This is a genomic window from Mycobacterium kyogaense (assembly GCF_003254575.1).
Taxonomy (GTDB): domain Bacteria; phylum Actinomycetota; class Actinomycetes; order Mycobacteriales; family Mycobacteriaceae; genus Mycobacterium; species Mycobacterium kyogaense.
This window is the reverse complement of record NZ_QJUA01000008.1, coordinates 1-114,111: the sequence shown is the minus strand read 5'-3', so window position 1 is coordinate 114,111 and position 114,111 is coordinate 1. Positions and strand designations below refer to the sequence as shown.

Below are 114,111 nucleotides of genomic sequence, written 5' to 3'. Positions count from 1 at the left end.
GGCCCCCCAGGGCACGCTGCCGGGGGTCTCGTCGTTCCAGATCCAGATCGCCGACTACGACATCCTCACCGCGGGCGATCGGCCCGATGTGCTGGTCGCGATGAACCCGGCGGCCCTCAAGGCCAACGTGTCCGATCTGCCGCGCGGCGGCCTGATCATCGCCAACTCCGACGAGTTCACCAAGCGCAACCTGGCGAAGGTCGGGTACGACGCCAACCCACTCGAGACCGACGAGCTGTCCGACTACGTGGTGCAGGCCGTGGCGATGACCACGCTGACGCTCGGTGCCGTCGAGTCGATCGGAGCCAGCAAGAAAGACGGTCAGCGCGCGAAGAACATGTTCGCGCTCGGTCTGCTGTCGTGGATGTACGGCCGCGAGCTGGAGCACAGCGAGGCGTTCATCCGCGAGAAGTTCGCCCGCAAGCCCGAGGTGGCCGAGGCCAACGTGCTGGCGCTCAAGGCCGGCTGGAACTACGGCGAGACCACCGAGGCGTTCGGCACCACCTACGAGGTCGCCCCGGCCAAGCTGAAAAGCGGTGAGTACCGGCAGATCTCCGGCAACACCGCGCTGGCGTACGGCATCGTCACCGCCGGTCAGCTGGCCGATCTGCAGGTGGTGCTCGGCACCTACCCGATCACCCCGGCGTCGGACATCCTGCACGAGCTGTCCAAGCACAAGAACTTCAACGTCCTGACCTTCCAGGCCGAGGACGAGATCGCCGGCATCGGCGCGGCGATCGGCGCCTCTTACGGTGGGGCGATCGGCGTCACCAGCACCTCCGGACCCGGCATCTCGCTCAAGTCGGAGGCCATCGGCCTTGCGGTGATGACCGAGTTGCCGCTGCTCGTCATCGATGTCCAGCGCGGCGGCCCGTCGACCGGTCTGCCCACCAAGACCGAGCAGGCTGATCTGCTGCAGGCCATGTTCGGCCGCAACGGCGAATCGCCGGTGGCCATCCTCGCGCCCCGCTCACCGTCGGACTGCTTCGACATCGCGGTCGAGGCGGTGCGCATCGCGATCAACTACCACACGCCGGTGATGATCCTGTCCGACGGCGCGATCGCCAACGGCTCGGAGCCGTGGCGCATCCCGGACGTCAGCACCTACGAACCCATCGAGCACACCTTCGCCAAGGAAGGCGAACCGTTCCAGCCCTACGCCCGCGACCCCGAGACGCTGGCCCGGCAGTTCGCAGTACCCGGCACCCCCGGTCTGGCGCACCGCATCGGCGGGCTCGAGTCGGCCAACGGGTCGGGCAACATCTCCTACGAGCCGAAGAACCACGACCTGATGGTTCGGTTGCGCCAGGAGAAGGTGGCCGGCATCGACGTGGCGGATCTGGAGGTCGACGATCCGACCGGTGACGCCGATCTCCTGCTCCTCGGATGGGGCAGCAGCTACGGACCGATCGGTGAGGCCTGCCGGCGCGCCCGGCGCAAGGGCATCAAGGTCGCCCACGCGCAACTGCGCCATCTCAACCCGTTCCCCGCGAACCTGGGCGAGGTGCTGGGCGGCTACTCGCGCGTCGTCGTGCCGGAGATGAACCTCGGTCAGCTGGCCCTACTGCTGCGCGGCCAGTTCCTCGTCGACGTGCAGTCAGTGACCAAGGTCGAGGGCATGGCGTTTCTGGCCGACGAGGTCGAAGGCATCATCGATGCCGCGCTGGACGGGACACTGGCCGAGAAGGAAAACGAGAAAGCCACGTTCGCGCGGCTGGCGGCGGCCACTGTAGAGACTGGAGTGAACGCATGACGGACACGATCGGTACCGACCTGGGGCTGACGCCGCTGACCAAGATGAGCCTGGTCCCGACGACGGACGAGCCGCAGAAGGCCAAGGACTTCACCAGCGACCAAGAGGTCCGCTGGTGCCCGGGCTGCGGTGACTACGTCATCCTGAACACGATCCGCAACTTCCTGCCCGAACTGGGCCTGCGCCGCGAGAACATCGCGTTCGTCAGCGGCATCGGGTGCTCGAGCCGGTTCCCGTATTACCTGGAGACCTACGGTTTCCACTCCATCCACGGCCGTGCACCGACGATCGCGACCGGGCTGGCGCTGGCCCGGGAGGACCTCTCGGTGTGGGTGGTCACCGGTGACGGCGACGCTCTGTCCATCGGTGGCAACCACCTGATCCATGCGCTGCGCCGCAACGTGAACCTGACGATCCTGCTGTTCAACAACCGGATCTACGGCCTGACGAAGGGGCAGTACTCGCCGACGTCCGAGGTCGGCAAGGTCACCAAGTCGACGCCGATGGGCTCGCTGGACTACCCGTTCAATCCGGTGTCGCTGGCGCTGGGTGCCGAGGCGACGTTCGTGGGTCGTGCGCTGGACTCCGACCGAAAGGGCCTCTCCGAGGTACTTCGCGGCGCAGCCGAGCACCGCGGCGCCGCCCTGGTCGAGATCATGCAGGATTGCCCGATCTTCAACGACGGATCGTTCGACGCGCTGCGCAAGGACGGCGCGGAAGAGCGGCTGATCAACCTGCGCCACGGCGAGCCGATCACCTTCGGCACCGACGGTGAGTACAGCGTCGTGAAGTCCGGCTTCGGGCTCGAGGTCGCCAAGACCGCCGACGTCGCGGCCGACCAGATCGTGGTGCACGACGCAGGTCTGGAAGACCCCGCATACGCGTTCGCTCTGTCGCGGCTCTCCGAGCAGAACCTCGACCACATGGTGATGGGGATCTTCCGCAAGGTCAGCAAGCCCACCTACGACGACGCGGCGCGCCAGCAGGTCAGCGCTGCCCGCGAGGCCCGTGCTCACGACACCGCAGCACTGCAGGCTCTCTTGCGCGGCAAGGACACCTGGTCGGTCGACTGATCGGTCTTCGGGCATCTGGCCGCGGTGCTGAGCTAACGTCACCAGTGTGACGTCACCGCTGCCGTTGGCCGCTGTCATCCTCGCCGGTGGGGCTTCCCGCCGCATGGGCCGAGACAAGGCCACCGTGGCCATTGACGACCCGGCTGGTCCGAGCGGGCAGACCACGCTTCTCGAGCGCGTGGTGTCGATCGTGAGTCGCCGTTGTTCACCTGTTTTCGTGATCGCGGCCCCGGGCCAGGCACTGCCCGCTGTGGACGCCACGGTGCTTCGCGACGAGGTGCGCGGTGTCGGTCCGCTGCTGGCCACCGGGCGTGGCCTGCGGGCGGCGGCCGACGCGGGCATCGAGCATGCGTTCCTGTGTGCGGTGGACATGCCCGAGCTGACCACCGAGATCATCGACACCCTAGCCGGTCCCGCGCAACGGCTCGGTGTCGACGTCGTGCTGCCGTGGGACGGCCGGGACCACTATCTGGCCGGCATCTACCGGACGGGATTGCACGGGGTCGTCGATCGGTTGGTCGACTCGGGTCAGCGGAGCATGCGTGCGCTCGTGGATTCTGTCGACACCCAGCGGATCGTGATGGCGGAGCAGGCGGCGCTGACCAACGTCAACACCGAGGCCGACCTCTCGGCGCTGATTCCGCCGAAATTCTCCCAGCAAATTCAGTGAGAATTTCGTCGAATTTCGACGGGGAAACAACGTAATTCGCGACACGCAATTCGAGCGTCTTTCACCGGGAATGCGCACCGCGCGTCCGTCCGCCGTCTGTCTCCGTGCGAGTCGCGCCGCCGGCGCGACGGAGCTCAAATCTGTTGGTGTGCACCCTGATTGGTAGCGTCAGTGTCGAAAAACGGCGCGCCGGAACGATGTTGAGCCGAGCTAACTACTGGCTGCGCGGGCTGCCACAATGGCCGCCGAAATGGTCGATGCGTGTAAAAGCGCTGTCTCTCTAGAATGTGTTCGCGCTAACTCGAGTTCGGTTGTGCCGCAGCCATACCCGCTACGGAACTACTGCGGGGGAGCGATGGACGGCGGGCCCGCTGCGGGCCCGGAGCTCCGGGCGGTCACGGTGGGCGCCGACGGCCGCGACGGACGGGTCGAGGCGACGTGTCGGGGGTCACAAAAACGTGGTGATTTGGCTCACGCGAGCGCCCTCTCGGGGAACTTCTGGCATCGACGTCAAACATCATCACTACCAGCGTGAACGTTCGGATATCGCGTCGTGATCGTTTCGTGATCTGCCGGCAATTCATCCATCGCCGAAGATGACTTTGGGTTTCCAGGTTTGTACGGTCCCAAACAGCTTCTCAGCGAAGCCATAACTCAAAAACCACGAACCAGCGTGTATGAGGGCCACGAGAGGCGCGTCAGCCTCTACCGGCGCCGGACATCTCCGGCGAGATCGACTCGATCTCCCCCAGTCGCACCCGACCGAGACGGTGCGACCCGACATTCCCCGCCTGTGAACAGGCAGCACAGCCGTGCCTCCGCACGGCGTGTTTCGGCGCGCGCTCGGCGAAAGGACAGAAGTTGAAGAACATCCGCAAGACGTTTGGGCTGGCCACCATCGCCGGCGCGCTCGCCGTGGCACCCATGGCAGCGGTCACGGGTTTTGGGGCCGGAACCGCGAATGCGGACAGCGTCAACTGGGATGCCGTCGCGGCCTGCGAGTCGGGCGGCAACTGGGCCATCAACACCGGTAACGGTTACTACGGCGGCCTGCAGTTCACGATGAGCACCTGGAAAGCCAACGGCGGCTCGGGCTCGCCGCACGGCGCCAGCCGCGAAGAGCAGATCCGCGTGGCTGAGAACGTGCTCAACTCGCAGGGCATCGGCGCGTGGCCCGTGTGCGGCCGCCGCGGCTGACCCACTTATCACGCTTCACTCGAGGCGGTGTCGACTCCGGTCGACACCGCCTCGTTTTCTCAGTTTTCTCACAGGTCTCTTACACCAGATAAGTAACGTCTAAAACTTCATTCTCATCGGTAACAGGTGATGTTCATCACCCGACAGACCGGGCAGCCGCAGCGTGAGACGCCTTCGTCGCATGCGGGCCTTGGGTCACAACGGTCGGGGAAGGACCGCAGAACATGAACATCGGCATCGATTTCAAGAACATTGTCAGCAAGGGTCTGATGGCCGCCGCGCTCTCCGGAGCCTTCGCCGCCGTGCCGATGGCACTCGACGGCGCCACCGCGACGGCGCACGCCGACTCGGTCAACTGGGACGCCATCGCGCAGTGCGAGTCCGGCGGCAACTGGAGCATCAACACCGGCAACGGGCACTACGGCGGCCTGCAGTTCAAGCAGGCCACCTGGAGTTCCAACGGTGGCGCCGGGAGCCCGGCCACGGCCTCGCGCGCCGAGCAGATCCGCGTCGCCGAGAACGTGCTGCAGAGCCAGGGCCTCAAGGCATGGCCCAAGTGCGGCGCCGCGGGCATGAGCGCCGCGCAGGTCTGGGGCAACCCCGCCACTGCCGCGCCCGCACCGGCCGCTGTGCCCACAACTGCTGTGCCCACAACTGCTGTGCCCGCAACTGCAAAGGGCTGCGCGAACCTCCCCACGTCCGCGCTGGGCGGCTTCGTCGACCTGCGCAAGATGTGCACGGCGATCTTCACCCCGCGCGCCGCGCGCTGACCCCGCTCAGTCGGGCAGTGTGAACGCCGACCGCGCCGCGATGGAGGCCAGGTGGGCGGACACGAAACGCTCCGGCAGCAGCGCCGTACCCCAGCTCGCGGCCGCACCCAGTGCTGCAGGCCGCGCATTCAGGACGCGTCCGATGGTCGCCGCCTCCCGGACGACCGCGCGCACCCGCCGGCGCCGGTGCGCCGCGAACGACACGAACGCCTGCGGCAGCTCCTGCTCCCGCGCCACGCAGCGCGCCAACACGGCCGCGTCCTCGATGCCCTGACAGCCGCCCTGCCCGAGGTGCGGCCGCATCGGGTGCGCGGCGTCGCCGACGATGACCATCGGCCCGCGAGACCAGTGTCGGGGTGCGGCGCGATCGTGGAGGTCGTTGCGCAGCAGGTTCGCCGGCGACGTCGCGGCCAGCAGTGCCGGGATCGGCGCTGCCCAACCGGCCAGCAGGCGGGCCAGGTGGGCCTTCTCGCCGTCGGGCGCGCGGCCGCCCTCCGCCGTCCGCTCCGTCGCGAACCAGTACGTGTGCTCATCACCCAGCGGTACGTGACCGACCTGCACGCCCGGGCCGAGGGTTTCGCCGGCGAGGTCTGGATCCATCGGGATGTCGGCGATACCCCGCCAGGCGGTGTACCCGACATAGCGGTTCGGCAGGTCCCCGTTGAGGGTGCTCGCGACGACTGAACGGACACCGTCGGCGCCGATCACCGCGTCGGCCTCGAGGATGTCGCCGTCTGCCGTGGTCACCCGAACGCCCGCCACCGTCGTCGACACGGCCGTCACCGACACCCCGGTCGCGACCGCGCCCGCCGGCAGTGCCTCGGCCAGCAGGTCGGTCACGGTCGAGCGGCGCACCACCACCAGCGGCTCCCCGAGCGCGGTGACCATGCGCTGCCCGGCCGGCCGCCGCAACCACCGCCCGTTGCGCCAGCGGATCGCGCCGGCGGTGACCCTGCCGCCCGCATCGCGGACGGCATCGCCGACGCCGATCTGATCGAGCGCGGCCAGTGCGTTGGGCCAGATGCTGATACCCGTGCCCGCTCCGAGGTCGGTGCGCTGCTCGAGCACGCGGACCTCGTGACCGTCGCGGCTCAGGGCGACGGCGCTCGCCAGTCCGGCGATGCCGGCGCCGACGACGATGAATCGCGCTGGCATGGGCTGACCCTAACCGTCCGGCTGTGTTACGAAATGGGCATGGCCCCTGAAACGCCGTTCGATGATCTGGACACCTATCTGTCGCTGCCTCGGGTGAGCGGCCTGGCCATCACTCCCGACGGGTCGCGCGTCGTGACGACGGTGTCCCGATGCAACGACGACCGCACGGAATTCGCCACTGCGATATGGGAATTGGACCCCGAGGGGCACGCCGCGGCGCGCCGCATCACCCATGGTCGCACCGGCGAATCGGCGCCCGTCTTCACCGCGAACGGCGATCTGCTGTTCCTGGCCACACGAGACGCCGAGGGCGACTCCAAGGATGCGGAGCCGTCCAAGGCGCTGTGGCGCCTGCCTGCGACCGGGGGAGAGGCCACCCGGGTCGCGACGTTCCCGGGGGGCGTCGATGCCGCGATGGCGGCACGCGCGGGTGACGCCACCGTCGTCACCGCACCCGTTCTGCGGTCGGCGCGCGACCTCGACGACGACCGCCGGCTGCGTGACATGCGCTCGAAAGCCAAGATCTCGGCCGTGCTGCACACCGGGTATCCGGTGCGGCACTGGGACCACGACCTCGGACCGGACCAACCCCACCTCTTCGCCGGGCGCCGCGACCTGACGCCGGATCCGGGCGGCGCGCTGCGCGACGCGCACGTCGACGTCTCCGCGGACGGGACCTTCCTCGTCACGACATGGCAGATTCCCGCCCCCGGCGCTGCCCTGCGAACCACGTTGGTGCACATCGACATCGCCACCGGTCAGCGTTCGACGCTCGTGGACGACCCCGACGCGGACCTCGGAATGCCCGCGATCTCGCCGGACGGCTCCGCGGTCGTCTTCACCCGCGAGACGTTCTCCACGCCGACACAGGCGCCACGAATAACGCTGTGGCTGCAGCGCTTCGGGTCACCGGCGACCGAACTCGCCGGCGACTGGGACCGGTGGCCCACATCGGTCGCCTGGGCGCCCGACGGCGCGTCGTTGTTCGTCACGGCCGATGAGTCCGGCCGCGGCCCGATCTTCACCGTCGACGTGGCGACCTCCGCCGTGCGGCCATTCGTCGCCGACGACTTCACCTACACCGACCTGCGCGTCGCGACGACCGGAGTGGTGTTCGCGCTGCGCAGTTCCTATGCCGCGCCGCCCCATCCGGTGCGCATCGACCCCGACGGCACGGTGCTGCCCTTGCCGTGCGTCGAGCTGCCCGCTCTGCCCGGCTCCCTGACCGAGGTGACCGGCCACGCAGACGACGGCGTGCCGGTGCGGTCCTGGCTGGCGCTGCCCGAGGGTGACACCGCCGCGCCGCTCGTGCTCTGGATCCACGGTGGGCCGCTGGCGAGCTGGAACGCCTGGCACTGGCGGTGGAACCCGTGGCTGATGGTGGCCCGCGGATACGCCGTCCTGCTGCCCGACCCCGCGCTGTCCACCGGCTACGGCCAGGACTTCATCCAACGAGGCTGGGGCGCATGGGGATTCGCACCCTACACTGATCTGACGGCGGCCACTGACGCCGCGTGCGCGCATCCCCGCGTCGACGCGACCCGCACCGCGGCGATGGGCGGTTCCTTCGGCGGTTACATGGCCAACTGGATCGCCGGACACACCGACAGGTTCGCCGCGATCGTCACCCACGCGAGCCTGTGGGCACTCGACCAGTTCGGCGGCACCACCGACGGCGGCTACTGGTGGTCGCGCGAGATGACACCGGAGATGACCGCCGCCAATTCCCCCCATCGGTTCGTCTCCGACATCACGACCCCGATGCTCGTCATCCACGGCGACCGCGACTACCGCGTGCCGATCGGGGAGGCGTTGCGGCTCTGGTACGACCTGCTCAGCTCCTCAGGTCTACCCGCGGCGCCCGACGGCACGACCGAGCACCGCTTCCTCTACTTTCCGTCGGAGAACCACTGGGTGTTGAGCCCGTCGCACGCGACACTCTGGTACCAGGTGGTGTTCACTTTCCTGGCTCATCACGTCCTCGGGGAGGACACCGAACTGCCCGAGACGCTCGGGTAGCGTCGGCCCATATGAGCGCATCGGACCGCGAATACGACATCGTCCTCTACGGCGCGACAGGTTTCGTCGGCAAGCTGACCGCCCTGTATCTCGCCTCGGCAGCGGGGAACGCCCGCATCGCGCTGGCGGGCCGCTCCGCCGACCGCCTGCTCGCCGTCCGCGAGACGCTGCCGGAGACGGCGCAGTCGTGGCCGCTGATCACCGCAGACGCGTCCGACCCGTCGTCCCTGGCCGCAATGGCCGCCAGCACGCGGGTCGTGATCAGTACCGTCGGCCCCTACCTGCGCTACGGACTGCCGCTTGTCGCCGCCTGCGCGGCGGCCGGCACCGACTACACCGACCTCACCGGCGAGCCGCTGTTCATCCGCCGGGCCATCGACGAGTACCACAAGCAGGCGGTCGACACCGGCGCCCGCATCGTGCACTCCTGCGGGTTCGACTCCATCCCCTCGGACCTCACGGTCTTCGCGCTGTACCGCCAGGCGGAGCGGGACGGCGCTGGCGAGCTGGGTGACACCAACTTCGTCGTGCGGCGTTTCGCCGGCGGGATGTCCGGGGGCACCATCGCGTCGATGACGGAGCTCGCCCGGGAGGCCGCCGAAGACCCGGAGAGCCGCAGGCTCCTCAACGATCCGTACACGCTCTCGCCGGACCGCGGCGCCGAACCCGAACTCGGCGGCCAGCCCGACGCACGCTGGCGGCGCGGCCGCGACATCGCCCCCGAGCTCGACGGCTACTGGGTGGGCGCGTTCGCGATGTCGGTACCCAACACCCGCATCGTGCGACGCAGCAACGCGCTGCTGGAGTACGCCTACGGCCGGCGATTCGAATACGCCGAGCAGATGAGCCTCGGCAAGTCCCCGCTCGCCCCGCTGGCCGCGGCGATGACCACCGGCGGGAACATCGCCGCCATCGAACTGGGCAGCCGGTTCCTCAACCGGGTGCCGCGCAGCGCGCTGGAACGCATCCTGCCCAAGCCCGGCACCGGCCCCAGCGAACAGACCCGCGAGAGCGGCCACTACACCGTCGAGACCTACACCACCACCTCGTCGGGCGCCCGCTACGTGGCGCGGATGTCGCAGCAGGGCGACCCCGGGTACAAGGCGACGTCGGTGCTGCTCGGGGAGAGCGCGCTGGCCCTCGCACTGGACCGCGACAAGCTCTCCGACCTGCTGGGCGTGCTGACCCCGGCCTCCGCGATGGGCGACGCGCTGCTGGCCCGGTTCCCCGCCGCCGGGGTGAGCCTGGACGTCACCACACTGGCCTGACCGAACGCCGGTCGAAGCGACCGGCCCCGGTCTACGCTGACGCTCATGAGCGGCCTCGACGACCTCTACAGCCAGATTCCCGTTCAGCAGATCGCCGGCAGGTTGGGCGTCGACGAGGGCGAGGTCGACCGCGCCGTCAAGACGCTGGTGCCCGTCCTGGTCGGCGGCCTGCAGCGCAACGCCGAAGATCCCGACACCGCCCAGGGCATCGCCTCGGCCGCCGACTCGCACGCTCGCAGCGGCCTGCTCGACGGTGGCGTCAGCGTCGACCAGGTCGACGAAGCGGACGGATCCCGCGCGATCGCGAAGATCTTCAGCGGCAACTACACCGGGCAGGTGGCCTCCGCGCTGTCCGGGGGCGGGGCAGGCAACAGCGACCTGATCCAGAAGCTGCTGCCGATCCTCGCGCCGATCGTGCTCGCCTACATCGGCAAGCGGCTCTCGGGTGGCCAAGCCCAACAGGTGCCCGGCCAATCCGGTGGTGGCGGCATCGGCGACATCCTGGGCAGCATCCTCGGCGGCGGCGCCAAGCCCGGCGGAAACAACCCGCTCGGCAGCATCCTGGGCTCCATACTGGGCGGCGACAAGGCCGGCGGAGTGGGCGACATCCTCGGCGGGCTTCTGGGCGGGAAGAAGTAGTCCGCGGCGTCTTCCTAGAATGGCTCGGTGACCTCCCAGCCGCTCGCCAACACCGAACCCTCCGGGCTCGATGCCCTGCCCAAGTCGTGGGAGCCCTCGGCTGTCGAGAGCGATCTGTACCAGAGCTGGGTCGATGCCGGATACTTCACCGCCGACCCGGCCAGCGACAAGCCCGCCTACTCGATCGTGCTGCCCCCGCCGAACGTGACGGGCAGCCTGCACATGGGTCACGCGCTGGACCACACGCTGATGGACGCGCTGACCCGTCGCAAGCGCATGCAGGGCTTCGAGGTGCTGTGGCTGCCCGGCATGGACCACGCCGGCATCGCCACCCAGAGCGTCGTGGAGAAGCAACTCGCCGCCGACGGGAAGACCAAAGAGGACCTCGGGCGTGAGGCGTTCGTCGAGAAGGTGTGGGACTGGAAGCGCGAATCCGGCGGCACCATCGGTGCACAGATGCGCCGCCTGGGTGACGGCGTCGACTGGAGCCGCGACCGGTTCACCATGGACGACGGCCTCTCCCGTGCCGTCCGCACCATCTTCAAGCGGCTGTTCGACGCCGGCTTGATCTATCAGGCCGAGCGCCTGGTCAACTGGTCACCGGTGCTCGAGACCGCGATCTCCGACCTCGAGGTCAAATACGAGGACATCGAGGGCGAGCTGGTCTCGTTCCGCTACGGGTCGATGTCCGACGACGAACCGCACCTGGTGGTGGCCACCACCCGCCTCGAGACGATGCTGGGGGACACCGCGATCGCGGTGCATCCCGACGACGACCGGTACCGCCACCTGGTCGGCACGACACTGCCTCACCCGTTCCTCGATCGCCAGGTCGTCGTCGTTGCCGACCACCATGTCGATCCCGAGTTCGGCACGGGTGCAGTCAAAGTCACCCCGGCCCACGATCCGAACGACTTCGAGATCGGCCTGCGGCATCAGCTGCCGATGCCCACGATGCTCGACACAAAGGGCCGCATCGCCGACACCGGCACGCGCTTCGACGGGATGGACCGGTTCGAAGCGCGGGTGGCGGTGCGCGAGGCGCTGGCCGAAGAAGGCCGCATCGTCGCGGAGAAGCGTCCGTACCTGCACAGCGTCGGACATTCCGAGCGCAGCGGCGAACCGATCGAGCCGCGGCTGAGCCTGCAATGGTGGGTCAAGGTCGAGTCGTTGGCCAAGGCCGCAGGCGACGCAGTGCGGCGCGGCGACACCGTGATCCACCCGCCGAGCCTGGAACCGCGCTGGTTCGCCTGGGTCGACAACATGCACGACTGGACGATCTCGCGCCAACTCTGGTGGGGACATCGCATCCCGATCTGGCACGGCCCGAACGGTGAGACGGTGTGCGTGGGCCCGGACGAGACGCCGCCGGCGGGCTGGGAACAGGATCCCGACGTGCTCGACACGTGGTTCTCCTCCGCGCTGTGGCCGTTCTCGACGATGGGGTGGCCCAACCGCACTCCCGACCTGGAGAAGTTCTATCCCACAACGGTTCTGGTGACCGGATACGACATCCTGTTCTTCTGGGTGGCTCGGATGATGATGTTCGGGACCTTCGTCGCCGACGACCCGGCCATCACCCTCGACGGACAGCGGAGCGCCCCGGTGCCCTTCGAGAACGTGTTCCTGCACGGTCTCATTCGTGACGAGCACGGCCGCAAGATGAGCAAGTCCCGCGGCAACGGCATCGATCCACTGGACTGGGTGGAGAAGTTCGGCGCCGACGCGCTGCGTTTCACACTGGCCCGTGGCGCGAGCCCGGGGGGTGACCTGGCCATCGGCGAAGACCACGCCCGCGCCTCGCGCAACTTCGCCACCAAGCTGTTCAACGCCACGCGGTTCGCACTCCTCAACGGCGCAAGCCCGGCTCCGCTGCCGCCCATCGACGCGCTGACCGACGCCGACCGCTGGATTCTCGGCAGGTTGGAAGAGGTTCGCGCCGAAGTGGATTCGGCGTTGGACGCCTATGAGTTCAGTCGCGCGTGTGAGGCGCTCTACCACTTCGCCTGGGACGAGTTCTGCGACTGGTATGTCGAGTTGGCCAAAGTCCAGCTCGGCGAGGGTGTTTCACACACGACGGCGGTGCTCGCCGCCGTCCTCGACACGCTGCTCAAGTTGCTGCATCCGGTGATGCCGTTCGTCACCGAGGTGCTGTGGAAGACGGTGACCGGAGGCGAGTCCCTGGTGATCGCCGAGTGGCCCGCGGCCAGTGGCGTCAACCTCGACACCGCTGCAGCGCAACGGATCACCGACATGCAGAAACTGATCACCGAGGTGCGCAGGTTCCGCAGCGATCAGGGGCTGGGCGACCGGCAGAAGGTGCCTGCGCGGTTGTCCGGCATCGACGCCGCCGGCCTGAGCGCCCACGTGCCGGCCGTCACCGCGCTGGCCTGGCTCACCCCGCCTGCCGACGACTTCACCGCGTCCGCGTCGGTGGAGGTCCGGCTCTCCGGCGGCACCGTGCTCGTCGAGGTGGACACATCGGGCACCGTCGACGTCGAGGCCGAGCGGCGCCGGCTGGAAAAGGACCTGGCCGCAGCCCAGAAGGAGCTGGCCGGCACCTCAGCCAAACTGGGCAACGAGGCGTTCCTGGCCAAGGCGCCCACAGACGTCGTCGACAAGATCCGGGCGCGCCAACAGCTCGCCGGGGAAGAAGTCGAGCGCATCTCGGCGCGGTTGGCCGCGCTGACGTGAGCACTCCCGAGCCCGCACCCGACGAGATCGCAGCGCTGCTGCAGGTCGAGCACCTGCTCGACCAGCGGTGGCCGGAAACCAAGATCGAGCCCAGCACGGCCCGAATTTCTGCGCTGCTGGAACTCCTCGGGTCGCCGCAGAACGGCTACCCGTCGATCCACATCGCCGGCACGAACGGCAAGACGTCGGTGGCCAGGATGGTCGACTCGTTGCTCACGGCGCTGCATCGACGCACCGGCCGAACCACCAGCCCGCACCTGCAGTCGGCCGTCGAGCGGATCTCCATCGACGGGCGGCCGATCAGCCCGGCCGCCTACGTCGACACCTACCGGGAGATCGAACCGTTCGTGGAGCTGGTCGATCGGCAGTCCGAGGCCGGGGGAGGTCCGCGCTGCTCGAAATTCGAAGTGGTGACCGCGATGGCCTTCGCCGCCTTCGCCGACGCCCCGATCGACGTGGCCGTCGTCGAGGTCGGCCTCGGCGGCCGGTGGGATGCGACCAATGTGGTCAACGCGCCCGTCGCGGTGATCACGCCGATCGGCATGGACCACACCGATTATCTGGGTGACACCATTGCCGAGATCGCCGGCGAGAAGGCGGGCATCATCACCCGCCAGGCCGACGATCTGGTGCCGACGGACACCGTCGCGGTGATCGGCCGCCAGGTACCGGAGGCGATGGAGGTGCTGCTGGCCGCCGCGGTGCGCGCCGATGCAGCGGTGGCGCGCGAAGACTCCGAGTTCGCGGTGCTCTATCGCCAGGTGGCGATCGGCGGGCAGATGCTCGAACTGCAGGGGCTCGGTGGCCGCTATTCGGAGATCTTCCTGCCGCTGCACGGTGAACACCAGGCACACAACGCCGTTCTCGCGCTCGCCGCCGTCGAGGCGTTCTTCGGCGCCGGCGCGGACCGTCAGCTCGACGTCGACGCGGTGCGTGCCGGGTTCGCGGCCGCCTCATCGCCAGGTCGGCTGGAGCGGATGCGGAGCGCTCCAACGGTTTTCATCGATGCCGCCCACAACCCGGCGGGAGCGGCGGCGTTGGCCTCCGCGCTCGCCGAGGAGTTCGACTTCCGCTTCCTGGTCGGGGTGGTGTCGGTGATGGCCGACAAGGACGTCGACGGAATCCTGGCGGCCCTCGAGCCGGCCTTCGACCAGATCGTCGTCACCACCAACGGCTCACCGCGCGCGCTGGAGACCGACGCCCTGGCCGTCAAAGCCGAGGAGGTCTTCGGCCCCGAGCGGGTCGTCGTCGCGGCCACGCTGCCCGACGCGATCGAGACGGCCACCGCGCTGGTCGAGGACTCGGGTGGTGACGTCGAGGGCGCCGGCGGCATGAGCGGCGCCGGGATCGTGATCACCGGATCCGTCGTCACCGCCGGGCTGGCGCGCACGCTGTTCGGTAAGGACCCGGCATGAGCGCCCCGACCCCGCCCGATCCGTGGAAGAGCTTCCGCGGCGTCATGGCCGGCATCCTCATCCTCGAGGCCATCGTGGTGCTGCTCGCGCTGCCGGTGGTCGGTGCCGTCGGTGGCGGCCTGAGCGGACCCTCGATCGGTTATGTGGTCGGCGTGGCGGTCCTGCTGCTGCTGATGGCCGGCGTGCAGGGCCGCCCCTGGGCCATCTGGGCCAACCTCGGGGTGCAACTCCTGCTGGTGGCCGGCTGGCTCCTCTACCCGGGAATCGGCTTCATCGGTCTGCTCTTCGTGGTGGTGTGGCTGCTGATCGCCTACCTGCGGGCCGAAGTGCTGCGCCGCCAGAGGCGGGGCCTGCTGCCCGGGCAGCAGCGCGACCTCGAACACGGCACGGAGTAGATCGTCCGAGACGTATGGGTAGGCTGTCGGCCGTGACAGAGCGAACCCTCGTCCTCATCAAGCCCGACGGCGTGGCCCGCCGGCTCATCGGCGAGATCATCAGCCGGATCGAAGCCAAGGGACTGACCGTCGCTGCGCTCGAGCTCAAGAACGTCGACGACGCGCTGGCGCGCGCCCACTACGCCGAGCACGACGGCAAACCGTTCTTCGACTCGCTGCTGGAGTTCATCACGTCCGGTCCGGTCGTGGCAGCCGTGCTCGAGGGGCCGCGCGCGATCGCCGCGTTCCGGCAGCTGGCCGGTGGGACCGACCCGGTCGAGAAGGCCGTCCCGGGCACCATCCGCGGTGATCTGGGCCTGGAGACGCAGTTCAACCTGGTGCACGGTTCCGATTCCCCGGAGTCCGCCGCGCGCGAGATCGAGCTCTGGTTCCCCGCCAGCTGAGCGGCTCGCCGACCCGCTGACGCCGCGTTTCGGGTTCCTCCGCAGTGATGTGGGATACTGGGCGCGAGCGACTGGCCTGACTACCCCGGGTTGGTCACTCGGATGAAGACTTCGACGACTGCGACCATCGCTACCCCGATGTGGCGCCGACCGTCCAGCCATCATTCAGACCGGCACCGAGAACTTCCCGTCGGGATGTCTCGGAGCGAGACCAACAACAGTTCGGGCTCAAGTGGCCCGGACCCAATAGTCAGTAGCCCTCGCGTGGCCGCGTCAGCAAACGACGCGCCCGGGGGCTTGAGGAGAATACGTGGCCGACAATGACCATCTGGGTGACGATCTTCACGACCCCGCCACCGCTTCGCCCGCGGAGGCGCAGCCGACAGAGTCGGCGGCTCCCGCACCTCCGACGCCCGAACGCCTGAGGGTGCACTCCCTGGCCCGGGTGCTGGGGACGACGAGCAGGCGCATCATCGACGCGCTCGTTGAGCTCGACGGGCGCACCCGCAGCGCACACTCGACGATCGGCCGCGAGGAGGCCGACCGCGTACGTGCGGCGCTGGCCGAGCCTGAACCGGCAGCCGAGCCCGAGGCCGTCGAACCCGCGCCCGAACCAGCCCCCGAACCGGCGCCGGTTGCCGAGCAGCAGCCCGACGCGCCCGCCGAGGAGGAGCCGGAGTCGCGGCTGATCCTGGAGACGCCGCCCGCGGTCGAGGCCGAACCGGCCGACTACCTGCCGCTGTTCGTCGCGCCGCAACCGGTGGTGCGTGCGGCCCGCGCCGACCGCAGCAGCAGCGACGACGACGAGGACGGGGACGACACCGCCTCAGAGTCCGACTCGGGGTCCGACTCGGGGTCCGACTCGGGGTCCGACTCGGACCAGGAATCGGACACCGACACCGACGATGACTCGTCCGGCCGCCCGTCGGCCAAACGCCGACGCCGGGGCCGTCGCGGCCGAGGCCGTGGCCGTGGTGAACAGAACGGTGACGAGTCGGGCAGCGACGACGACGAGCCGTCGGCCGAGTCCGGGGAGACCGCCGAATCCGACGCCGACGCCGATGACGGTGACGACGACGACAACGCCGAGGACGACAACGGCACCGAGGGTGCGACCCGTCGTCGCCGCCGCCGTCGTCGCCGCAAGTCCGGCGCCGACAACGACAACGACAGCAGTTCGTCGCCCGACGATCCGCCCAACACGGTCGTCCACGAGCGCGAGCCGCGCGGCAAGGCCGCGAAGGGCTCGTCGGACTCCGAGATCCAGGGCATCAGCGGCTCCACCCGCCTGGAGGCCAAGCGTCAGCGCCGCCGGGACGGCCGCGATGCGGGCCGGCGTCGCCCCCCGATCCTGTCCGAGGCCGAGTTCCTCGCCCGGCGCGAGTCCGTCGCACGCACGATGGTGGTGCGGGACAAGGTCCGTAGCGAGCCGCCGCACGAGGGTGCTCGCTACACCCAGATCGCGGTGATGGAGGACGGCGTCGTCGTCGAACATTTCATCACCTCTGCGGCGCAGGTGTCCCTGGTCGGCAACATCTATCTCGGCATCGTGCAGAACGTGCTGCCGTCGATGGAGGCGGCGTTCGTCGACATCGGCCGCGGCCGCAACGGTGTGCTCTACGCCGGTGAGGTGAACTGGGAGGCTGCCGGTCTCGGCGGCGCCCAACGCAAGATCGAACAGGCGCTCAAACCCGGCGACTACGTGGTCGTGCAGGTAAGCAAGGACCCGGTCGGACACAAGGGTGCCCGGCTGACCACGCAGGTCTCCCTTGCCGGCCGCTACCTGGTCTACGTGCCCGGCGCCTCCTCCACCGGCATCAGCCGCAAGCTGCCCGACACCGAACGGCAGCGGCTGAAGGAGATCCTGCGCGAGGTGGTGCCGTCCAACGCCGGCGTGATCATCCGCACCGCGTCCGAAGGCGTCAAAGAAGACGACATCCGCAGTGACGTCGAGCGGTTGCAGCAGCGGTGGACCGAGATCGAGGCCAAGGCCGCCGAGATCACCCAGAAGAAGGCCGGCGCGGCCGTGGCGCTCTACGAAGAGCCCGACGTGCTGGTCAAGGTGATCCGAGACCTGTTCAACGAGGATTTCTCCAAGCTGATCGTGTCCGGAGACGACGCCTGGAAGACGATCAACGACTACGTCACCGGCGTCGCTCCGGAACTGCTGGCCCGGATGGAGCGCTACGAGCCGGCCGGTTCCGACGGGCCCGACGTGTTCGCGGTGCACCGCATCGACGAGCAGCTGGCCAAGGCGATGGACCGCAAGGTGTGGCTCCCGTCAGGCGGCACCCTGGTGATCGACCGCACCGAGGCGATGACGGTCGTCGACGTCAACACCGGCAAGTTCACCGGATCGGGCGGCAACCTCGAGCAGACGGTGACCCGGAACAACCTGGAAGCCGCCGAGGAGATCGTGCGGCAACTGCGGCTGCGCGACATCGGCGGCATCGTGGTCATCGACTTCATCGACATGGTGCTCGAATCGAACCGTGACCTGGTGCTGCGCCGGCTGACCGAGGCGCTGGCCCGTGACCGCACCCGGCACCAGGTGTCGGAGGTGACGTCGCTGGGGCTGGTGCAGCTGACCCGCAAACGGCTCGGCACCGGCCTGATCGAGGCGTTCTCCACCACGTGTGCGCACTGCGGCGGACGCGGCATCATGCTGCACGGCGATCCGGTCGACACCGCCTCGGGCGGCGGTCGCAGGGCGGATTCCAACGGCGGTGGCAACGGCAATGGCAATGGCAACGGCAACGCCAATGGCAGCGGTGGCGGCGGCGGTGGCCGGCGCGGCAAGCGTGGCAAGCGCGGTGCCGCGCAGCAGGAAGTCCAGGTCGCCAAGGTGCCCGCGCATTCGCCCGGCGAGCATCCGATGTTCAAGGCTATGGCCGCGGCCAACGGCAAGGACGACGAGCACGACGGCGAGCACGACCACGATCACGACCTCGATGCTGAGGCCACCGGTACCCCCGACGAGGTCGCCGAGCTCGATCCGGACACCATCCGGGCCGCGGTCGTCGACACCGAGGACGAGGAACTCGACGACGACTTCGACGACTCGGATGATGACGACTCGGATGATGACGAGGACTCCGAAGACGACGACATCGACGTGCTCGACGACGAAGACGACGACGATGACGACGACGAGGATGCCGACGACGACTTCGACGACGATTCGGACGATGACTCGGATGACGACGATTCGGACGAGGACTCTGACGATGACGATTCCGACGATGACGACTCCGACGACGAGGAGGACGAGCAGCCCGCTGCCGTCGCTGTCCGGCCCGTGCGGCAGCGTCGCCGCGCCGCCGCACGACCGGCGGGGCCGCCCAGTAACGACTGAGCGGTTTGACCCTCAACCCGCTGCTCACGTAACCTTGAGCAGTTGTCTCCAGGGCCTGCCCACAGCCGGCCCGAGGCAGGGATGCCAGATCCCGCACCAAGATCCGCACGCAGACCGTCAGGTGATGCGCGCCCGCACGCGAAGTAGAGGATGACCAACGATGGCAGCGCAGAAAGCCACGTACGCGATCGTCAAGACCGGTGGCAAGCAGTACAAGGTCGCCGCCGGTGACATCGTCAAGGTGGAGAAGCTCGACGTCGAGCCCGGTGGCACGGTGTCGCTGCCCGTGGCGCTCGTCGTCGACGGAGCCGACGTGACCACCGACGCGAAGGCGCTGGAGAAGGTCGCGGTCACCGGCGAGGTCCTCGAGCACACCAAGGGTCCGAAGATCCGCATCCACAAGTTCAAGAACAAGACCGGTTATCACAAGCGCCAGGGGCACCGTCAGCAGCTGACGGTTCTCAAGGTCACCGGCATCAAGTAACGACGGGAGCGACAGACATGGCACACAAGAAGGGCGCTTCCAGCTCACGCAACGGTCGCGACTCAGCCGCCCAGCGGCTCGGCGTCAAGCGCTTCGGCGGACAGGTCGTCAAGGCCGGCGAGATCCTGGTCCGTCAGCGCGGCACTCACTTCCATCCCGGCGTCAACGTCGGCCGTGGCGGTGACGACACCCTGTTCGCGACCGCGCCCGGCGCAGTCGAGTTCGGCACCAAGCGCGGGCGCAAGTACGTCAACATCGTGCGGGTCACCCGCACCGACGCCTGACCTCTTTCTCCATCGTCGAGATCGACGTTCGGGCGCCACGCACTCGCATTTTGGCGCCCAGACGTCGATTTCGGCACTGAGAGAGGAGAACATCGATGACCCGCTTCGTCGACCGCGTGGTGATTCACGCAAGGGCGGGTAACGGCGGCAACGGCTGCGCATCGGTGCACCGCGAGAAGTTCAAGCCTCTCGGCGGACCGGACGGCGGCAACGGCGGACGCGGCGGAAGCATCGTGTTCGTCGTCGACCCGCAGGTGCACACGCTGCTCGACTTCCACTTTCACCCGCACGTGGTCGCTCCGTCCGGAAAGCAGGGTGCCGGCAGCAACCGGGACGGGGCCGCAGGCGCCGATCTCGAGGTCAAGGTGCCTGACGGCACTGTCGTACTCGACGAGCAGGGGCGGTTGCTGGCCGACCTCGTCGGCCCCGGCACACGCTTCGAGGCGGCCGCGGGTGGCCGCGGCGGACTCGGCAACGCGGCCTTGGCGTCGCGGGCGCGCAAGGCGCCCGGATTCGCGCTGTTGGGCGAAAAGGGTGAGATCCGCGACCTCACGCTCGAACTGAAGACCGTCGCCGACGTCGGCCTGGTCGGGTTTCCGTCCGCAGGCAAGTCCTCGCTGGTTTCCGCGATCTCGGCGGCCAAGCCGAAGATCGCCGACTATCCGTTCACGACGCTCGCGCCGAACCTCGGCGTCGTCTCCGCAGGCGACCACACGTTCACCGTCGCCGATGTTCCCGGACTGATCCCGGGTGCTTCTGAAGGCCGCGGGCTGGGGCTGGACTTCCTGCGCCACATCGAGCGCTGCGCGGTGCTCGTGCACGTGGTCGACTGCGCGACGCTGGAACCCGGCCGCGATCCGATCTCCGACATCGAGGCGCTCGAAGCCGAGATCGCCGCCTACACCCCGACACTGCAGGGTGACAACACGCTCGGTGATCTCGCCGAGCGCCCGCGCGCGGTGGTACTCAACAAGATCGACGTACCCGAAGCCCGCGAGCTCGCCGACTTCGTGTCCGAGGAGATCGCCTCGACATTCGGCTGGCCGGTATTCGAGGTGTCCACGGTTGCTCGAGAAGGCTTGCGGCAGTTGACGTTCGCGCTGTGGGACATGGTCGCGGCCTACCGCGCGGCGCAACCCGAGGTGGTCCCTCGGCGCCCGGTGATCCGGCCCGTGCCGGTCGACGAGACCTCGTTCTCCGTCGAACCGGACGGCCAGGGCGGCTTCGTCGTCCGCGGCACCCGCCCGCAGCGCTGGGTGGCGCAGACGAACTTCGAGAACGACGAAGCCGTCGGCTATCTCGGTGACCGGTTGGCGCGCCTGGGCGTCGAAGACGAACTGCTCAAACTCGGCGCCCGGCCGGGCTGCGCGGTGACCATCGGCGACATGACGTTCGACTGGGAGCCGCAGACGCCCGCCGGCGTCGACGTGCACCTGTCCGGCCGCGGCACCGACATCCGGCTCGAACAGAGCGACCGGGTGTCGGCCGACGAGCGCAAGGCGGCGAGGAAAGCGCGTCGGGAGAGTCCGGACGATGAGCGCTCGCGCGAAGAGCGATGAGACGATGAGCCTTCACCGCGAGGCGGTTCGCACCGCCCGATCGGTGGTCGTCAAGATCGGTACCACCGCGTTGACCACGCCGACAGGCGAATTCGACAGCGGCCGGCTGCATCACCTGGTCGACGCGATAGAGGCGCGGATGAAGGCCGGCTCGGATGTGGTGATCGTGTCCTCTGGTGCGATCGCCGCCGGCATCGAGCCGCTGGGCCTGACCCGGCGGCCCACCGACCTGGCGACCAAGCAGGCCGCCGCGAGCGTCGGTCAAGTGGCGCTGGTCAATTCGTGGAGTGCGGCGTTCGCGCGCTATCAGCGCACCGTCGGGCAGGTCCTGCTCACGGCGCACGACATCTCGATGCGGGTGCAGCACACCAACGCCCAGCGCACCCTCGATCGGCTACGCGCGCTGCACGCCATCGCGATCGTCAACGAGAACGACACCGTGGCCACCAACGAGATCCGGTTCGGTGACAACGATCGGCTTTCCGCGCTCGTCGCGCACCTGGTGGGGGCCGACGCGCTGATCCTGCTCTCCGACGTCGACGGTCTCTACGACAGTGATCCGCGAAAAGTGGACGCGCGCTTCATCTCCGAGGTAGCCGGGCCCGACGACCTGACCGGGGTCTCGGCGGGGCGCGGCAGTCACCTCGGGACCGGCGGCATGGAGTCGAAGCTGTCGGCGGCGCTGCTGGCCTCTGATGCCGGGGTCCCGGTCCTGCTGGCCGCGGCGGCCGATGCCGCTACCGCGCTGGACGACGCGTCGGTGGGCACCGTGTTCGCCCCCCGTGCCGAGCGGATGTCGGCCCGCCGCTTCTGGGTGCGCTACGCCGCCGAGTCGGCCGGGGCGTTGACGCTGGACGACGGGGCGGTCGACGCGGTCGTGCGGCGGCGCCGCTCACTGCTCCCGGCCGGCATCACGGCGGTGACGGGCCGATTCTCCGGCGGCGACGTCGTCGAGCTTCGCAGCCACGACGCGACGATGGTGGCCCGGGGTGTGGTGGCCTACGACGCTGCCGAACTGTCGACCATGCTGGGCCGGTCGACCTCCGATCTGCCCGCCGAGATGCGGCGTCCGGTCGTGCACGCCGACGACCTGGTCGCGGTCTAGAAGCGGTCTTTCAACCAGTTCTCCAGCCACTGTGCCCGGCGCTCGGCCGCGTCGATCGCGTCGTTGTCGGCATGCCGCAGCGGCACGCCGTGCGCGGACGCGGTCTCGACGACCGCGGCGCGCACGTCCGGATCGGCCAGCAGCAGCGTGGCGATCATGCTCGCCGACAGCGTGCGGTTGCGCAGCCTGCCGCGGTAGTTCACCTCGGTGGGAACGCGGATGTCCAGCAGGCCGGACAGCGGGCCGCCGGCTGCGGCCACTGCCGCCGTCAGCACGGCATCGGACGCCAGGCCGATGATGCGCCCGCGGAACGGGAAGCGCGGCAACGGAAGTCGGCCGACCTGTGCCTGCAACCCATCCGCCAGCAGATAGCCGACGAGGCTGTGGGTTTCGATGTCGGTGACATCGGACCAGTGGACGGAGTCGCCGTCGAACTCCACCTCGTCACCGCTGACGGCGAGGCCGCCGACATGGTTGAGCAACCGGATCACCCGTTGCAGTGGGTCGGGCAGACGGGTGAGCGCGGCGACCGCATCGCCGACACCGAGTCCCCAGCGCTGCGACGCCGGTCCGCTCGGCGGCGGCGGCACACCCGGCAGGCGCGAGATCACCCCGCTCACACCGGGCTCGCCATCGTCGGTAACTCGTCGGCGAGCAGCGCCAGCATCGGTGAGCACCCGTTGTCGATCTTCACCGTGGCCAGGTCGTCGCCGCGGGTGCGGCCCCGGTTGACGATCGCGATCGGGATGCCGCGCGCCGCCGCGTGCCGGACGAAGCGATAGCCGGAGTACACCGTCAGTGATGACCCGGCGACCAGTAGCGCGTCGGCGTCGTCGACCATCGCGTACGCTTCGTCCACTCGCGCTTTCGGCACACTCTCCCCGAAGTACACGATGTCGGGTTTGAGCATGCCTCCGCAGCAGGGGCAGTCGATGATCCGGAACTCGGATGTGTCGCCGACAACTGCGTCGGCGTCCGGTGCGACGGCGATGCTGTCGAGCGTCGCCACCCGTTCGCGGAACCCGGGATTGGCCGCCTCGAGCATGTCGTCGAGGGCCGCGCGGGACATGCCGTGCCCGCACTGCAGGCACACCACGTGCACGTAGGTGCCGTGCAGATCGATGACGGCGCGGCTACCCGCCTTGGTGTGCAGCAGGTCGACGTTCTGGGTGATCAGACCGGTGACGACCCCGACGCGTTCCAGCGCGGCCAGCGCGCGGTGCCCCGCGTTCGGCCGGCGTTCGTCCATGTGGCGCCACCCCACGTGGTTGCGGGCCCAGTAGCGCTGCCGGTACACCGGGTCGGAGGTGAACTGGCGGATGGTCATCGGGTTGGCCGGCGGCGAGTCGGGCCCGCGATAGTCCGGGATCCCCGAGTCCGTCGACATGCCGGCGCCGGTGAGCACCGCGATGCGGCGACCGCGAAGCGCGGTGATCAGTTCGGGGGACTCCACGACACGAGGATAGGCGTATCCGAATCGGTGCTGGTCAGCGCAGACACTCCGCGGCGCCGTCGAGGATCTCGGCCTTCATGTTCTGCTCCATCATCTGCAGCGCGGCCTGGCCGAGATCGGGATCGATGTGCGCGACGGCGTCGCGGGGGACCACGACCGGGAAGTGGCGAACGTAGGCGTCGAGCGCGGTGTAGAGGACGCACTGCTCGGTGACCTGACCGGTCAGCACCAGTCGCTCGGGCTTCAACTGCGTCAGCAGATAGGCCAGCGAGGTGGCGTAGAACGCGCTGTGGCGCACCTTGGTCATCACCCGCAAACCGTGCTTCGGCACGATCGGCTCCACCAGGTCGGGGCGCTCGCCGTCGAGTGCGCCGCGGACGATGTCGCTGAACTCGGCACTGAAGTCGCCGTAGTTGTCGTTGACGTAGATCAAGTCCATGTCGTCGCGATCCTGCGCCGCGGTGACGAGTTCGCTCAGCGGCTCGACGATGGGCTCGACGTGCGGGATCAGCTTGTCGGCGTCGGGATGCCGATAGGTGTTCATCATGTCGATGACGAGGATTGCGGACGTGCTCATGGGGGCGTAGATACCCACCGATTGAACGCGAACACATCGGGGACACAATGAACCATGGACTTTTACTCGGCGTATCGGCAGGGGTTCGTCCGCGTCGCCGCCTGTACCCATCACACGACGCTGGCCGACCCGGTCGCGAACGCCGAATCGGTGCTGCGCATCGCCCGCCAGTGCCACGACGACAACGTCGGCCTCGCGGTGTTTCCCGAGTTGACGCTGTCGGGGTACTCGATCGAGGACATCGTGATGCAGGACGCTCTGCTCGAGGCCGTCGACACCGCGGTCGGTGAGATAGCGGCCGGCTCTGCGGCACTGCTGCCGGTGCTCGTCGTCGGAGCGCCACTGCGGCACCGCAACCGCATCTACAACACCGCGATCGTCATCCATCGCGGTCAGGTGCTCGGCGTGGTGCCGAAGTCGTATCTGCCCACCTACCGCGAGTTCTACGAGAAGCGTCAGATCGCCGCCGGCGACGACGAGAGCGGCGACATCCGGGTCGGGGGAGTCGACGTCCCGTTCGGCCCCGACCTCCTGTTCGCGGCGCAGGATCTGCCGAATTTCGTTCTGCACGTGGAGATCTGCGAGGACATGTTCGTCCCGGTACCACCGAGTGCCGAGGCTGCGCTGGCCGGCGCGACGGTGCTGGCCAACCTCTCGGGCAGCCCGATCACGATCGGCCGCGCCGAGGACCGTTCCTTGCTCGCACGCTCGGCGTCGTCGCGCTGCCTGGCGGCCTACGTGTATGCCGCTGCGGGAGAAGGGGAATCGACCACGGATCTGGCGTGGGACGGACAGACCATGATCTGGGAGAACGGGGTGTGTCTGGCGCAGTCAGAGCGTTTCCCCAAGGGAGAGCGGCGATCCGTGGCCGACGTCGACCTGCAGCTGCTGCGCAACGAGCGGGTCCGGATGGGCACGTTCGACGACAACAGGCGTCACCACCTGATCGACGACGACTCCTACCGGCGTATCGAATTCACGCTGAACCCGCCCGACGGCGACATCGGGCTGCGTCGTGAGGTGCAGCGGTTCCCGTTCGTGCCCAACGATCCGGCCCGTCTGGAACAGGACTGCTACGAGGCCTACAACATCCAGGTCTCCGGCCTCGAACAACGGCTGCGGGCTCTGAAGTATCCGAAGGTGGTGCTGGGTCTGTCGGGTGGACTGGACTCCACGCACGCGCTGATCGTCGCCGCGCGCGCCATGGATCGCGAAGAACGGCCGCGCAGTGACATTCTCGCCTACACCCTGCCCGGGTTCGCCACCGGGGAACGCACCAGGAACAACGCCACCCGGCTCGCCGAGGCGCTGGGTGTCACGTTCGAGACCATCGACATCAGGGCCACCGCGGAGCTGATGCTCAAGGAGATGGACCACCCGTTCTCCCGTGGCGAGAAGGTCTACGACGTCACGTTCGAGAACGTGCAGGCCGGGTTGCGCACCGATTACCTGTTCCGGCTGGCCAACTTCCGCGGAGGGATCGTGCTGGGCACCGGTGATCTCTCCGAGCTGGCGCTGGGCTGGTCCACCTACGGCGTGGGCGACCAGATGTCCCACTACAACGTCAACGGCGGGGTGCCCAAGACGTTGATCCAGCATCTGATCCGCTGGGTCATCTCGTCGGAACAGTTCGACGACTCAGTCAACGAGGTGCTCGCTGATGTCCTGGACACCGAGATCAGTCCGGAACTGGTGCCCGCCGGTGAGGACGAGGAGATCCAGAGCAGCCAGGACAAGGTGGGTCCTTATGTGCTGCAGGATTTTTCGTTGTTCCAGGTGCTGCGCTACGGCTTTCGGCCGTCGCGGGTGGCGTTCCTGGCCTGGCATGCGTGGCGTGACGCCGAGCGTGGGGACTGGCCGTTCGGCATCCCCGAGGACAAGCGTCCGTCGTTCACGATCGGCGAGATCCGGCACTGGCTGGAGGTTTTCGCGCAGCGTTACTACTCGTTCAGCCAGTTCAAACGCTCGGCGCTGCCCAACGGTCCGAAGGTCTCGGCCGGCGGGTCGCTCTCACCGCGCGGTGATTGGCGGGCGCCGTCGGACATGTCGGCGCGCACCTGGCTCGACGAGATCGAGCGCTGCGTCCCGCAGGATTAGCCCTGCAGGACGTCGTCGATCGCCTCGCGGGTCGGAGCGCAGTCACCGGCGCCGGGGACCAGCGTCGCCAACGCGCCCGCGGCGCAGGCGCGGCGCAGTGCCATCTCGGCGCCCGTCGGCCAGGCCCCGGCCAGCACGCCGGCGAACACGTCACCCGCGCCTGTGGTGTCGACCGGCTCGACCGCCGGGGCGGGCACGTCGTGCGTCGAGCCGTCGGTCACATACCGTGCGCCGTCGGGGCCTCGGGTGATGACCAGGTGGGCCACCCCGGTGTCCTGCCAATCGGAGGCCTCGGTCGCGTTGACCACGATCACGTCGGCGCGCTCGGCCAGCCGGCTGCGGTGCCCGGGGTCGGTGAGCGCGGGGGAGGCGTTGACCATGACGACCGCGCCGGCCTCGCGGGCCACTGCGGCTGCGTCGAGGGCCGTGGCGATCGGGATCTCCAGCGAGATCAGCACGACGTCGCTGTCGGCGATCACCGACTGGACGTGCGCCGGCGTCACGCTCAGGTGCGCATTGGCGCCGGGGGCCACCACGATGCAGTTCTCCGCGCCGGCGTCGACGAGGATCGCGGCCGATCCGCTCGGCCCAGGCACGTCGGTCACGGCCTGCAGGTCGACGTCGTTGCGGATCAGATGTGCGCGCAGTTCGGCCGCCGCCGCGTCGGTGCCCACGGCCGCGACGAGGCGCACTGACGCACCGGACCGCGCCGCCGCCACGGCCTGGTTTCCGCCCTTGCCGCCGGGGCTCGTCGCCAACGAGGAAGCCAGCACCGTCTCGCCGGGCTCGGGGAGCGCCTCGACGGTGAAGGTGAGGTCGGCATTGACACTGCCCACCACGCAGATCCTCGCCACCGCGGCAACGCTACGCTGGGCGAATGAGTCTGCACGCACCGGAGCGAAGTGTGGGCACGCCGGGGGCTTCCGGCGACCTGCGCGGGCAGGTACACGACGCCGCCCGCCGCGCCCGCACGGCGTCGCGCGACCTGGCGACGCTGAGCACCGAGACCAAGAACCGGGCGCTGCACACCGCCGCTGACCACCTGCTGCTGAACACCCACGCGATCCTCGACGCCAACGAGGCGGACCTGGCCGCCGCCCGTGACGCCGGCACCCCGGACGCCATGCTCGACCGGCTGGCGCTGACCCCGGCCCGGGTGAACGGGATCGCCGACGGGCTCCGGCAGGTGGCCGGGCTGCCCGATCCGATCGGTGAGGTGCTGCGTGGGCGGACGCTGCCCAACGGGTTGCAGCTGCGTCAGCAGCGCGTCCCGCTCGGCGTCGTCGGCATCGTCTACGAGGGCCGCCCCAACGTCACCGTCGACGCCTTCGGTCTGACGCTGAAGTCCGGTAACGCCGTCCTGCTGCGGGGTAGTTCGTCGGCCGCCCGGTCGAACGCGGCCCTGGTCGAGGCGCTACGCGCAGCTCTGGAAGCAGAGGGGCTCGATGCCGACGCGGTGCAATTGCTTCCCAGCGCCGACCGCGCCAGCGTCACGCACCTGATCCAGGCGCGCGGCCTGGTCGACGTGGTGATCCCGCGCGGCGGGGCCGGACTGATCGACGCGGTCGTGCGCGACGCGCAGGTGCCCACCATCGAGACCGGCGTGGGCAACTGCCACGTCTACGTGCACGCCTCGGCTGATCTGGACATGGCCGAATCGATCGTGCTCAACGCCAAGACCCGTCGGCCCAGCGTCTGCAACGCCGCCGAGACCCTGCTGATCGACGCGGCGGTTGCCGACGTCGCAGTGCCCCGCCTGACGGGTGCGCTGCAGGCCGCCGGAGTCACGGTGCACGCCGACCCGTCCGAGGACGAGCTGCGCGCCGAGTTCCTGTCGATGGACATCGCGCTCGCCGTCGTCGACGGTGTCGACGCCGCGATCGAGCACGTCAACACCTACGGCACAGGCCACACCGAGGCCATCGTGACCACGGATCTGGCTGCCGCGCAACGCTTCAGCGAGCGCGTCGACGCCGCCGCGGTGATGGTGAACGCCTCGACCTCGTTCACCGACGGGGAGCAGTTCGGCTTCGGCGCCGAGATCGGCATCTCGACACAAAAACTGCACGCCCGGGGACCGATGGGGCTTCCCGAGCTGACCTCGACCAAATGGATCGTCTGGGGCGACGGGCAGACCCGTCCGGCCTGAGCAAGGAGAACCACTGTGAGTGTCCCCGCGCGCCCAGCGCCGCTGTTCGCCGACATCGACGACGTCGCGCGCCGGCTGGCCGAGACCGGATACCTGCCCGACACGGCGACCGCGACCGCGGTCTTCCTCGCCGACCGGCTGGAAAAGCCCCTGCTGGTGGAGGGGCCCGCCGGTGTCGGCAAGACCGAACTGGCGCGCGCCATCGCCCAGGCCACCGGATCGGGGCTGGTGCGGTTGCAGTGCTACGAGGGCGTCGACGAGGCGCGGGCGCTCTACGAGTGGAACCACGCCAAGCAGATCCTGCGCATCCAGACCGGCAGCCAGGGTGGCCAGAGCGACTGGGATCAGACCAAGACCGACGTCTTCTCCGAGGAATTCCTGCTGTCACGCCCGCTTCTGACCGCGATCCGGCGCACCGAGCCGACCGTGTTGCTGATCGACGAGACCGACAAGGCCGACATCGAGATCGAGGGTCTGCTGCTGGAGGTGCTCAGCGACTTCGCGGTCACGGTGCCCGAGCTCGGCACGATCGTCGCCGAGCGCAAACCGCTGGTGGTGCTGACCTCCAACTCCACCCGCGAGCTATCCGAGGCGCTGAAGCGCCGCTGCCTGTTCCTGCACATCGACTTCCCCGACCCCGACCTGGAACGTCGCATCCTGCTCTCGCGGGTGCCGGAGCTGCCCGAGCGGCTGGCCGAGGAGTTGGTGCGCATCGTCGGCGTGCTGCGCGCGATGGCCCTGAAGAAGGTGCCGTCGGTGGCCGAGACCATCGACTGGGCGCGCACCGTGCTCGCGCTGGGACTGGACACCATCGACGACGAGGTCATCGCCGCGACGCTGGGTGTGATTCTCAAACACCAGTCCGATCAAGTGAAGGCCGCCGGGGAGCTGAGGCTCAACTGATGGCCCCGCGTCGTACGCGTCCGCCGCAACCGCTTGCCCCGCATGGGATTCCGGGGCACCTGGTCGAGTTCGTCGAGGCGCTGCGCGGCGCGGGCATCGCGGTGGGCCCCTCGGAGACCGTCGACGCCGGACGGGTGATGACCGTGCTCGGGATGGCCGACCGGCCGGCGCTGCGGGAAGGCATCGCATGTGCGGTGCTGCGCCGCCCCGACCACCGCGACACCTACGACGCGCTGTTCGATCTGTACTTCCCGGCCGCGCTGGGCTCACGCACTGTGCTCGCCGACGAGTCGGCGGAGGGCCAGAGCGTGCCGCCCGACGACGCCGAGGCGATGCGGCAGGCCCTGCTCGACCTGCTCTCCGACAACGAGGACGCGGGTCAGCTCGACGACCGGCTCGCGGCGATGATCGCCCAGATCGTCGAAGCCTACGGCCGCTACAACTCCAGCAGGGGTCCGTCGTACTCGTCGTATCAGGCGCTCAAGGCGATGAGCCTGGACAGCCTCGAGGGCCGGTTGTTGGCCGGCCTGCTGGCACCCTACGGCGAGGAACCGACACCCACGCAGGAGCAGATCGCCAAAGCTCTTGCCGCGCAACGTATCGCGCAGCTGCGAAAGATGGTGGAGGCCGAGACCAAACGGCGGACTGCCGAACAGCTCGGTCGTGAGCACGTGCAGACCTACGGCGTGCCGCAACTGTCCGAGAACGTCGAGTTCCTGCGTGCGTCGGGGGAGCAGCTGCGTCAGATGCGCCGGGTGGTCGCGCCGCTGGCGCGCACCTTGGCCAGCAGGCTCGCGGCCCGGCGGCGACGCTCCCGCGCCGGCGAGATCGATCTGCGCAAGACGCTGCGCAAGTCGATGTCCACCGGCGGTGTGCCGATCGATGTGGTGCTCAAGAAGCCGCATCCGGCCCGGCCCGAGCTCGTGGTGCTGTGTGACGTGTCGGGGTCGGTCGCCGGCTTCAGCCATTTCACGCTGCTGCTCGTCCACGCTCTGCGCCAACAGTTCTCACGTGTTCGGGTGTTCGCCTTCATCGACACCACTGACGAGGTGACCGAAATGTTCGGTCCCGACGCCGATTTGGCAGTGGCCGTGCAGCGCATCACCCGGGAAGCGGGCGTGTACACCCGCGACGGGCACTCCGATTACGGCCACGCGTTCGTGTCGTTCATGGACAAGTTCCCGAATGTGCTCTCGCCGCGCAGCTCGCTGCTGGTGCTCGGCGATGCCCGCAACAACTACCGCAATCCCGAAGCCGACCTGCTCGCCCACATGGTGAACGCCAGCCGCCACGCGCACTGGCTCAATCCCGAGCCGAAGCATCTGTGGGGCAGCGGCGACTCCGCGGTGCCGCGCTACACCGATGTGATCGCGATGCACGAGTGCAGGTCGGCCAAGCAGCTGGCCTCGGTGATCGACTCGCTACTCCCGGTCTAGGCCCGCGAGTGTGCGGTTTCATCCGCGACTTGCCGTGACAAGCGGATGAGGATGCACTTTCGGCGCGACGGGCTGTGGATAACCGAGCTTTGAGCCTCAGTTGTGTCGGCGGCGGCGCACACGCTGACCCGCATGACCGAGATCGACTGGCCGTTCATCGCATCGGAAGCGCTTGCCGCGGGTGAGCTGACGCTGCGTCAACTGCGCCGTCATCACGAGGCGGTGTACCCCGGCGTCTGGATTCCGCGAGGCGCCGAGCTCGACGCGGTCGTCCGCGCCCGGGCGGCATGGCTGTGGTCGGGGCGCCGTGGCGTGCTGGCGGAGACGTCGGCGGCCGCGGTGTTGGGCGCCAAGTGGGTCGAGGGCGAACGACCGGCGGTAGTGGTGCACGACAACCGCAGACCGCCGCGCGGCATCGTCGTGCACACCGACACGCTGGATCCGGCGGAGATCACCCAGGTGTATGGGCTGCCGATCACGACACCCGCCCGCACGGCGTTCGATCTGGCCAGGCGGTTGCCGCAGACCGAGGCCGTCCAGCGTATCGATGCGCTGATGAACGCCGTCGACGTCAAGCCTGCCGACGTCATGGACGTCGCGCGTCTGCACCCCGGTGCGCGGGGGCAGCGTCGGCTACGTCGGGTGCTGCCGCTGGTCGACGGCGGCGCGGAGTCGCCCTACGAGACGCTGACGCGACTGGCATTGCTGCGCAATGGCTTTCCTGCACCGCAGACGCAGATCGAGGTCCGCGACGTCTACGGCCGGGTGTTCGCGCGATTGGACATGGGCTGGCCTCTGTGGCAGGTCGCTGTCGAGTACGACGGAGCGCAGCACTGGGCCGACGCGGGGCAGCGGGCGTGGGACATCGAGCGGTGGGCAGCGCTCGAGGCCGCCGAATGGTCGGTGATCCGCGTCAGCTCCGCGATGCTGCGCCGGCCTGCCGTCTTCCTCGAGCGGGCCCGGGCGGCATTGCGGGCGCGTGGCTGCCCGGCGATGTCGTGAGTGTGCATCCTGATACGCCCTTGTGCGCGTGCCGCGGATGAAACCGCACACTCGCGGTCAGGCGAAGGAGACCGTGACCTCGCCGCCCTTGGGGTCCGCCCCGGCGACGAGCGACCACGGCGCCCGGTACACCCGCCCCGGCGCCGCAGGCCACAGCGTGCGGGCGGTGCCGACGACGCGGCCGTCCTGCACCGCACGCAGCGCGGGTAGCCGGCGGTACTCGTCGGTCCACAGCAGGAGATCGTCTCGCGGGGCGCTGCCGCCGGCTGTCGAGACACGTTGCGGCGCAACCCAGGCCAGCGGAGCCTCGGCCCGGATGTGAGCCGCGCTGTGGACGGGCTCGGCCGTGCCGCCGGTGCGCAGCCAGTCCCGCACGGCCGCGGCGACGTGGCGGCCGTCCAGTGCGGCGCCGTCGGCGGTGTCCACCGGATGCAGCAGGTTGCCGACCGCGAACACGCCTGGCCGGCTGGTCCGCAACGCGGCGTCGACGGCCGGGCCGCGGGTACCCGGGTCCATCTCGACCCCACCCGTGCGTGCCAGCTCGTGATCGGGGATCCAGTCGCCGGTGAAAACCACGGTGTCGCAGGCGATATCGTGGCGTGTGCCGTCGCGTTCGACGGTGACCGACGAAACCCTGCCCTTCCCGTTGACGGCGACCACCCTGCTGTTCGTCAGCACCGGACCGGCCAGCAGCGCGCGGCCGGGCGCGCGGAAGGCCGCGTAGGCCTCGGCGCGCGGATGACGACTGACCATGGCGACCGTCGCGCAGCCTGCTTCACGCAGCGTCAGCACTGCCGACCAGCTGACCAGTTCCGCGCCCACGATGACGGCCCGGGTGCCCACCCGTCCGTGGTGCAGGTGCACGAGGTTCTGCAGCTGCCCGGTGGTGTACACGCCGTCGGGCCGGTCACCGGGGACCAGGCGCGCGGGGCGGGGCCGTTCCCGGGCTCCCGTTGCGAGGATCACCGCGTCGGCAGCGACGGTTCGCACGCCGCGTGGAGACGTGATCGCGAGGGTGCGCTCACCCGCCCAGCCGGTGACCATCGCTTCGGTCTCCAGCGTCGCGCCTGCCTCGGCGGCCATCGCCGTCAGTCGCCGCGCATAGGTCGGCCCGGAGACGAATCGGTGGAGATCCCGCAGGCCGTAGCCCAGATGGTCACTGTGGCGGGGGATTCCGCCGGTGTGGCTCTCCCGTTCCAGCACCAGCACCTCACCGTCCACGGTGGGCGCCAGCGCCGCGGCAGCGGTCAGCCCCGACGGGCCGCCGCCGATGATCGCGACCGCGACCCGGCTCATCGCGCCACCCCGTCGGCGAGCAGCTCCGCCGTGCGCGCGCCGCAGTAGAAGCCCTGGCACCGCCCGTTCATCACCCGGGTGCGGCGCCGTAGACCGTCGAGATCCGCAGGGGGGATGGGGGAGTCGAACGCATCGCGGATCTCACCGACACTCACGCGCTCGCAGAAGCAGACCAGCCGGCCGTAGTCGGGATCGGCGGCGATGCGCTGCTCGTCCTGATAGGGCCGCACCCCGATCTCGCCGATGTTCGGCATCTGCGGCGGGGGCGGCAAACCGTCCCGCTCGGCGACGTCGACACCCGCCTCGGAGAGCAGTTCGGTCACGTACTCGGCCACCGCCATGCCCGAGGTCAGCCCCGTGGAGCGGATGCCGCCGACCAGGACGTAGCGCGCGGCGGCGTCGAGGTCGATCACGTAATCGTCGTGGTTGCTCGCCGCGCGCAACCCGGCGTAGGTCGCGGTGACCTCCTCGTCGAACAAGGCGGGCATCAATGCCCGGCCCTTCGACACCAGGAAGTCGAGGCCCTTCTCCGAGGTTCCGGTCGCCGTCCGGTCGGTCAGGTTCTCCGAGGTCGGGCCGACCATCACGTTGCCGTAGATGGTCGGGCTGACGAGCACACCCTTGCCCCGCGAGGACGGCACGGCCAGCACGATCACCGGCACCATCGGACGCGCGAGCTTGTCGAACACCAGCAATTCGCCGCGCCGCGGGGTGACGGTCAGTCGCCCGTATCCGAACTGCGCGTCGAGGTGATCGGCGCCGAGCCCGGCGGCGTTGATCACCCAGCGGGCTCGCATCTCGCCGGCGCTGGTGTGCAGGGTGGTGTAGTCGGCGCCGGGCGTCACCGCGGTCACCCGCGCGCCCCGCACGAGCGTCGCGCCACGGGCCACCGCGTCGGTGGCCAGCGCGAGATTCGTGGTCCACGTGCAGATGATCGACTCGCCGGGAACGCTCAGCCCCGCCATCGCCCCGGGTCCGAGGGCCGGTACCCGGCGGTAGACCTCGTCGGCACTGAGTAGCTCGCTGTCGCGATAGCCGTTGCCTTCGGCCTTGACCATCAGGCCTGGCAGCGCGTCGACTTCCTCCGTGGTCCAGGCGACGAGCATGGCTCCGGTGCGTTCGACCGGGATGCCGGTCTGTTCGGCATAGTCGCCGAGCAGGTCGTAGCCTCGGGCGACGAGCCGGGACTCCACGGTGCCGGGGGTGGCGTCGAACCCGGTGTGCAGCAGTGCGGTGTTGGCCTTGCTGGTGCCGTCGCCGACGTCGTCGCGGGCCTCCACGAGCGTGACGGACAGCCGGGTGCCGGCGAGCGCCCGGGCGATCGCCGCGCCGACGATCCCGGCGCCGATGACTGCGACGTCGGTGACGTCGGAGACGGGCTCGGAAGTCATGCAGCGGTCATTTCATGGTCTCCTCAACGATGCGGCGCCAGCGCGCCAGGAAGTCGGCGGCGCGCTCGGCCGGCCAGTGCGGATCGTAGGTGCGTTGCGGCGTCCAGGCGCCGACGGCGTCGCCGACGGCCAGGCTGGGGTCGATGGCGAGGCGGGCACATGCGGCTGCGCCGAGTGCGGTGGCGTGCGCTGACGGGTAGACCTCGACCGGGAGCTGCGCAAGATCGGCCTGGGCCTGCATGAGCACCTCGGACCGGGTCAGGCCCCCGTCGACGCGCAGCCGGGTCAGTGGTCGGCCGATGTCGGCCGACACGAGTCCGGTCAGTGCGGTCACCTGTGCGGCCACGCCCTCGAGCAATGCCCGGACCAGGTGCCCGCGGGTGCTCGACAGCATCATGCCGGTGAAGCTGGCGGTGGCCGCCGAGTTCCACCAGGGCGCCGCGAGTCCGGCCAGCGCAGGCACGCAGATGACACCGTCGCTCGTGTCGGCGGCCACGGTGTCGAGTTGGTCGGCGGCGGGCACCAGACCCAGATCGACGGCCCACCGCACCGCCGACGCCGCGGTGTACACCTGGCCGTCGACGCAGAACGCGGTCTCGTCACGCAGCCGCCAGGCCACCGACGTCGTCAACCCCCACTGGGACCGGACCGGTTCGGTGCCCAGCTGGGCGAGAAGGAACGCGCCGGTTCCGTACGTGCACTTCGCCGAGCCGGGCTGCAGGCAGCTCTCGGCGAGCAGGGCGGCCTGCTGGTCGACGATCAACCCGCCGACCGGCAGCGTCGGCCCGAACACGTCGGTGTGTCCGACGATCTGATCGCAGGCCACGATCTCCGGCATCGGCTCGCCGGCGAGCCCGAACACGGCGACGAGCTCGTCGTCCCATCCTGGCTCGTCCAGCGATGTCAACAAGGACCGGCTCGCCGTCGCCGCGTCGGTGACGAATGCGCCGCACAACCGGTGAACCAGCCACGTGTCGGTGGTGGTGACGACGCCGTCTCGGGTCAGGTTCTCCCGAATCCACGCCATCTTGGGCGCCGAGAAGTACGGGTCGAGGACGAGGCCGGTGCGTTCGGCGATCCGTGTCCCGTGCTCGACGAGCGTTCCGCACAGCGCCTCGGCGCGCCGGTCCTGCCAGACGACGGCTGGGGTGAGGGGAGTGCCGGTGGCGCGGTCCCATGCCAGCACGGTCTCGCCCTGGTTGGCCAGCGCGACCGCCGCGACAGGCACGCCCGCCTCGGCGAGTGCTTGGCGGCCCGCGGTGACGACGCTGTCGAACAGCGCCTCGGGGTCCTGTTCGACGCCGCCGGCGGGCAGGTAGTCGGGCCGCAGCGGCACCTCGGCGGTCGCGCACACTGCACCGCGGCCGTCGACGACGACGGCCTTGGTGCCCGAGGTGCCCTGGTCGATCGCCAGGATCGCTTTGTTCACTCCCGCAGCTCGGCGTCGATGGAAGCCATGTCGGGCATCGTCAACCCCGCCCGGCCGTGCCGGACCAGCAGGTAGATCAGGTAGGCCGCGCCGATGGCGACCATGGCCAGCACGTAAGCCCACGCCTGCTTGAACGAGGCGTCACGGAACAGGGCCAGCTCGAAGGCCAGCCAGACGACTGCCACCACGAGGATCGGGATCTCCCACTTTCCGAGGTCGAACTTGCCGTTCACGGGAAGCGACGAGCGCTTGACCAAGTACAGCACCACTGTCGAGGCGTACATCACGGCAGGCAGGAGTGTCGCGGCGCTGAAGAGTGTGAACAGGGCGGTCTCGGAGTGCGCGAAGATCGCCAGGATCAGCTGCGCCAGCGCGAAGTACAGCAGGGTCGCCTTGAACGGGGTGTGGAAGCGCGGCGAGATCTGGTTCCACTGCTGCCACCCGGGGAAGCGCCGATCGCGAGACATCGCCCAGGTCAACCGCACGCCGGTGATCATGATGACCAGACCGCACGCGAAGATCGCGAGCACGACCATGAGCAGAAGCAGCGTGGCGACCACCGAGCCGAGCGTGGTCTTGATGACATCGGCGATCGGGGTGCCGGATTCGGCCAGTGCGACGGGATCGCCGGCGGCGAGCGTGACCGCGATGAGGAACACGAAGCCGAGTACGCCGGAGGCCAGCACCGCGTTGCACATGGCCCGCGGCACGACGCGCTCGGGGTCGTGGGTCTCCTCGGCCAGGTTGGCGGCCGACTCGAACCCGACGATCGTGAACGCGCCCAGCAGGAAGCCCAGCATCCACGGGCCCGCCGAGGTCCAGTCGCCGAAGCTCCAGAAGCCCTCGGATGCGACCGCGCCCTTGCTGAACAGGTTGCTCACGTCCATGTCGCCGCGCACCGCGGCGACGACGAGCAGCAGCACCGTCAGCAGCGCCATCCCGATCAGTTCCAGCGTCACCAGGCCGTTGTTCACCCGCTCGGCCCACGGGGTGGACAGCGCCACCAGCGCGGCCTGCAGGACCAGCACCCCGGCGGTCATGACCCACGCGATCGTCGCGGTGCTCTCGTAGTTGAGCAGGACCGGCAGGATCGTCGACGCGATCGTGTAGTCGACCGCGACCACGACGATCGCCAGGAACGTGAACGAGATCCAGCCGATGATCCAGCCGAGGATGGGGTTCGCCAGCCGTGACATCCACTGGTAGTGGTAGCCCGTGACCGGGATGCGGGAGGCGAGCGCGCCCAGCACGAACGCCACCGCCAGCTGTCCGATGACGGCGATCGGCCAGGTCCAGATGCCGACGGGACCGGAGCTGTTCAGCACCGCTCCATAGGTGGTGAAGATGCCCGTGGCGATCGAGACGAACGCGAACGCGACGGCGAAGGATGCGAAGCGGCCGGTCCGCCGCTCGAGCGACTGGGTGTAGCCGAATTGGGCGAGCTCAGCCGAGTCGCTGGAGTCGGGGCGGGTCACGGGGGCCTCCTGGCCGTCGGTGGGGTACAACGGTGACTTGGTATAGACCATGTGGTTGAACCAAAGTATCAGCGTTGATGTGACGCCCGTCAATCCGGAAACTGACTTTTTACCCGGCCGTCACACGCGTCGAAGCGCAGCTCGCGGCGCTAATCTGGCGGGATGGCTTCGGGCACGCCGCTGTACATGTCGATCGCCGCGGATGTGCGCGACCGGATCGCCACCGAGCAGTTGGGTCCACACACCCTGTTGCCATCCGAGCGGGAACTGGCCGAACAGCACGGCGTCAGCCGGATGACCGCCCGCCAGGCCTTGTCGCTGCTGGAGAGCGAAGGAGCGGTGTACCGCAAGCCACCGCGCGGCACCTTCGTGGCCGAGCCCCGCGTCCGGTTCCACGTCGGCAGCTTCTCGGAGGAAGTGGCGCGGATGGGACGACGCCCGGCCGCCAAGCTGCTGTGGGCCGAACACCAGACCGCCAAGCCTGCGGTCCGGCGCGCGCTGGACCTGCCCGAGGGCGCCGCGGTGCACGTGTTCTATCGCCTGCGCAGCGTGGATGACGTGCCGTTCGCCCTGGAGACCACCTACCTGCCGGCCGACCTGACACCGGGAATCCTGGAGGAACCCGACGGCGGTTCGCTGTGGGCGCTGCTGCGCTCCCGCTACGGGCTCGACCTCGCGCGGTCCACCGCGGTGCTGGAATCGATCGTGCTCGACGACGCGTCCAGCGTGCAGCTCGGGGTGCGGGCCGGGTCGGCGGGAACGCTGCTGACCCGCAGCACCCGCGACACCGCGGGCCGGTGCGTCGAGTACGCCCGCGACGTCTACCGTGCCGACCGTGCGGCCTTCGAGGTGTCCGAGGAACTGGGCGCCCATCGACTCTCGTCCGTCTGACCGCCGCTTTTCGGTCCCGTAAGCTCGCTAGTCGTGCAAGCGCGACGGCGGCTCGGGGTGATGGGCGGAACATTCGACCCCATCCACCACGGGCACCTCGTCGCGGCCAGCGAGGTGGCCAACCTGTTCGATCTCGACGAGGTGGTGTTCGTCCCCACCGGACAGCCGTGGCAGAAGCGCAGCCGAGCCGTCACCCCCGCCGAGGACCGCTACCTGATGACCGTCGTGGCCACCGCATCGAACCCGATGTTCTCGGTGAGCCGGGTCGACATCGACCGCGGCGGACCCACCTACACCAAGGACACTCTGCGGGACCTGCGTGCGCTCAACCCCGACGCCGACCTGTACTTCATCACCGGCGCCGACGCGCTGGCGTCGATCCTGTCGTGGCAGAACTGGGAAGAGATGTTCTCGATCGCGCGTTTCGTCGGTGTGAGCAGGCCGGGATACGAGCTGGACGGGAAACACATCTCGGCGGCCATGGCCGAATTGCCCGACGATGCTCTGCATCTGGTCGAGGTGCCGGCGCTGGCCATCTCGTCGACCGACTGCCGCGAGCGCGCCGAAGCCTCGCGGCCGATCTGGTACCTGGTACCCGACGGTGTCGTGCAGTACGTCGCCAAACGACATCTCTATCAACCGCATTCGAAGGAGACCGCTCCTGACCGCCACACCTGAAGCCATCCACATGGCCGAGATCGCCGCGCGTGCGGCCGCGGCCAAGCTCGCCGACGACGTCGTCGTCATCGACGTGTCCGAGCAACTCGTCATCACCGACTGCTTCGTCATCGCCTCCGCGTCCAACGAACGTCAGGTCAACGCGATCGTCGACGAGGTCGAGGAGAAGATGCGTCAGGCCGGCTACAAGCCTGCGCGCCGCGAAGGCACCCGCGAAGGTCGCTGGACCCTGCTCGACTACGTCGACGTGGTGGTGCACATCCAGCACCAGGACGAGCGGAACTTCTACGCCCTGGACCGCCTGTGGCGCGACTGCCCGCTGGTGCCGGTGGAGCTGTCCGGAGACGACGCGTGACGGTGCGCAAGCTGGTCATGCTGCGGCACGGACAGACCGAGTACAACGCCGGCAGCCGCATGCAGGGTCAGCTCGACACCGACCTGTCGGACCTGGGCCGCGAACAGGCCGTCGTCGCGGCCGAGGCGCTCGCCAAACGCCAACCGCTGCTGATCGTCTCGTCGGATCTGCGCCGCGCGCTCGACACCGCGGTCGCGCTCGGCGACCGGAGCGGCCAGCAGGTGTCGGTCGACGCCCGGCTGCGGGAGACCCACCTGGGCGACTGGCAGGGGATGACCCACCTCGAGGTCGACGAGGTGGCCCCCGGTGCCCGGCTGGCGTGGCGCGACGACGCGCGCTGGGCCCCGCACGGCGGGGAGAGTCGCGTCGACGTCGCCGACCGCAGTCTTCCGCTGGTGCGTGAACTCGTGGCCGACCAGCCGGAGTGGGGTGCCGACGGTGCGGACCGGCCGGTGGTGCTGGTGGCGCACGGCGGGCTGATCGCCGCGCTCACCGCGGCGCTGCTGGACCTGCCCGTCGACACCTGGCCCGTGCTCGGCGGGCTGGGCAATGCCAGCTGGGTGCAGTTGGCCGGTCACACCCGCCGCGACGGCGATCCGGCGAGCCTGGCCGACATCCGCTGGCGTCTCGACGTGTGGAACGCTTCGGCGCAGGTCGCCAGCGATGTCCTCTGAGTCGCACGCCGGGCGTACCACCCTGCTCGTCTTCTGCGACTCGTTGTCGTACTACGGCCCGACCGGCGGGCTGCCCGCCGACGACCCCAGAATCTGGCCCAATCTGGTTGCCGCCCAACTCGACTGGGACGTCGAGGTCATCGGGCGAATCGGGTGGACCAGCCGTGACGTGTGGTGGGCGGCGACACAGGATCCGCGGTCGTGGGCGGCGCTGCCCCGCGCCGGCGCGGTCGTCTTCGCGACGTCCGGCATGGACTCGCTGCCGTCGGTGCTGCCCACCGCGCTACGGGAACTCATCCGCTATGCCCGACCCCCACAGCTGAGGCGCTGGGTGCGCGACGGGTACAGCTGGCTGCAGCCGCGGCTCTCGCCGATCGCGCGGTCGGCACTACCTCCGCATCTGACCGTCGAATACCTCGAGATGACGCGCGCCGCCATCGATTTCAACCGCCCTGGCATACCGGTGGTGGCGTCGCTGCCCTCGGTGCACATCGCGGAGTCCTACGGCAACGCCCACCACGGCCGACCCGGTACCGTTGCCGCGCTCACCCGCTGGGCCGACGAGCACGGGGTCCCGCTGGTCGACCTCAAAGCCGCCGTCGCAGAGGAGATCTACAGCGGTCGCGGCAATCCTGACGGAATCCACTGGAACTTCGAGGCGCACCGGGCGGTCGCCGACCTGATGCTCAAAGGACTTGCCGAAGCCGGTGTCCCGATCCCGGATTCGCGCAGCCGTCCATGACGGTGGTGGTGGTCAGCGACTCCTCGGCGCGCCTGGGAGACGCGGCAGGGCGGTGGGGCATCCGCGAGGTGCCGCTGCACGTGCTCGTCGACGGTGCCGATCTCCGCGACGGCGTCGACGACGTCCCGCATGACGTGCACGATCGACCCAAGGTCACGACGGCCGGCGCCGCGCCGGCCGAATTGGCCGAGCACTATCGCCGCGCACTGGCCGACAGCGACGGCGCCGGTGTGCTCGCCGTGCACCTTTCGGCGGCACTGTCGAGCACCTACAGCGCCGCAGTGACGGCGGCTCGTGAGTTCGGTTCGGCTGTGCGCGTGGTCAATTCGCGCTCGGCCGCGATGGGTACCGGGTTCATCGCCCGCGAGGCGGCGCGGTGCGCCGCCGGCGGCGCTGATCTCGACACGGTCGCCGACGCGGCTCGAGCGGCGCGGGAACGCACCCAGGTGTTCCTCGTCGTGCACCGGTTGGACAACCTGCGCCGCAGCGGTCGCATCGGCACCGCGTCGTCGTGGCTGGGCACCGCGCTGTCGCTCAAGCCGCTGCTGAAACTGGATGTGGACGGCAGGCTCGTGCTCGACCAGCGCATCCGCACCGTGAGCAAAGCGCATGCGGCACTGGTGGATCGCGTTGCCGACATCGTCGGCACGAAACCGGCCGATGTCGTGGTCCACCACGTCGACAATCACGACGGCGCAGACCAACTCGGCGCAGCGCTCACCCAGCGGCTACCCCAGCTGTCGTCATTGACCGTCGAGGACATGGGTCCGGTGCTGTCGGTCCACGTCGGTGGGGGAGCGGTCGGGGTGGCCGTGCAGGTCTGCGAGGTCAGCCCGCGAACCGGCCCGTGATCGGCGGCAGGTCGGCCAGCGTCACGATGCCCGGCGGCGCCGCCACCACCGCCGGCACCGCATTGGTCACCGGCAGAGCGGTGTAGATCATGCCCAGGCCCATGAATCCGGGCTCGGTCCAGTCTTTCGGCGGCAGGCAGTGCACCACGGTGCGCATGTTGGGCACCCCGAACACCTGCACGACGTGGCCGTGCTCGAGGGGTTTGGGCGGGGTGACGTGGCTGCCCATGATCCAGTTGAACCCGACGCTGACCACGTTGCGCTCACCCACCCAGCCGCGGTGGTAGCCGTGGACGCCGGCGACGGTGCCGGCGGGGATCTGCATGAACCCCAGGTCGCTGTCGCCGGTGGCGGCGGTGAAGGTGACGTCGAACGTGATGCGATCCAGCGTTGCCCCGATCGCGTCGGCCATCATCGCCGCGGATTCGGCGAACACCTCGCTCTCGCGGCGCATACTCTCGGCCAGGCCGGGAGTGTCAGGATCTTGTGAGAAGCCCATCGCGGTCTGCGTGCCGGCCGACTCGTAGGTCGAGCAGTCCACCGACTCGGTGATGCGGATCTCGTCGACCCGCTCGCAGGCGCCGCTGAGCACCATGCCCACCAGATTCGACATCCCCGGATGGGCGCCGCTGCCGAAGATCGTGGAATTGCCCGTCGCGCAGGCCTTTCGGATACGGTCGAGATCTTCCGGCGACTGCTTGCCGCCGGTGATCCATGCCGCCGACGAGCACACGTTGATGCCGGACTCGAGCAGCCGGACCAGCTCGTCGATGCTCGGCCACAGCGGGTTGTAGCAGCAGGCGTCGGGGCGCAGAGCGACGAGTTGCTCTATGTCGTCGGTCGCGGTGACCCCGGTGGCCTCCGGCCAGCCGGCCAGCTCGGCGGCGTCGACGCCGACCTTGTCCGCACCGTGGGCGTACACACCGACCAGTTCCATGTCGTCGCGCCCGATGATCGCGTGCAGCGACCGGCGGCCGATGTTCCCGGTGGTCCACTGGATGACCCGCAGGGGATCGTCGGTCGGCATGGCGTCAACCTACCGCCTCTAAGGTGGCCGCATGGGTGAGTCGACGATGCCGGTGGCCGTGGTGACAGGCGCCAGCCGGGGAGCCGGGCGCGGCATCGCCTCGGCTCTGGCGAGTCACGGGTGGCGGGTGTACGGGACCGGCCGCGGCATCGACGCGGCGCCGGACTGGGGTGTCGGGGTGCAGGTGGATCACCGGGACGACGACGCGGTGGGTGAGTTCTTCGACCGGCTGACGCGCGACGAGGGGCGGCTGGATCTGCTGGTCAACAATGCCGCGGCGATCTCCGACGATCTCGTGGGGCCGGAACCGTTCTGGCGCAGGCCCCGTGCCCTGGCCGATGTCCTCGACGTCGGATTGCGGTCCTCCTACGTCGCGGCCTGGTATGCCGCCCCGCTGCTCGTCGAACAGGACCGCGGCCTCATCGCGTTCACGTCCTCGCCCGGGTCGGTGTGCTACATGCACGGGCCTGCCTACGGTGCGCAGAAGGCGGGGACCGACAAGATGGCCGCCGACATGGCGGTCGACTTCGGCGGCACCGGGGTGGCGACGGTGTCCATCTGGATGGGAATTCTGCTCACCGAACGCATGCGCCACGCCTTCGACGGGGCTCCCGACGCACTCGCGTCTTTTGCCGCGCACGCCGAAACACCGGAGTTCACCGGTCATCTCATCGACGCAATGTTCCGTGACCCCGATCTCCGCGCACGCAGCGGGCGCACCGTGATCGCGGCCGAACTGGCGCGCGAGTACGGGATCACCGACGACGGCGGCCGTGTGCCACCGTCGCATCGGGACATGCTGGGCGCTCCCCGCGAACCCAGCACGGTGGTCGTCAGGGGCTGATCAGCGACCAGAGACCCTGCGGGGCGGCGTGTATCGCCATGTCGGTGAGCCGGTCGTCCCAATGCCTGGTCGAGCCGAACTCCGAACGCCACGCCAATGCTGCCCGGGTGACGTGGTGCAGGCGGTGTTCGACGGTGGTGCCGATCGCACCGTGCACCTGATGGGCATTGCGCACGACCACCGAGGTCGCATGGCCCACGCACGACCGAGCCGCGGCGACGAGGAATTCCAGATGTGGCGCCGTCCAGTCGGTGGCCGTGGCCGTCGACAGGGCCGCTTCGGTGGCCGACCGGGCCAGCGCGGCCTCGCACGCGATGTCGGACACCAGGTGCTGGACGGCCTGGAATTTGGCCAGCGGCCGGCCGAACTGGTGGCGCGTCGTCGTGTGCTCGACGCAGGACTCGAGCGCGTGGTCCAGCGCCGCGCAGATCTGCACGGCGCGCACGAGCGCACCTTTGAGGCGCAGTGTGTCGACGAGTCCATCGGGGATCGCGACGCCGGAGAGCGCGGAGATGGCGGCCTCGACGGTGTCGCGGGGCTCGCCGATCATGTTGGCGCCGCCTGTGATCGACACATCCGCGGGGTCGACGTCAGCCACCCGGTAGCCGCCGTCCTGCTGCCAGACCAGCACGATCCGGCGTGCGCTCGACGCCCACGGCACGCCGGTGCCCCGGCCCTGGTCATCGAGCAGTGCAACGGTGCGTTGCCGAGCGTCGGCGGAAAACCCTGCGGCCTCGAGAAGCCAGCAGGCCAGAAGGTCGTGCTCGGCCAACGGGATTCGGGCGCCGTGGCGCACCGCGGCCGACATCAGCTCGGCGGCCTCCGGCCATCCCGCACCGCTACCGCCGGAGTCTTCGGCGCCGGTGAGCCGGATTAGGCCCAAGGCGTCGAGACGGTCCCACAGATCACCGTCGCTGCCGTGTTCGGCGAACACGGCAGCCATCATGTCGGTCAGTGCGGGGTCGACATCGAATGTGGTCATCGCAGCCCCAATCCGCGTGCGATCACACCGCGCAGCACCTCGTTGGTGCCCCCGCGGATGGTGAAGCCCGGCCGTTGGTCCACCGCGGTATCGGCCAACGCGGCGAATCGCGCGCCGTGTTCGGTTGCCAGATGGCCGAATTCGGCGATGTCGCCTTCGGTGGTGGTGCCCAGCACCTTCATGACGGCGGCGGGCACGTCCGGCGATTCCCCGCGTTGCAGGGCGCCGGCCACGGCGGACGACATCTGGTGGAGGCCGGCGACGCGGCCCACCAACCGGCCCAGATTCGTGTCGCGCGGGATCTCGTTGTCGCTCATCGCCTGAGCCATCGCGTCGAGCAGTACGAACGTCGAGAGCACCCGTTCGGGTCCGCTGCGCTCGAAGGCCAGTTCGGAGGTGACCTGCTGCCATCCCGCGCCGATCTCGCCGAACACCATGTCGTCGGGCACGAAGGTGCCATCGAGGATCACCTCGTTGAAATGGTGGGCGCCGTTCATCGACGTGATCGGTCGGATCTGCACATCCGCGCCGCGCAGATCCACGATGAACTGGCTCAATCCGGCGTGCCGGTGGGCGGGATCGACCGGCGCGGTGCGGACCAGCGCGATGAACGCGTGGGCCAGGTGGGCGCCCGAGGTCCACACCTTCGTCCCGGTGAGGCGCCACCCGCCCTCGACCCTCTCGGCGCGGGTCCGGACACTGGCCAGGTCCGAGCCGGAATCGGGTTCACTCATCCCGATGCCGAAAAAGCATTCGCCGGCAACGATTTTCGGGAGAAAGAGCGCCCTCTGCTTCTCGGTGCCGTACTTGAGCAGCGATGGCACGATCTGCCTGTCGGCGATCCAGTGGGCGGCCACCGGAGCGCCCGCGGCGAGTAGTTCCTCGGTCACGACGAAGCGCTCGAGGAACGAGCGTCCTGGCCCGCCGTACTCGATGGGCACCGTCATGCCGAGCCAACCGCGGGCGGCCAGCGCCGCGGTGAACGCCTCGTCCCAGCCCGAGAGCCACACGTCGACCGACGGGCGGAAGGTGCCGGCGCTTCGCTGCTCGGCGAGGAAGCGGCGAACCTCGGCCCGCAGCGCCTCGGTGCTCGTGTCGTCGAGGCTCGACTGCGGTACCAGGCGGGGGAGCGCCATCAGTCTCCTACGGGTTCGTGGGCGTGTTCGGGGCTGTCGTCTTTCGTGTCGTCTGTGTCCGGTGTCTGTTCGGTGTCGCCACGGGCGGTAGCGACGCCTGCGGTGTCCGGAGCGGCCAGGGCGAATCCGAGGCCGGCGACGAAGACCACCGACAGCAGGCCGCCGACATAGTGGTTCATCGGGCCGCCGGGGGAGATGAAGCTGCCGGGAGGTCCGATGACGGTGATGGTTTCGATCAGCTGTTCCACCGTGAACACGGCGGCGAGCACGCCGAGCCACCGCGGCAGCCGGCCCTCGTTGGCGTGCAGCAGGATCGGTGTCGCCACCAGGATGTTGGCGATGGTGGCCACGGGTAGCCACATCGCCCCGACATCCTCGATCGCGCGTGCGGTGGCGACCGCGGTCTGGCCCGGGCGCAGCGAGAGACCGCCGGCGAACCAGACGGCGACGCACAGATGGGCCACCAGCAGCGTCGACCCGAGCGTGAACAGATGGGCGGGTGGTCCGCTGAGCCGGTCGCGCGCGAAGGCCAGCACGACAGCGAGCGCCAGCGCCGCGAAGGTCAGCAGCAGCGCCTGCACGCGGGTGACGCCGGGATCGGCGCCGGGCAGGGCATGGAGGGCGATGACGGCCGTGGCGTACAGCACCGCGAACGCTGCGCCGGCGATCATCGGGGCTCGACCGTTCATTGGCGGTCATGCTATCCCGCTGTCCCCAGAGCCGAGTTCATCCACAGGCCGGGCTGGCTGACGCGGCGCATCGCCGTGTGCGTCGGCCGGGATGCCTACGGTCGCGGTATGTCGACAGAACTGCCCGCTGAGCGGCTCCGGCGGCGCCTGGGTTCCGGCGTCATGCAGGACGACGAGGAGCTCGACGACGACGGCGCTGACGCCGCGCTGTCGCGTTGGCTGCCGGAGCAGAGCGCGGACCGGGGACCGGCCTGGCTGGCCCGGGTGCGTGCCGACCCGGGGCGCGCGGGTGTCGTCGCACTCGGTGTCGTCGGCCTGATCGCCGTGCTCGTCACCGTGGTCAGCCTGCTGCGTGACCAACCACCCGCCGTGGTGTCGGCCAAGCTCCCGCCTGTCGAGATGGCAGCGTCCGGGGTTCCCGCCCCGGCGCTGAGCAGCTCGGCGCCCGGTCCCGTCGTGGTCAGTGTCGTCGGATTGGTGCAACGACCCGGTCTCGTGACCCTCACCCCGGGCGCCCGCATCGCCGATGCGCTCGAGGCTTCCGGCGGTGCACTCGACGGTGCCGACGTCCTCGGGCTGAACATGGCGCGCAAGGTCGCCGACGGTGAACAGATCGTCGTGGGCATCGGGGCAGCGCCCGGTCAGCCGGCCGAGATGGGCAGCTCCGTGGTGTCGGACACGACCGCGCAACCGGGGTCACCGGGGTCACCGGGCGCGTCCCCATCGGCCGGCGCGCCATCAGGTCAGGGCGGTGCGCAGGCGCCGGTCGATCTGAACGCCGCGAGTGCCGAGCAACTCGACGCCCTGCCGGGCGTCGGTCCGGTGACGGCCGCGGCGATCGTCGCGTGGCGCGACGCGCACGGCCGCTTCGGCAGTGTCGATCAGCTCGCAGACGTGGACGGGATCGGTCCGGCGCGGTTGGACAAGCTTCGCCCGCTCGTCACAGTCAGATGACCGATCTCCGGCTCATCCCCGCCGCGCTGACCGCGTGGGCGGTGACCGCCGCCGGGATCGGCTGGGGGTATGCGGCCGCGGGTGCTGCCGTGCTGGTCGGGGTTGCCGCGACGGTCGGGGCGGGTTGGTGGGCGAGCCGCGCGCGGGTCCCAGCCGGGCGGCGTCCGATCCTGGTCGCCGCGGCCGCGGTGGCGCTGGTGGGCGGCGGCTTCGCGATCGCGGTGTGCCTGCGTGTCGATGCCGTGCGACATCATCCGGCGACGACGCACGTCGGATCGGTCGTCGAGGTCGTGGTCACGCCCGACGAGACGCCCCGCGTACTCGAGGGTGGCCGCACGATGTTCCGGGCGACGCTGGCCCGCCTCGACGGGGTCCGGTCCTCCGGTGCGGTGCTCGTGTTCGCATCCGGCGCCGACTACGCCGCGCTGCAGGCAGGCCGGCCCGCGGGCTTCCGCGCCCGGGTGAGCCGCCCGAGCCGCAGCGACCTGTCGGTCGCCGTGCTGTCGGCAACCGGGCGGCCGCGCCTCGGCGTCGCAGCGCCGGTGTATCGGCTTGCCCACAGGATTCGTGCGGGGTTCGCCGACGCGGTGCGTCTCGTGCTGCCGGCAGAGCAGGCGGCGTTGTTGCCGGCGTTGGTGCTAGGGGACACCTCGGCGGTGCCGGCGCAGACCGCGAAGGTTTTCCGGACCGCCGGGCTGACCCATCTGATGGCGGTGTCGGGCGCGAACATCACGATCGTCTGCGGCGCGATGCTGCTGAGCGCTGCGCTCGTGGGGCCGAGGATCGCGGTCGTGCTGGCCGGGTTGACGCTGGCCGGTTTCGTCGTGGTGGTGCAGCCGTCGGCGAGCGTGCTGCGGGCCGCGGTCATGGGTGCGATCACGCTGCTGGCAGTGCTCACCCACCGACGGCGACAGGCGCTACCTGCGTTGGCCGCCGCGATCATCGTGCTGATGATCGCCACTCCACAGCTCGCGGTGGACGTCGGTTTCGCGCTGTCGGTGTCGGCCACCGCGGGCCTGATCCTGGTCGCGCCGGTGTGGTCGCAGCGGCTGCAAGGCCGCGGGTGGCCCCGCCCGCTGGCCGACGCGGTCAGCGTGGCAATGGCGGCCCAACTGGTCACCGCGCCGCTCGTGGCGGGGGTGTCGGGATCGGTCAGTTTCGTCGCCGTGATCGCCAATCTGATTGTCGCGCCGGTCATTCCGCCGATCACGCTGATCGGGACGGCGGCCGCGGCGCTGTGTCCGCTGTGGCCGGCGGGTGCGCAGCTGCTCATCCGGTTCACCGGCCCGGAGGTGTGGTGGCTGGCCAGTGTGGCCCGCTGGGCGGCGGCGGTGCCAGTGGCGGCAGTGCCCGTACCGTCGGGGCTCGCGGGGGTGGCTCTGGTCGCGGCGGGCTCTTGCATCGTCGCGGCGGTGTGGCATTGGGGGCTGTCGGGCCGGCGTGACACCATCGTCCGGTGAGCACCGGTCTGCACCTCATCCTCGGTGACGAGGAGCTGCTCGTCGAACGCGCTGTCGCGACGGTCCTGGCCCAGGCGCGCAAATCAGCGGGCACCACCGATGTGCCGGTCGACCGCCTGCGGGCCGGGGAGGTCAGCGTCAGCGAGATCGCCGAGCTGCTCAGCCCGTCGCTGTTCGCCGACGAGCGCGTCGTCGTCCTGGAATCGGCCGCCGAGGCGGGCAAGGACGCGGTGGCCCTCATCGAGGGGGCGGCGGCTGACCTCCCCGAGGGCACACTGCTGGTCGTCGTCCATTCCGGCGGCGGGCGGGCCAAGGCCCTCGCCGATCGGCTGAAGAAGCTCGGCGCCGAGGTGCATCCGTGCGCTCGTATCACCAAGGCCACCGAGCGCGCGGACTTCGTCCGTAAGGAGTTCCGCGCCCTGCGCACCAAGGTGAGCGATGACACAGTGACCGCGGTGATCGACGCGATCGGCTCGGATCTGCGGGAGTTGGCTTCGGCGTGCTCGCAGTTGGTCGCCGACACCGGCGGGGTGGTCGACGCCGCAGCGGTACGGCGTTACCACTCCGGAAAAGCTGAGGTCAAGGGCTTCGACATCGCGGACAAGGCCGTGGTCGGCGATGTGGCCGGGGCGGCAGAAGCCCTGCGCTGGGCGATGATGGCGGGCGAACCGCACGTCGTGCTGGCCGACGCGCTCGCCGAGGCGGTGCACACGATCGCCCGGGTGGCGCCGCTGTCAGGAGATCCGTACCGGCTGGCCGGAGAGCTGGGCATGCCGCCCTGGCGCGTGCAGAAGGCGCAGAAGCAGGCGCGACGGTGGTCGCGGGATTCCGTGGCCGAGGCGCTGCGCCTGGTGGCGGCGCTCAATGCCGACGTCAAAGGCGCGGCGGCGGACGCCGACTACGCGCTGGAGAACGCGGTGCGCTCAGTCGCCTCACTGGTGGGCGACTGAGCTCGGCGCGTCAGATCTTGTTGAGCGCCTTGGCCAGCGCCGACTTGCGGTTGGCGGCCTGGTTCTTGTGGATGACGCCCTTGCTGGCGGCCTTGTCGAGCTTGCGGCTGGTCGCGACCAGCAGCTCGCCGGCCTTGTCCTTGTCGCCGGCCTCGACGGCCTGCCGGAATCCGCGGACCGCCGTGTGAAGCGACGACTTCACCGACTTGTTGCGCAGTCTGCGGCGCTCGTTGGTGCGGTTCCGCTTTTCCTGCGACTTGATGTTGGCCACGCGTGTAATTCCTTCGGCGATCTCGACGGGTTGGGTTGAGTCTGTGGGGCGCCCGCGGGGGGCAGCGACTGTTCAGGTTAGCAGCGAGCGAGTACATCACCCAAAACGGAAGCCACTGGCCTGCCGAAACGACGGAAATGCTGCAGCATGGCAAGGTGCGTGTCTGGAGCGCATGCATGGTGCACGTCCGCGTACGGGAGGAGCAGGAGAGCTTTGCCGACAGAAACTGCACGGACCACACGTACGACCAAGCCGGCCCGACGGCACGAGGGCATTTTCGGCGGATACAACCGGCTCGGTACGTACGCCCAGGCGTTCGACGAGATGTTCGACGCCAACGGCAACGTGCGCGGCCCCTACAAGGGCATCCACAAGGAGCTGGGCCCTGCCGACGTTTCTGACCTCGAGGCCCGCTCCGACGCATTGGGCCGCGCCTTCATCGACCAGGGCATCACGTTCTCGCTGTCGGGGCAGGAGCGACCCTTTCCGCTCGATCTCGTCCCGCGGGTCATCTCGGCGGCCGAGTGGACCCGGCTCGAGCGCGGCATCCGTCAGCGCGTGCAGGCCTTGGAGATGTATCTCTCCGACATCTACGGCGAGCAGGAGATCCTGCGTGACGGGGTGATCCCGCGCCGGCTCGTCACCTCGTGCGAGCACTTCCACCGCGAGGCCGTCGGTATCACCCCGCCCAACGGGGTGCGCATCCACGTCGCCGGCATCGACCTGATCCGTGACGCGCAGGGGACCTGGCGGGTGCTGGAGGACAACCTGCGCTCCCCGTCCGGGGTCTCCTACGTGATGGAGAACCGCCGCACGATGGCCCGGGTGTTCCCGAACCTCTTTGCCACGCACCGGGTGCGCGCCGTGGGCGACTACTCGTCGCATCTACTGCGCGCGCTGCGCAACGCCGCGGCCAGCAACGTCGCAGATCCCACCGTCGTCGTGCTCACTCCCGGCGTGTACAACTCGGCATACTTCGAGCATTCGCTGCTCGCCCGGCAGATGGGCGTCGAGCTCGTCGAGGGCCGCGACCTGTTCTGCCGCGACAACACCGTGTACATGCGCACCACCGAGGGCGAGCGCCAGGTCGATGTGATCTACCGCCGCATCGACGACGATTACCTCGATCCGATGCAGTTCCAGCCCGATTCGGTGCTGGGGGTGGCGGGCATCCTCAACGCGGCCCGCGCCGGCAACGTGGTGATCTCCAGCGCCGTCGGCAACGGCGTCGGGGACGACAAGCTCGTCTACACCTACGTTCCGACGATCATCGAGTACTACCTCGGCGAGAAACCTCTGCTGGCCAACGTGGACACGTTCCGCTGCTGGCTCGACGAGGAACGTGAAGAGGTGCTCGACCGGGTCGACGAGCTGGTCATCAAACCCGTCGAGGGCTCTGGCGGCTACGGGATCGTGTTCGGCCCCAACGCCTCCCCGAAGGAGCTGGCGACAATCAGCCGGAAGATCAACGCCGATCCCCGCGGCTGGATCGCCCAGCCGGTGATGCAGCTCTCGACGGTGCCGACGCAGATCGACGACGAGCTCGCCCCCCGCCACGTCGACCTGCGCCCGTTCGCCGTCAACGACGGAGACGACGTGTATGTGCTGCCCGGCGGGCTGACCCGGGTGGCGCTGCCCGAAGGATCGCTGGTGGTGAACTCCAGTCAGGGCGGTGGCTCGAAGGACACCTGGGTGCTGGCGTCGCGGACGTCGGTCGCCGACCGCGAACTGGGCGCCGCTGAAGTGGTGCGCTCCCTGCCCAAAGCGGCGAGCGCTGCCAAGAACGGCAGCCGCAACGGCAAGGCGGAATCCAGTACCGATCAGCAACAGCAGCAACAGCAACAGCAACAGCAGCAGTAGAGGAGAGTGACGATGCTGGCCAGAAACGCCGAATCTCTCTACTGGATCGGGCGCTACGTCGAACGCGCCGACGACACCGCGCGCATCCTCGATGTCACGGTGCATCAGCTGCTGGAGGATTCCAGCGTCGATCCCGACCAGGCTTCGCGCACCCTGCTGCGCGTGCTGGGCATCGACCCGCCCGACGAGGTCCTCGACGTGTGGTCGCTGACCGACCTCGTGGCGTTCAGCCGCGAGACCTACGGCGGCTGCTCGATCGTCGAGGCAATCTCGGCGGCCCGCGAAAATGCCCGTGGCGCACGCGAAGTCACCTCGACCGAGATCTGGGAGTGCTTGAACACCACCTACAACGCACTCGCCGAGCGGGAGCGCGCCGCCAAACGGCTCGGTCCGCACGAGTTCCTGTCCTACGTGGAGGGGCGCGCCGCGATGTTCGCAGGGCTGGCCGACTCCACACTGTCGCGCGACGACGGCTACCGCTTCATGCTGCTGGGTCGTGCCCTGGAACGGGTGGACATGACGGTCCGGCTGCTGCTGTCCCGGGTCGGGGACAGTGCGTCGTCGCCGGCGTGGGTCACCCTGCTGCGATCCGCGGGTGCTCATGACACCTACCTGCGGACTTACCGCGGTGCCCTCGACGCCGGCCGGGTCGTGGAATTCATGTTGCTGGACCGGCTCTTTCCGCGGTCGATCTTCTACTCGCTGCGGCTGGCCGAACACAGCCTCGACGAGCTGATGAACCGGCCGCACGGGCGCCTCGGTGCGACCGCCGAGGCGCAGCTACTGCTGGGTCGCGCGCGCAGCGAACTGGAGTTCCTGCGGCCCGGGGTTCTGCTCGAATCGCTCGAGCAGCGGCTGGCTTCGCTGCAGACGACCGTCTTCGATGTCGGAGAATCGTTGGCGCTGCAGTACTTCCACTCTGCGCCGTGGGTGGCGTGGACGGATGCGGGACGCAACGCACTGGTGATCGAAGAAGGGGAGATTTAGGCATGTGGCGGATGCGCGTGGTCCATTCGACGGGCTATGCCTACAAGTCCCCGGTCACCGCGTCGTTCAACGAGGCGCGGCTCACACCGCGGTCGGACTCGCGGCAGAACGTGATCCTCAACCGCGTCGAGACGGTTCCGGCGACCCGGTCCTACCGCTATGTCGACTACTGGGGAACCGCGGTGACTGCGTTCGACCTGCACGCCCCGCACACCGAGCTCGAGGTGACCGCGTCATCGGTGGTGGAGACGGACCGACCCGAGGCGCCGGCAGAGAAGGTGGCCTGGGCCGACCTCGCCGGTGAGGCGGTCATCGACCGCTACGACGAGGTGCTGGCGCCCACCCACTACGTGCCGGCCAGTAAGCGGATCGAGCGCGTGGGCCGGCGTATCGCCAAGTACCACGATCCCGCCGAGGCAGTGATCGAGGCGGCGCGCTGGGTGCAGGGCGAACTGCAGTACGTCCCCGGCACCACCGGCGTGCACACCTCAGGTGTCGACGCGCTGCGCGAAGGCAAGGGGGTGTGCCAGGATTTCGCACACCTGACCTTGATGTTGTTGCGGGGCATGGGTATTCCGTCGCGCTACGTGTCGGGGTATCTGCACCCGCAGCGCGAGGCGAAGATCGGCGAGACGATCGACGGGCAGAGCCATGCGTGGATTCAGGCGTGGACGGGCGAGTGGTGGCACTACGACCCCACCAACGACACCGAGATCACCGAGCAGTACATCAGTGTCGGTGTGGGCCGCGACTATTCGGACGTGACCCCGCTCAAGGGCATCTACTCGGGTGAAGGGTCCACCGATCTGGACGTGATCGTGGAGATCACCCGGTTGGCTTGACGCAGACGCCCGGGTGCACTTCGACCCGGTGCAGATCGTCGCCGAGTTCGATCTGGCGATCGAACGCCGTCGCCGCCAGTGCCCGCCACTCGTCCTCCTGGCCGGGTACCAGCGCCGGCACGTAGTGCGTCAGGATCAGGATGCCGACCCCGGCGCGAGCCGCGGTCTCGGCCGCCTGCTGCACCGAGGAGTGGTAGTCGCAGATGTCCCGGATGCGTTGCATCGGCATCGCGTCGATCAGATCTTTGCGGATCACCGTGTGCACCAGTGCGCCTGCGCCAGAGGCCAACTCGTCGAGACCCCGGCAAGGCACCGTGTCCCCGGCCAGCACCACCGAGGCGCCGTCGTGCTCGACGCGGAACCCGATCGTCGGGGCGACCGGGCGATGATCGGTGGGCCCCACGACGATCCGTACTCCGTCCCGGCCCCACACCACCCCGCCGGTCACCTCCTCGACCTCCACCGGCGGCGGCGCGGTCAGGTCGGCGTGGTGGGCGATGCGGTAACCGATGTCGAACTGCAACGCCTCCAGCGTCTTCTGTACGACCTCGGCCGTGCCGGGCGGGCCGATGATCGGCAACGGCGTCAGGTCCGGGGCGAAATTGCCCACCCAGCGGCTGATGAGGACGTCGCCCAAGTCGGTGATGTGATCGCTGTGCAGATGGGTGAGCAGCAGCGCGGTCAGGTTGCTCGCGCTGACCCCGACGGCCGCGGCCCGCTGCAGAACGCCACGGCCGCAGTCGACGAGGAAGGTCTGGCCGCCGGCGCGGACCAGAGTCGAGGGCCCCGCACGGCGCGGGTCGGGGATGGGGCTACCGGTGCCGAGCAAGGTCACTTCGATCATGGAGCAGGTATACCGCCAGGACCGCTCTGGCGCGGCGCAATCACGCGTCGCGGCTCGACCGTACCGCCGCGGTGTCGCCGTACCGATTGCCGGTTACGGCGTCTCCTGCGCGCCCGAGCGCACTGACCTGCTCCGGGGTCAGCTGGACCGACAGCGAGGCCAGGTTCTCGTCGATGCGCGCCGCACGCCGGGTCCCGGGGATCGGCACGCTCGCCACACCGAGGTCGTCGGCCCGGTGACGGAGCCAGGCGAGTGCCACCTGGGCCGCGGTGGCGCCGACCTCGCCGGCCACCTGCTCGACGGCGTCCACGACGCGCTGATTGGCCGTCAGCGCGGCGTCGGCAAAGCGCGGCATCGTGCGTCGGAAGTCATTGGTCCCGATGTCGGCGGCCGAACGGACCGAGCCGGTCAGGAAGCCCCGCCCCAGCGGGGAGAACGGGACCAGTCCGACGCCCAGTTCGGCGGCCGCCGGTGCGATCGCGGCCTCGACGTCGCGGGTCCAGATCGACCATTCGCTCTGCAGCGCCGCGATCGGATGGACGGCGTGAGCCGCGCGCAGTTCCTCCGCCGATACCTCGGAGAGCCCGAGATGGCGGACCTTTCCGGCGCGCACCAGCTCGGCCATCGCGCCGACGGTCTCTTCGATCGGCACGGCCGGATCCCGCCGGTGCAGGTAGTACAGGTCCACGACGTCGGTCTGCAGGCGGTGCAGGCTCTCGTCGATGCACTGCTGCACGTACGCGGCGTCGCCGCGCACGCCGATGCGACCCTGGGTGCCGGCCGGATTGGCGACGATGCCGAACTTCGTCGCGAGGGTGACCTCGTCGCGGCGGTCCGCGAGCAGCCGGGCGATCAATCGTTCGTTGTCGCCCGAGCCGTAGATGTTGGCGGTGTCGATGAACGTGACGCCGACGTCGACGGCGTGGTGCAGCGTGGCCAGCGACTCGGTGTCGTCGACTGCGCCGCCGTACACGGGTGTCAGCGCCATCCCGCCGAATCCCAGAGCGCTGACGGTTAGGTGGTCGCCCAGCATGGTCGTGCGTGACATGGCGTTCCTCTCGGTCGGGTGTGCGTCTTGGAGTAGGCAACCGGTCCGGCAAGGCATTCTGTTCCGCAGCTTCCTGGGGGTACGCTGATGTGAGCTCCATCACAAGGAGGTGGTGATGCGGATTTCCGATGTGCTGCGCGTCAAGGGCGCATCCGTTGCGACGATCACTCCCGAGACGTCGGTGGCCGGTCTGCTCACTGAGCTGGCGGTGCACAACATCGGCGCCATGGTGGTGGTATCGGCCGACGGGCTGCAGGGGATCGTCTCGGAGCGCGACGTGGTGCGCGGTCTACACGAGGTCGGCGCCGATCTGCTGCGGCGGCCCGTGGCCGACATCATGACCACCGTGGTGGCCACCTGTGCGCCGGACGATTCGGTCGACAGCCTGAGTGCGTTGATGACGACCAATCGCGTGCGCCACGTTCCTGTCGTCGTCGACGGTCGGCTGCGCGGGATCGTCAGCATCGGCGACGTGGTCAAGACGCGCATGGAGGAGCTCGAGCGCGAGCAGCAGCGTCTGCAGGACTACATCACCCAGGGATAGCAGGGTCCAGCAGCGAGTTGTCGGCGAAGGCCCCCCGGTACGCGGCGGCGGGATGGCTGTCGGGCAGCCGGTCGCCCCGCCCGAACAGCTTGTGCCGCAGCGTGCCCGCCTTGTCGGTCGCGATCAGCCCGCGTTCGCGCAGCGTCGGGAACAGCCGATCCGCGGTTTCCTGGAACGAACCCGGCACCGTCGCGTGGTAGACGTTGATGCCGTTGACGCCGGCTTCGCGCCATTCTTCGAGCTGGTCGGCGATCTCCTCGGCTGTGCCGACGACCCGGTTGGCTCCCTCCAGAACCCAGGCCAGGTCGCGAATCGTCGGCTCGGAGTTGCCCGATGCTTCGGCGGCCCACCGTGCGAAGCCCTGCACCCCGGTGAATTGGCCGAGCTCGCTGATCGGCGTATCCAGCGGAAGGTGTCCCGCGTCCACGCCGGCATCGCCGAGCGCGTGCAGCGCAACACCCTCCAGATCCAGATACCGCTTGATCTCGTCGTGGCGCCGTACCGCGTCACGGTGAGTGTCACCGACGACGAACGAAAGCCCCTGGGCGAAGGCGATGTCGTCGGGGTCGCGGCCATGTTGAGCGGCCAGGGCGCGGGTCTCGGACGTCAGTGCATGTGCGGCAGCCGGATTCGGGCTGCTGATGTACACCCCCTCGGCGTTACGGGCAGAGAAGAGCTGACCCGCCGGTGACGCACCGGCCTGGAACAGCACGGGTGTGCGTTGCGGCGACGGGGACGAGAAGTGGGGTCCCTCGACCGAATAGCGCTTGCCGACATGGTTGATTCGGTGGATACCGGCCGGATCGGAATGGACACCGCGCGCCTTGTCGGCCACGAGTGCGTCGTCGTCCCAGGACCCCTCCCACAACTTGTACGTGACGTCGACGTACTCGTAGGCCCAGTCGTAGCGTTCGTCGTGCTCGAGCGTGCCCTCGTGGCCGAAGCTACGAAACATGTTGGCGTTGAAGCTCGTCACGACGTTCCAGCCGAGCCTGCCGTCGGTGTAGTGGTCCAGCGAGGACATCTTGCGAGCGAAATTGAAGGGATGATCCTGCACGATCGAGCTGGTGAACACGATGCCGAGATTCTCGGTGACCACCGCGAGCGCCGACGCCAACGCCGACGGATCGTTGACCGGCACCTGGATGCCGCCCTCAGCAGCCTTGCGCCAGTTGCCGTTCCATGGTGCGCGCAGGCCGAACACGTCGGCGAAGAACAGCAGGTCGTAGCCGGCGTTCTCGACGGCCGACGCCAACGACGTCCAGTGCCGGAGCTTGTTGAACTCGTGATTGCGCGCCTCGGGAGCCCGCCACAGTCCGTGCAGAACGTGCGAGGCGGTGTTCATCACGAACGCTGAATAGAACAGCGGCCGTTTGTCGGTCACGAGATCGGCCCCAAAGTGTCGCGGATGAGCTTGTTGTCGGTGGTCTGCAGGAACTGCGCGATGCGCGGGTCTTTGAAGGTGTCGATCAGCTTGACCACGTTGGGGTCGTCGATGTGCTTGTTGCTGACCACCAGGCCGCCTTCGCTGCCTTTCGGTGCGGGTTCGCGGGCGAGGATCTGCTGCTCTGTCAGACCGGCGGCGTACACATCGGAGATGTGGACCACGACGGCGTCGACGTCGGCGAGGCTTCGCGCCAGCTGACCGATCGGCACTTGAACGAATTGATAGTTCTTCGGGTTGGACGCGACGTCGTCGAGCTGAGGCAGACCCGCGAGTGTGTCCTTGCCGGGCTTGAGTGTGATCTGTTTGTCGTATGCGAGGTCCAGTAACGCGATGGCCTGTCCGGCCGGATCGTCGCGCAGCGCGATCTTGGCGCCGTCGGGGACCTGGTCCCAATTGCGGTACTTGTCCGAGTAGGTGGCCTGGTCCCAGGTAAATGTCGGCGCGGCAAGAGTCAGCTGAAAACCGTTGGCGGCGATGGCGTCGTTCAGGAACGGCTGATGCTCGAAGAAGTTGCCGGCGACCGTTCCGGCATCGACGGCGCGGTTGATCTCGATGAGGTTGTCGATCTTGACGGGTTCGATCGTGATCCCGTGGTCGGGTGCGATGTCGGTGGCGATGTAGCTCAGCAGGTTCTCGGCAGCGATGTCGGTGCTCCATGTTGCCACCGGCAGCGTGGTGCCGAACGGCTTGTCCTTGTTGGAGAACTGGGCGTACGAGACGCCGCCGGCGACGGCGAGCACGACGATGGCCGCGGCGGCGATCCACGGCCAGCGCTTCTTCTTCTTGATGTCGATGTCGAGTCCCGCGCCCGAGGGCGGGCTGATCTGGTCGGTCATGGCGAGTCCTTTCAGCGGGTGAGGGCTTTGACCACGCGGTCGCCGATGAATTGGACGGCGGCGATGGTGATGATCAACGAGATGGCGGTGGCGATCATGATGTTGTCGTCGAAGCGGTTGTAGCCGTATGTGATTGCGAGATTTCCTATTCCGCCCGCGCCGATCGAACCCGCGATCGCGGAGTAGTCGATCATCGCGATCGTGTTGACGGTGAGGGCGCCGGCGATGGCGGGCAGCGCCTCGGAGAGCTGCACGGTGCGAATCACCTGCAGCGTCGATCCGCCGGAGACCTGCCCCATGTCGGTGACGTCGGAGCGGACTTCACGCAGCGCGTTCTGTACCAGTCGGGCGAAGAACGGAACACCGGCCACGGTCATCGGCACGATCGCCGCCGGGATACCGATCGTGGTGCCCACCAGGAACCGCGTCACCGGGATGATCGCTGCCATCAGGATCAGGAAGGGTAGTGACCGGCCGATGTTGACCACGGTGTTGAGGACGGCGAACACGCGGGGGTCCGGGTACAGGCCGAGGTCCGAGGTGTTGTGCAGGATCACCCCGACGGGAATGCCGACCAGCACGACGAGTGCCATCGTGATGCCGACCATCAACCACGTCTCGCCGTAGGCGGGCAACAGTAGCTCGGGAACCTTGTGCCAGGGCGTGCTGAAGTCCTCCTGGGCCAACAGCGTCACGCCGCGACCTCCGCCGAGGGTGACGCGCTGACGTGCAGGCCCCGCTCCCTGAGATATCGTGCGAAACCGGCTGGCGCAGCAGGGGAGATGGCCAGCACGGCACGGCCGACAGCGATCCCGCGGATGGCTTCGACGCTCGCGCTGAGCACGCTGACCCGTGCGCCGGACAGGCCCGGCGCATCCTGGATCGTCGTCAGCCAGTCCAGCGGTACGTCGCGAGAGGCGTAGGACACCTCCCACACGTCTGCGTCCCCGCGCGGCGGCACGCTCGGCCGGTCCGGCAGCAGCTCGTGAGCCAGCAGCGACTCGGGATTCAGGATGATGTCCTCGACCGACCCGCTCTCGATGATGCGTCCGTCGGCGATCCGAGCCACCGAGTCCGCGATTTCCCGGACGACCTCCATCTCGTGGGTGATCAGGATGATCGAGAGTCCGTATTCGTCGCGAAGATGACTGAGCAGAGCCAGAATCGATTTGGTCGTCGTCGGGTCGAGTCCCGAGGTGGCCTCGTCGGAGAGCACCAGCGACGGTCCGAGCGCGAGAGCGCGGGCAATTCCGACCCGCTGCTTCTGCCCGCCCGAGAGTTGTGCGGGGTAGGAGGCGCCGCGGTCGGACAGGCCCACCCGGTCGAGTAGTTCTCCGACGCGCCGGTCGATCGATTCGTCTGTGGCGCCCAGATATTCGAGAGGCAGCGCCACGTTCTGGGCAACGGTGCGGCGGCGCAACAGCGGTGCGGACTGGAAGATGACCCCGATCTTGCGGCGCGCGGCCACCAGCTCGTCGGGAGACAGGGTGGCGAAGTCCTTCCCGTCCACGCGAACGATCCCGCTCGTGGGGCGTTCGAGAAAGCTGACGCAGCGGCTCAGCGTGCTCTTACCGGCGCCGCTGGGCCCGACGACCGCCAGGATCTCACCGTCGGCCACCGACAGGCTGATGTCATCGAGCACGGTTCGATCACCGAACCGCTTGGTCAGGTTCTCGATTTCGATCACGACGGGGAAACCTACGCACACTGCCAGCTGGTTGACAGCATAGAGCTCGTGATGATCCTAAGTACCGCAGCATGATTGGAGCCTTGGGATCACGGTGGACGAAACTCTGGACAGTGGGGCGCGGATCGGATGACCCTGACCGGATGGCTGACGGCCCGACGCTGCACTGGTACCTGCCCACCCATGGCGACACCGCCACCATCGCCGACAATCAGGCCGCCGACGGATCTCGGGTGCCGTCGTATCTGGAACCGTCGCTGGACAACCTGACCGTGTTGGCCCGCACGGCCGAGAATCTCGGCTTCGAGGCTGTGCTGACGCCGACCGGTTCCCACTGTGAGGATTCGTGGTTGGCCACGGCAGCTCTGGCTCAGCACACCCACGCGCTGAAGTACCTCGTCGCCTTCCGGCCCGGGGTGCTCTCCCCGACACTGGCGGCCCAGCAGGTGAGCACGTATCAGCGCTTCACCGGAAATCGGCTGGCGCTCAACGTGGTCACCGGCGGTGACGATGCGGAGATGCGCCGCTTCGGCGACGCCGTCGACAAGACGGCGCGGTACCGGCGTACCGGTGAGTTCCTCACCATCGTGGCTGGCATCCTCTCCGGCGCCGAGTTCTCGTTCGATGGCGAGTTCTACGCCGTCGAACGTGCCAGGGCCGCCTACCCGGTGACCGTCCGGCCGACCATCTACTTCGGCGGCTCGTCCCCGGAAGCGATCGCGGTGGCCGCCGAGCACGCCGATGTGTACCTCACCTGGGGTGAGACACCGGAGCAGGTCGCCGAGAAGTTCGAGCGTGTGCGAACTGCCGCCGCAGAACGCGGCCGCACGCTGCGTTTCGGGGTGCGGCTGCACACCGTGGCCCGGCCCACCGCGGCGCAGGCGTGGCAGCGTGCCGAGGAACTGCTGGCCGACCTCACACCGGACCAGGTCGCGCGGGCACACGCCCGCTATTCGACGAGCGTGTCCGAGGGGCAGCGGCGGATGGCGGCGCTGACGGACGGGGTGCTTCGAGACGCCCGCAGCCTGGAGATCGAACCGGGCCTGTGGGCGGGACCGAGCCTGGTTCGCGACGGCGCGGGCACTGCTGCGGTCGGCAGCTACGCCGAGGTGGCCGGAGTGCTCGACCGGTATGTGCAGGCCGGAGCGCAGGAGTTCATCCTGTCGGGTTACCCGCAGATCGACGAGATCCGCCACGTCGGTGCCGGGGTCGCACCGCTTCTACGGATAGGCGCCGCCGCGTAGCATTTCCTCGGTGCGCATCGACGTCACCGCGGCTCGCCGGGCAGAGGTCACTGCACTGTCGAAAGTGCTCGGACGGGCGTTCTTCGACGACCCGGTGATGCAGTGGATGATGCCCGACGACGCGCGTCGAGCGAAGGCTTTGCCCCGGATCTTCGCCGCGATGACCCGCCATCACTTCCTCGCCGGCGACGCGGTCGAACTCGCCAGGCGTGACGGCGGTCTCGGTGCTGCCGCGCTGTGGGACCCGCCGGGTCGCTGGAAGACCACGACCCGCGAGGACCTGGCGATGATGCCGACCTTTCTGCTGGCCATGCGCGGTGAGTCCAAGCGCGGCATGGAGGTCTCGGAGCTGATGAAGCGCCATCACCCCGAGGAGCCGCACTGGTATCTCGCCGTGATCGGCAGTGATCCCGACGTGCGGGGAGCGGGCTTCGGCCAGGCGCTGATGGCATCGCGGCTCGACCGCTGCGACGCCGAGGGCGCGCCGGCGTACCTGGAGTCGACCAAGGAGTCGAACGTGCCCTACTACCTGCGCTTCGGCTTCGAGGTCACCGGTGAGCTCGTCGTCCCCGGCGGCGGCCCGACGATGTGGCAGATGTGGCGCGCGCCCCGCTGATTTCCCCCGCGAGCAGTCACAAACTCGACCACATTCGCGGCGTGTCAGCTCGAGTTCGCGTCTGCTCGCCGGGTCAACTCCAGCTGTATTCGGCGCGCAGGCGGGCCGCCACCGCCTCGAACGTCGCGCGTTCGAGGATCGCGCCCTCGCGCCGGATGCCTTCCTCGGGCACGTCGAGAACCCGGTCGAGCCGCACCCAGCTGGCCCGGCCCTCGTAGTCCCATGTTCCGCTGCCGATGCCGACCCAGTTTGGGTCGCCCCGGTGGTGATCCTGGCTCGACAGCATCAGGCCCAGCAGGGTGCTGCGATCCCGGCCGACCACCAGCACCGGACGGTCCTTGCCGCGGGTCGGGTCGTCCTCGTAGACCACCCAGGTCCACACGATCTCGCCCGGATCGGCGCGACCGTCGAGGTCCGGGGCGTAGATGACCCGGCGGGCGCGGTGCGCGGTCGGGACGAACGTGTTCGACACCGGCCGGCCCGCGGGGAGCGCAGGGGTCGGCGACGGCTGGGTCCCGGCGATGACCTCCAGCCCCAGGCGCAGGCCCTGCTGGAGCCCGTACTGAATACCCTGCTGGATTCCGCGCTGCAGCGAGTCCGACCGCTGGATGTGCCGAACCAGCTTGGGAGCTTCGGAGAACACCAGCCTCTGGAACGTCTTGAAGGGCGAGGACGATGACGCCATGACCCCCACTGTAGGCGGTCGCCGCGACGCTCGATTGTGTCGCGCGGGCCGGTGCTCGTTACTCTGGACTGGCCGTTTCCGGCACCCGTATCGCGCTCACCAGGAGAAATTCCATTAGCAGTTTCGCCGACAAGACCTTCACCGCGCCGGCGCAGATTCGGAACTTCTGCATCATCGCTCACATCGACCACGGCAAGTCGACGCTGGCCGACCGGATGCTGCAGCTCACCGGCGTGGTTTCCGACCGCGACATGCGGGCGCAGTACCTCGACCGGATGGACATCGAGCGGGAACGCGGCATCACGATCAAGGCGCAGAACGTGCGTCTGCCCTGGAAAGTCGGTGATTCCGAGCACGTCCTGCACCTGATCGACACGCCCGGCCACGTCGACTTCACCTACGAGGTGTCCCGCGCGCTGGAGGCCTGCGAAGGCGCCGTGCTGCTGGTCGACGCCGCGCAGGGCATCGAAGCGCAGACCCTGGCCAACCTCTACCTGGCCCTCGACAGGGACCTGACGGTCATCCCCGTCCTCAACAAGATCGACCTGCCCGCCGCCGACCCGGACCGCTACGCCGGCGAGCTCGCCCACATCATCGGCTGCGAACCCTCCGACGTGCTACGCGTGTCCGGCAAGACGGGCGAGGGGGTGGCCGAGCTGCTCGACGAGGTCGTCCGTCAGGTGCCGGCGCCCACCGGCGACCCCGACGCGCCTGCCCGCGCGATGATCTTCGACTCGGTGTACGACATCTACCGCGGCGTCGTCACCTACGTCCGGGTCGTCGACGGCAAGATCACCCCCCGCGAGCGCATCAAGATGATGTCGACCGGCGCGACCCACGAACTTCTCGAGGTCGGCATCGTCTCGCCCGAGCCCAAGGCCTCCGACGGGTTGGGTGTCGGGGAGGTCGGTTATCTCATCACCGGCGTCAAAGACGTCCGCCAGTCCAAGGTCGGTGACACGGTGACCTCGGCGCGAGGCGGTGCCACCGAGCCGCTCACCGGCTACCGCGAACCCCGGCCCATGGTCTATTCCGGCCTCTATCCGGTCGACGGCTCGGATTACCCGGTGCTGCGAGAGGCGCTCGACAAGCTGCAACTCAACGACGCGGCGCTGACGTACGAGCCGGAGACGTCGGTGGCGCTGGGCTTCGGGTTCCGCTGCGGGTTCCTCGGGCTGCTGCACATGGAGATCACCCGCGAGCGACTCGAGCGCGAGTTCAACCTCGACCTGATCTCCACCTCGCCCAACGTGGTGTACCGCGTGGTCAAGGACGACGGCACGGAGATGGTCGTCACCAACCCGTCGGACTGGCCGGAGGGCAAGGTCCGCGAGGTGTACGAGCCGATCGTCAAGACCACGATCATCGCGCCCAGCGAGTTCATCGGCACGATCATGGAGCTGTGCCAGTCCCGGCGCGGCGAGCTCGGGGGGATGGACTACCTGTCGCCCGAGCGCGTGGAGCTGCGGTACACGATGCCGCTGGGTGAGATCATCTTCGACTTCTTCGACTCGCTGAAGTCACGCACCCGCGGCTACGCGAGCCTGGACTACGAGGAGGCCGGCGAGCAGGAGGCCGCGCTGGTCAAGGTCGACATCCTGCTGCAGGGCGAGGCTGTCGACGCATTCTCGGCGATCGTCCACAAGGACGGGGCGAGTGCGTACGGCAACAAGATGACCACCAAGCTCAAAGAACTCATCCCGCGTCAGCAGTTCGAAGTGCCGGTGCAGGCCGCGATCGGCTCGAAAATCATTGCGCGCGAGAATATCCGGGCCATCCGCAAGGACGTGCTCTCCAAGTGCTACGGCGGTGACATCACCCGTAAGCGCAAGCTGCTGGAGAAGCAGAAGGAAGGCAAGAAGCGGATGAAGACCATCGGCCGGGTCGAGGTCCCGCAGGAAGCGTTCGTGGCGGCGCTGTCCACTGAAGCGACCGCGGACAAGGCGAAGAAGTAGGCCGGCACGATGCGACGCTGGCTGGTTGTCGCGCTGGCTGTCGTCGCGACCGGGTGTGGCGGGGGCGTTGCGGGCACCGCGGTGCCCGCCCCGGCCGGTGGACTGGACTCAGTGCTGCTCGGCGATGTGGAACTCGATGAACTGTTACACACCAGCGGTTTTCACAGCGATCCGGACGGTAAAGAATTCACCGACGAGCTTGCGAAGGGCGCCAGGCCGCCGGGGTGTGTGCACACCGTCAACGTCGCCGATCGCAACATCTACAGCGACGCCGGCCCGACCGCGGTGGTGACCCGGTCGTCCAGCTCGCCTGCCGGCACCGTGGACCAGAGCGTTGTGGTCGTCCGCTCGGCCAAGGACGCGCAGCGGCTCTTCGACACGTCGAAGCTGTCGTGGGATGTCTGCGTGGGTGTCCCGGTCACGACCGGCGGGAGCGCGCCGGCCACCTGGCAGCGTGAGCCGGTGGAGGTCGCCGACGGCATCGCCACCCAGCGCACCACACGCTCGGACCGCGTGGGGGAGCAGTGCCAACATGCGATGGGGGTCGCGGTCGCCACCGTGGTCGAGGCGATGGTGTGCGGCCCGGGTGTGACGAACGAGGCGTTCACGGTGGTGGCGAAGATGGTCAGGAACGCCGACCGGACCTGAGCGGCTCGCACGGGGGGTAGAGGGTATTCGCGCAGCGCGATCGAAAGTCGCCAAATGTCAATGTGACTGTCCTGCAATATTTTTCTGTGTGACTAGCGACGCGCGAGGACGGCGCTGAAACTCCGTTCGCCTGCTTTTGTCTATCGTCGCCCCGGTGGAGGAACCGACGACACCGTGGCTGATCGCTGAGGCGTCCGTATCCGCGGGGATGTCGGTGACGTGGGCGTGGCTGACGCTGCTGCTCGGCGCACTTGTGGTGCTCTCCGGCGGCATCCTGATCGCCGCGACGTGACGTACCTGGATCAGCCCATGACCACGCCATTGGCCGTCCTCGACCTCGTGCCCATCTCGTCGGGTTCGACCGCTGCCGATGCAGTGCGTAACAGCATCGATCTCGCACAGCACGCGGAGCGGTGGGGTTACACCCGTTACTGGTTCGCCGAACATCACCTCAACCCCGGCATCGCCGGCACCTCGCCTGTCGTGCTGCTGGCGATGACCGCCGCCCACACGTCGTCGATCCGGCTCGGATCGGCTGCGCTGCAGATGGGGCACCGCACCGCACTATCCGCAGTCGAGGAATTCGGCCTCCTCGACGCCGCGCATCCCGGACGCTTCGATCTCGGCCTGGGCAGATCGGCCAGCAGGCCCCCGGCCGCGGCCGCCAAGCAGGCGTCGGCTGTCCCTGACGTGACCCGCACGGCGCCGCGTCGCTCAGACGGGCTCGTGATCCCGGCCCCGTTCAATCCCGAGGCGATGCTCAGATCACCGCGCTTCGCCATGCAGAAGGCGCTCCTGCAGCAGCCCGGTGCCCAACCGCAGGACTACGGCGAACTGGTCGGCGACGTCCTCGCTTTCCTGTCCGGCACCTATCACTCAGCCGACGGTGAACGGGCTCACGTGGTCCCCGGGGAGGGGGCGCGACTGCAGGTCTGGATCCTCGGCAGCAGCGGTGGTGAGAGCGCGAAGGTGGCCGGCCGCAACGGACTTCGGTTCGCGGCCAACTACCACGTGGCGCCGGCCGGGGTCCTCGACGCGGTGGAGGGGTACCGCGCAGCGTTCACGCCGTCGGCGGAGGTGAACCGGCCGTACGTCAGCGTGTCCGCCGATGTCGTCGTCGCCGACGACGAGGCAACGGCTCGTGAACTCGCGACCGGATACGGACTGTGGGTACGAAGCATCCGCACTGCCGAAGGGGCCATACCGTTCCCGACGCCGGACGAGGCCCGGCGGCACACGTGGAGCGAATCAGATCGCGCCCTCGTCGCGGATCGGCTCGCCACGCAATTCGTCGGAACAGCCGGGCAGGTCGCCGACGGGCTGGAGCGGCTGCGCGACGCGACATCGGCGGATGAACTGGTGATCACCACGATCACGCACCGGCATCGTGATCGGCTCCGGTCCTATGAGTTGCTCGCCGCGGAGTGGGGTCGTCGCTGATGGGCTGACGTGAGCCCGAGGTGATCACGCAGGGTGGTGCCCTGGTAGTCCGCCCGGAACACACCCCGCTCCTGCAGCAGCGGGACGACGGTGTCGACGAATGCGTCCAGTCCGCCGGGAGTGACGTGCGGAACGAGGATGAAACCGTCACTGGCGTCGGATTGCACCAGATGATCGATCGACGCTGCGATGGTCTGGGCAGAGCCGATGAAGTTCTGGCGTCCCGTCACGTCGATGATCAATTCGCGAGTGGTGAGGTTGCCGGCCTCGGCTCTGGCGCGCCACTCGTTGGCTGTGGCGATCGGATCGCGATACATCCGCACACTGGCCCGTCCGCGCGCGATGGTGTTCTCGCCGACCACCGGGTCCACCGAGGGCAGCGGTCCGTCGGGGTCGTGGTCGGACAAGTCACGATTCCACAGCTGTTCGAGGAATTTGATCGCGGTCGCGGGTGAGACCTGCGCCAGGCGTACCTCGTGGGCGATGTCGGCTGCATCGGCGTCGGTGTCACCGAGGACGAAGGTCGCGGCAGGGAGGATGAGCAGCTCGTGGTCCTGACGGTGGTATTTCGCCAACCGCCCCTTGACGTCTGCGAAGAACCTCTGCCCCTCGGCGAGGGTGCCGTGCCGGGAGAAAATGGCGTCGGCGCTCGACGCGGCGAACTCGCGGCCCTGGTCCGAATCGCCGGCCTGGAAGATGACCGGTCTGCCCTGCGGGCTTCTGGGAACGTTGAACCGGCCGGCGATGTCGAAATGACGGTCTCGATAGGCGAAGTCGCCCGCCGCAGGATTCGTCACAAAGCTTCCGCGTTCCCGGTCGGCGACGATCTCGTCGCCGCGCCACGAATCGAAGAGCGTTGTCGCGGCAGCCAGGAAACTCTCCGCACGTGCGTAGCGCTGGTCTTCTGCGAGGAAGCCGCCACGCCGAAAGTTCTCGCCGGTGAACGCATCCCACGACGTGACGACATTCCAGCCTGCTCTGCCGTCCGACAGGTGGTCCAGGGACGCGAACTGTCGGGCGACCTCGTAGGGCTCGTTGAAGGTCGAGTTGATCGTGCCGGTCAGGCCCAGACGCTCGGTGACCGCTGCCAGTGCAGCCAGCACAGTGAAGGTGTCAGGGCGGCCGACGACGTCGAGGTCGTAGATCTCGCCGCCCTGTTCCCGTAGCCGTAACCCCTCGGCGAGGAAGAGGAAGTCGAATTTTCCCCGCTCCGCCGTCTGCGCGAAGTGGACGAAGGAGTCGAATTCGATGTGGCTGCCGGACGCGGGATCGCTCCACACGGTGGTGTTGTTCACCCCGGGGAAATGAGCCGCGAGGTGAATCTGCTTGATCGGCTTGCTCATCGGAGCATCACTCGTGTCATACGGACGAGTACCGATTGGCCGGCCGGGCGAACCCGAGGGTGTCGCGGAGGGTGGTGGCTCCCGGCGCGGGCCGGAACACGCCACGGCGACGCAGCTCCGGCACCAGCCCGTCGACGATCTGTCCGAGATCGTGCGGGATCGTCGCCGGTCGCAACCGGAACCCCGCCAGTCCGGCGGCGTGCCACTCCTCGATGAAGTCGGCCAATTGCAGTGGAGTCCCGGCGAACACCGCGGCGTCGGTCACGAACGGGGTGCCGGCGCGTTCGTCGAGACGATCCCGCCGCTCGTGGGCGGTGCGCTCGCTGCGGTCGAGGAACACCGCGAGATCGGCGAAGACGGAGACCGACCGGCCTTCGAGCGCTGCCCGCGAGGAGATGGCATCCACGGTCGCGGTCACCTCGGCTGCATTGCCGGGAGTGATGAAAGCGATGTCGACGCTGCCGGCGACCAGTGCGTGGGTGGCCTCGCCGTGGCTCAGTGCAGCGACGATGGGCTGTCCCTGGGGAGGTCGAGGGGTGATCGACGGGCCTCTGACCGAGAAGGTGGCGCCCTCGAAGTCGATGTAGTGCACCTTCGCCCGGTCGATGAAGCGCCCGGTCGCCGCATCCCGGATCTCGGCGTCGTCCTCCCAGCTGTCCCAGAGTCGACGAAGAACCTCGACGTAGTCGGCGGCCTCGCCGATCAGATCCGTCACGGGCCGTCGCCCGACGTGCCGGGCCGCTTCGGGACTGGTGCTGACCTGCACCCGCACCCCGGCCCGGCCCCTGCTCACGTAATCCAGCGTCGCAATGGCTTTGGACACGTGGAAGGGTTCGGTGTGGGTGACGATGACGGTGGGCACCAGGCCGATGCGGCGGGTCAGCGGCGCCACCCGTGCCGCGATCAGAACAGCGTCGAGCCGTCCGCGGACTCGGTCGACCCGGTCGTCGGCCGTCGATGGATCGTCGTACTGCGGGATGAAGGCGTCCTCGACGGTGACGAAGTCGATCAGGCCGCGTTCGGCTTCGGCGACGACGTCGACCCAGTAGCGAGCGAGCAGCAGGTCCAGCGGCCGCGCGTCGGGCTCCCGCCACGAGGCCGGATGCCACCCGGTGCCGTCGAGCGCGACGGCGAGGTGGATCGAGTGCACGTCATCCGACACCGGCGGTCCTCTCTTTCGGCTGACCGCGTCCAGTGTGCGGGCCGCGACGAGATCGGCACAGAGATGGACGCACGCTGATTCCTCGCCCGACCGGGTTCGGCGAAGCTGGGAAAACACTCACGGCGAGCGCATCTCTGGGCTCGGCGCCGCGACGTCGGCGACCATCCGACGATGACCGCGGCACTACCGATCGACCCACCCGACGGAGACGAGTACTGGAGTTGGCAGTTCCAGGGCAGGTGCCTGGACTTTCCTTCGGATCTGTTCTTTCCCGAGAGTGAGCGGCGCTCCGAGCGCAGGCGGCGGGAAGAGGAAGCCAAGCGCATCTGCCGGACCTGCCCGGTCCTGATGCGCTGCCGCGAGCACGCTCTGAGCGTTCCCGAACGTTACGGCGTCTGGGGCGCGACGACCCCGCGGGAACGCGGCATCGCACCGGCGCATCGCAAGGTCAGGGGGAGTGTGCGATGACTCAGACAGCACCGGTCTCTGCGGCTGCCGACGAACTGCACCGAGGTATCGCCGACGGCACGCTGACCGAGATCGAGGTGGCCTGGAGCGATGCTTTCGGGCACTCCGCCGGCAAACGCATCCCCGCCGGGCAGTTCCTCGACCGCGCCACCGGCAAAGGTTTCGCCTTCTGCGAGGCCGCGCTGGCCTGGAACACCGACGGCACGGTCATCGACTCGCTGGCATTGACCAACTGGTCCGCCGGCTATCCGGATGTGTATGCGGTCCCCGACTTCTCGACGTTCACCCGGCTGCCGTGGCGGCCCGGTGTCGGGCACGTCATCTCCGACATCGTGACCCATCCCCGCACGACGTCGCTGCTGGATCCTCGTGGCGTCCTCAAGCGGGTGCTCTCGAGGTTGGAGGGGCTCGGCTACACCGCGAAGATCGGTGTCGAATTCGAGTTCTATCTGCTGGAGACCGACGGGTCGCCGCTCATCGAGGCGATTCAGGCCTACTCGTTGGAGAACGCCAATGCACTCGACCCGTTGATCGCCGACCTCTACGAGACCCTCGGCGCCTTCACCCGACTCGAGGGCATTCAGACCGAGTACGGTCCGGGCCAGGTGGAGACCAACCTCGTATACACCGATGCGCTGGCCGCCGCCGACGACAGCGCTCGGCTGAAGTACGCGGCCAAAGAGGTGGCGCGACGGCACGGCAAGCTGGCGAGCTTCATGCCGAAACCGTTCTCCGAGCATTCCGGTTCGTCAGCGCACCTGCACATCTCGCTGTGGGAGGGCGACCGCCCGGCGTTCGCGGCGGTGGACGGTGCGGAGAGTCAGATCGCCCGGTACGCCATAGCGGGACTGTTCGAGCATCTCCCGTCGATCACGTTGTTCGGGGCGCATTCGGTCAACGCCTACCGCCGGTTCGCGCCCGACACGTTCGCGCCCGACACCGTGAACTGGAGCCGGGACAACCGCAGCGCGGCGATCCGCTCGCTCGTAGAGGACACACCCGAGGCGTCCCGTATCGAATTACGCTCCGGAGCCTCGGATTCCAATCCCTACTGGCTCATAGCCTCGGCGTTGGCGGCGGTCGTCGCCGGCCTGGAAGCCCGCCGCGAGCCGCCGCAACCGGCCACCGGGAACCTGTACGGAAAGGGCGCGCCGTTGCCCGACTCACTGCGCACGGCGGTGGCGTTGGCTATCCAGGACGACACCGTCCTCGAGATCCTCGGTGAACAGTCCGTGCTCGACTTCGCGGTGCTGGCCCGCAGCGAGTGGGATGCCTACGTCGGTCACGTCAGCGACTGGGAGCGCCAGCGCTACCTCACCCGGTCATGAGGCCCGGTCATGAGGCAGCCTCGAGGGCACGCCGGGCGTAGGCCCGGACGTCGGCATCGCCGTCGTCGAGCGCACCGGCCAGCGCTGCGCGCGCCGCTTCCTCGGACGGCGCCCAGCGAGTCAGGCTGAGCACCGCGGCTTTACGGACATCGAGGTGGGGATCGGCCAGGGCGCGCGACAGCGGCGGGACGGCGGCCGACGGCGACGGAGCGCCGGCCAGCGCCCGTGCCGCCCCCTGTCTGATCTGCCAGGCCGAGGAGCCCAGCGCCCGCTCGACGGTCGCCCCGTCAGCGTCGTGCCAGCCGATGTCGCCGATCGCGGCCAGCGCTGCGGCGCGGACCAGCGGGTCGGGATCGTCGAGAAGCAGTCGTACTGTCGCAGCGCCCGCTCGCAGCGTGCCCAGCCCTCCGGCGACCGCGATCCGCACCTCTCGGTTGGCGTCGGTGTGTGCACCGGCGACTCCGTCCACATCATCGACGGAGACCAACGCGCGGACGGCTTCGATGCGCACCCGATGATCGGGATCGGTGACGTGGTGCCGATATGCCTCGACATCGCCGACCCGGCGCGCACTCAGCACATAGATCGCGGCGCCGCGAACGCCGGCGTCCGCTGAATCCAGGTGGTGAGCAACAGCTTCCGGGTTCGGCAGGACCTCGACCAGCTCGCGGATGCCGTCGGCGGCCACCCTGCGGACCCCGGCGTCGGAGTCTGACAGCGCGGCGACGAGCGGCGCGGAATAGCCCTCACACAGATGTTCGGTGAGCACGTCGACCGCGGTGCGCCGGACGCCGGGGTCCGCGTCCGCCAGGAACGGCGTGAGATCGTCGACGGACGGTTCGTCGAGGGCGAGCACGGCGGCGATCCGCGGCGACGGCGCCGGGCCGGAGCTGTCGATCACGCGCGAGGTCTCCGACGCGGGCGCCCGGCCACCGACCAGGGCAGGCTCGGCGACCACGACGGGTTCGTCTGTCTCGCCGGGGATGCCGTCGAGTCCCGGGACAGGAACGAAGTACGGTGCGACCGGGCGTTTGAGGAACTCGATCTCGCCGTCAGGTGTCTTGCGGAGGTTGAGGTGGTACCGCCACGCGTCGTCGTCGCGGTCCGGCAGATCGCTGCGGTCGTGGTAGAGGCCCCACCGGGATTCGGTCCGCGTGAGCGAAGACCGAGCGGCCATCTCGGCGCAGTCGCGGATGAACGACACCTCCACGGCGCGCATCAGCTCGTGTGGCGTGGTGGCGCCGATGCCCGCGACCTCGGTGCGCATGCGCTCGAATGTCTCGACCGCCAACGACAGCTTCGCAGCCGTCTTCGGTGGCGCCACATAGTCATTGACGAAGCGTCGCAGCTTGTACTCGACCTGCGGCTGCGGCGGTCCGTCGGGCTGACGCAGCGGCCGGTAGATCAGCTCGTGCGCTGCGGTGATCTGATCCTCCGGAAGTATCTGTGGCGCAGACACATCAGCTGCGGTGGACGCGGCGTCGGCACCGGCCAACTCGCCGTACACGAAGGCGCCGATCATGTAGTTGTGCGGCACACACGCCAGGTCACCGGCCGCGTACAGGCCGGGGACGGTGGTCCGTGCGTTCTCGTCGACCCAGACTCCAGACGCAGAATGTCCACTGCACAATCCGATCTCGGAGATGTGCATCTCGATGTCATGGGTGCGATAGTCGTGACCGCGGTTGGCGTGGAACGTGCCACGGGTGGGTCGCTCGGTCGAGTGCAGAATTCCTTCCAACGTCGACAGAGTCTCGTCGGGCAGATGGCTGACCTTCAGGTAGATCGGTCCACGAGCAGACTCGATCTCACTCTTCACCTCGGCCATCATCTGACCGGACCAGTAGTCGGAGTCGACGAAGCGCTCTCCGAGCGCGTTCACCTGGTACCCGCCGAACGGGTTGGCCACGTACGCGCACGCCGGCCCGTTGTAGTCCTTGATCAGCGGATTGATCTGGAAGCATTCGATCCCGGACAGCTCCGCGCCCGCGTGCAGAGCCATCGAATAGCCGTCACCGGCGTTGGTCGGATTCTCGTAGGTGCCGTACAGGTAGCCCGACGCCGGCAGCCCGAGCCGCCCGCACGCCCCCGTCGCGAGGATCACGGATTTGGCTCCCACGACGACGAATTCGCCGGTGCGACTGTTGAGCGCTGCCGCACCGACCGCCCCGCCTTCGTGAGTGAGTACCCGCACCGGGACCAGCCGGTTCTCGATGCGGATCTTCTCGCGCATCGAACGCTGCCGCAGCACCCGGTAGAGGGCCTTCTTGACGTCCTTGCCCTCGGGCATCGGCAACACGTAGGAGCCCGACCGGTGCACGCGGCGCACCGCGTACTCACCGTGCTCGTCCTTTTCGAACTTCACGCCGTAGCGTTCCAGCCGCTGGACCAACGCGAATCCGCGGGTGGCGGTCTGATAGATGGTGCGCTGGTTGACGATTCCGTCGTTGGCTCGGGTGATCTCGGCGACGTAGTCCTCGGGGGTCGCCTTGCCGGGGATCACGGCGTTGTTCACACCGTCCATACCCATGGCGAGGGCGCCGGAGTGGCGGACGTGGGCTTTCTCCAACAGGAGCACAGAGGCTCCGCGTTCGGCGGCGGTGAGTGCAGCCATCGTGCCGGCAGTGCCGCCTCCGATGACCAGGACGTCGCAGTCGAGCCGGATGGCGTCGGAGAGAGAAGGGATCTGCATCAGGGTCACGAACTCCTGGCCGGGGCGAGCGAAGCAACGGGAAATGAACTGTCGAGCGCGGCGATCACGTCCGCCCGGAGGGCGATGCGGTCGGCGCGCGGGTCGCGCGGGGAGGGGACGTCGAGGACGGCACGCACCGGCTGGCCGGCTCTGCCGAGCACGACGATGCGGTCGCCGAGCAGCAGCGCCTCGTCGACGTCGTGGGTGACGAAGACGACGGTCGTCGGATGGGCACGCCATGTATCGATGAGGAGGCGCTGCATGGTGGCGCGGGTCTGCGCATCGAGTGCGCCGAATGGCTCGTCCATCATGACTGCTCGCGGGGCACCGGCCAGTCCGCGCGCGAGCTGGACACGCTGCCGCATGCCACCGGACAGGCTCTTCGGCAGATAGTTCTCGAAGCCGGTGAGACCGACGTCGGCGATCCACGTGAGCGCTTCGGCCCGGCGGACCCGCCGCGGCCGGCCCGCGAGACCGAGTGCGAGTTCGACATTCGATTGCACCGTGCGCCAGGGCAGTAACGCGTTGTCCTGGAACACCATCGCGCGGTCTCGCGAGGTGGTGGTGACCCGGTCTTCGTCGGCGAGAACCTCGCCGCCATCCGGTGTCAGCAGACCCGCCAGCGCGCGTAGCACCGTGGATTTGCCGCAGCCGGACGGCCCCGTCAGCACCAGGATCTCGCCGGGGCTGACAGCGAGGTCGAGGTGTGCGATCACCGGTGCACCGCCATAGCTCAACGTCAGGTCGCGCAACCTGAGACCCATGCCGCTTATCGGTTGTCCTCCTCGCCGCGGGGCAGCCACCTCGTCACGCGGCGACCCACCAGCTCGACCGCCGCGGAGGTGGCGAAGCCGAGAACGCCGATCGTGATGATGCCGACGAACACATCCGGGTACGCCAGCACGGTGTAGGCCTGCCAGGTTCGATAGCCGACGCCCAGCCGGCCGGAGATCATCTCCGCCGAGATCACGCAGATCCAAGCCACGCCGATCCCGACCGACAGCCCGCCGAACACACCGGGCAGGATGCCCGGCAGCACGACGCGGGTGATGACGTCCGATCGGCTACCGCCCAGCGTGCGCACCGAGTCCTCCCACAGTGTGGGGAGTGCCCGCACTGCGTGCCGGGTGCTGACCATGATCGGGAAATACGCTGCGAGGAACGTGATGAACACGATCCCGGCTTCGTCGGTGGGGAACAGCAGGATCGCGACGGGCACGATCGCAATCGCCGGGATCGGCCGGGCCAGTTCGGTCAGCGGGCCGAAAATGTCGGCGAACGCGGCCGATCGGCCGAGCATGATGCCCGTGATGACGCCGGCCACCGCGGCGATCGCGAAGCCGGTCAGGATGCGGATCAACGACTGGCCGAGATCGAGCCAGTAATCTTCGGTGGCGAGCCGGTTCCCGAAGGCGGTGACGATGTCGCCGACGGTGGGCAGCGTGTCGAAACGCAACCAGAGTCGGACATCGTTGGCGGTCAACACCTGCCACAGGACGATCGCAGCGGCAACCGAGGCGAAGCGCACGGTCAGCGAGGACCAGGAGCGCCGCCGGGGGGCCTTCGGCGTCGGGGGCGGGGCGAGGTCGGGTTCGGCCGCGGCCGGCACCATAGGGGCCGTGGTCACACCGCACCCGCCAGGGCCTGCTGGTAGTCGACCGTGACCGCGCCGGGGTGCGTAGCGGTGTAGCGGCCGGCCCCTGCCGCGGTGTCGAACGGCAGGTGACGATCTCCGTCGCGAACCCAGAACGACTTGTCGGCGAACCACCGGGTACCGAACTCGGAGTCGGGAACGTAAGCGGCACGCACATCCTCACCGTCAGCGGTCGCTTTCCTGACGGCTCGGAGAAGGCAGTCGGGATTGGCCGCCGGTTGTGTCGCGTCCTTCCCGTCCACCCACAGCTCGCCGGCGAGCGCAGAATCGGTGACCGCCACATTGCAGACCGGGTCGCGTCCCTGTAGCGCTGAGGGGTTCGCGGTGCGACCCAGAGCGGCGTCGTAATCCTGGCCCCGATCGGTGAACGCCTTCTTCAGTGGATCGGCATTGACGAAACCGGGCACGTCGAGCGGGGCGAACTCGCCGATCGACCGCAGGTACGGAACATCGCCGGCAAGTGCCTGCACCAGTGACGGTTTCAGTGTGGCGTCGAAGCTGGTGCCGCCGGGACCGTTGTACAGGTAGACCACCTCGGGCGGGAGTCCACTGCCCTCGGCGACCAGATTGGCCGACTCGAGTGGGTGTTGGTTGAGGTAGTCGGTCGCATCGAGCTGAGCCTGGAGGAACGCGTCGAGCACTTCGGGGTGGCTGCCCGCGTAGTCGCGGCGCACCACCACCCCGTGGAAGGTCGGATAGTTCCCCTCCGCGCCGTCATAGACCAGTGTCGCCTTGCCCTGAAAAGCGAGCAGCCCGGGCCACGCCACGAACTGCGACAGTGCCTGCACCTGTCCGGATTCCAGCGCCGATGCCCCGACCTGCGGTTGCTGGTTGAGCACTTCGACCCCGTTCTTGGGGTCGATACCGGCGTTGTCGAGTGCACGGACGAGCGTGCCGTGACCCGCGGAACCGACACTCGCCGAGATCTTCTGGCCTTGTAGGTCGGCGATCGTGCGGGCCGGTGAGTCGGGCGGGACGACCACCATGTTCAACGATCCTGTCGGGCTGTAACCGGTGACCGACACCAGCTCCGTGCGCGATCGTTCGTTGGCCTGAGTCTTGGACCCGTTGATCAGCAGTGGATAGTCGCCCATGGAGCCGATGTCGATCTTCTCGGCGACCATCTGCGCGGTGATCGGTGCGCCGGTGTCGTAGTCCTGCCATTCGACCCGGTAGCTCACACCGGAGGACTTTCCGATGTCCGACAGCCGCTTCTCCAGGAACCCCTTGGCGCGCAACAGGGTCCCTGCCGTGACGGTGTTGATGGTCTTGGACTGGTAGCCCACCACGACGTGGACGGTGTCCGCCGATGAGGATTGCCCGTCGAGGGAACATGCGGCCAGCGATGCGGTGGTGACAGCGGTGAGCGCAAGGGCGAGTGCACGTTTCATCTCGAGGGCTTTCATCGCAGGAGATAGGGCATGTTGACGGTGACGGCCCCGGTGGGGCAGCGGGCGGCGCAGGGCCCGCAGTACCAGCATTCGTCGACGTGCATGAATGCCTTGCCGTTCTCCGGGTTGATGGCCAGGGAGTCCAGCGGGCAGATCTCCACGCAGAGCGTGCACCCCTCGATGCACAACGATTCGTCGATGGTGACCGGAACATCGACGCGCTGGGTGACCTGGGCCATCATTCTCCTCTGATCAGATTGCTGCGCAGCGTGATTCGATCGCCACGGAGCCGGATGTACTCGAGATCGACGGGACGTCCGTCATCGAGGTGGGCGAGCCGCTCGAGAAGGAGCAGCGACGCGGTCTGCGGTACCTGCAGAATGGCCGCGGAGTGTGGATCGGCGGATACCGCTTCCACTGCGACGTCGGCGCCGCCGAGCCGCCGGCCGGTGACGAGCTCTATCAGCGCGAAGACATCGTTGTGTTCGAGGGAGTGCTCGAGAACGGCGTCGCCGATGTCGCGTGCGAGGTAGGTCATGTCGAGGCTCAGCGGCAGTTCGCCGAGGAAACGGAGACGTTCGATGAACACGACGGAGTCACCGGGGGAGACCGCGAGCCGGGCCGCGACCGACGGCGGCGCATTGACCGTCATGGCGGCACGGACCTCGTTGCGGATGTCACCGTAGTCGCGGAACGTCTCTTTCAGCCCGACGAGGTGGTTGAGTCCGTGGTCGTACTTGCGCACGGCGACGCGGGTGCCGACCTTGGGCTCCCGGTCGATCAGACCTTCGGCCTTGAGTACCGCGAGGGCTTCGCGCACCGCGTTGCGCGACACGAGGAACTCGGCGGCCAGGTCGGCTTCGGAGGGCAGGCCGTCGGGGTAACCGCCGGCATGGATCTGGTGGCGCACGACGTCGGCCACCAGACGGGCCTGGTCGGCGCGCGGCCTGCGCAGCGGAGTCGGAGCGGACTCGGTCATCGTTCACCTCCTGCCGGGAATTGCGTTGCTGCGACGCTAAAGGGGCTGGCCGCGCGGCTCGTCGCGGTCGCGGCCAGCGCTGACGACCACGCTGACATTGCGCCACCCGACATCCGCGGGGACCTGCGCGGACAGGGCCGGCCGACTGCTATGCGCCACCTCCCCGGCTGCGGGCGCCTTTGCGATCCTGCTGAGCAGAAGTCCACGGCGACGCCCGCTTCTGGGCGAACCGGTCGCGCGGGGACGCCGGCCGTGCTATCGAAGGGGGGTGTCCACCAAACTCGCGGCAGTTGCCGGCGCCTGCCTCGTTCTGGCCGGCTGCGCCGGCGCGCCGGTGGACGACAGACCCGTGGTGCGCATCGCCGAGGCGGCTGCGCCGAGCCCGGCGATCGCGCTCGGTGGGTTCCTCCCGACGACGCCGGAGTTGGCGGCGCACCTCGGCACCCCGCCCATCGGCTTCGCCGGCCACCTCGTCGAGGGTGGGGCGGACATGCTGCTGCGCAGTGTCGGCGTCGGTGAAGCGTCGCCGGGGGACTGCCTGGGTGCGGCGTACCGGCTGCAACAGGCGGTGTACGACGGCAGCCCCGTGCAGTCGGTGGCCACCAACTCGTGGGCGGGCGGCAGCTTCGACGGGCCACCGGTGAGCGCGTTCTTCGGTGTGGTGCAGATGACGAACCCGCCGGCCGCGCAGATGTTCTTCGCGGCCACCAGCCAGCAGTGGCGGCGGTGCAACGGCGAAACGGTCGCCCGCGATCAGGGTGGTGCCGGCGAGCTCAGCCGCATCGCCGACGTCGCGTTCGGCGAGGATGTGGTGTCCGCCAGCGTGCTGCACACGTCGGCGGGCACCGCGTCGCCGACTGCTCAGCGGGCGGTCGCACTGGCCGGGGACTGCATCGTCGAGGTGGAGGTCACCGACCCCCGCCCGGGCGGACAGGGGCAGCCCGCGGTGGACGTGGCCGAACTGATCGCGAACAAGATCACCGCGCACCGCTGACGGTGCGAGAATGGCGCGGTGAAACCTGCGCCGAAGTGGTGGGTGAGCAGCCTCCTGGTGGCCGCGTCAACAGTGCTGGCCGGCTGCGTCAGCACGGTCGAGGGTGCCGCCGTCCGCGCCAGTGGCCCGGGAGGTGACCTACCCGCGCTCGACGACGCCGCGCTGGGCCGGCTTCTTCTCAACATCGGTGAGATCAACGGGATCATGGGCAGCACCGGGATGCAGGTCGCCGGCGATGTCGACGAGATGACCGACCACTCCGACAGCGTGTCCGACGTCGACTGCCTCGGTGCGGTGTACGCGGCGGAAAAACCCGTCTACGCCGACACGGGCTGGACCGCGGTGCGTGACCGGGTGGCCCGCGAACCGGGCGACGACAACCAGCACTGGGTCGAAGAGACCGCCGTGCTGTACCCGGCGGCCCACGATGCGCAGGCGTTCTTCGACTCGTCGTCGCAGACCTGGCAGGGCTGCGCGAACCAGTCGATCGGCACCAACGACGGTGACTACAGCTGGGCGCTGGGCGACGTCGACGTCGACGTGACCGACGGTGGCGCACCTCTGCTCACTCAGGCCGCCGAGCAGGACGACTCCGGGGGCTGGCAGTGCCAGCACGCACTGTCCGTGGTGTCCAACGCGATGGTCGAAGCGTGGGCCTGCGGCTATCGCATCGATGGTGAAGCGGCCGAGATCGCGGCAGCGATGGTCGCCAAGGCCGGACCGTGATTTCTCCGACAGCCCTGTGGCGCAGGACTATTCGGTTATCTCGAGGGTGACATTCGGGCGCCTCGCCGCGATCGCCGCGCCCGCGGCGAACACCACGACGAGCAGCACCACGACGCCGATCGCGATCGGCGTCGAGCCGCCGACCAGGGTCGGCAGGTTCTGGAACACCAGTAGCAGGACGGCGACGAGCCCCACGAGACCGATTCCCGGCGCGACGAAGGCCCGCCAGGCGGACACATCCGACTCACCGCTGCGTCGGCGCCGGGCGAAGAAGGCCAACACCGCGACGCTGGTCGCGATCAGCAGGATGATGATGCCCACCGTCGAGATGCCCGCGAGCCATGTGTAGAACTGGGTCACCGGATCGAGTCCGAGGGCGATACCGGCGATCAGGAACACCAGCACGGCAACGCTGTCGATACCGGATGCGAGATGCGGCGACGCATGGCGAGGGTGCGCTTCGCCGAGCGCGCCCGGGAACACCTTGCGGTTGGACAGCGTGAACACATAGCGCGCAACCACATTGTGGAACGAGAGGATGCAGGCGAACAGGCTGGTCACGAACAGCACCTGCACGATGTGCAGTCCCGCAGTGCCGAGGTACTCCTCGGTCGCCCCCGGGAGCAGACCCGACGGATCTGCGACCGCCTGCTCGACCACGCGGCTGTCGCCCCATGCGGTGATCAACGCCCACGTCGACACCGTGTAGAACACCCCGATCAGCAGCAGCGCGACGAACGTGGCACGGGGGATGGTGCGCAGGGGGTCGCGAGCCTCGTCGCGGAACACCGCGGTGGCCTCGAACCCGATGAAACTCAAGAATGCGAACAACAGCGCGATTCCCGGTGCGCCCGAGGTGATCTCCGACGGCGAAAGGAAACCGGTGGACAGCCCTTCATGGCCTCCGGTGACGGCGACGACAGCGTCCAGGGCGAGGACGATGGCGACCTCGGCGATCAACAGGACGCCCAGGACGTTACGGGACAGATCGATGTTGCGATGGCCCAACACCGTCACGATCAGCAGGGTGACCAACGCCCAGACACCCCAATGGATGTCGGGTGCACCGTAGGACGAGAACAGCGCCTGGGCTCCCTGGCCGATCAGGCCGTAGACACCGATCTCGAGGGCGAGGTAGGAGATCAGGGCGACGAAGGCGAAGCCGAATCCGGTGACCCGGCCCAAGCCCTTGCCGATGTAGGAGTAGAACGCGCCGGCGTTGGGCACATACGGGGTCAGCGCAGTGAAACCCACCGCGAACAGCAGCACCAGAACGGTGCTGACGATGAAGATCGCCGGGAAGCCGATTCCGTTGCCGCTGGCGATGCCGAGCGGTACCGGGCCGCCGATGACACCCAGCGGAGAGGCTGCGGCAACGACGACGAAGACGATGCCCCAGACCCCGAGCGTGCCGCGTAATCGGCGGTGGGAGAGGGGGGTTCCCGCGTCGGTGGCGATGTGCGCATCGCCGGCTTCGTCAATCCGATTCGCCATGGTGTGTCCTCGAGGCCGGTGGAACAGTGGACGGACAGTAACGTCTCCTGTGCCCGGGTCTGGAGAGTTCGGATCAACGGGATTGCAGGCCGGTTCTGGCCGGAGCACCGATCAGCACACGGTGGAGTCCGCCCAGTCTTCTCGGTCCGGTTGCCGAAAGTGTCGAGGACAGAATGGAACTCGTCGCGAGCGGCCAGGCCGTCGCTGAAGAGGTGATGGCGCTCAGCTGACGGCGCTCAGCGGCCGCCGCTCCCGCAAGACCACGTCACCCCATGCAGCGAATGCCTCGGCGTGCTGGGCCGTCGACGAGCCGGTGGCCACCGCGACCAATCCGGCCGCGGCACTTCCCAATCCGATGCCGGTTTCGCGGACCACGCGAACCAGCTCGTCGAACGCCTCCGTTCGGGAATAGCCTCGTACACCGATCAAGATGCCCACGGCGATGTCGATGAGCTGACGCGACGTGTCGTCTGAGCGCACATTCATGCCTCGATGGTCAGCCCTCACATGGTCCCGCGCACAGCATTGCGCGCAGGCAGACGCAAAATCGCGACCCTCTTGTTACACGGGCCCGTTCGCCGGCTGGAAGACCCCGGAGCTGTCGGCTTCCTCTTCGGCGCGGATCACGTGCACGACCGCGTTGATCAGTGCCAGGTGGGTGAACGCCTGCGGGAAGTTCCCGAGGTGGCGACCGGTGCGCGGCTCGATCTCCTCGGCGTAGAGGTGCAGCGGGCTGGCGAACGACAGCAGGCGCTCGCACAAATGCCGGGCCTGGTGGATCTCACCGATCTCCACGAGCGCAGACACCAGCCAGAACGAACAGATCGTGAAGGTGCCCTCTTCGCCGGCCAGGCCGTCGTCGGTCTCCTCGACGCGGTAGCGCAGGACCAGGCCGTCCTCGGTCAACTCCTCGGCAATGGCCAGCACGGTGGCCCGAATCCGCGGATCCTCCGGCGGCAGGAACCGGGTCAGCACCGCGAGCAACAGGGAGGCGTCGAGTGCGTCGTCCCCGTAACGCTGGGTCAGCACGCCCCGGGAGTCGACGCCGTGAGCGAGGATGTCGTCCTTGATCTCCTCGGCGATGGCCCGCCACTGCTGGGCATAGGACTTCTCGCCTTCCAGCTCAGCCAGTTTCGATCCGCGGTCCAATGCCACCCAGCACATGATCTTGCTGGAGGTGAAGTGCTGCGGCTCGCCGCGCACCTCCCAGATGCCGCGGTCGGGCTCCCGCCAGTGCTTGATCGCCTCCTCGACCTGTTCTTTGAGTACCGGCCACAGCGTTTCGGGGATCTGCTCGCGGGACTTGGTGTGCAGGTACACCGAATCGAGCATGGTGCCCCAGATGTCGTGCTGCATCTGGTCGAAGGCGCCGTTGCCGATGCGCACCGGCCGGGCGTTGTCGTATCCGGAGAGGTGGTTGAGTTCTTCTTCGACGAGGCTGCGCTCACCGCCCACGCCGTACATCACCTGCAGCGGATGCCGCTGGCCGTTGTTGGCACCCGACACGTCGGCGATGAACGCGAAGAAGTCGTCGGCTTCGCGATCCAGACCCAGTGTGTACAGACCCCAGAGGGCGAACGTCGAATCGCGCACCCACGCGTAGCGATAGTCCCAGTTACGTTCTCCCTGAGGGGTTTCCGGCAGTGAGGTGGTGGGCGCGGCAAGTAGCGCGCCGGTGGGGGAGTAGGTGAGGCCCTTCAACGTGAGCGCGCTGCGCTGCAGATACGACCGCCACGGATGATCGGGGAAATCGCCGACGTTGATCCACTGCCGCCAACACTCACTGGTCTGCCACATCTTGTCGGCGGCCTCGTCGAACGTCTGCGGCGCCGGATGGCCAGACCAGCTCAGGGCGACGAACACCTTGTCGCCCTCCTTGAGCCGGGTCCGAGCGCGCGCCTCCCTGCCCTCCAAGCCGATCCGCAGATTCGTGGTCAACCGCAGCGTCGGATGAGAGTCGGGGTTCTTCGTTGCCCGGGCGATCGCCTCCCCGTAGGCCTGCGCGGAGTACTCCCAGCTGGCACTCGTGCGGTGGTAGTCGAACGACGGCTCGCAGTTCATCACGAGCTCGACGGTGCCGCTCACGCAGCGCACCGTGCGCAACAGGATGTGCTCGGCGTCCCAGTCCATCGGGGTGCGGCGGTGTGTGCGCGATCGCCGTTCGAGATCGTGCCAGGGGCCCATCACCAGCGCATCGCGCACGATCAACCAGCCGGTGTGGGTCTGCCAGGTGGTCTCGAGGATCAGGCTGCCCGGCAGATAGCGACGAGCGGCGGGGACCGACACCCCGTAGGGGCCCAGCCGGAAGTGGCCCGCCCCGCGATCGAGGAGTGCGCCGAAGACGCTCGGAGAGTCCGGGCGCGGGACACACAACCACTCCACGGACCCTGCCGACGAGATGAGGCACGTGTTCTCGCAGTCGGACAGGAAGGCGTAGTCCGCGATCGGCGGGAACGGATTGCGCAGCGGAGCGGAGCTGGCGTACGACGGCGCGGTGGCCAGGGCGAACGCTGACGACTCTCCATCGACGCTGACAGTGTCGGTCAAGGAGTCGGATACGGCCTCGCTGGGCTGGGACATTCGCTCATCATCGACTGCGCGGCGCCCTGTCGTCTACTCAAAGCCCGCTACTGGAACCGATGCGCCTAGTCTGGGCCGGTGGGCGGATTCCTCGGCTGGTGGGACGGAGTCGAACTCTGGCTGACCGGGTTGCCGTTCGTGCTGCAGACCGTGGTGGTGATGCCGGTCGTGCTGATGCTGGCCTACGGGGCGGCAGCCGCGCTCGATGCCGTGGTCGACGGCGGCACCAAACTGCGGGACCACCTGCGCCCCCCGCCGACAGAATCGACGACCGAGGGTGAGGAGGGCCGGTGAGCGGTATGCCGCGGTCGCGGGTGACGTTGGCGCTGATCGCGCTCGTCGTGCTGGTGATCCTGATGTGGCTTCTCACCCGCTGACCACAGACTGACACGCCGGCGGTGTTATTCTTCGCGCCATGCAGACGGCGGACGGCGTCAACGGGGGTCACATCGTGGCCCTCATCGCCGTCGGGTTCTTTGCCGTCGCTGACGTTTGTTGTTGTTGCTGACTCCTCACCCCGTTCGGCGGTCAGGTGTTCGGCAACCATGTCTCGTGCCGTTCGTGCACGGTTTGCCCCCCACCTTCCGCGTGACCGGACTCATCCCTCCAGTTCGTTCAAGTCCCGGAAAGGCCTCCAATGAAGATCACCACCCGGTGGCGCGCGGTAGCAGCGCTGGCTCTGAGCACCTCGCTCGTCGCGGCGTGCGGCGGCGGTGGGTCCAGCGATGTCGCCGGCGACAGCGGTGGGTCGAACGCGGAGACGACGCTCACGCTGGTTGGGTACGCGGTGCCCGAGCCCGGGTGGAGCAAGATCATCCCCGCGTTCGCGGCCACTCCCGAAGGCAAGGGCGTCGCGGTGACGACGTCCTATGGCGCCTCCGGCGACCAGTCCCGTGCCGTCGTCGACGGCAAGCCCGCCGACATCGTGAACTTCTCGGTCGAGCCCGACGTCACTCGCCTGGTCAAGGCCGACAAGGTGGCCAAGGACTGGAACGCCGGCGCCACCAAGGGCATCCCGTTCGGCTCGGTGGTCTCGCTGGTGGTGCGCAAGGGCAATCCCAAGAACATCCGGGACTGGGACGATCTGCTGCAGCCCGGTGTCGAGGTCGTCACGCCCAGCCCGCTGAGTTCCGGCTCGGCCAAGTGGAACCTGCTCGCGCCGTACGCGGCCAAGAGCGACGGCGGCAAGAATGCCCAGGCCGGCCTCGATTTCGTGAACAAGCTGGTCACCGAGCACGTCAAGACCCGGCCCGGCTCGGGTCGGGAAGCCACCGACGTGTTCCTGCAGGGCACCGGCGACGTCCTGATCTCCTATGAGAACGAGGCCATCAACGTCGAGCGGCAGGGCAAGCCCGTCGAGCACGTCAACCCGCCGCAGACGTTCAAGATCGAGAACCCGGTGGCCGTCACCACGACCTCGCAGCACCAGCAGCAGGCCAACGCTCTGAAGAACTTCATCTACACCCCTGAGGGCCAGAAGCTGTGGGCCGAGGCCGGCTTCCGTCCGGTCGACCCTGCGGTGGCTGCCCAGTTCGCCTCCGACTTCCCGACGCCGCAGAAGCTGTGGACGATCGCCGACCTCGGCGGCTGGGGCGACGTGGATCCGGCGCTGTTCGACAAGGACAACGGCTCGATCACCAAGATCTATAAGCAGGCCACGGGATGACCTCGATCGTCGCCGAGCCGGCGGCACCGAAAGCGCCCCGCCGGGGGCGTAACCGGCACGGCAGTACGTCGCTGCGCGTCGGCGCCGCGACACTGTGGTTGTCGGTGATCGTGCTGCTTCCGCTCGCGGCGATCGTGTGGCAGTCCGCGACGGGGGGATGGCACGCCTTCTGGCTGGCCGTCACCTCGAACGCGGCGATCGAGTCTTTCAAGGTGACGTTGACGATCTCGGTGGGCGTCACACTGATCAACGCGGTGTTCGGGCTGATCGTCGCGTGGGTGCTCACCCGCGACGATTTCCCGGGTAAGCGTCTGGTCGACGCGGTGATCGACCTGCCGTTCGCGCTGCCCACGATCGTGGCGAGCCTGGTGATGCTCGCGCTGTATGGGCCGAACAGCCCCGTCGGGCTACACCTGCAGCACACCAAGTGGGGTGTGGGTATCGCGCTGCTGTTCGTCACCCTGCCGTTCGTGGTGCGGTCGGTACAGCCAGTGCTCCTCGAGCTGGACCGTGAGGTGGAGGAGGCGGCCGCGTCGTTGGGCGCCGACAACCGCGTGATCTTCACCAAGGTCGTCCTGCCGGCGCTGCTGCCCTCGCTGCTGTCCGGTGCGGGCCTGGCGTTCTCCCGGGCGATCGGTGAGTTCGGTTCCGTCGTGCTCATCGGCGGAGCGGTCCCCGGCGAGACCGAGGTGTCCTCGCAGTGGATTCGCACCCTCATCGAGAACGACGACAAAGTCGGTGCCGCGGCGATCTCGATCGTGCTGCTGGTGATCTCGTTCGCCGTGTTGTTCGTGTTGCGGGCACTCGGGGCGCGGGCCGCAAAACGGGAGGAGCTCGCACCGTGATCCTGTCCCCGGCGGTCAAGCTCCTGCTGCGGTGGGTGGCGATCCTCTACATCGCGATCCTCGTCCTGGTGCCGGTCGGCCTGATCCTGTGGCGCACCTTCTCCCCAGGGATCGGCGAATTCTTCGCCTCGGTCGGCACGCCGGCGGCGATCTCGGCGCTGCAGCTGTCTCTGCTGGTGGTCGCCATCGTGGTGCCGCTCAACGTGCTGTTCGGGGTTCCCACCGCACTGGTGCTGGCGCGCAACCGCTTTCGCGGCAAGAGCATCCTGCAGGCCATCATCGACCTGCCGTTCGCGGTGTCGCCGGTGGTGGTCGGCGTCGCGCTCATCCTGCTCTGGGGATCGGCGGGGCTGTTCGGCTTCGTCGAGAACGACTTCGGGCTGAAGATCATCTTCAGCTTCCCCGGCATCGTGCTGGCCAGCGTCTTCGTCACCGTGCCGTTCGTCATCCGCGAGGTCGAACCGGTGCTGCACGAACTCGGCACCGACCAGGAGGAGGCCTCGGCGACGCTGGGAGCGCAATGGTGGCAGACGTTCTGGCGCATCACGCTGCCGTCGATCCGCTGGGGTCTGACCTACGGGATCGTGCTGACCGTCGCCCGCACCCTGGGTGAATTCGGCGCGGTGATCATGGTGTCGTCGAATCTTCCTGGTCAATCGCAGACGCTGACGCTGCTGGTCGCCGACCGCTACAACCGTGGCGCCGAATACGGCGCCTATGCGATCGCCACGCTGTTGATGAGCGTCGCCGTCCTCGTGCTCATCGCCCAGGTCATCCTCGACGCCCGCCGGGCCAAGGCCGCACAATGAACATCGACCACGACCCGGGAGTCACACCCTCATGACCCACGCGATCACCGTCTCCGGCGCCAACAAGCGCTACGGCGATTTCGCCGCCCTCGACAACATCGACTTCGTCGTGCCCGCCGGGTCGCTGACCGCACTGCTCGGGCCCAGCGGATCGGGCAAGTCGACACTGCTGCGCGCCATCGCCGGCCTCGACGAACCGGACACGGGCACCATCACGATCCACGGCCGCGATGTCACCGACGTGCCGCCGCAGAAGCGCGGCATCGGTTTCGTCTTCCAGCACTACGCGGCCTTCAAGCACCTGACGGTGCGGGAGAACGTCGCCTTCGGGCTCAAGATCCGCAAGCGGCCGAAGGCCGAGATCGCCAGCAAGGTCGACAACCTGCTCGAGGTGGTCGGGCTCGCCGGGTTTCAGACCCGCTACCCCAATCAGCTCTCCGGCGGGCAGCGCCAGCGCATGGCGCTGGCTCGCGCGCTCGCCGTCGACCCGCAGGTGCTGCTGCTCGACGAGCCGTTCGGCGCGCTCGACGCCAAGGTGCGCGAAGATCTTCGCGCCTGGCTGCGCCGCCTGCACGACGAGGTGCACGTGACGACGGTGCTGGTCACCCACGACCAGCAGGAGGCGCTCGACGTCGCCGACCGGATCGCTGTGCTCAACAAGGGCCGTATCGAGCAGGTCGGGTCGCCCACCGATGTCTACGACCGGCCGGCCAACGCGTTCGTGATGGGTTTCCTCGGTGCGGTGTCCACGCTCAACGGAGCGCTGGTGCGCCCTCACGACATCCGCGTGGGCCGCAATTCGGACATGGCGATCGCCAGTTCTGACGATTCCGTGCAATCCGCCGGTGTCACCAAGGCCGTCATCGACCGCATCGTGATGCTCGGCTTCGAGGTGCGGGTCGAGCTCACCAACTCCGCCACGCACACGCCGTTCACCGCACAGATCACCCGCGGCGACGCCGAGGCGTTGGGCCTGAAGCCGGGCGACACCGTCTTCGTCCGCGCCACCCGCGTGCCGCAGCTGCCGGAGGAGTCGGCGACGAACAATGCAGTCGCCGAGGTTGCGCAGATCTCGTAGTCAGGCCTTCTCGTCAGGCCAACGCGAGGAACAGCTTCTCGAGCTCGTCGACACCCATTTTGCGTGTGCCGCCGTCGGATGCCGTGCCCTCGGTGACGCATTCGCGCAGACCCGTCGCGACGATCTTGAACCCGGCGCGATCGAGTGCACGTGACACCGCGGCGAGCTGCGTCACCACGTCCTTGCACTCCCGGCCCTGCTCGATCATCGAGATTACACCGGCCAGCTGGCCCTGCGCGCGGCGGAGCCTGTTCAAGACAGCGCCGATGGCTTCTTCGTCACCGACCATGGTGATTCCTTTCCGCACGGTGTTCGCGAGTGTCCGCGATCTTACCCACGGGGGTATAACGCGCGGAGTGGGCAGAAGTATCCCAGTCGGCAGGACGCGTAGAGGATGCCCGACAGCGCCGTGAGCGTCGCGGTCAGTGCACCGACGAGCGGGTGGATTTCCTGGGCGAGAATGACCGATGCCATCGCGAGGACGAACCAGCCGAAGCCGATGCGCAGGGCCGCGACGCTGAACCGCTCGGTGAGCCGTGCCCCCGCGAGGCCACCCACCACCGCCGCGCCGGTGACCGCCGCGGCGAGCCGCCAGTCGATCGTGGCGGCGGACAGGTGACCTGCCAGCCCCGCGAACGAGTTCATCGCGATCACCATCAATGAGGTGCCGCGGTCGCCATCGGCAGGCCGGCGAGCAGGGCCAGCGCCGGCACCACCAGGAATCCGCCGCCGGCACCGACCAGTCCGGTGACGAGGCCGACGGCCGCCCCCTGCAACACCAGGGTGACCGGCCGGCCGGTGGGGGACTGCGCCGAACCGACGGCCTCTGCCGTGCGGCCGCGCAGCATCGCGATGGCCGCGGTGATCATCACCGCGGCCAAGCCGACAAGCAGCAGGGAGCCGGGCAGGAACTGGCTGATCCAGCCGCCGGCATAGGCGCCGACCATGCCGGCCGCGCCGAACATCAATCCTGTCCGCCACTGCACGTGTCCGGCGCGCGCGTGGGACACCGCGCCGACGACGCTGGTGACGCCGACCACGAGCAGTGACGTGGCGATCGCGTGTGCGGCGTCGAGGCCGGCCACGTAGGCCAGCAGCGGCACCATCAGGATCGAGCCGCCGCCGCCCAGCAGGCCCAGCGACAGCCCGACACCGAGGGCGAGCACGACGGTCAGCGCGATCACGGGTCAGGCGTTCTGAGTGATCTCGACCCAGGCGCCGAAGCCGCCCAGGATGTCGCTGACATCGATGAAACCGTTGCGGCGCAACATGCTTGCCGCGACCGACGAGCGGTATCCGCCCGCGCAGTACACCACCGTCGGGGCGTGCGAATCCAATTCGGCCAGCCGGTCCGGCAACTGACCGACGGGAATGTTGACTGCGCCGGGAATCATGCCCGCCTCGGCCTCACCGGGATTGCGGACGTCGACGATCTGCAGACCGGGGACGGTGGCTGCGCGTTGATCGAAGTCCCTGGCGGACAACCGTGATGCGATCTGCACCTGGTCGGGGTGAGACAGCATCGCCTGCTCGGGATTCTCCAGATGACCGATCACACGGTCGAACCCGATGCGGGCCAGTCGATTCTTGCCTTCGCGCTCGTAGCCCGGATCGGTGATCAAGACGATGTCGTTGTCGGGTGTGACCACCGAGCCCGCGAATTCGGCATAGCGGCCCTCGAGTCCGATGTTGATCGCCGCGCGAAAGTGGCCCTGCGCGAACTCGATCGGACTCCGGCCGTCGACCAACACCGCGCCGGCGGCCAGTCTGTCCATCACCTGCGGGTAGCTCAACGCCGGGGGCATCTCGTCCTCGTCGAGCAGCGCGCGGTTCTTGCGGTTGAGGGTCGCGTCGTAGGCGAAGTAGCCCGGCGCGGGAGGTTGGCCTTCGGTCACCAGGGCGATGAACGTCTCCCGGTCGGGTGCGTTCAACGCGTAGTTCCACCGCTTCTGATCACCGATCGTCGACGACAGCTCCGTGGAGAGGTTCTTGCCGCAGGCCGAGCCGGCGCCGTGAGCCGGGTAGACGCGGGTCTCATCCGGCAGCGTCATCAGCTGGTGCAGCGAGTCGTACAGCATCGCGGCGAGTTCCTCGCGCGAGTGGCCGATCGATGCCAGCAGGTCGGGTCGGCCGACGTCGCCGATGAACAGGGTGTCGCCGGTCAGCGCGCCGTAGGGCGTCGCATCGTCGGGGTGTTCGTAGATCACGATGCTCATCGACTCTGGGGTGTGGCCGGGCGTGTGCCGGAACTCGAGTGTGACCCCGGCGGGGTCGAGGGAGTACCGCTGCCCGTCCTCGACGCCGAGGTAATCGAACTCGGGCGTGGCCACCGACGAGTACACGACCGTGGCTCCGGTGGCATCGGCGAGCTCGAGATGGCCGGACAGGAAGTCGGCGTGGAAATGGGTCTCGATCACCAGGTCGATGTGCAGGCCCAGTTCGGCTGCGTCGGCGAGGTATTCCGACACGTCGCGCTGGGGGTCGACGACGACTGCGCGGCCCGAGTTCTCGTCGCCGATCAGGTACGACGCGTGGGACAGGCAGTCGAGGTAGTACTGGATGAACTTCATCGTTCGTCTCCTTTATACCCTAGGGGGTATCTATCCGATACCGCGACGGTATACCCCCATAGGTATTGGGTCAAGGAGGGGGTGTGTGAGCTACGCCGCGTCGATGGCCAGCAGCCGGTGCATCACGTCGGTCAGCGTCAACACCTCGACGCCGCCATTTCCGGTCACCACGGCGAGGTGCGTGCGCGTGCTCTTCATCAGCTGCAATGCCTCGTAGATCGGCATGTCCGCGGACAGTGTCACGGCGGGGCGCATGAGATCGCGGGCGCGCGCCGTCGAGGCGAGACCGTCGCGGACATGCACGACGCCGAGCACGGTGCCGCTGCCGGCATCGCCCACCAGCAGGCGCAGGTGACCGGATTCTCGTGCAGCAGAACGGATCTGCGCGGTGTCGGCCTCGGGGGAGACCCAGCCGCTCGGCGATGCCGGACGAGCCAGCTGTTCGACCCGCAGACCGTTCAAGTCCAGAGCGCTCGACAGGTTGGCGTGATAGACGGCGTCGAGCGTGCCTGCGGCGGCGGAGTGCTCCACCAGCTGACGCAACGTCTGCGGATCCTGGCTGTCGGCGAGTTCGTCGACCGGGACGACGCCGACGCGGCGAAGGCACCAGTTCGCCGCCTGGTTCAGCGCGTGCAGCAGGGGGCGGGTGACGAACATGAACCCGCGCATCGGTCCGGCCAGCAGCGCGGCGGACCGCTCGGGGTGGGCGATCGCCCAGGACTTGGGCGCCATCTCGCCGATCACGAGGTGCAGGAACGTGACGATGACCAGGGCCAACATGAAGCCGCCGGCGTCGGCGAGCCAGGAGGGCGCGCCGATGTCCCTCAACCATGGCGAAAGGGCATAGTGCACAGCCGGTTTGGTGACTGCGCCGAGCAGCAGGGTGCAGGCGGTGATCCCGAGCTGTGCTCCGGCCAGCACCACCGACAGCTCCGCCGCGCTACGCAGCGCCGCCCGGGCGCCACGGCTGTCGGCGGCCGCGTCCTCCAGCCGGCTCCGCCGCACGGCGATCAGCGAGAACTCGACAGCGACGAAGAAGGCGCTCAGCGCGATCAGCACCACCGTGATCGCGACGATGGACCAGGGATCAGACATCGTTCTCCACCCGTGACGTCGGTTCGGCGACGGTCACGCTCAACTGGACGCGCGCCGGGACGCGCCGCCGGACGGCGCGGATCTCGGCGTCGAGGGCCCGCTCAGCGGGCGGTTGTGCGCTCAGGAAATCGGACGGTGCGGCGGGCAGCGGCACCGACACGCGGTCTCCGACGGCCGGCAACCCGTCAGCGTGCGCGATCACCATGCCCGCGACCGTTTCGTAGTCACCGGTCGGCAGGGTCACGCCCAGCAATCGCTCCGCCTCGTCGACGGGCAGATCACCGGCCACCAGCCAGCCGTCCCCGACCTCGGTGACGGCCTCGTGCTGCTGTGCGCCGTCGTGCTCGTCGTCGATCTCGCCGACCAGTTCTTCGGCCAGATCCTCCATCGTGACGATCCCGGCGAATCCGCCGAACTCATCGATGACGACGGCCATCTCTTCTCGCGAATCAGCAAGCGAACGAACGACATTCGGTAGCGGCAGGGTCTCGGGCACGACCACGGCCTGCCGGCAGTGGTCCGCTGCCGTTCCCGATGCCCCGTCGAGTGAGAGCAGGTCGTGCAGGTGGATGACGCCGACCACCTCGTCGTGGTCGGCTGCGACCACCGGATAGCGCGTGTGCGCGGACGCCATGCGCGCCAACACGTCGGCGACCGGCTCGGTGTCGAGCACCGTGTCGACGCGGGCCCGCGGGATCATCGCGTGCCGGGCTGTCGACGTGGGGAAGTCGAGGATGCGGTCCAGCAGAGTCGAGAGTTCCGCCGGAATCTCGCCCGCGGCACGGGATGTCGCGACGATGTACTCCATGTCGCGCGGGGTGGCGGAATGCTCGACGTCATGCACCGGTTCGATGCGCAGCGCGCGCAACAGCAGGTTCGACGATTGATCGAACAACCAGATCAGCCAGCCGAACAGCGTCAGGTAGGCGGTGGTGGACCAGGCCAGACGTCGCGCCAGCGCCTCGGGCTTGGCGAGCGCGAGGTTCTTGGGGAACAGCTCTCCGAACAGCATCTGAATCACCGTCGAGACGCCGATCGCGGCCACGCCGCCGATCGCCACGGCGATCGCCATCGGCAGCCCCGAACCGCCCAGCAGGGTCTCGAGGCTGCGGCCGATCAGCGGTTCGGCCGCGTAACCGACGAGCAGCCCGGTGACGGTGATGCCCAACTGGGCGCCCGAGAGCATGAACGACGTTCGTCGGGTTACCGTCAGCGCACGTTCGGCGGCGCGGTCACCGGCGTCGGCGCGGGCCTTCAGGCGGGAGCGGTCCACCGCCATGTAGGCGAACTCCTGAGCGACGAAGTATCCCGTCGCCACGGTGATCGCGAAAACCACGACAAGGCCCAGCAGAATTGCAGCAACGGCGGTCAACATGTGACCGCCTCGGGTCTATGGGGGTGCATCGAGTCCTTGCTCGTAAGCCGTCAGGGTGGCCCCGAGCATACCTGGGTTCGGGATCTACGCTGGTCAGGCCGCTGCCCGCGCGCAGCGAGCGGTGTCGAAGCGGTCCAACACCGTTGCTGCCACCTGGCGGTGGGCGCCCAGCGGGGCCGACATCGGGATGCCCTCGTCGCGCGCGTACGCCGCAACGCGGTCGGTGATGCGGCCCGGCGCCAGGAACCACGGGGCGATCACCAGACGCGTCGCCCCGCGGCTGCGAAGCTCGGCGACCGCCTCGGCGGGAGACGGCGAGGGACCGGTCGCGAACGCCGTGGTGGCCGTCCACCGGGTCGTCAGCACCAGGTCGCGCGCCACCGCACCGGTGCGGGAGTTGGCCTGCGCATGCGACGATCCGACCGCGGTGACGATCACACCGACGTCAGGATCGAGGCGCGATACGCCTGCGTGCTCGAGGCGCTGCCGCAGCACCGAGATCAGTCGGTCGTCCTCGCCGAGGACCTCGGCCTGACGTGCCTGCGATCCGGACTCGGCGATCATCGCCGGAATGTCCACGCGCGCGTGGTAGGCATCGGCCAGCAGCAGGGGCACCACCACGGCACGACCCCGCGGTAGAGCTGTCAGGACGTCGACGAGATTCGGCGCGTTCTGCTCACAGAACGCGACCCGGGCGTCGAGCCCGGGACGTAGCCGGCTGATGCTGTCGACGATCGCCTGCGCCGTGGCCGCCGAACGGGGATCGGCGCTGCCGTGCGCCGTCAGCACCAGCGCGTCCGCCAGTCCAGTCACGAGGCGTGCAGCCCGCACTCCGTCTTGGACTGCCCGGCCCACCGCCCGCTGCGCGGATCGGCGCCCGCGATCGGCTTGGCCGTGCACGGTGCGCAACCGATCGACGGATAGCCCTCGTCGACCAGCGGATTCACCAAGATGCCGTGCGTGTCGATGTAGTCCTGCATCTCGTCGTCGGTCCACGCCGCCAACGGGTTGACCTTCACCAGGCCGAACGCCTTGTCCCAACTGATCAACGGGGCATTGGCCCGCGTCGGCGCCTCGACCCGGCGGATACCGGTGACCCACGCGGAGTAGCCGGCCAACGCCTTCGACAACGGCTCGACCTTGCGCATCCGGCAGCACTCGTTGGCGCTGCGCTCGAACAGGTTCTTGCCGAACAACGCATCCTGCTCGGAGACGGTCTTCTCCGGCCGCACGTTCACGACGTTCACGTCGTAGACCGCCTCGACCGCGTCGCGTGTGCCGATCGTCTCGACGAAGTGGTACCCGGTGTCGAGGAACAGCACGTCGACCCCCGGGCGCACCGCGGCGGCCATCTCGACCAGAACCCCGTCTTGCATGTTCGACGCCACGATGTAGTCACCCGCGAAGTTCTCGTCGGTCCATCGCAGCAGGTCCACGGCCGATGCGTGCGGGCCCAACTCCGCCGCGCCACGCTCGGCCAATTGCTGCAGGTCCGTCTCGGTCATCACGTCGGTCACGTCACATCACCTCAAGTCCGCATCGTCTGCTCGTAGTGCCCACGTAGCGAAACGCTCGCCCTGCTCTCGTTGTTTCACGAAATTGCGAACGACCCGCTCGATGTAGTCACCGAGCTCCGTGGCGACCACCTTGTGCTGGCGCAGCTTGCGGCCGAAGCCACTGTCCAAACCCAGACTTCCCCCCAGGTGAACCTGGAAACCCTCCTCGGGACCGTCACCGTCGTCCACCATCTGGCCCTTGAACCCGATGTCGGCGACCTGGATGCGGGCGCACGAGTTCGGGCAGCCGTTGATGTTGATCGTGATCGGCACGTCGAGCTGGCTGTTGATGTCCTCGAGCCGCTTCTCCAGCTCCGGCACCAGCACCTGCGAGCGGCTGCGGGTCTCGGCGAAGCTCAGCTTGCAGAACTCGATGCCGGTGCAGGCCATCAGGTTGCGCCGCCAATGCGACGGGGTGGACGGAAGATTCAGCGCATCGAGGCCGGCCCGCAGCTCGTCGAGCTTGTCATCAGGGACGTCGAGGATGATCAGCTTCTGGTACGGCGTGAACCGGATGCGGTCACTGCCCGCCGCCTCGGCCAGGTCGGCGACCTTGGTCAGGATCGTGCCCGACACCCGGCCGGCGATCGGGGCGACGCCCACGGCGTTGAGACCGTTCTTGAGCTTCTGCACCCCGACGTGGTCGATGGGACGGGTCACCGGGTCGGGAGCCGGACCGTCGAGCAACGGCCGCTTCAGGTACTCCGTCTCGAGAACTTCCCTGAACTTCTCGACACCCCAGTCCTTGATCAGGAACTTCAGGCGAGCCTTCGCGCGTAGACGGCGGTAGCCGTAGTCACGGAAAACACTGACCACGCCCTCCCACACGTCGGGCACCTCGTCGAGCGGCACCCAGGTGCCGACCCGCTGCCCCAGCATCGGATTGGTCGACAGGCCGCCGCCGACCCACAGGTCGAACCCGGGTCCGTGCTCGGGATGCTCGACGCCGATGAACGCGACGTCGTTGACCTCGTGCACTACATCCTGCAGGCCCGAGATCGCGGTCTTGAACTTGCGCGGCAGGTTGGAGTACTCGGGCTTGCCGATGTAGCGCTTGACGATCTCGTTGACCGCGGGCGTGCCGTCGATGACCTCGTCGAGCGATTCACCGGCCAGCGGCGAACCGAGCACCACGCGCGGGCAGTCGCCGCATGCCTCGGTGGTCTGCAGTCCGACCTCGTCGAGCCGGCGCCAGATCTCCGGCATGTCCTCGACGCGGATCCAGTGGTACTGGACGTTCTGGCGGTCGGAGATGTCGGCGGTGTCCCTGGCGAATTCGGTGGAGATCCCGCCGAGGGTGCGCAGTGCGGCCGCGGTCAGTGCGCCGCCGTCGCTGCGGACCCGCAACATGAAGTACTCGTCTTCGAGCATGTCGGTGTTCTCGTCACCGGTCCATGTGCCGTCGTAGCCGGGCTTGCGCTGGGTGTAGAGCCCCCACCAGCGGAAACGGCCGCGCAGGTCGCCCTTGTCGATCGACTCGAAGCCGCCCTTGGCGTAGATGTTCTCGATCCGCTCCCGAACGTTGAGCGGGTTGTCGTCCTTCTTGGCCTGCTCATTGGCGTTGAGCGGCTCGCGATACCCGAGCGCCCACTGGCCTTCGCCGCGGGGCCGCTTGGCGGGCTTGGGTGTTGCTGCGGGTGTTGCTGATGTCATCTTGGCTCCTGGATCGGAGCCGGCCTTCGTCACTGCGCGAAATCACCGGGGCTGTCCGGCGACGCAGATCCGGCGGCCAGCTGAAAAGTGCAGGTGGGCAGGTCTACGAAGTCACAGGGGACAACAACAGCTGCTGCACACACGCTTGAAGTCGACGTGACGACGAATCACCAGCGTTACGCGGGTGGGCACGATGCCGGCGTCGATCACCCGGCCATTGTGCCATGAAGGGGCCCACCGGTCCCAACCGGCACAGATTTACGCTCACTGCGAGCAAAAGTCCGCCTCGCCCCACCTGGGACACTGGTCGCATGCCCGTTGCGCCCACCCCGGTATCCTCGATGCCCGCCCAGCTGCCGGAGCTGGTGCTCCCCCCGGGCGCACCGTTCGGGCTCTACATTCACGTGCCGTTCTGCGCCACCCGCTGCGGATACTGCGACTTCAACACCTACACGCCCGCCGAGCTGGGCGGTGCTGCCTCGGGTGCCACCCCGACCGGCTGGCTGGCCGGTCTGCGAACCGAGCTCGCGCTCGCCGCGACGCGGCTCGGGACCGCCCCGCCGGTATCGACGATCTTCGTCGGCGGTGGGACTCCGTCACTGCTGGGCGCCGCCGGCCTCGCCGAGGTGCTCGATGCGATCCGCGAACACTTCACCCTCGCGGGCGACGCGGAGGTGACCACCGAAGCCAACCCGGAATCGACGTCGCCGTCGTTCTTCGACGGGCTGCGCTCGGCCGGGTACACGCGCGTCTCGCTGGGCATGCAGTCCACGGCGCCCCACGTGCTGGCGACACTGGATCGGGTGCACTCACCGGGCCGTCCGCTGGAGGCGGCGCGGGAGGCCCGTCGGGCGGGCTTCGAGCACGTCAACATCGACCTGATCTACGGCACGCCGGGCGAGAGCGACGACGACCTGCTGCGCTCCGTCGACGCCGCGATCGAGGCGGGCGTCGACCACGTGTCGGCCTACGCGTTGATCGTCGAAGACGGCACCGCGCTGGCCCGCAAGGTGCGCCGCCACGAGCTGCCCGCCCCCGACGACGATGTGCTGGCCCGCCGCTACGAGCTGCTCGACCAGCGGCTCGACGCGGCCGGGCTGCGGTGGTACGAGGTGTCGAACTGGAGCAGACCCGGCGGGGAATGCCGACACAACCTGGGGTACTGGGCGGGCGGTCAGTGGTGGGGTGCAGGCCCCGGCGCCCACGGCTATGTGGGCGGCACCCGGTGGTGGAACGTCAAACACCCCAGCGCCTACGCGGCCGTCCTGACAGACCGGCGCCTGCCGGTGGCCGACTTCGAGACCCTCGACCGCGACACCTCGCACGTCGAGGACGTGATGCTGCGGGTGCGGCTTCGCGCCGGTCTGCCAACCGCGCTGCTGGGCGACGACGAGCGTGCCCGCGCGGCCCGCATCGTCGACGACGGCCTGCTGCGTGCCGACGGTGATCGGCTGGTGCTCACCGACCGGGGACGGCTGCTGGCCGACGCAGTGGTGCGGGACCTGCTGGTCTGATCAGGCCGATGCTCAGGAAAGGGCAGCTGCCAAACGGCGCCACTGCTCCCGGGGGAACTCGCGGGCGTCGGCCGTCAGCACCTGCACGCAGACATGGTCGGCCCCGGCGTCGAGGTGTTCGTTGACCCGCCGCAGCACGGTCTCCTCGTCACCCCACGCGATCAGAGCGTCGAACAGCCGGTCGCTGACCGTGCTGATGTCCTCTTCGGTGAAGCCGCTGCGCAGGATGTTGTTCGCATAGTTCGGCAGCCCCAGGTACGAGCGCAGCCAGTCGGTGCCGACCGCGCGCGCGTCGTCTCTGTTGTCGACGAGCAGCACGCTCTGCTCTGGTAGCAGCATCGGTGCCTCACCCAGCAGTTCCCGCGCCGAGCGGGTGTGATCGGGCGTGCTCAGGTACGGATGTGCGCCGGCGGCCCGGGTCGCCGACAGCTCGAGCATCTTCGGACCCAGTGCCGCGAGCACCCGATTGCCGGTGGGCACCGGGGTGGGCGATGCGTCGATGCCGTCGAGGAACGCCTTGGTGGCGGCGAGCGGTTTGCGGTAGCGCCCTGGCTCCTGCGAGTCGATCAGCGGGGCATGGCTGACACCGATGCCGAGCAGGAAGCGCTCACCATGCGTTTCGGTGAGTGTGGCGTACCGCGCGGCCACCTCGGTCGGCTCGTGCATCCACAGGTTCAGGATGCCGGTGGCGATGACTGTCTTCGATGTCGCGGACAACAGGTTGTCGACAGCGTCGAGCACCGGCCCGCCGACGTCGGGGATCCACAGCGCCGGGAAACCGAGCTCGTCGAGCTCGGCGGCCGCCTCGGCAGCCTCCCCGGCATTGCCGTACCGCAACTGCGAACTCCACAACCCGACACCTGTCAATTTCATAGCTCTACTCATACCGTGCGCGCACTCGGCTCCGCCAGCACCGGGCGTGTGCTTCGATAACCGCGACCGGGAGGGGATGCCGCTGTGGCCGATGCGGGTGAGCGGGGACGGCTGGAAAGCCTTGCCGACGGAATCCTGTCCGCGCTCGACGGCGTCGCCGAGAGCCTGCGCGGTGAGCCCGTCGTCGACGACGCGATCGCCCGCGCCATGGCGGCCGTCGCCGCCGTCGGGGACGAGTTCGTGCGGCGCTACCACCGACTCGACATCGACTCGACGATCGAGACGCCCACCGACCCCGTGCTGTTCGTCGCCAACCACGGCTTCGGCGGCGTCGTCGACCTCAACGTCTTCGCCGTCCGGGCGGCCCTCGATGAGCTGCACCTCGATCGCCCGCTGACGATCCTCACCCATCAGCTCGCCTGGACGCTCGGGGTCGGACGCCTCTTCGAACCTCTCGGAGCGCGTCCGGCCAGCCGGGACAGCGCCGTCGAGGCCTTCGAGGCGGGCCACCACGTCCTGGTGTTCCCCGGCGGCGACAAGGACGCGGCGAAGACGTTCGACGAACGCAACCTGGTGAAGTTCGACGGGCGCACCGGCTTCGCGAAACTCGCCCTCGAGCAGAAGGTGCCCATCGTTCCGGTCGTCACCGCCGGCGCGGGGGAGTCACTACTCGTGCTGTCCAGCGGTGAGCGGTTGGCGCGGGCGCTGCGTCTGGACAAGATCCTGCGGGTCAAGGCACTGCCGGTGAGCGTGTCGGTGCCGTGGGGCCTCAACGTCGGGGCGGTGGGCATGCTGCCCTATCTGCCGCTGCCGACGAAGCTCGTGACCCGCGTGCTCGCCCCGATGATCCCCGCCGACGACGAGACCGCCGAGCAGTTCGCGGGCCGGGTCGAGTCCGCGATGCAGGACGCGATGACCGAGCTGACCCGCGACAGGAAGCCGCTGCTGGGGTGAGCGGTCAGCCCGGCTGCGGCGCGGGCATGTCCATGTCGAACACCCGCGCATGCAACACCGTGCGATTACGCAGCGCCGCCCGCACCGCCCGGTGCAGCCCGTCCTCGAGGTAGACGTTGCCGCGCCACCGCACCGCATGCGGGAACAGGTCGCCGTAGAAGGTCGAGTCCTCGGAGAGGAGCCGGTCGAGCGCCAGCACCGTCGTGGTCATCACCAGTTCGTCGAGGCGGATCTGGCGGGGAGGAATCTGGGCCCACTGCCGATGGGACAGTCCGTGATCGGGATACGGCCTGCCGTCGCGGACACCCTTGAAGATCATCGACGCGCCTTTGCTTGCCTACCATCGCTTTTGCTTAGCCCCGCAAGGTTAACCCGGGGCCGGGAGGTGCGCCGGACCGCTCGCACGAGATCGCTGCTGATGATGACCGTAAAATGAGCCGGCAGGTCCTGTGCGAGATGAAGTGGGGTGAGCAATGGGCAGCGCCGACGACCGTCGATTCGAAGTGCTCCGTGCGATCGTCGCCGATTTCGTCGCGACGAAGGAGCCCATCGGCTCCAAGACCCTGGTCGAGCGGCACAACCTCGGGGTGTCCAGCGCGACCGTGCGCAACGACATGGCCGTGCTGGAGGCCGAGGGTTACATCACCCAGCCGCACACCAGCTCCGGCCGCGTGCCCACCGAGAAGGGCTATCGCGAATTCGTCGACCGCCTCGACGACGTCAAGCCGATGTCGGGTGCGGAGCGACGCGCGATCCTGTCCTTCCTCGAATCCGGGGTCGACCTCGACGACGTGCTGCGGCGTGCGGTCCGGCTGCTGGCGCAGCTGACCCGTCAGGTCGCGGTCGTGCAGTACCCGACGCTGTCGACGTCGTCGGTGCGCCGCCTCGAAGTGGTCGCGCTGACCCCGGCCCGGCTGCTGCTGGTCGTGATCACCGACTCCGGGCGCGTGGACCAGCGCATCGTCGAGCTCGGCGACGGCATCGACGATGCCCAACTGTCGCAGTTGCGGGATCTGCTGGGTCAGGCGCTGGAAGGCAAGCCGCTGGCGGCCGCCTCGATCGCGGTGTCCGATCTCGCGTCGCACATCACCGGCCAGGGCGGACTCGCCAATGCCGTCGGCCGGGCGGCGACCGTGCTCGTCGAGACGCTCGTCGAGCACACCGAGGAGCGGTTGTTGCTCGGGGGCACGGCCAACCTGACCCGCAACACCGCCGACTTCGGTGGTTCGCTGCGCTCGGTCCTCGAAGCGCTCGAGGAACAGGTCGTCGTGTTGCGGTTGCTGGCCAAGCAGCAGGAGGCCGGCAAGGTGACGGTGCGGATCGGGCACGAGACCGAGGCCGAGCAGATGGCGGGCACCTCGGTGGTCAGCACGGCCTACGGTAGTTCCGGCAAGGTGTTCGGCGGCATGGGTGTGTTGGGTCCCACACGGATGGACTATCCGGGAACCATCGCCAACGTCGCCGCAGTTGCTCTCTATATTGGCGAAGTCTTAGGTAGCCGCTGATTCGTGCTGTCCTGGGTATTCAGCACGAATCGACGGGTGGGAGAGGTTGAGCGTGGCACGCGACTATTACGGCTTGCTGGGAGTGAGCAAGGGCGCCGGCGATACGGAGATCAAGCGCGCCTATCGCAAGCTGGCCCGTGAGCTGCACCCCGACGTGAACCCCGACGAAGAGGCGCAGGCGCGCTTCAAAGAGGTCAGCGCCGCCTACGAGGTGCTCAGCGATCCGGAGAAGCGCCGGATCGTCGACATGGGCGGGGATCCGCTGGAGTCGGCCGGCGCCGGGGGCGGGTTCTCGGGCTTCGGCGGTCTCGGTGATGTCTTCGAGGCGTTCTTCGGCGGCGGCACGACGTCCCGCGGTCCGATCGGCCGGGTCCGGCCGGGGTCGGATTCGCTGCTGCGGATGCGCCTGGATCTCGAAGAATGCGCGACCGGGGTGACCAAGCAGGTCACGGTCGACACGGCAGTGCTGTGCGATCTGTGCCACGGCAAGGGCACCCACGGCAACTCGACGCCGGTCGTGTGCGACACCTGTCACGGCCGCGGCGAGGTGCAGACCGTGCAGCGTTCGCTGCTCGGCCAGGTGATGACGTCGCGGCCCTGCCCGGTGTGCGGCGGTGTCGGCGAAGTGATCCCCGATCCGTGCAACCGGTGCGCCGGTGACGGCCGGGTGCGGGCGCGCCGGGAGATCAGCGTCAAGATCCCCGCCGGCGTCGGCGAAGGCATGCGGGTGCGGCTGGCCGCCCAGGGCGAGGTCGGCCCCGGCGGCGGGCCCGCCGGTGACCTCTACGTGGAGGTGCACGAGAAGCCGCACGACGTGTTCGTCCGCGACGGCGACGACCTGCACTGCACGATCTCGGTGCCGATGGTCGACGCCGCGCTGGGCACCTCGGTGTCGGTGGACGCGATCCTCGACGGTCCGACCGAGATCACGATCGGTGCGGGCACGCAGCCCGGGTCGGTGACCACGCTGCGCGGCCACGGGATGCCGCACCTGCGGTCCGGCGTGCGCGGCGATCTGCACGCCCACATCGACGTCGTGGTGCCGTCGCGCCTGGACCACGACGACATCGAACTGCTACGCACCTTCAAGGAGCGCAGTCGCGACACTGCGCAGGTGCGCACCTCGCAGTCCACCGCGAACACCAACGGTGGCGGTCTGTTCTCCCGGTTGCGCGAGACGTTCACCGGTCGCTGACGTCTGCCGTGCGGGCCCTCTTCTACGTCGACGCGGTTCCCCCGGTCGGTGACCTGGCCGTCGTCGACGGCGACGAGGGACACCATGCGGCGACGGTCTGCCGGACCAGGGCGGGGGAGCACCTCGACCTGTCCGACGGCGCCGGCGTGGTCGCGCACTGCATTGTCGATGACGTGACGAAGGGACGCCTGACGGCCCGCGTCCAGGACCGCCGAGTCATCGAATCGCCGGTGCCGACAGTGACCGTCGTGCAGGCGCTGCCGAAATCGGAGCGTTCCGAGCTCGCGATCGAACTCGCGACCGAGGCGGGTGCAGATGCGTTCGTGCCGTGGCAGGCCGCACGGTGTGTCGCCCGCTGGGAGGGTGCGGCGAAGGTCGACAAGGGTCTGCGCCGGTGGGCCGCAGTGTCGCGTTCGGCAGCCCGCCAGTCGCGGCGGCCCCACATTCCCGCCGTGCACGCCGTGGTGTCCACGGCGGGGTTGGCCGACCTCGTGCGCGACGCGGCTCCCGGACCCGTCCTGGTGTTGCACGAATCGGCTGACCGACCGCTGACCGAGGTTCCACTCGCGGACTCCGCCGCGGTGACGCTGGTCGTCGGCCCCGAGGGCGGCATCACCGACGCCGAACTGGACGCGCTGACCGCAGCGGGTGCACTCACCGTGCGCCTGGGCCCGTCGGTGCTGCGCACGTCGACGGCGGCGGCCGTCGCACTCGGAGCACTCGGGGTGCTGACCCACCGCTGGGCCTGACGCTAAACTGATCAGCATCCATCAGCACAGGAAGCAGGCAGAAAACCCCACGTGACGCCCCGCGAGACGAACGCAGGCTCGGACAGTTCGCAGGTCCGCAGCAGCATCACCGTTCCGCCCGACCTCGTGGTGGGCCTGCTCGGCCGCTCCGACGAGAACCTTCGGGCGCTGGAATCCCTGCTCACCGCCGACATCCACGCCCGCGGCAACGCGCTGACGGTAGCGGGTGAACCGGCCGACGTGGCACTGGCCGAGCGGGTGATCTCCGAACTCCTCGAGATCCTCGGCAGTGGTCAGCGCCTCACGCCCGACGCGGTCCGGCACAGCGTTGCGATGCTGACCGGGGCCGGCGACGAATCGCCGGCCGATGTGCTGACGCTGGACATCCTGAGCCGCCGCGGCAAGACCATTCGCCCCAAGACGCTCAACCAGAAGCGCTACGTCGACGCGATCGATCACCACACCATCGTCTTCGGCATCGGCCCCGCGGGCACCGGGAAGACCTACCTCGCGATGGCCAAGGCGGTCAGTGCGCTGCAGTCCAAGCAGGTCAGTCGCATCATCCTGACCCGCCCCGCGGTGGAGGCCGGCGAACGTCTGGGCTTCCTGCCCGGCACGCTGAGCGAGAAGATCGATCCCTATCTGCGCCCGCTGTACGACGCGCTGCACGACATGATGGATCCCGAGCTCATCCCGAAACTGATGAGTGCCGGCGTCATCGAGGTCGCCCCGCTGGCCTACATGCGCGGCCGCACGATCTCCGATGCGTTCATCATCCTCGACGAGGCGCAGAACACCACCGCCGAACAGATGAAGATGTTCCTGACCCGGCTGGGCTTCAACTCGAAAATCGTTGTCACAGGCGATATCACGCAGGTCGATCTGCCCGGTGGGGCGCCATCGGGGCTCAATGCGGCGATGCGGATCCTCGACGGCATCGACGACATCCACTTCTCCGAACTCACCAGCGCCGACGTGGTGCGGCACCGCTTGGTCTCCGAGATCGTGGACGCCTACGCGAAGTTCGAGGAGCCGACCCTGATGAATCGCGCCCAGCGCCGCTCGGGCACCGGACGGCCGAGGCGGTAACGACACCCATGACCATCGAGGTGTCCAACGAATCGGGCATCGACGTGTCCGAGTCCGAACTCGTCAGCGTCGCACGCTTCGTGATCCGCAAGATGGACGTCAACCCTGCCGCGGAACTGTCGATGGTGCTGCTGGATTCGGCAGCCATGGCCGATCTGCACATGCGCTGGATGGATCTGCCCGGCCCCACCGACGTGATGAGCTTCCCGATGGACGAGCTCGAGCCGGGCGGGCGTCCCGACGCTCCTGAGCCGGGCCCGGAGATGCTCGGTGACATCGTGCTGTGCCCCGAGTTCGCCGCCACGCAGGCGGCCGACGCCGGCCACACCCTCGGACAGGAGCTCGCCCTGCTCACCGTGCACGGCGTGCTGCACCTGCTGGGCTACGACCACGCCGAGCCCGACGAAGAAAAAGAGATGTTCGCCCTGCAGCGTCAGCTGCTCGAGGAGTGGGTGGCCGAGCAGGTCGAGGCCTACCACCAGGATCGGCAGAGCGAGAAGGACCGCCGGCTGCTCGACGAGTCGCGGTACTTCCACGAACCTCCCTTCGGCGACACTCCGTGACCGGCCTCGGCCAGCTCGTCGGGGCGATCCTGCTGATCGCCTCCGCGGGCCTCTTCGCCGCGATCGACGCCGCCGTCAGCACGGTGTCGATGGCCCGTGTCGAAGAACTGGTGCGCGACGAGCGCCCCGGCTCGGTCCGGCTCCTGCAGCTCATGCGGGATCGGCCCCGGTACATCAATCTCATTGTGCTGCTGCGCATTGCCTGCGAGGTGAGTGCGACCGTGCTGCTGGCCGCCTACCTCGACGACTATCTCGGCGTGAGCGGCGGCCTGATGACGGCCGCAGCCATCATGACGGTGATCAGCTTCGTCGCGATCGGTGTGGGACCGCGCACCGTCGGCCGGCAGAACGCCTACACGATCTCGTTGATCGCGGCGCTGCCGCTACAGGCCATCTCGGTGGTGCTCACCCCGGTGAGCCGGCTGCTGGTGCTGCTGGGTAACGCGCTCACCCCCGGCCGCGGCTTCCGCAACGGACCGTTCTCTTCCGAGATCGAGCTGCGCGAGGTGGTCGACCTCGCCCAGCAGCGCGGGGTGGTGGCCGACGACGAACGTCGGATGATCCAGTCGGTGTTCGAACTCGGCGACACCCCGGCGCGCGAGGTGATGGTGCCCCGCACCGAGATGGTGTGGATCGAATCGGACAAAACAGCCGGTCAAGCCACATCTCTGGCGGTGCGCAGCGGGCATTCCCGAATCCCGGTCATCGGCGAGAACGTCGATGACATCGTCGGCGTGGTCTACCTCAAAGATCTTGTGCAGCGCACCTATTCGTCGCGTAACGGCGGCCGCGACACCACGGTGGCCGAGGTGATGCGGAAACCGGCGTTCGTACCGGATTCCAAACCGCTGGACGCGCTGCTGCGCGAGATGCAGCTCGATCGCGTGCACATGGTGCTGCTGGTCGACGAGTACGGCGCGATCGCCGGCCTGGTCACGATCGAAGACGTGCTGGAGGAGATCGTCGGTGAGATCGCCGACGAGTACGACGTCGACGAGGTCGCACCCGTCGAGGATCTGGGCGACGGACGGCACCGGGTGTCGTCGCGGCTGCCCATCGAGGACCTCGCGGAGCTCTACGATCTGGAGCTCTCCGAAGACCTCGACGTGGACACCGTCGGTGGACTGCTGGCGCTCGAGCTGGGCCGGGTTCCCCTGCCCGACGCCGAGATCGCCTGGGACGGGCTGCTGCTGCGTGCCGAGGGCGGTCCTGACCCCCGGGGCCGGGTGCGGGTCGGCACCGTGCTCGTCAGTCCCATCGAGCCGGAACCCGAGGACACGGAGGACAGCGCGCATGAGTGAACTCGATGCTGAAGACGCCAAGTTGGTGGTGCTCGCCCGCGGTGCCATGGCTCGTGCCGAGGCCGCCAGTGGCGCGGCCGTGCGCGACGCCGACGGCCGCACGTACGCCGGCGCCCCCGTGACGTTGACGGCTCTGGAGTTGACGGCACTTCAAGCCGCCGTCGCGGCCGCGGTGTCCAGCGGCGCGACCGGTCTCGAAGCCGCGGTGCTGGTGGGCGGCGGCGCCGACGATCCGGGCGTCGCCGCAGTGCGGGAACTGAGCGCCGATGCCGCGGTCATCGTCACCGACCGGTCCGGCACTCCGCGATGACCGACGAATTCCGCTCGGGCTTCGCATGTTTCGTCGGCAGGCCGAACACGGGCAAGTCCACGTTGACCAACGCGCTGGTCGGCGCCAAGGTCGCCATCACGTCGAACCGTCCGCAGACCACCCGGCACACGATCCGCGGGATCGTGCACCGCGACAGCTTTCAGATCGTGCTCGTCGACACCCCGGGCCTTCACCGGCCCCGCACCCTGCTGGGGCAGCGGCTCAACGATCTGGTGAAAGACACCTACTCCGAGGTCGACGTCATCGGGCTCTGCATCCCCGCCGACGAGAAGATCGGGCCGGGTGACCGCTTCATCTACGAGCAGATCCGCGCGGTGGCGCCCAGGACCACGCTGGTCGCGATCGTCACGAAGATCGACAAGGTCAGCAGAGACGCTGTGGCACAACAGCTGATGGCGGTCAGTGAGCTCGTCGGTCCCGACGCCGACATCGTGCCCGTCTCAGCGACCAAAGCCGAGCAACTCGACGTGCTGACCGACGTCATCGTCTCGCATCTGCCGCCCGGCCCTGCGTTCTATCCGGACGGGGAGCTCACCGACGAGCCCGAAGAAGTGTTGATGGCCGAGCTGATCCGCGAGGCCGCGCTCGAGGGCGTCCGAGACGAGCTGCCGCATTCGCTGGCCGTGGTCATCGACGAGATCGAGGAACGGGAGAGCCGCGACGATCAGCCGCCGTTGATCGCAGTGCACGCGATTCTCTATGTCGAACGGGATTCGCAGAAGGGCATCGTGATCGGCAAGGGCGGTGCCCGGCTACGCGAGGTCGGCACCGCGGCGCGCACGCAGATCGAGAAGCTGCTCGGCACCAAGGTCTATCTCGATCTGCGGGTCAAGATCGCGAAGAACTGGCAGCGCGACCCGAAACAGCTCGGGCGGTTGGGGTTCTGATCGGGTGACCCGCTCGTGCTGTGTCAGAGTGGTTCGGTGAAGTACGGGCAGGAGTGGCAACCGCCGGCGGTGGACTGGTCCTCGACCCGTGGTCGCATTCTGCTGGCGGCGTCGGTGTTGTTCGCCCAGCGGGGGTTCTTCGGCACGTCGACCCGTGACATCGCCGAGGCCGTGAACATCCGGCAGCCGTCGCTGTTCCACCACTTCGAGGCCAAGCACGAGATCTTCCGTACGCTCGTCGAACTCGATCTCGGCCCGTCGATCACACGGATGGATCGGCGCCTGAGGGAGACGTCGAGTTGGGCCGAGAAGCTCCACCTGGCCATCGCCTGCGACGTGCGAGAGATTCTCGCGCAGCCGTTCGACGCGCGCGGGCTCTACCAGGACGCGGTGCTGGCACTCGACGAATTCGAAGCGGAGCGCCACGGCATCGAAATCTTCCACCGCCAGATCGAGCGCGTGGTCACCGGCGGCAGGCGCGCGGGCGAGTTCGCATCGTTCGAACCGTCGTTCGTGGTGCGTGCCACCAACGGTGTGCTGTTCGAGACGCTGCGGGAACAGGGTGGCCCCGCGGGCCCGGTGCATCGGCAGCGCCCGATCCAGGCTGCCGACTTCGTGGTCCGCTCCTTGTTGACCGACCAGGCCCGCCTCGACGACATCCGTGCCGTGACCCGGCGCCGTCTGAAGGAATTGGCTTCCTCACGCGCCAGCTGAGCGCCCGGGTTCTCGAAACGGTCTCTGTGACATCCAGGTAAAAGATCTCGCCGATCCGTCGCCTATCGATCGATAGTGTCCTATCGTCCGATAGGTAGATCGGGTGGCGTGGTCCACCCGGCACGATGTCTGGGAGGACCCGATGGCACGCTGGAAACGCTCACTCGTCGCCGTACTGGCCGCTTCGCTGAGCGTTGGGCTGGGCGCCTGCTCGTCGGATGATTCGTCGACCGCCGAGCCCACCGGACCGGCGAAAGTCCAGCCGCCCGCCATCCTGCAGGCCGGCACATTGAAGATCTGTGCCCCCAACGACGGGACACCCCCGAACGTCTACCACGACGAATCCGGGGAGTTGGTCGGCAGCGAGGTGGACCTGGGCAAGGCGCTCGCCGCACAGATGGGACTCAAGCCCCAATTCGTCGAATCCTCCTTCGCCGCAGTCATTCCGACGTTGCAGGCCAAGCAGTGCGACGTGATCATGGCACAGCTCTACATCAAGCCCGAACGTGAGGCTGTCGTCGACTTCGTGCCCTATGTCTATTCGGGCACGGGTATCGCGGTGGCCAAGGAGAAGCCTGCCGACGTCACCGGACTCGATGACAGCCTGTGCGGCAAAAAGGTCATGGTCGCCGTCGCGACCACGGCGGAGTCCCTGGCGATGGAGCAGTCCGACAAGTGCACGGCCGCAGGCAAGCCGGCCGTCGACGTCAACCGCAGTAATCAGGCCGACGTGTCGCTGCAGCAGCTGCAGAACGGACAGGTCGACGCGTTCATGGACACGGCCGAGACGCTCGGCTACTACCAGACGAAGACCGGTGCGAAGATCCAGACGGTCGGCGCACCGTTCGGCACGATCAAGATCGGCGCTGCCACGCTGAAGGGCAACACGGCGCTCCACGACGCAATCGCCGCGGCGCTCGGCGAACTGGAGAGCAACGGCACCTACGGCAAGATACTCGACGAGTGGGGCATGTCCGACCTCAGCATCCAGAAGTAGGCGCCGATGCAATTCGACTGGCAGTTCTTCTGGAAATCGCTGTTCACCCCGAGCGATGCGTTCCTGGAGGGGTTGACGCTGACGATCGTGGTGTCGGTCATCGCGATGGTGCTCGCCACCGTCGTCGGACTGGCCATCGCCCTGATGCGGCGATCCCCGTACGCGGTCATCCGATGGTGCGCCAGCATCTACATCTGGGTCATCCGCGGCACGCCCCTCCTGGTGCAACTGGTGATCATCTACACCGGGCTGGCCGCGGTGGGGCTCTACCAGTTCCACGACGTCTCGCTGCTGGGCCTGTCGGTCAAGGCCGCGGTGCAGGCTGCCATCGTCGGGTTGACGATCAACGAGAGCGCCCACATCGCCGAGATCATCAGGGCCGGACTCGATTCGGTGGCGAAAGGGCAGTTCGAGGCGGCCGCCTCCCTGGGTATGACGACGACGAAGTTGATGCGCTGGATCATCGTGCCGCAGGCGTTGCGGGTCATGGTGCCGCCGCTGGGCAACTCCTTCAACGGTCTGATGAAGACCACGTCGGTGCTGTCGGTGATCGGCGTGAGCGAGATGTTCCTCGTCACCCAGTCGATCAGCTCCGCCACCTTCCACACGTTCGAGATCTTCATCGTCGCGGCGATCTACTACCTCGCGCTGACCACGGTGTGGACCTACATCCAGGCGTGGATCGAGAACCGGCTGTCCCGCCAGCTCGGTATCGAGGCGCGGGTCAGCCTGACACAGCGGCTCCTGGGTGCCCGCAGGCCGGGGGCGCCGGTGGCCGAGCCACTCGAGCTCAAGGAGGCGCGATGACGCAGTCGGCGGTTCCGGTGGTATCGGTGCGCGGGGCGTGCTGTTCTCTGGGCGGACGCCGCGTCCTCGACGACGTGAACCTCGATGTGCAGCGCGGTGAGGTGGTGGTGCTCATCGGCCCGTCAGGTGCGGGCAAGACGACACTGCTGCGATCGCTGAATCATCTCGAGACGCTGGAGCGCGGTGAGGTTCTGATCGGCGGCGAGTCGATCGCGCACGGCACGGGCGGACGTCGGATCGGCAAGGCCGAGTTGGCCCGACGGCGGCGCGAGATCGGCTTCGTCTTCCAGCATTTCAATCTCTTCCCGCACATGAGCGCACTGGAGAACGTATGGAATGGGCCGGTGCGCGTGCTCGGTCAGCCCAAGGCCACAGCGGCAGAGGACGCGCGCGCCCTACTCGAACGTGTCGGTCTGGCCGACAAGGCGCAGGCGCGACCCAGCCAGCTGTCGGGCGGTCAGCAACAGCGGGTCGCGATCGCGCGGGCACTGGCGATGCGGCCGAAGGTCATGCTGTTCGACGAGCCGACCAGCGCGCTCGACGTCGAGATGGTCGGCGAAGTGCTGCAGGTGATGCGCGAGCTTGCCGCAGAGCAGATGACCATGGTCATCGTCACCCACGAGATGCGTTTCGCCCGTGATGTCGCCGACCGCATCGTGGTGATGGACTCGGGCAGGATCATCGAAGACGCCGCGCCCGCCGAGTTGTTCGCCAACCCGCGCAGCGAACGCACGCGCACGTTCCTGTCCACGATTCACTAGGAGTCCTCCGTGCCTACGCCCAGCGGTCCGACATCGTCGACCGGCGCCGTCGCCACACCGCACCGGCTGGCCACCGACGCTGCCGCCGAGGTGTACCGCGACGGCGGAACCGCCATCGACGCGGCGATCGCCGCCGCTGCGGTTCTCACCGTCGTCTATCCACACAACGTCGCGCTCGGCGGGGATCTCATCGCGCTGGTGCGCACCCCCGACGGCGCCATCTCGTGTGTCAACGCCTCGGGGTGGGCCGGTGCCGCGGCGGACCCGGTCGCGATGCGCGCCGTCCACGGGGACCGGTTGCCCGACCGTGGTGTGGACACGGTGACGGTGCCGGGCGGGGTGCGCGGGTGGGAAACGTTGCGGCGCTTCGGTAGTCGTCTGCGCTGGAGCAGGTTGCTCGAACCGGCCGAACGAGTCGCCCGCAGCGGGGCGCCGGTGGCCCCGTCGGTCGCCGCCCACCTCGACGATGCCGAGAACGCCGATCTGGCGGGCATCGTCGACTTCGACAGAGTGTTCCGCCCCGGCGGTCGGTCGCTGAGAGAAGGCGAGATCTTCCGCCAGCAGGCGCTGGCCGACACGTTCGCGGCGTTGCGGTTCGGCGGACCCGACGAGTTCTACAGCGGAACGCTGGGCCAGCGCACGGTGGCGTACCTGCGCTCCCGCGGGTCGGTGCTGCAGGACGCCGATTTCGCCGACTTCGCCGCCGAGGTCACCGAGCCGTTGTCCGTGCAGTTCCGCGGCGTGACGGTGTGCACCAGCCCGCCCAACACGCACGGCTTCGTGATGCTGCGGGCGCTGCGGGCTCTCGAGACGCTCGGCGTGCGTGCACCGCTCGGCGACGACCTGCCGACGCTGATGCAGATCTTCGGTCACGCCAACCTGCTGCGGAGCGCGCATCTGGCGGACCCCCTGCAGGCCGATGTGGACGTCGCCGCCCTCGTGCACGGCGACGTGGGCGCGCGTGCGACGCTCGCAGGCGCTCGCGACATGACGGGTTCGGTGCCCGCGGGCGACACGGTCGGTGTGGCGGCCGCCGACGGGCAGGGCTTCGCCGTGTCGCTGATCCAGAGCGTGTACCACGCTTTCGGCTCGGGACTGATCGATCCGCAGACCGGCATCCTGTTCCACGACCGCGGAACGAGTTTCGACCTCACCCCCGGGTCCCCGAACGTGTTGGCACCGCGCAAGCGGCCCCGCCACACGCTGATGCCCGCGCTCACCACCGAGGGCGGTAAGCTCCGGCACGTGCTGGCCACGATGGGCGGGCAGGGCCAACCGCAGATCCTCGCCGAGATCCTGCTGCGGATGCTCGACGGCGCCGCCCCAGCCGATGCGGTGGCGGCCCCGCGGGCGATCGTCGGTCGCCAGACCCATCTCGCCGGTGCCGACACGGTTTCGATCGAGGACGGCTTCGACGCATCCGCCCGGGCGGCGATGGCGCAGTCGGGTCTCGACGTGATGCAGCTGCCGGCCCACAGTGAGTCCTGCGGTCAGGCGAATGTCGTTGCCGCTCATGCAGATGGATCATTGGTGGCGGCGAGCGACCCGCGCTCGGACGGCTCTGCCGCCGTCGTGCACCACGTGCGTCTTCCGGCTCGCCCGTGATCCGTCATCTGCGGGTCGGCCTGATGCTGGCACTGACCGCGGTGACGGGCGCGCTCGATGCGGTGGGCTACCTGAGCCTGGACCGGGTGTTCACCGGGAACATGACCGGCAACGTGGTGATCCTCGGGATGGGCATCGCGTCGGAGGAGGGTCTTCCCGTCGCGGGCCCGCTGATCGCACTGGGCGGCTTCACCCTCGGCGCGATGGTGGCCGGCCTGCTCACGCGCGGTCGAGCAGCCGGCTGGAATCGCGTCGTCACCCTGACCCTGTGGACCAACGTCGTCGTCCTCGCCGCGGTCGCGACGGTGTTGACGATCGCCGCGCCGGCCGGGGGATCGGTGGGCGGAATCGCCTGTGCGACAACGCTTGCTGTCGTGATGGGAATGCAGGCCGCGATTGCGCGATTCCTCGCTGTGCCGGACATGACCACCGTCGTCGTCACCTCGACCATCACGTCTTTCGCCGGAGAGACGCTGCTGGCGGGCGGCCTGGGGTGGGTCGCCCACCGGCGACTGTGGGCCGTGGTGCTGATTTTCGCCGGCGCGCTCGTGGGCGCGTTGCTGACCAGGGCGGGTGTCGGCGTGCCGGTCTATGTGGCCGCGGCGGTGGTACTCGTCTGCGCGGTGGTGGGGCACCGATACTGGAATCGCGTGCCCCACTGACGCGTCATCCGACCCCGACGGCCACGGAGTCCGGAGCCGACGATCTCGCCGACGGTTCGGCGGGCAGTCGGGTGTCCCACCAGTTGTCGGGTTGAGCGGTGGCCCACCCGTTGATCGCCTCGAGTGCGGCGGCCAACGACACCAGCAACGGTTCGCTGTTCGCCGGGCCCATCAACTGCACGCCGATCGGCAACCCGTCGGAGGTGAACCCCGCCGGCACGTTGATCGACGGCCAGCCCAAGAGGTTCCACGGCCAGGTGGCCGGGCACGCCCGGATCATCGCACGGTCGGTGGCCAGCCCGCTCAGGCCGTCGAACGCATCGATCCGCGGCGGGGGAAGCGCGGTGGTCGGGGCGAGCACCACGTCGGCGATGTTGAAGATCCAGCCGACCCGCTGCCGGGTGACGGCCTCGTGGGCGCGGGCCTTGCGCAGGATGTGCTCGGAGAGCACCCGGCCGGTCCGCGCGTTGGCCCGCGTGCGCGAATCCCAACGGGGGCCCGGCCCCAGCCGGTCCATCCACTGCGGGATCCCCGCGGTGGAGCGCGCCAGGAAGTTCCACGACATGCGCAGGTCGTAGTCGGGGTCCGCGGCGATGACCGCGTGGCCGAGTTCGGTGAGTTGCCGCGCGACCGACTCCATCGCCGCCCGGATCTCGGGGTGCAGGTTGGCCCGGAAGACCGTGTACGGGAACTTGGTCGACATCGCCACGCGCAGCGGCCCGGGTGCACGCGACACGTGGTCGGACACCGTCACCGGCGGCGGGGTGTGCAGGTCGCCGGGGGCGTTGCCCGAAGCCGCGTCCAGCACCAGCGCGGCGTCGCCGACAGTGCGGGCCAGCACGCCGTTGACGGTGATGCCGTTGAACGCCTCGGCCAGCGGGGAGGTGGAGATCCGCCCGCGCTGGGGTTTGATGCCGACCAGATGTGTCCATGCGGCGGGGATGCGGACACTTCCCGCCCCGTCCGAGCCGATCGCGGCCGCGACCAGGCCGGCCGCGACGGCCGCTGCGCTGCCGCCAGACGAACCGCCCGGGGTGTGGTCTCGGGACCACGGATTGCGGGTGTGTCCGAACGCGGGCCCGCTGGTGAACGGCCACTGGCCCAGTTCGCAGGTGTTCGTCTTGCCGACGATCACCGCGCCGGCTGCGCGCAGCCGGCGGACCACCTCCGCGTCGGCGGTGGCCTCGGGGACGTCGCCGTCCGCGCCGAACCGGGTCGGCACGCCGGCGACGTCCACGTCGTCCTTGACGGCGATCGGGATACCGAGCAGGGGGAGGGTCGAATGATCCTGTCCCGCAGCACGTTTGCGATCGGCGACGGCAGCTTCGGCGAGCGCGGACTCGCGTAGCACCACACGGAAGGCGTTCAGGGTCGGTTGGCTGGCCTCGATCGCATCGAGGGAGCGCCGTACCAGCTCGACCGACGTCACGCTGCCGCTGGCGAGCGCGAAGAGCTGATTGCCCAGCGTGGGGA

General features: G+C 68.6%; 109 protein-coding genes and 2 pseudogenes (1 of these 111 only partly in view). 68 read left to right on the top strand and 43 right to left on the bottom strand.

The annotated features are described in order from the left end of the window. The 5 genes and pseudogenes from DMB80_RS08660 to DMB80_RS28915 all read left to right on the top strand — a co-directional run. On the top strand, positions 1 to 1,753 hold the 3' portion of the coding sequence (locus DMB80_RS08660; protein ID WP_420812156.1) for a 2-oxoacid:acceptor oxidoreductase subunit alpha. 200 nt of this gene lie to the left of the window's left edge; only the last 1,753 of its 1,953 coding nucleotides appear in the window; the start codon falls outside the window, past its left edge; it ends in the stop codon at positions 1,751 to 1,753. Continuing rightward, positions 1,750 to 2,826 carry a 2-oxoacid:ferredoxin oxidoreductase subunit beta gene (locus DMB80_RS08655; RefSeq protein ID WP_111509468.1) on the top strand — a complete coding sequence of 359 codons (1,077 nt, stop codon included), beginning with the start codon at positions 1,750 to 1,752 and terminating at the stop codon, positions 2,824 to 2,826. The genes DMB80_RS08660 and DMB80_RS08655 overlap by 4 nt, the downstream gene beginning before the upstream one ends. Before the next feature lie 46 nt (positions 2,827 to 2,872). Beyond that, positions 2,873 to 3,496, top strand: a complete 624-nt coding sequence (mobA, locus tag DMB80_RS08650; protein WP_111509467.1) for a molybdenum cofactor guanylyltransferase — start codon at positions 2,873 to 2,875, stop codon at positions 3,494 to 3,496. A gap of 963 nt (positions 3,497 to 4,459) precedes the next feature. After that, positions 4,460 to 4,693 (top strand): annotated as a pseudogene (locus DMB80_RS08645) (transglycosylase family protein); the annotation flags it as partial. A gap of 224 nt (positions 4,694 to 4,917) precedes the next feature. Further along, positions 4,918 to 5,463: a transglycosylase family protein gene (locus DMB80_RS28915; protein WP_205538586.1), complete on the top strand. Its 546-nt coding sequence runs from the start codon at positions 4,918 to 4,920 to the stop codon at positions 5,461 to 5,463. A 6-nt stretch (positions 5,464 to 5,469) separates the two neighbouring features. Here the strand turns inward: DMB80_RS28915 and DMB80_RS08635 are convergent, their stop codons facing one another. Beyond that, on the bottom strand, positions 5,470 to 6,618 hold the full coding sequence (locus tag DMB80_RS08635) for an FAD-dependent oxidoreductase (RefSeq protein WP_111509465.1): 1,149 nt from the start codon (positions 6,616 to 6,618) through the stop codon (positions 5,470 to 5,472). A gap of 33 nt (positions 6,619 to 6,651) precedes the next feature. Between DMB80_RS08635 and DMB80_RS08630 the strand changes: the two genes are divergently transcribed. The 12 genes from DMB80_RS08630 (at position 6,652) to proB (ending at position 22,278) form a co-directional block, all read left to right on the top strand. Then, positions 6,652 to 8,637 (top strand): S9 family peptidase, encoded by a 1,986-nt coding sequence (locus tag DMB80_RS08630; protein WP_162938457.1) that lies wholly within the window; start codon positions 6,652 to 6,654, stop codon positions 8,635 to 8,637. Positions 8,638 to 8,648: 11 nt separating this feature from the next. Next, positions 8,649 to 9,905 (top strand): saccharopine dehydrogenase family protein, encoded by a 1,257-nt coding sequence (locus tag DMB80_RS08625; protein ID WP_046363995.1) that lies wholly within the window; start codon positions 8,649 to 8,651, stop codon positions 9,903 to 9,905. A 45-nt stretch (positions 9,906 to 9,950) separates the two neighbouring features. Next, positions 9,951 to 10,544, top strand: coding sequence for a DUF937 domain-containing protein (locus tag DMB80_RS08620; protein ID WP_111509464.1), 594 nt, complete (start codon positions 9,951 to 9,953; stop codon positions 10,542 to 10,544). 27 nt (positions 10,545 to 10,571) lie between these two features. After that, positions 10,572 to 13,238, top strand: a complete 2,667-nt coding sequence (locus DMB80_RS08615; protein ID WP_111509463.1) for a valine--tRNA ligase — start codon at positions 10,572 to 10,574, stop codon at positions 13,236 to 13,238. Further along, positions 13,235 to 14,653 (top strand): bifunctional tetrahydrofolate synthase/dihydrofolate synthase, encoded by a 1,419-nt coding sequence (gene folC, locus DMB80_RS08610; protein ID WP_111509462.1) that lies wholly within the window; start codon positions 13,235 to 13,237, stop codon positions 14,651 to 14,653. Before DMB80_RS08615 ends, folC begins: the two co-directional genes overlap by 4 nt. Further along, complete coding sequence (locus DMB80_RS08605) at positions 14,650 to 15,048, top strand: DUF4233 domain-containing protein (RefSeq protein WP_048422779.1); 399 nt, start codon at positions 14,650 to 14,652, stop codon at positions 15,046 to 15,048. The genes folC and DMB80_RS08605 overlap by 4 nt, the downstream gene beginning before the upstream one ends. 32 nt (positions 15,049 to 15,080) lie before the next feature. Next, complete coding sequence (ndk, locus tag DMB80_RS08600; RefSeq protein WP_046364016.1) at positions 15,081 to 15,491, top strand: nucleoside-diphosphate kinase; 411 nt, start codon at positions 15,081 to 15,083, stop codon at positions 15,489 to 15,491. A 328-nt stretch (positions 15,492 to 15,819) separates the two neighbouring features. Next, positions 15,820 to 18,846 (top strand): ribonuclease E, encoded by a 3,027-nt coding sequence (gene rne, locus DMB80_RS08595; RefSeq protein WP_111509517.1) that lies wholly within the window; start codon positions 15,820 to 15,822, stop codon positions 18,844 to 18,846. A 160-nt stretch (positions 18,847 to 19,006) separates the two neighbouring features. Continuing rightward, the gene (rplU, locus tag DMB80_RS08590; RefSeq protein WP_046366659.1) at positions 19,007 to 19,330 is read left to right on the top strand and encodes a 50S ribosomal protein L21; all 324 of its coding nucleotides are present in this window, start codon (positions 19,007 to 19,009) and stop codon (positions 19,328 to 19,330) included. A gap of 17 nt (positions 19,331 to 19,347) precedes the next feature. Further along, positions 19,348 to 19,614: a 50S ribosomal protein L27 gene (gene rpmA, locus DMB80_RS08585; RefSeq protein WP_043410731.1), complete on the top strand. Its 267-nt coding sequence runs from the start codon at positions 19,348 to 19,350 to the stop codon at positions 19,612 to 19,614. 95 nt (positions 19,615 to 19,709) lie between these two features. Continuing rightward, positions 19,710 to 21,173: a GTPase ObgE gene (obgE, locus tag DMB80_RS08580; RefSeq protein WP_111509461.1), complete on the top strand. Its 1,464-nt coding sequence runs from the start codon at positions 19,710 to 19,712 to the stop codon at positions 21,171 to 21,173. A gap of 4 nt (positions 21,174 to 21,177) precedes the next feature. Continuing rightward, positions 21,178 to 22,278 (top strand): glutamate 5-kinase, encoded by a 1,101-nt coding sequence (gene proB / locus DMB80_RS08575; protein ID WP_111509460.1) that lies wholly within the window; start codon positions 21,178 to 21,180, stop codon positions 22,276 to 22,278. Here the strand turns inward: proB and DMB80_RS08570 are convergent. Genes DMB80_RS08570 through DMB80_RS08560 form a run of 3 tightly spaced genes read right to left on the bottom strand, consistent with a single transcriptional unit; the run spans position 22,275 to position 24,308 of the window. Beyond that, positions 22,275 to 22,898: a hypothetical protein gene (locus tag DMB80_RS08570; protein WP_236694156.1), complete on the bottom strand. Its 624-nt coding sequence runs from the start codon at positions 22,896 to 22,898 to the stop codon at positions 22,275 to 22,277. The genes proB and DMB80_RS08570 overlap by 4 nt on opposite strands. After that, positions 22,895 to 23,731 (bottom strand): NAD-dependent protein deacetylase, encoded by an 837-nt coding sequence (locus DMB80_RS08565; RefSeq protein WP_111509459.1) that lies wholly within the window; start codon positions 23,729 to 23,731, stop codon positions 22,895 to 22,897. The genes DMB80_RS08570 and DMB80_RS08565 overlap by 4 nt, the downstream gene beginning before the upstream one ends. A gap of 34 nt (positions 23,732 to 23,765) precedes the next feature. Beyond that, positions 23,766 to 24,308 (bottom strand): cysteine hydrolase family protein, encoded by a 543-nt coding sequence (locus tag DMB80_RS08560; protein WP_111509458.1) that lies wholly within the window; start codon positions 24,306 to 24,308, stop codon positions 23,766 to 23,768. 54 nt (positions 24,309 to 24,362) lie between these two features. Here DMB80_RS08560 and DMB80_RS08555 point away from each other — a divergent pair, with 54 nt between their 5' ends. Then, positions 24,363 to 26,405: an NAD(+) synthase gene (locus tag DMB80_RS08555; RefSeq protein WP_111509457.1), complete on the top strand. Its 2,043-nt coding sequence runs from the start codon at positions 24,363 to 24,365 to the stop codon at positions 26,403 to 26,405. On the opposite strand, the gene DMB80_RS08550 is transcribed toward DMB80_RS08555, so the two are convergent. Continuing rightward, positions 26,402 to 27,259 (bottom strand): ribokinase, encoded by an 858-nt coding sequence (locus DMB80_RS08550; RefSeq protein WP_111509456.1) that lies wholly within the window; start codon positions 27,257 to 27,259, stop codon positions 26,402 to 26,404. The genes DMB80_RS08555 and DMB80_RS08550 overlap by 4 nt on opposite strands. Before the next feature lie 23 nt (positions 27,260 to 27,282). On the opposite strand from DMB80_RS08550, the gene DMB80_RS08545 reads away from it, so the two are divergent. The 4 genes from DMB80_RS08545 to DMB80_RS08530 all read left to right on the top strand — a co-directional run bounded on the left by DMB80_RS08545 (position 27,283) and on the right by DMB80_RS08530 (position 31,895). Further along, positions 27,283 to 28,554: a glutamate-5-semialdehyde dehydrogenase gene (locus DMB80_RS08545; RefSeq protein ID WP_111509455.1), complete on the top strand. Its 1,272-nt coding sequence runs from the start codon at positions 27,283 to 27,285 to the stop codon at positions 28,552 to 28,554. Positions 28,555 to 28,569: 15 nt separating this feature from the next. Then, complete coding sequence (locus DMB80_RS08540; protein ID WP_111509454.1) at positions 28,570 to 29,457, top strand: AAA family ATPase; 888 nt, start codon at positions 28,570 to 28,572, stop codon at positions 29,455 to 29,457. Beyond that, entirely contained in the window at positions 29,457 to 30,893 is a 1,437-nt protein-coding gene (locus tag DMB80_RS08535; RefSeq protein ID WP_111509453.1) for a vWA domain-containing protein, read from the top strand. Before DMB80_RS08540 ends, DMB80_RS08535 begins: the two co-directional genes overlap by 1 nt. Before the next feature lie 132 nt (positions 30,894 to 31,025). Continuing rightward, positions 31,026 to 31,895, top strand: coding sequence for a type IV toxin-antitoxin system AbiEi family antitoxin (locus DMB80_RS08530; RefSeq protein WP_111509516.1), 870 nt, complete (start codon positions 31,026 to 31,028; stop codon positions 31,893 to 31,895). 57 nt (positions 31,896 to 31,952) lie between these two features. Here DMB80_RS08530 and DMB80_RS08525 read toward each other — a convergent pair whose 3' ends face one another. Genes DMB80_RS08525 through DMB80_RS08510 form a run of 4 tightly spaced genes read right to left on the bottom strand, consistent with a single transcriptional unit; the run spans position 31,953 to position 37,537 of the window. Next, positions 31,953 to 33,191, bottom strand: coding sequence for an NAD(P)/FAD-dependent oxidoreductase (locus DMB80_RS08525; protein ID WP_111509452.1), 1,239 nt, complete (start codon positions 33,189 to 33,191; stop codon positions 31,953 to 31,955). After that, positions 33,188 to 34,582: an NAD(P)/FAD-dependent oxidoreductase gene (locus tag DMB80_RS08520; protein WP_111509451.1), complete on the bottom strand. Its 1,395-nt coding sequence runs from the start codon at positions 34,580 to 34,582 to the stop codon at positions 33,188 to 33,190. Before DMB80_RS08520 ends, DMB80_RS08525 begins: the two co-directional genes overlap by 4 nt. Positions 34,583 to 34,589: 7 nt before the next feature. Beyond that, positions 34,590 to 36,011, bottom strand: coding sequence for an FGGY family carbohydrate kinase (locus DMB80_RS08515; RefSeq protein WP_111509450.1), 1,422 nt, complete (start codon positions 36,009 to 36,011; stop codon positions 34,590 to 34,592). Then, positions 36,008 to 37,537 (bottom strand): amino acid permease, encoded by a 1,530-nt coding sequence (locus DMB80_RS08510; protein WP_420812150.1) that lies wholly within the window; start codon positions 37,535 to 37,537, stop codon positions 36,008 to 36,010. The genes DMB80_RS08515 and DMB80_RS08510 overlap by 4 nt, the downstream gene beginning before the upstream one ends. Positions 37,538 to 37,648: 111 nt before the next feature. Between DMB80_RS08510 and DMB80_RS08505 the strand changes: the two genes are divergently transcribed. The 6 genes from DMB80_RS08505 to DMB80_RS08480 are packed head-to-tail and all read left to right on the top strand — an operon-like array spanning position 37,649 to position 41,677. Then, positions 37,649 to 38,377 carry a GntR family transcriptional regulator gene (locus DMB80_RS08505; protein ID WP_111509449.1) on the top strand — a complete coding sequence of 243 codons (729 nt, stop codon included), beginning with the start codon at positions 37,649 to 37,651 and terminating at the stop codon, positions 38,375 to 38,377. 33 nt (positions 38,378 to 38,410) lie between these two features. Then, positions 38,411 to 39,055 (top strand): nicotinate-nucleotide adenylyltransferase, encoded by a 645-nt coding sequence (gene nadD / locus DMB80_RS08500; protein ID WP_073685540.1) that lies wholly within the window; start codon positions 38,411 to 38,413, stop codon positions 39,053 to 39,055. After that, positions 39,039 to 39,410: a ribosome silencing factor gene (gene rsfS / locus DMB80_RS08495; RefSeq protein WP_111509515.1), complete on the top strand. Its 372-nt coding sequence runs from the start codon at positions 39,039 to 39,041 to the stop codon at positions 39,408 to 39,410. The genes nadD and rsfS overlap by 17 nt, the downstream gene beginning before the upstream one ends. Further along, positions 39,407 to 40,084 (top strand): glucosyl-3-phosphoglycerate phosphatase, encoded by a 678-nt coding sequence (gene gpgP, locus DMB80_RS08490; protein ID WP_111509448.1) that lies wholly within the window; start codon positions 39,407 to 39,409, stop codon positions 40,082 to 40,084. The genes rsfS and gpgP overlap by 4 nt, the downstream gene beginning before the upstream one ends. Then, positions 40,074 to 40,826, top strand: a complete 753-nt coding sequence (gene octT, locus DMB80_RS08485; RefSeq protein WP_046366202.1) for a diglucosylglycerate octanoyltransferase — start codon at positions 40,074 to 40,076, stop codon at positions 40,824 to 40,826. Before gpgP ends, octT begins: the two co-directional genes overlap by 11 nt. Next, positions 40,823 to 41,677 (top strand): DegV family protein, encoded by an 855-nt coding sequence (locus DMB80_RS08480; RefSeq protein WP_111509447.1) that lies wholly within the window; start codon positions 40,823 to 40,825, stop codon positions 41,675 to 41,677. The genes octT and DMB80_RS08480 overlap by 4 nt, the downstream gene beginning before the upstream one ends. On the opposite strand, the gene DMB80_RS08475 is transcribed toward DMB80_RS08480, so the two are convergent. After that, a complete protein-coding gene (locus DMB80_RS08475; protein WP_111509446.1) occupies positions 41,655 to 42,704 on the bottom strand; it encodes an NAD(P)H-dependent amine dehydrogenase family protein in 1,050 nt (349 codons plus the stop codon). The two genes, DMB80_RS08480 and DMB80_RS08475, sit on opposite strands and share 23 nt — an antisense overlap. Positions 42,705 to 42,756: 52 nt before the next feature. Here DMB80_RS08475 and DMB80_RS08470 point away from each other — a divergent pair, with 52 nt between their 5' ends. Beyond that, entirely contained in the window at positions 42,757 to 43,548 is a 792-nt protein-coding gene (locus tag DMB80_RS08470) for an SDR family NAD(P)-dependent oxidoreductase (RefSeq protein WP_420812155.1), read from the top strand. Here DMB80_RS08470 and DMB80_RS08465 read toward each other — a convergent pair. Genes DMB80_RS08465 through DMB80_RS08455 form a run of 3 tightly spaced genes read right to left on the bottom strand, consistent with a single transcriptional unit; the run spans position 43,538 to position 46,355 of the window. Continuing rightward, positions 43,538 to 44,530 carry an acyl-CoA dehydrogenase family protein gene (locus DMB80_RS08465; RefSeq protein WP_111509444.1) on the bottom strand — a complete coding sequence of 331 codons (993 nt, stop codon included), beginning with the start codon at positions 44,528 to 44,530 and terminating at the stop codon, positions 43,538 to 43,540. The two genes, DMB80_RS08470 and DMB80_RS08465, sit on opposite strands and share 11 nt — an antisense overlap. Continuing rightward, entirely contained in the window at positions 44,527 to 45,666 is a 1,140-nt protein-coding gene (locus tag DMB80_RS08460) for an acyl-CoA dehydrogenase family protein (RefSeq protein WP_111509443.1), read from the bottom strand. The genes DMB80_RS08465 and DMB80_RS08460 overlap by 4 nt, the downstream gene beginning before the upstream one ends. After that, on the bottom strand, positions 45,666 to 46,355 hold the full coding sequence (locus DMB80_RS08455; RefSeq protein WP_240431078.1) for a hypothetical protein: 690 nt from the start codon (positions 46,353 to 46,355) through the stop codon (positions 45,666 to 45,668). Before DMB80_RS08455 ends, DMB80_RS08460 begins: the two co-directional genes overlap by 1 nt. Positions 46,356 to 46,463: 108 nt before the next feature. On the opposite strand from DMB80_RS08455, the gene DMB80_RS08450 reads away from it, so the two are divergent. The 3 genes from DMB80_RS08450 to holA are packed head-to-tail and all read left to right on the top strand — an operon-like array spanning position 46,464 to position 49,719. After that, positions 46,464 to 47,309: a ComEA family DNA-binding protein gene (locus DMB80_RS08450; RefSeq protein ID WP_111509514.1), complete on the top strand. Its 846-nt coding sequence runs from the start codon at positions 46,464 to 46,466 to the stop codon at positions 47,307 to 47,309. After that, the gene (locus DMB80_RS08445; RefSeq protein ID WP_111509442.1) at positions 47,306 to 48,769 is read left to right on the top strand and encodes a ComEC/Rec2 family competence protein; all 1,464 of its coding nucleotides are present in this window, start codon (positions 47,306 to 47,308) and stop codon (positions 48,767 to 48,769) included. Before DMB80_RS08450 ends, DMB80_RS08445 begins: the two co-directional genes overlap by 4 nt. Before the next feature lie 8 nt (positions 48,770 to 48,777). Continuing rightward, positions 48,778 to 49,719, top strand: coding sequence for a DNA polymerase III subunit delta (gene holA / locus DMB80_RS08440; protein WP_240431083.1), 942 nt, complete (start codon positions 48,778 to 48,780; stop codon positions 49,717 to 49,719). 10 nt (positions 49,720 to 49,729) lie between these two features. Here holA and rpsT read toward each other — a convergent pair whose 3' ends face one another. After that, positions 49,730 to 49,990 carry a 30S ribosomal protein S20 gene (rpsT, locus tag DMB80_RS08435; protein WP_046364935.1) on the bottom strand — a complete coding sequence of 87 codons (261 nt, stop codon included), beginning with the start codon at positions 49,988 to 49,990 and terminating at the stop codon, positions 49,730 to 49,732. Between the two features lie 213 nt (positions 49,991 to 50,203). Here rpsT and DMB80_RS08430 point away from each other — a divergent pair, with 213 nt between their 5' ends. From DMB80_RS08430 to DMB80_RS08420, 3 genes are read left to right on the top strand one after another with little or no spacing between them, the layout of a single operon-like run. Then, positions 50,204 to 51,850, top strand: coding sequence for a circularly permuted type 2 ATP-grasp protein (locus DMB80_RS08430; RefSeq protein WP_111509441.1), 1,647 nt, complete (start codon positions 50,204 to 50,206; stop codon positions 51,848 to 51,850). Between the two features lie 12 nt (positions 51,851 to 51,862). Continuing rightward, positions 51,863 to 52,837: an alpha-E domain-containing protein gene (locus DMB80_RS08425; RefSeq protein WP_111509440.1), complete on the top strand. Its 975-nt coding sequence runs from the start codon at positions 51,863 to 51,865 to the stop codon at positions 52,835 to 52,837. 2 nt (positions 52,838 to 52,839) lie between these two features. Beyond that, complete coding sequence (locus tag DMB80_RS08420; RefSeq protein WP_111509439.1) at positions 52,840 to 53,679, top strand: transglutaminase family protein; 840 nt, start codon at positions 52,840 to 52,842, stop codon at positions 53,677 to 53,679. Here DMB80_RS08420 and DMB80_RS08415 read toward each other — a convergent pair. Continuing rightward, the gene (locus DMB80_RS08415; RefSeq protein ID WP_111509438.1) at positions 53,663 to 54,523 is read right to left on the bottom strand and encodes a ribonuclease Z; all 861 of its coding nucleotides are present in this window, start codon (positions 54,521 to 54,523) and stop codon (positions 53,663 to 53,665) included. The two genes, DMB80_RS08420 and DMB80_RS08415, sit on opposite strands and share 17 nt — an antisense overlap. Before the next feature lie 40 nt (positions 54,524 to 54,563). Beyond that, complete coding sequence (locus tag DMB80_RS08410; protein WP_111509437.1) at positions 54,564 to 55,571, bottom strand: aldo/keto reductase; 1,008 nt, start codon at positions 55,569 to 55,571, stop codon at positions 54,564 to 54,566. Between the two features lie 115 nt (positions 55,572 to 55,686). Between DMB80_RS08410 and DMB80_RS08405 the strand changes: the two genes are divergently transcribed. After that, the gene (locus tag DMB80_RS08405) at positions 55,687 to 56,115 is read left to right on the top strand and encodes a CBS domain-containing protein (protein ID WP_046364953.1); all 429 of its coding nucleotides are present in this window, start codon (positions 55,687 to 55,689) and stop codon (positions 56,113 to 56,115) included. On the opposite strand, the gene DMB80_RS08400 is transcribed toward DMB80_RS08405, so the two are convergent. Genes DMB80_RS08400 through DMB80_RS08385 form a run of 4 tightly spaced genes read right to left on the bottom strand, consistent with a single transcriptional unit; the run spans position 56,102 to position 60,085 of the window. Continuing rightward, on the bottom strand, positions 56,102 to 57,460 hold the full coding sequence (locus DMB80_RS08400; RefSeq protein ID WP_111509513.1) for an NtaA/DmoA family FMN-dependent monooxygenase: 1,359 nt from the start codon (positions 57,458 to 57,460) through the stop codon (positions 56,102 to 56,104). The genes DMB80_RS08405 and DMB80_RS08400 overlap by 14 nt on opposite strands. Before the next feature lie 35 nt (positions 57,461 to 57,495). Further along, positions 57,496 to 58,398 carry a MetQ/NlpA family ABC transporter substrate-binding protein gene (locus tag DMB80_RS08395; RefSeq protein WP_111509436.1) on the bottom strand — a complete coding sequence of 301 codons (903 nt, stop codon included), beginning with the start codon at positions 58,396 to 58,398 and terminating at the stop codon, positions 57,496 to 57,498. An 11-nt stretch (positions 58,399 to 58,409) separates the two neighbouring features. After that, positions 58,410 to 59,093: a methionine ABC transporter permease gene (locus DMB80_RS08390; RefSeq protein ID WP_111509435.1), complete on the bottom strand. Its 684-nt coding sequence runs from the start codon at positions 59,091 to 59,093 to the stop codon at positions 58,410 to 58,412. After that, the gene (locus DMB80_RS08385; RefSeq protein WP_111509434.1) at positions 59,090 to 60,085 is read right to left on the bottom strand and encodes a methionine ABC transporter ATP-binding protein; all 996 of its coding nucleotides are present in this window, start codon (positions 60,083 to 60,085) and stop codon (positions 59,090 to 59,092) included. The genes DMB80_RS08390 and DMB80_RS08385 overlap by 4 nt, the downstream gene beginning before the upstream one ends. A gap of 143 nt (positions 60,086 to 60,228) precedes the next feature. On the opposite strand from DMB80_RS08385, the gene DMB80_RS08380 reads away from it, so the two are divergent. Together DMB80_RS08380 and DMB80_RS08375 are read left to right on the top strand one after the other, a co-directional pair. Beyond that, the gene (locus tag DMB80_RS08380; protein ID WP_111509433.1) at positions 60,229 to 61,329 is read left to right on the top strand and encodes an LLM class flavin-dependent oxidoreductase; all 1,101 of its coding nucleotides are present in this window, start codon (positions 60,229 to 60,231) and stop codon (positions 61,327 to 61,329) included. Positions 61,330 to 61,339: 10 nt separating this feature from the next. Continuing rightward, entirely contained in the window at positions 61,340 to 61,945 is a 606-nt protein-coding gene (locus DMB80_RS08375; RefSeq protein WP_111509432.1) for a GNAT family N-acetyltransferase, read from the top strand. A gap of 73 nt (positions 61,946 to 62,018) precedes the next feature. Here DMB80_RS08375 and DMB80_RS08370 read toward each other — a convergent pair whose 3' ends face one another. Then, entirely contained in the window at positions 62,019 to 62,630 is a 612-nt protein-coding gene (locus DMB80_RS08370) for a type II toxin-antitoxin system PemK/MazF family toxin (protein ID WP_111509431.1), read from the bottom strand. Positions 62,631 to 62,698: 68 nt separating this feature from the next. On the opposite strand from DMB80_RS08370, the gene lepA reads away from it, so the two are divergent. The 4 genes from lepA (at position 62,699) to DMB80_RS08355 (ending at position 66,673) form a co-directional block, all read left to right on the top strand. After that, complete coding sequence (gene lepA / locus DMB80_RS08365; RefSeq protein ID WP_111509430.1) at positions 62,699 to 64,585, top strand: translation elongation factor 4; 1,887 nt, start codon at positions 62,699 to 62,701, stop codon at positions 64,583 to 64,585. 9 nt (positions 64,586 to 64,594) lie between these two features. Further along, positions 64,595 to 65,233, top strand: a complete 639-nt coding sequence (locus DMB80_RS08360; protein ID WP_111509429.1) for a sensor domain-containing protein — start codon at positions 64,595 to 64,597, stop codon at positions 65,231 to 65,233. A gap of 154 nt (positions 65,234 to 65,387) precedes the next feature. Next, a complete protein-coding gene (locus DMB80_RS28040; RefSeq protein ID WP_162938456.1) occupies positions 65,388 to 65,525 on the top strand; it encodes a hypothetical protein in 138 nt (45 codons plus the stop codon). A gap of 17 nt (positions 65,526 to 65,542) precedes the next feature. Continuing rightward, positions 65,543 to 66,673 (top strand): LLM class flavin-dependent oxidoreductase, encoded by a 1,131-nt coding sequence (locus DMB80_RS08355; protein WP_111509512.1) that lies wholly within the window; start codon positions 65,543 to 65,545, stop codon positions 66,671 to 66,673. On the opposite strand, the gene DMB80_RS08350 is transcribed toward DMB80_RS08355, so the two are convergent. Then, positions 66,637 to 68,016 (bottom strand): NtaA/DmoA family FMN-dependent monooxygenase, encoded by a 1,380-nt coding sequence (locus DMB80_RS08350; RefSeq protein ID WP_111509428.1) that lies wholly within the window; start codon positions 68,014 to 68,016, stop codon positions 66,637 to 66,639. The two genes, DMB80_RS08355 and DMB80_RS08350, sit on opposite strands and share 37 nt — an antisense overlap. 16 nt (positions 68,017 to 68,032) lie before the next feature. Continuing rightward, positions 68,033 to 69,178 (bottom strand): LLM class flavin-dependent oxidoreductase, encoded by a 1,146-nt coding sequence (locus tag DMB80_RS08345; protein ID WP_240431076.1) that lies wholly within the window; start codon positions 69,176 to 69,178, stop codon positions 68,033 to 68,035. Between the two features lie 171 nt (positions 69,179 to 69,349). On the opposite strand from DMB80_RS08345, the gene DMB80_RS28800 reads away from it, so the two are divergent. Both DMB80_RS28800 and DMB80_RS08335 read left to right on the top strand, forming a co-directional pair. Continuing rightward, complete coding sequence (locus DMB80_RS28800) at positions 69,350 to 69,646, top strand: WhiB family transcriptional regulator (protein ID WP_111509427.1); 297 nt, start codon at positions 69,350 to 69,352, stop codon at positions 69,644 to 69,646. Then, positions 69,643 to 70,974, top strand: a complete 1,332-nt coding sequence (locus DMB80_RS08335; protein ID WP_111509426.1) for a glutamine synthetase family protein — start codon at positions 69,643 to 69,645, stop codon at positions 70,972 to 70,974. The genes DMB80_RS28800 and DMB80_RS08335 overlap by 4 nt, the downstream gene beginning before the upstream one ends. Before the next feature lie 7 nt (positions 70,975 to 70,981). On the opposite strand, the gene DMB80_RS08330 is transcribed toward DMB80_RS08335, so the two are convergent. The 6 genes from DMB80_RS08330 to DMB80_RS08305 are packed head-to-tail and all read right to left on the bottom strand — an operon-like array spanning position 70,982 to position 77,690. Further along, on the bottom strand, positions 70,982 to 73,666 hold the full coding sequence (locus DMB80_RS08330) for a fumarate reductase/succinate dehydrogenase flavoprotein subunit (protein ID WP_111509510.1): 2,685 nt from the start codon (positions 73,664 to 73,666) through the stop codon (positions 70,982 to 70,984). A gap of 5 nt (positions 73,667 to 73,671) precedes the next feature. Next, positions 73,672 to 74,430 carry an ABC transporter ATP-binding protein gene (locus DMB80_RS08325; RefSeq protein WP_111509425.1) on the bottom strand — a complete coding sequence of 253 codons (759 nt, stop codon included), beginning with the start codon at positions 74,428 to 74,430 and terminating at the stop codon, positions 73,672 to 73,674. 5 nt (positions 74,431 to 74,435) lie between these two features. Next, on the bottom strand, positions 74,436 to 75,278 hold the full coding sequence (locus DMB80_RS08320) for an ABC transporter permease (protein WP_420812154.1): 843 nt from the start codon (positions 75,276 to 75,278) through the stop codon (positions 74,436 to 74,438). 11 nt (positions 75,279 to 75,289) lie between these two features. After that, complete coding sequence (locus DMB80_RS08315) at positions 75,290 to 76,711, bottom strand: ABC transporter substrate-binding protein (protein ID WP_111509508.1); 1,422 nt, start codon at positions 76,709 to 76,711, stop codon at positions 75,290 to 75,292. 11 nt (positions 76,712 to 76,722) lie between these two features. Further along, the gene (locus DMB80_RS08310; protein ID WP_048422878.1) at positions 76,723 to 76,950 is read right to left on the bottom strand and encodes a 4Fe-4S dicluster domain-containing protein; all 228 of its coding nucleotides are present in this window, start codon (positions 76,948 to 76,950) and stop codon (positions 76,723 to 76,725) included. Continuing rightward, entirely contained in the window at positions 76,950 to 77,690 is a 741-nt protein-coding gene (locus DMB80_RS08305) for a GntR family transcriptional regulator (protein WP_048422809.1), read from the bottom strand. The genes DMB80_RS08310 and DMB80_RS08305 overlap by 1 nt, the downstream gene beginning before the upstream one ends. Before the next feature lie 268 nt (positions 77,691 to 77,958). On the opposite strand from DMB80_RS08305, the gene DMB80_RS08300 reads away from it, so the two are divergent. Continuing rightward, positions 77,959 to 78,684 (top strand): sensor domain-containing protein, encoded by a 726-nt coding sequence (locus DMB80_RS08300; protein ID WP_111509424.1) that lies wholly within the window; start codon positions 77,959 to 77,961, stop codon positions 78,682 to 78,684. A gap of 18 nt (positions 78,685 to 78,702) precedes the next feature. Continuing rightward, a complete protein-coding gene (locus DMB80_RS08295; protein WP_240431074.1) occupies positions 78,703 to 79,410 on the top strand; it encodes a sensor domain-containing protein in 708 nt (235 codons plus the stop codon). Between the two features lie 27 nt (positions 79,411 to 79,437). Here DMB80_RS08295 and DMB80_RS08290 read toward each other — a convergent pair whose 3' ends face one another. The 3 genes from DMB80_RS08290 to DMB80_RS08280 all read right to left on the bottom strand — a co-directional run bounded on the left by DMB80_RS08290 (position 79,438) and on the right by DMB80_RS08280 (position 83,484). Continuing rightward, complete coding sequence (locus tag DMB80_RS08290) at positions 79,438 to 80,904, bottom strand: APC family permease (RefSeq protein ID WP_111509423.1); 1,467 nt, start codon at positions 80,902 to 80,904, stop codon at positions 79,438 to 79,440. A 222-nt stretch (positions 80,905 to 81,126) separates the two neighbouring features. Continuing rightward, positions 81,127 to 81,390, bottom strand: coding sequence for an ANTAR domain-containing protein (locus tag DMB80_RS08285; protein WP_111509422.1), 264 nt, complete (start codon positions 81,388 to 81,390; stop codon positions 81,127 to 81,129). Positions 81,391 to 81,465: 75 nt separating this feature from the next. Next, complete coding sequence (locus DMB80_RS08280) at positions 81,466 to 83,484, bottom strand: glycoside hydrolase family 15 protein (protein WP_048422814.1); 2,019 nt, start codon at positions 83,482 to 83,484, stop codon at positions 81,466 to 81,468. A 78-nt stretch (positions 83,485 to 83,562) separates the two neighbouring features. Here DMB80_RS08280 and DMB80_RS08275 point away from each other — a divergent pair, with 78 nt between their 5' ends. The 6 genes from DMB80_RS08275 to DMB80_RS08255 all read left to right on the top strand — a co-directional run bounded on the left by DMB80_RS08275 (position 83,563) and on the right by DMB80_RS08255 (position 87,882). Beyond that, a complete protein-coding gene (locus tag DMB80_RS08275; protein WP_111509421.1) occupies positions 83,563 to 83,778 on the top strand; it encodes a hypothetical protein in 216 nt (71 codons plus the stop codon). 121 nt (positions 83,779 to 83,899) lie between these two features. Beyond that, positions 83,900 to 83,992 (top strand): Ms4533A family Cys-rich leader peptide, encoded by a 93-nt coding sequence (locus DMB80_RS28910; RefSeq protein ID WP_420812147.1) that lies wholly within the window; start codon positions 83,900 to 83,902, stop codon positions 83,990 to 83,992. Between the two features lie 129 nt (positions 83,993 to 84,121). Next, positions 84,122 to 85,150, top strand: a complete 1,029-nt coding sequence (locus tag DMB80_RS08270; RefSeq protein ID WP_111509420.1) for a sulfate ABC transporter substrate-binding protein — start codon at positions 84,122 to 84,124, stop codon at positions 85,148 to 85,150. After that, positions 85,147 to 85,995, top strand: a complete 849-nt coding sequence (cysT, locus tag DMB80_RS08265; protein ID WP_111509419.1) for a sulfate ABC transporter permease subunit CysT — start codon at positions 85,147 to 85,149, stop codon at positions 85,993 to 85,995. Before DMB80_RS08270 ends, cysT begins: the two co-directional genes overlap by 4 nt. Beyond that, positions 85,992 to 86,804: a sulfate ABC transporter permease subunit CysW gene (gene cysW / locus DMB80_RS08260; protein ID WP_111509418.1), complete on the top strand. Its 813-nt coding sequence runs from the start codon at positions 85,992 to 85,994 to the stop codon at positions 86,802 to 86,804. Before cysT ends, cysW begins: the two co-directional genes overlap by 4 nt. Positions 86,805 to 86,835: 31 nt before the next feature. Beyond that, positions 86,836 to 87,882: a sulfate/molybdate ABC transporter ATP-binding protein gene (locus DMB80_RS08255; RefSeq protein ID WP_111509417.1), complete on the top strand. Its 1,047-nt coding sequence runs from the start codon at positions 86,836 to 86,838 to the stop codon at positions 87,880 to 87,882. A 13-nt stretch (positions 87,883 to 87,895) separates the two neighbouring features. Here the strand turns inward: DMB80_RS08255 and DMB80_RS08250 are convergent, their stop codons facing one another. From DMB80_RS08250 to DMB80_RS08215, 8 genes and pseudogenes are all read right to left on the bottom strand, one after another. Beyond that, on the bottom strand, positions 87,896 to 88,171 hold the full coding sequence (locus DMB80_RS08250) for a metal-sensitive transcriptional regulator (RefSeq protein ID WP_046363767.1): 276 nt from the start codon (positions 88,169 to 88,171) through the stop codon (positions 87,896 to 87,898). A 41-nt stretch (positions 88,172 to 88,212) separates the two neighbouring features. Further along, positions 88,213 to 89,066, bottom strand: a pseudogene (locus DMB80_RS08245) (sulfite exporter TauE/SafE family protein). A 3-nt stretch (positions 89,067 to 89,069) separates the two neighbouring features. Beyond that, positions 89,070 to 90,452 (bottom strand): MBL fold metallo-hydrolase, encoded by a 1,383-nt coding sequence (locus DMB80_RS08240; RefSeq protein ID WP_111509416.1) that lies wholly within the window; start codon positions 90,450 to 90,452, stop codon positions 89,070 to 89,072. A 90-nt stretch (positions 90,453 to 90,542) separates the two neighbouring features. Further along, complete coding sequence (locus DMB80_RS08235; protein WP_111509415.1) at positions 90,543 to 91,547, bottom strand: hemolysin family protein; 1,005 nt, start codon at positions 91,545 to 91,547, stop codon at positions 90,543 to 90,545. Next, a complete protein-coding gene (locus DMB80_RS08230; RefSeq protein ID WP_111509414.1) occupies positions 91,540 to 92,922 on the bottom strand; it encodes a hemolysin family protein in 1,383 nt (460 codons plus the stop codon). The genes DMB80_RS08235 and DMB80_RS08230 overlap by 8 nt, the downstream gene beginning before the upstream one ends. 93 nt (positions 92,923 to 93,015) lie before the next feature. Next, positions 93,016 to 93,753, bottom strand: coding sequence for a sirohydrochlorin chelatase (locus tag DMB80_RS08225; protein WP_111509413.1), 738 nt, complete (start codon positions 93,751 to 93,753; stop codon positions 93,016 to 93,018). After that, positions 93,732 to 94,427 (bottom strand): phosphoadenylyl-sulfate reductase, encoded by a 696-nt coding sequence (locus DMB80_RS08220; RefSeq protein ID WP_420812153.1) that lies wholly within the window; start codon positions 94,425 to 94,427, stop codon positions 93,732 to 93,734. Before DMB80_RS08220 ends, DMB80_RS08225 begins: the two co-directional genes overlap by 22 nt. Positions 94,428 to 94,445: 18 nt before the next feature. Next, the gene (locus DMB80_RS08215) at positions 94,446 to 96,131 is read right to left on the bottom strand and encodes a nitrite/sulfite reductase (protein WP_111509506.1); all 1,686 of its coding nucleotides are present in this window, start codon (positions 96,129 to 96,131) and stop codon (positions 94,446 to 94,448) included. 311 nt (positions 96,132 to 96,442) lie between these two features. Between DMB80_RS08215 and hemW the strand changes: the two genes are divergently transcribed. Continuing rightward, positions 96,443 to 97,645, top strand: coding sequence for a radical SAM family heme chaperone HemW (hemW, locus tag DMB80_RS08210; RefSeq protein WP_111509411.1), 1,203 nt, complete (start codon positions 96,443 to 96,445; stop codon positions 97,643 to 97,645). A gap of 12 nt (positions 97,646 to 97,657) precedes the next feature. On the opposite strand, the gene DMB80_RS08205 is transcribed toward hemW, so the two are convergent. Further along, positions 97,658 to 98,518 (bottom strand): LLM class F420-dependent oxidoreductase, encoded by an 861-nt coding sequence (locus DMB80_RS08205; RefSeq protein WP_111509410.1) that lies wholly within the window; start codon positions 98,516 to 98,518, stop codon positions 97,658 to 97,660. 84 nt (positions 98,519 to 98,602) lie between these two features. On the opposite strand from DMB80_RS08205, the gene DMB80_RS08200 reads away from it, so the two are divergent. Continuing rightward, on the top strand, positions 98,603 to 99,472 hold the full coding sequence (locus tag DMB80_RS08200; protein WP_240431073.1) for a 1-acyl-sn-glycerol-3-phosphate acyltransferase: 870 nt from the start codon (positions 98,603 to 98,605) through the stop codon (positions 99,470 to 99,472). Positions 99,473 to 99,476: 4 nt separating this feature from the next. Here the strand turns inward: DMB80_RS08200 and DMB80_RS08195 are convergent, their stop codons facing one another. After that, on the bottom strand, positions 99,477 to 99,791 hold the full coding sequence (locus DMB80_RS08195; protein ID WP_111509409.1) for a type II toxin-antitoxin system VapB family antitoxin: 315 nt from the start codon (positions 99,789 to 99,791) through the stop codon (positions 99,477 to 99,479). Positions 99,792 to 99,945: 154 nt separating this feature from the next. Here DMB80_RS08195 and hrcA point away from each other — a divergent pair, with 154 nt between their 5' ends. The 14 genes from hrcA to DMB80_RS08125 all read left to right on the top strand — a co-directional run bounded on the left by hrcA (position 99,946) and on the right by DMB80_RS08125 (position 112,638). After that, positions 99,946 to 100,977 (top strand): heat-inducible transcriptional repressor HrcA, encoded by a 1,032-nt coding sequence (gene hrcA, locus DMB80_RS08190; RefSeq protein WP_111509408.1) that lies wholly within the window; start codon positions 99,946 to 99,948, stop codon positions 100,975 to 100,977. 52 nt (positions 100,978 to 101,029) lie between these two features. After that, the gene (gene dnaJ, locus DMB80_RS08185) at positions 101,030 to 102,172 is read left to right on the top strand and encodes a molecular chaperone DnaJ (RefSeq protein ID WP_111509407.1); all 1,143 of its coding nucleotides are present in this window, start codon (positions 101,030 to 101,032) and stop codon (positions 102,170 to 102,172) included. An 8-nt stretch (positions 102,173 to 102,180) separates the two neighbouring features. Next, the gene (locus DMB80_RS08180) at positions 102,181 to 102,921 is read left to right on the top strand and encodes a 16S rRNA (uracil(1498)-N(3))-methyltransferase (protein ID WP_111509406.1); all 741 of its coding nucleotides are present in this window, start codon (positions 102,181 to 102,183) and stop codon (positions 102,919 to 102,921) included. A 51-nt stretch (positions 102,922 to 102,972) separates the two neighbouring features. After that, on the top strand, positions 102,973 to 104,010 hold the full coding sequence (locus DMB80_RS08175) for a PhoH family protein (RefSeq protein ID WP_046363779.1): 1,038 nt from the start codon (positions 102,973 to 102,975) through the stop codon (positions 104,008 to 104,010). A gap of 8 nt (positions 104,011 to 104,018) precedes the next feature. Next, entirely contained in the window at positions 104,019 to 104,573 is a 555-nt protein-coding gene (gene ybeY / locus DMB80_RS08170) for an rRNA maturation RNase YbeY (RefSeq protein WP_111509405.1), read from the top strand. Then, positions 104,570 to 105,874 (top strand): hemolysin family protein, encoded by a 1,305-nt coding sequence (locus DMB80_RS08165; protein WP_111509404.1) that lies wholly within the window; start codon positions 104,570 to 104,572, stop codon positions 105,872 to 105,874. The genes ybeY and DMB80_RS08165 overlap by 4 nt, the downstream gene beginning before the upstream one ends. Continuing rightward, a complete protein-coding gene (locus DMB80_RS08160; RefSeq protein WP_111509403.1) occupies positions 105,867 to 106,184 on the top strand; it encodes a cytidine deaminase in 318 nt (105 codons plus the stop codon). The genes DMB80_RS08165 and DMB80_RS08160 overlap by 8 nt, the downstream gene beginning before the upstream one ends. Then, positions 106,181 to 107,092, top strand: coding sequence for a GTPase Era (era, locus tag DMB80_RS08155; protein WP_046363783.1), 912 nt, complete (start codon positions 106,181 to 106,183; stop codon positions 107,090 to 107,092). Before DMB80_RS08160 ends, era begins: the two co-directional genes overlap by 4 nt. A gap of 36 nt (positions 107,093 to 107,128) precedes the next feature. Beyond that, the gene (locus tag DMB80_RS08150; RefSeq protein ID WP_111509402.1) at positions 107,129 to 107,806 is read left to right on the top strand and encodes a TetR/AcrR family transcriptional regulator; all 678 of its coding nucleotides are present in this window, start codon (positions 107,129 to 107,131) and stop codon (positions 107,804 to 107,806) included. A gap of 103 nt (positions 107,807 to 107,909) precedes the next feature. Continuing rightward, on the top strand, positions 107,910 to 108,803 hold the full coding sequence (locus DMB80_RS08145; RefSeq protein ID WP_240431072.1) for an ABC transporter substrate-binding protein: 894 nt from the start codon (positions 107,910 to 107,912) through the stop codon (positions 108,801 to 108,803). Positions 108,804 to 108,809: 6 nt separating this feature from the next. After that, positions 108,810 to 109,610 carry an amino acid ABC transporter permease gene (locus DMB80_RS08140; protein ID WP_111509401.1) on the top strand — a complete coding sequence of 267 codons (801 nt, stop codon included), beginning with the start codon at positions 108,810 to 108,812 and terminating at the stop codon, positions 109,608 to 109,610. After that, positions 109,607 to 110,371: an amino acid ABC transporter ATP-binding protein gene (locus DMB80_RS08135; protein ID WP_111509400.1), complete on the top strand. Its 765-nt coding sequence runs from the start codon at positions 109,607 to 109,609 to the stop codon at positions 110,369 to 110,371. Before DMB80_RS08140 ends, DMB80_RS08135 begins: the two co-directional genes overlap by 4 nt. A 9-nt stretch (positions 110,372 to 110,380) precedes the next feature. Then, complete coding sequence (locus tag DMB80_RS08130; RefSeq protein WP_111509399.1) at positions 110,381 to 111,976, top strand: gamma-glutamyltransferase family protein; 1,596 nt, start codon at positions 110,381 to 110,383, stop codon at positions 111,974 to 111,976. Further along, positions 111,973 to 112,638, top strand: coding sequence for a YoaK family protein (locus DMB80_RS08125; protein ID WP_240431071.1), 666 nt, complete (start codon positions 111,973 to 111,975; stop codon positions 112,636 to 112,638). The genes DMB80_RS08130 and DMB80_RS08125 overlap by 4 nt, the downstream gene beginning before the upstream one ends. A gap of 4 nt (positions 112,639 to 112,642) precedes the next feature. Here the strand turns inward: DMB80_RS08125 and DMB80_RS08120 are convergent. After that, a partial coding sequence (locus DMB80_RS08120; protein ID WP_240431070.1) for an amidase occupies positions 112,643 to 114,111 on the bottom strand: 1,469 nt, incomplete at its 5' end.

Coding starts and splice junctions, on each gene's coding strand:
- DMB80_RS08655 (WP_111509468.1), top strand. CDS start 1,750: ATGACGGACACGATCGGTACCGACCTGGGGCTGACGCCGCTGACCAAG.
- DMB80_RS28915 (WP_205538586.1), top strand. CDS start 4,918: ATGAACATCGGCATCGATTTCAAGAACATTGTCAGCAAGGGTCTGATG.
- DMB80_RS08635 (WP_111509465.1), bottom strand. CDS start 6,618: ATGCCAGCGCGATTCATCGTCGTCGGCGCCGGCATCGCCGGACTGGCG.
- DMB80_RS08630 (WP_162938457.1), top strand. CDS start 6,652: ATGGGCATGGCCCCTGAAACGCCGTTCGATGATCTGGACACCTATCTG.
- DMB80_RS08625 (WP_046363995.1), top strand. CDS start 8,649: ATGAGCGCATCGGACCGCGAATACGACATCGTCCTCTACGGCGCGACA.
- DMB80_RS08620 (WP_111509464.1), top strand. CDS start 9,951: ATGAGCGGCCTCGACGACCTCTACAGCCAGATTCCCGTTCAGCAGATC.
- DMB80_RS08605 (WP_048422779.1), top strand. CDS start 14,650: ATGAGCGCCCCGACCCCGCCCGATCCGTGGAAGAGCTTCCGCGGCGTC.
- rplU (WP_046366659.1), top strand. CDS start 19,007: ATGGCAGCGCAGAAAGCCACGTACGCGATCGTCAAGACCGGTGGCAAG.
- rpmA (WP_043410731.1), top strand. CDS start 19,348: ATGGCACACAAGAAGGGCGCTTCCAGCTCACGCAACGGTCGCGACTCA.
- obgE (WP_111509461.1), top strand. CDS start 19,710: ATGACCCGCTTCGTCGACCGCGTGGTGATTCACGCAAGGGCGGGTAAC.
- proB (WP_111509460.1), top strand. CDS start 21,178: ATGAGCCTTCACCGCGAGGCGGTTCGCACCGCCCGATCGGTGGTCGTC.
- DMB80_RS08560 (WP_111509458.1), bottom strand. CDS start 24,308: ATGAGCACGTCCGCAATCCTCGTCATCGACATGATGAACACCTATCGG.
- DMB80_RS08555 (WP_111509457.1), top strand. CDS start 24,363: ATGGACTTTTACTCGGCGTATCGGCAGGGGTTCGTCCGCGTCGCCGCC.
- DMB80_RS08545 (WP_111509455.1), top strand. CDS start 27,283: ATGAGTCTGCACGCACCGGAGCGAAGTGTGGGCACGCCGGGGGCTTCC.
- DMB80_RS08535 (WP_111509453.1), top strand. CDS start 29,457: ATGGCCCCGCGTCGTACGCGTCCGCCGCAACCGCTTGCCCCGCATGGG.
- DMB80_RS08530 (WP_111509516.1), top strand. CDS start 31,026: ATGACCGAGATCGACTGGCCGTTCATCGCATCGGAAGCGCTTGCCGCG.
- DMB80_RS08525 (WP_111509452.1), bottom strand. CDS start 33,191: ATGAGCCGGGTCGCGGTCGCGATCATCGGCGGCGGCCCGTCGGGGCTG.
- DMB80_RS08520 (WP_111509451.1), bottom strand. CDS start 34,582: ATGACTTCCGAGCCCGTCTCCGACGTCACCGACGTCGCAGTCATCGGC.
- DMB80_RS08510 (WP_420812150.1), bottom strand. CDS start 37,537: ATGGTCTATACCAAGTCACCGTTGTACCCCACCGACGGCCAGGAGGCC.
- DMB80_RS08505 (WP_111509449.1), top strand. CDS start 37,649: ATGGCTTCGGGCACGCCGCTGTACATGTCGATCGCCGCGGATGTGCGC.
- octT (WP_046366202.1), top strand. CDS start 40,074: ATGTCCTCTGAGTCGCACGCCGGGCGTACCACCCTGCTCGTCTTCTGC.
- DMB80_RS08480 (WP_111509447.1), top strand. CDS start 40,823: ATGACGGTGGTGGTGGTCAGCGACTCCTCGGCGCGCCTGGGAGACGCG.
- DMB80_RS08475 (WP_111509446.1), bottom strand. CDS start 42,704: ATGCCGACCGACGATCCCCTGCGGGTCATCCAGTGGACCACCGGGAAC.
- DMB80_RS08465 (WP_111509444.1), bottom strand. CDS start 44,530: ATGACCACATTCGATGTCGACCCCGCACTGACCGACATGATGGCTGCC.
- DMB80_RS08460 (WP_111509443.1), bottom strand. CDS start 45,666: ATGGCGCTCCCCCGCCTGGTACCGCAGTCGAGCCTCGACGACACGAGC.
- DMB80_RS08455 (WP_240431078.1), bottom strand. CDS start 46,355: ATGAACGGTCGAGCCCCGATGATCGCCGGCGCAGCGTTCGCGGTGCTG.
- DMB80_RS08450 (WP_111509514.1), top strand. CDS start 46,464: ATGTCGACAGAACTGCCCGCTGAGCGGCTCCGGCGGCGCCTGGGTTCC.
- DMB80_RS08445 (WP_111509442.1), top strand. CDS start 47,306: ATGACCGATCTCCGGCTCATCCCCGCCGCGCTGACCGCGTGGGCGGTG.
- DMB80_RS08425 (WP_111509440.1), top strand. CDS start 51,863: ATGCTGGCCAGAAACGCCGAATCTCTCTACTGGATCGGGCGCTACGTC.
- DMB80_RS08420 (WP_111509439.1), top strand. CDS start 52,840: ATGTGGCGGATGCGCGTGGTCCATTCGACGGGCTATGCCTACAAGTCC.
- DMB80_RS08415 (WP_111509438.1), bottom strand. CDS start 54,523: ATGATCGAAGTGACCTTGCTCGGCACCGGTAGCCCCATCCCCGACCCG.
- DMB80_RS08410 (WP_111509437.1), bottom strand. CDS start 55,571: ATGTCACGCACGACCATGCTGGGCGACCACCTAACCGTCAGCGCTCTG.
- DMB80_RS08405 (WP_046364953.1), top strand. CDS start 55,687: ATGCGGATTTCCGATGTGCTGCGCGTCAAGGGCGCATCCGTTGCGACG.
- DMB80_RS08400 (WP_111509513.1), bottom strand. CDS start 57,460: ATGAACACCGCCTCGCACGTTCTGCACGGACTGTGGCGGGCTCCCGAG.
- DMB80_RS08395 (WP_111509436.1), bottom strand. CDS start 58,398: ATGACCGACCAGATCAGCCCGCCCTCGGGCGCGGGACTCGACATCGAC.
- DMB80_RS08380 (WP_111509433.1), top strand. CDS start 60,229: ATGGCTGACGGCCCGACGCTGCACTGGTACCTGCCCACCCATGGCGAC.
- DMB80_RS08370 (WP_111509431.1), bottom strand. CDS start 62,630: ATGGCGTCATCGTCCTCGCCCTTCAAGACGTTCCAGAGGCTGGTGTTC.
- DMB80_RS08360 (WP_111509429.1), top strand. CDS start 64,595: ATGCGACGCTGGCTGGTTGTCGCGCTGGCTGTCGTCGCGACCGGGTGT.
- DMB80_RS08355 (WP_111509512.1), top strand. CDS start 65,543: ATGACCACGCCATTGGCCGTCCTCGACCTCGTGCCCATCTCGTCGGGT.
- DMB80_RS08350 (WP_111509428.1), bottom strand. CDS start 68,016: ATGAGCAAGCCGATCAAGCAGATTCACCTCGCGGCTCATTTCCCCGGG.
- DMB80_RS28800 (WP_111509427.1), top strand. CDS start 69,350: ATGACCGCGGCACTACCGATCGACCCACCCGACGGAGACGAGTACTGG.
- DMB80_RS08335 (WP_111509426.1), top strand. CDS start 69,643: ATGACTCAGACAGCACCGGTCTCTGCGGCTGCCGACGAACTGCACCGA.
- DMB80_RS08330 (WP_111509510.1), bottom strand. CDS start 73,666: ATGCAGATCCCTTCTCTCTCCGACGCCATCCGGCTCGACTGCGACGTC.
- DMB80_RS08325 (WP_111509425.1), bottom strand. CDS start 74,430: ATGGGTCTCAGGTTGCGCGACCTGACGTTGAGCTATGGCGGTGCACCG.
- DMB80_RS08320 (WP_420812154.1), bottom strand. CDS start 75,278: ATGGTGCCGGCCGCGGCCGAACCCGACCTCGCCCCGCCCCCGACGCCG.
- DMB80_RS08315 (WP_111509508.1), bottom strand. CDS start 76,711: ATGAAACGTGCACTCGCCCTTGCGCTCACCGCTGTCACCACCGCATCG.
- DMB80_RS08310 (WP_048422878.1), bottom strand. CDS start 76,950: ATGGCCCAGGTCACCCAGCGCGTCGATGTTCCGGTCACCATCGACGAA.
- DMB80_RS08305 (WP_048422809.1), bottom strand. CDS start 77,690: ATGACCGAGTCCGCTCCGACTCCGCTGCGCAGGCCGCGCGCCGACCAG.
- DMB80_RS08290 (WP_111509423.1), bottom strand. CDS start 80,904: ATGGCGAATCGGATTGACGAAGCCGGCGATGCGCACATCGCCACCGAC.
- DMB80_RS08285 (WP_111509422.1), bottom strand. CDS start 81,390: ATGAATGTGCGCTCAGACGACACGTCGCGTCAGCTCATCGACATCGCC.
- DMB80_RS08280 (WP_048422814.1), bottom strand. CDS start 83,484: ATGTCCCAGCCCAGCGAGGCCGTATCCGACTCCTTGACCGACACTGTC.
- DMB80_RS28910 (WP_420812147.1), top strand. CDS start 83,900: ATGCAGACGGCGGACGGCGTCAACGGGGGTCACATCGTGGCCCTCATC.
- DMB80_RS08270 (WP_111509420.1), top strand. CDS start 84,122: ATGAAGATCACCACCCGGTGGCGCGCGGTAGCAGCGCTGGCTCTGAGC.
- cysT (WP_111509419.1), top strand. CDS start 85,147: ATGACCTCGATCGTCGCCGAGCCGGCGGCACCGAAAGCGCCCCGCCGG.
- DMB80_RS08255 (WP_111509417.1), top strand. CDS start 86,836: ATGACCCACGCGATCACCGTCTCCGGCGCCAACAAGCGCTACGGCGAT.
- DMB80_RS08250 (WP_046363767.1), bottom strand. CDS start 88,171: ATGGTCGGTGACGAAGAAGCCATCGGCGCTGTCTTGAACAGGCTCCGC.
- DMB80_RS08240 (WP_111509416.1), bottom strand. CDS start 90,452: ATGAAGTTCATCCAGTACTACCTCGACTGCCTGTCCCACGCGTCGTAC.
- DMB80_RS08235 (WP_111509415.1), bottom strand. CDS start 91,547: ATGTCTGATCCCTGGTCCATCGTCGCGATCACGGTGGTGCTGATCGCG.
- DMB80_RS08230 (WP_111509414.1), bottom strand. CDS start 92,922: ATGTTGACCGCCGTTGCTGCAATTCTGCTGGGCCTTGTCGTGGTTTTC.
- DMB80_RS08220 (WP_420812153.1), bottom strand. CDS start 94,427: ATGACCGAGACGGACCTGCAGCAATTGGCCGAGCGTGGCGCGGCGGAG.
- DMB80_RS08215 (WP_111509506.1), bottom strand. CDS start 96,131: ATGACATCAGCAACACCCGCAGCAACACCCAAGCCCGCCAAGCGGCCC.
- hemW (WP_111509411.1), top strand. CDS start 96,443: ATGCCCGTTGCGCCCACCCCGGTATCCTCGATGCCCGCCCAGCTGCCG.
- DMB80_RS08205 (WP_111509410.1), bottom strand. CDS start 98,518: ATGAAATTGACAGGTGTCGGGTTGTGGAGTTCGCAGTTGCGGTACGGC.
- DMB80_RS08195 (WP_111509409.1), bottom strand. CDS start 99,791: ATGATCTTCAAGGGTGTCCGCGACGGCAGGCCGTATCCCGATCACGGA.
- hrcA (WP_111509408.1), top strand. CDS start 99,946: ATGGGCAGCGCCGACGACCGTCGATTCGAAGTGCTCCGTGCGATCGTC.
- ybeY (WP_111509405.1), top strand. CDS start 104,019: ATGACCATCGAGGTGTCCAACGAATCGGGCATCGACGTGTCCGAGTCC.
- DMB80_RS08160 (WP_111509403.1), top strand. CDS start 105,867: ATGAGTGAACTCGATGCTGAAGACGCCAAGTTGGTGGTGCTCGCCCGC.
- era (WP_046363783.1), top strand. CDS start 106,181: ATGACCGACGAATTCCGCTCGGGCTTCGCATGTTTCGTCGGCAGGCCG.
- DMB80_RS08140 (WP_111509401.1), top strand. CDS start 108,810: ATGCAATTCGACTGGCAGTTCTTCTGGAAATCGCTGTTCACCCCGAGC.
- DMB80_RS08135 (WP_111509400.1), top strand. CDS start 109,607: ATGACGCAGTCGGCGGTTCCGGTGGTATCGGTGCGCGGGGCGTGCTGT.